General features: G+C 67.8%; 92 protein-coding genes (2 of these 92 only partly in view). 50 read left to right on the top strand and 42 right to left on the bottom strand.

The annotated features are described in order from the left end of the window. From tlpB to AC07O3_RS21060, 3 genes are all read right to left on the bottom strand, one after another. Window positions 1–710, bottom strand: partial view of a transporter-like protein TlpB gene (gene tlpB / locus AC07O3_RS21070; RefSeq protein ID WP_495340261.1) — the 5' end (the start) only. Its footprint begins 1,276 nt before the window's first position; the window shows 710 of its 1,986 coding nt (coding positions 1–710); the start codon lies at window positions 708–710; the stop codon falls past the left edge of the window. Window positions 711–829: 119 nt separating this feature from the next. Next, a complete protein-coding gene (apaG, locus tag AC07O3_RS21065) occupies window positions 830–1,225 on the bottom strand; it encodes a Co2+/Mg2+ efflux facilitator ApaG/CorD (protein ID WP_093054165.1) in 396 nt (131 codons plus the stop codon). A 50-nt stretch (window positions 1,226–1,275) separates the two neighbouring features. Then, the gene (locus tag AC07O3_RS21060) at window positions 1,276–2,655 is read right to left on the bottom strand and encodes a GYF domain-containing protein (protein WP_495340260.1); all 1,380 of its coding nucleotides are present in this window, start codon (window positions 2,653–2,655) and stop codon (window positions 1,276–1,278) included. A gap of 109 nt (window positions 2,656–2,764) precedes the next feature. Between AC07O3_RS21060 and rpe the strand changes: the two genes are divergently transcribed. Continuing rightward, the gene (rpe, locus tag AC07O3_RS21055; protein WP_093054169.1) at window positions 2,765–3,460 is read left to right on the top strand and encodes a ribulose-phosphate 3-epimerase; all 696 of its coding nucleotides are present in this window, start codon (window positions 2,765–2,767) and stop codon (window positions 3,458–3,460) included. Here the strand turns inward: rpe and AC07O3_RS21050 are convergent. Next, the gene (locus AC07O3_RS21050) at window positions 3,450–3,716 is read right to left on the bottom strand and encodes a hypothetical protein (protein ID WP_093077045.1); all 267 of its coding nucleotides are present in this window, start codon (window positions 3,714–3,716) and stop codon (window positions 3,450–3,452) included. The genes rpe and AC07O3_RS21050 overlap by 11 nt on opposite strands. A 157-nt stretch (window positions 3,717–3,873) precedes the next feature. On the opposite strand from AC07O3_RS21050, the gene AC07O3_RS21045 reads away from it, so the two are divergent. The 3 genes from AC07O3_RS21045 to ligD all read left to right on the top strand — a co-directional run bounded on the left by AC07O3_RS21045 (window position 3,874) and on the right by ligD (window position 8,398). Further along, window positions 3,874–4,884, top strand: a complete 1,011-nt coding sequence (locus AC07O3_RS21045) for a succinylglutamate desuccinylase/aspartoacylase family protein (protein WP_495340259.1) — start codon at window positions 3,874–3,876, stop codon at window positions 4,882–4,884. Window positions 4,885–4,957: 73 nt separating this feature from the next. Further along, window positions 4,958–5,902, top strand: a complete 945-nt coding sequence (ku, locus tag AC07O3_RS21040) for a non-homologous end joining protein Ku (protein ID WP_495340258.1) — start codon at window positions 4,958–4,960, stop codon at window positions 5,900–5,902. 15 nt (window positions 5,903–5,917) lie between these two features. Continuing rightward, window positions 5,918–8,398: a DNA ligase D gene (ligD, locus tag AC07O3_RS21035; protein WP_495340257.1), complete on the top strand. Its 2,481-nt coding sequence runs from the start codon at window positions 5,918–5,920 to the stop codon at window positions 8,396–8,398. 45 nt (window positions 8,399–8,443) lie between these two features. Here the strand turns inward: ligD and AC07O3_RS21030 are convergent, their stop codons facing one another. Next, window positions 8,444–8,989 carry a flavin reductase family protein gene (locus AC07O3_RS21030; protein WP_093054179.1) on the bottom strand — a complete coding sequence of 182 codons (546 nt, stop codon included), beginning with the start codon at window positions 8,987–8,989 and terminating at the stop codon, window positions 8,444–8,446. A gap of 14 nt (window positions 8,990–9,003) precedes the next feature. Further along, on the bottom strand, window positions 9,004–10,272 hold the full coding sequence (locus tag AC07O3_RS21025) for an acyl-CoA dehydrogenase family protein (RefSeq protein WP_093054181.1): 1,269 nt from the start codon (window positions 10,270–10,272) through the stop codon (window positions 9,004–9,006). A 131-nt stretch (window positions 10,273–10,403) separates the two neighbouring features. On the opposite strand from AC07O3_RS21025, the gene AC07O3_RS21020 reads away from it, so the two are divergent. Next, window positions 10,404–10,940, top strand: a complete 537-nt coding sequence (locus AC07O3_RS21020; RefSeq protein WP_495340256.1) for a MarR family winged helix-turn-helix transcriptional regulator — start codon at window positions 10,404–10,406, stop codon at window positions 10,938–10,940. 29 nt (window positions 10,941–10,969) lie between these two features. After that, window positions 10,970–11,908: a LysR family transcriptional regulator gene (locus AC07O3_RS21015; protein WP_093175101.1), complete on the top strand. Its 939-nt coding sequence runs from the start codon at window positions 10,970–10,972 to the stop codon at window positions 11,906–11,908. Window positions 11,909–11,970: 62 nt separating this feature from the next. Here the strand turns inward: AC07O3_RS21015 and AC07O3_RS21010 are convergent, their stop codons facing one another. Continuing rightward, window positions 11,971–12,840, bottom strand: a complete 870-nt coding sequence (locus tag AC07O3_RS21010; protein ID WP_495340255.1) for an intradiol ring-cleavage dioxygenase — start codon at window positions 12,838–12,840, stop codon at window positions 11,971–11,973. Window positions 12,841–12,865: 25 nt separating this feature from the next. After that, window positions 12,866–13,849: an amidohydrolase family protein gene (locus tag AC07O3_RS21005; RefSeq protein ID WP_093054282.1), complete on the bottom strand. Its 984-nt coding sequence runs from the start codon at window positions 13,847–13,849 to the stop codon at window positions 12,866–12,868. A 323-nt stretch (window positions 13,850–14,172) separates the two neighbouring features. Here AC07O3_RS21005 and AC07O3_RS21000 point away from each other — a divergent pair, with 323 nt between their 5' ends. Next, window positions 14,173–15,549 carry an MFS transporter gene (locus AC07O3_RS21000; protein ID WP_093175093.1) on the top strand — a complete coding sequence of 459 codons (1,377 nt, stop codon included), beginning with the start codon at window positions 14,173–14,175 and terminating at the stop codon, window positions 15,547–15,549. Between the two features lie 58 nt (window positions 15,550–15,607). On the opposite strand, the gene AC07O3_RS20995 is transcribed toward AC07O3_RS21000, so the two are convergent. Then, a complete protein-coding gene (locus AC07O3_RS20995) occupies window positions 15,608–16,045 on the bottom strand; it encodes a DUF1569 domain-containing protein (protein ID WP_177142329.1) in 438 nt (145 codons plus the stop codon). Between the two features lie 140 nt (window positions 16,046–16,185). After that, window positions 16,186–17,004 (bottom strand): transglutaminase-like domain-containing protein, encoded by an 819-nt coding sequence (locus AC07O3_RS20990; protein ID WP_093077051.1) that lies wholly within the window; start codon window positions 17,002–17,004, stop codon window positions 16,186–16,188. A gap of 287 nt (window positions 17,005–17,291) precedes the next feature. Here AC07O3_RS20990 and AC07O3_RS20985 point away from each other — a divergent pair, with 287 nt between their 5' ends. From AC07O3_RS20985 to AC07O3_RS20960, 6 genes are all read left to right on the top strand, one after another. Continuing rightward, entirely contained in the window at window positions 17,292–17,444 is a 153-nt protein-coding gene (locus tag AC07O3_RS20985) for a hypothetical protein (RefSeq protein WP_176928769.1), read from the top strand. A gap of 35 nt (window positions 17,445–17,479) precedes the next feature. After that, a complete protein-coding gene (gene katE / locus AC07O3_RS20980) occupies window positions 17,480–19,666 on the top strand; it encodes a catalase HPII (RefSeq protein WP_495340254.1) in 2,187 nt (728 codons plus the stop codon). A 185-nt stretch (window positions 19,667–19,851) separates the two neighbouring features. Then, the gene (locus AC07O3_RS20975; protein WP_495340253.1) at window positions 19,852–22,659 is read left to right on the top strand and encodes an ExeM/NucH family extracellular endonuclease; all 2,808 of its coding nucleotides are present in this window, start codon (window positions 19,852–19,854) and stop codon (window positions 22,657–22,659) included. 315 nt (window positions 22,660–22,974) lie between these two features. Continuing rightward, window positions 22,975–24,966, top strand: a complete 1,992-nt coding sequence (locus tag AC07O3_RS20970) for a CHAT domain-containing protein (RefSeq protein ID WP_495340252.1) — start codon at window positions 22,975–22,977, stop codon at window positions 24,964–24,966. Between the two features lie 15 nt (window positions 24,967–24,981). Then, on the top strand, window positions 24,982–26,757 hold the full coding sequence (locus AC07O3_RS20965) for a ShlB/FhaC/HecB family hemolysin secretion/activation protein (protein WP_495340251.1): 1,776 nt from the start codon (window positions 24,982–24,984) through the stop codon (window positions 26,755–26,757). Window positions 26,758–26,759: 2 nt separating this feature from the next. After that, the gene (locus tag AC07O3_RS20960) at window positions 26,760–32,156 is read left to right on the top strand and encodes a two-partner secretion domain-containing protein (protein ID WP_495340250.1); all 5,397 of its coding nucleotides are present in this window, start codon (window positions 26,760–26,762) and stop codon (window positions 32,154–32,156) included. A 12-nt stretch (window positions 32,157–32,168) separates the two neighbouring features. Here AC07O3_RS20960 and AC07O3_RS20955 read toward each other — a convergent pair whose 3' ends face one another. Beyond that, entirely contained in the window at window positions 32,169–32,810 is a 642-nt protein-coding gene (locus AC07O3_RS20955; protein ID WP_093077060.1) for a cysteine hydrolase family protein, read from the bottom strand. Between the two features lie 100 nt (window positions 32,811–32,910). On the opposite strand from AC07O3_RS20955, the gene AC07O3_RS20950 reads away from it, so the two are divergent. Then, the gene (locus AC07O3_RS20950) at window positions 32,911–33,876 is read left to right on the top strand and encodes a GlxA family transcriptional regulator (RefSeq protein ID WP_093054205.1); all 966 of its coding nucleotides are present in this window, start codon (window positions 32,911–32,913) and stop codon (window positions 33,874–33,876) included. Between the two features lie 12 nt (window positions 33,877–33,888). Here AC07O3_RS20950 and AC07O3_RS20945 read toward each other — a convergent pair whose 3' ends face one another. From AC07O3_RS20945 to AC07O3_RS20935, 3 genes are all read right to left on the bottom strand, one after another. After that, the gene (locus AC07O3_RS20945; RefSeq protein WP_307615293.1) at window positions 33,889–35,802 is read right to left on the bottom strand and encodes a hybrid sensor histidine kinase/response regulator; all 1,914 of its coding nucleotides are present in this window, start codon (window positions 35,800–35,802) and stop codon (window positions 33,889–33,891) included. Window positions 35,803–35,855: 53 nt separating this feature from the next. Further along, a complete protein-coding gene (locus AC07O3_RS20940; RefSeq protein WP_489014659.1) occupies window positions 35,856–36,914 on the bottom strand; it encodes an ABC transporter substrate binding protein in 1,059 nt (352 codons plus the stop codon). A gap of 166 nt (window positions 36,915–37,080) precedes the next feature. Next, on the bottom strand, window positions 37,081–38,970 hold the full coding sequence (locus tag AC07O3_RS20935; protein WP_093077061.1) for an ATP-binding response regulator: 1,890 nt from the start codon (window positions 38,968–38,970) through the stop codon (window positions 37,081–37,083). Between the two features lie 162 nt (window positions 38,971–39,132). Here AC07O3_RS20935 and phnD (AC07O3_RS20930) point away from each other — a divergent pair, with 162 nt between their 5' ends. The 32 genes from phnD (AC07O3_RS20930) (at window position 39,133) to AC07O3_RS20775 (ending at window position 83,636) form a co-directional block, all read left to right on the top strand. Continuing rightward, a complete protein-coding gene (gene phnD / locus AC07O3_RS20930) occupies window positions 39,133–40,170 on the top strand; it encodes a phosphate/phosphite/phosphonate ABC transporter substrate-binding protein (RefSeq protein WP_307615290.1) in 1,038 nt (345 codons plus the stop codon). A gap of 2 nt (window positions 40,171–40,172) precedes the next feature. Further along, complete coding sequence (gene phnD / locus AC07O3_RS20925; RefSeq protein ID WP_495340300.1) at window positions 40,173–41,231, top strand: phosphate/phosphite/phosphonate ABC transporter substrate-binding protein; 1,059 nt, start codon at window positions 40,173–40,175, stop codon at window positions 41,229–41,231. Window positions 41,232–41,385: 154 nt separating this feature from the next. Continuing rightward, the gene (gene tssK, locus AC07O3_RS20920; RefSeq protein WP_093077066.1) at window positions 41,386–42,717 is read left to right on the top strand and encodes a type VI secretion system baseplate subunit TssK; all 1,332 of its coding nucleotides are present in this window, start codon (window positions 41,386–41,388) and stop codon (window positions 42,715–42,717) included. Between the two features lie 32 nt (window positions 42,718–42,749). Next, a complete protein-coding gene (locus tag AC07O3_RS20915) occupies window positions 42,750–44,099 on the top strand; it encodes a DotU family type VI secretion system protein (protein ID WP_495340249.1) in 1,350 nt (449 codons plus the stop codon). Then, window positions 44,096–47,698 carry a type VI secretion system membrane subunit TssM gene (gene tssM / locus AC07O3_RS20910; RefSeq protein WP_495340248.1) on the top strand — a complete coding sequence of 1,201 codons (3,603 nt, stop codon included), beginning with the start codon at window positions 44,096–44,098 and terminating at the stop codon, window positions 47,696–47,698. Before AC07O3_RS20915 ends, tssM begins: the two co-directional genes overlap by 4 nt. Next, on the top strand, window positions 47,695–48,345 hold the full coding sequence (gene tagF, locus AC07O3_RS20905; RefSeq protein ID WP_093054223.1) for a type VI secretion system-associated protein TagF: 651 nt from the start codon (window positions 47,695–47,697) through the stop codon (window positions 48,343–48,345). Before tssM ends, tagF begins: the two co-directional genes overlap by 4 nt. 604 nt (window positions 48,346–48,949) lie before the next feature. Continuing rightward, the gene (locus AC07O3_RS20900; RefSeq protein ID WP_495340247.1) at window positions 48,950–50,845 is read left to right on the top strand and encodes a protein kinase domain-containing protein; all 1,896 of its coding nucleotides are present in this window, start codon (window positions 48,950–48,952) and stop codon (window positions 50,843–50,845) included. Window positions 50,846–50,900: 55 nt separating this feature from the next. Beyond that, window positions 50,901–52,529 (top strand): murein transglycosylase A, encoded by a 1,629-nt coding sequence (mltA, locus tag AC07O3_RS20895; protein ID WP_495340246.1) that lies wholly within the window; start codon window positions 50,901–50,903, stop codon window positions 52,527–52,529. Window positions 52,530–52,642: 113 nt separating this feature from the next. Then, entirely contained in the window at window positions 52,643–53,302 is a 660-nt protein-coding gene (locus AC07O3_RS20890) for a hypothetical protein (RefSeq protein ID WP_435462422.1), read from the top strand. Window positions 53,303–53,329: 27 nt separating this feature from the next. Next, entirely contained in the window at window positions 53,330–54,502 is a 1,173-nt protein-coding gene (locus AC07O3_RS20885; RefSeq protein WP_495340245.1) for a hypothetical protein, read from the top strand. Next, entirely contained in the window at window positions 54,499–56,592 is a 2,094-nt protein-coding gene (locus AC07O3_RS20880) for a caspase family protein (protein WP_495340244.1), read from the top strand. The genes AC07O3_RS20885 and AC07O3_RS20880 overlap by 4 nt, the downstream gene beginning before the upstream one ends. Before the next feature lie 54 nt (window positions 56,593–56,646). Then, on the top strand, window positions 56,647–57,204 hold the full coding sequence (locus AC07O3_RS20875; RefSeq protein ID WP_093058742.1) for a type VI secretion system tube protein Hcp: 558 nt from the start codon (window positions 56,647–56,649) through the stop codon (window positions 57,202–57,204). Between the two features lie 31 nt (window positions 57,205–57,235). After that, window positions 57,236–58,078: a type VI secretion system accessory protein TagJ gene (locus AC07O3_RS20870; RefSeq protein WP_489014644.1), complete on the top strand. Its 843-nt coding sequence runs from the start codon at window positions 57,236–57,238 to the stop codon at window positions 58,076–58,078. Then, complete coding sequence (gene tssE, locus AC07O3_RS20865; protein WP_093058744.1) at window positions 58,071–58,586, top strand: type VI secretion system baseplate subunit TssE; 516 nt, start codon at window positions 58,071–58,073, stop codon at window positions 58,584–58,586. The genes AC07O3_RS20870 and tssE overlap by 8 nt, the downstream gene beginning before the upstream one ends. Before the next feature lie 7 nt (window positions 58,587–58,593). Beyond that, window positions 58,594–60,486, top strand: coding sequence for a type VI secretion system baseplate subunit TssF (tssF, locus tag AC07O3_RS20860; RefSeq protein WP_495340243.1), 1,893 nt, complete (start codon window positions 58,594–58,596; stop codon window positions 60,484–60,486). Next, the gene (tssG, locus tag AC07O3_RS20855; protein ID WP_256216773.1) at window positions 60,483–61,547 is read left to right on the top strand and encodes a type VI secretion system baseplate subunit TssG; all 1,065 of its coding nucleotides are present in this window, start codon (window positions 60,483–60,485) and stop codon (window positions 61,545–61,547) included. Before tssF ends, tssG begins: the two co-directional genes overlap by 4 nt. After that, complete coding sequence (tssH, locus tag AC07O3_RS20850; RefSeq protein WP_489014640.1) at window positions 61,544–64,249, top strand: type VI secretion system ATPase TssH; 2,706 nt, start codon at window positions 61,544–61,546, stop codon at window positions 64,247–64,249. The genes tssG and tssH overlap by 4 nt, the downstream gene beginning before the upstream one ends. Before the next feature lie 341 nt (window positions 64,250–64,590). Next, entirely contained in the window at window positions 64,591–67,398 is a 2,808-nt protein-coding gene (locus AC07O3_RS20845) for a type VI secretion system Vgr family protein (protein ID WP_495340242.1), read from the top strand. 12 nt (window positions 67,399–67,410) lie between these two features. After that, window positions 67,411–70,008, top strand: a complete 2,598-nt coding sequence (locus tag AC07O3_RS20840; protein WP_495340241.1) for a DUF2169 family type VI secretion system accessory protein — start codon at window positions 67,411–67,413, stop codon at window positions 70,006–70,008. Beyond that, window positions 70,005–71,057 carry a pentapeptide repeat-containing protein gene (locus AC07O3_RS20835; RefSeq protein ID WP_495340240.1) on the top strand — a complete coding sequence of 351 codons (1,053 nt, stop codon included), beginning with the start codon at window positions 70,005–70,007 and terminating at the stop codon, window positions 71,055–71,057. Before AC07O3_RS20840 ends, AC07O3_RS20835 begins: the two co-directional genes overlap by 4 nt. 52 nt (window positions 71,058–71,109) lie before the next feature. Beyond that, window positions 71,110–71,724, top strand: coding sequence for a DUF3540 domain-containing protein (locus tag AC07O3_RS20830; protein WP_495340239.1), 615 nt, complete (start codon window positions 71,110–71,112; stop codon window positions 71,722–71,724). Window positions 71,725–71,745: 21 nt separating this feature from the next. Then, the gene (locus tag AC07O3_RS20825) at window positions 71,746–72,141 is read left to right on the top strand and encodes a DUF4150 domain-containing protein (RefSeq protein WP_093058752.1); all 396 of its coding nucleotides are present in this window, start codon (window positions 71,746–71,748) and stop codon (window positions 72,139–72,141) included. A 73-nt stretch (window positions 72,142–72,214) separates the two neighbouring features. Continuing rightward, window positions 72,215–74,560, top strand: coding sequence for a type VI secretion system Vgr family protein (locus AC07O3_RS20820; RefSeq protein ID WP_495340238.1), 2,346 nt, complete (start codon window positions 72,215–72,217; stop codon window positions 74,558–74,560). A gap of 3 nt (window positions 74,561–74,563) precedes the next feature. Next, window positions 74,564–75,040: a DUF6484 domain-containing protein gene (locus tag AC07O3_RS20815; RefSeq protein ID WP_426391306.1), complete on the top strand. Its 477-nt coding sequence runs from the start codon at window positions 74,564–74,566 to the stop codon at window positions 75,038–75,040. A gap of 17 nt (window positions 75,041–75,057) precedes the next feature. Beyond that, the gene (locus AC07O3_RS20810; RefSeq protein WP_495340237.1) at window positions 75,058–76,110 is read left to right on the top strand and encodes a DUF2169 family type VI secretion system accessory protein; all 1,053 of its coding nucleotides are present in this window, start codon (window positions 75,058–75,060) and stop codon (window positions 76,108–76,110) included. 2 nt (window positions 76,111–76,112) lie between these two features. Next, entirely contained in the window at window positions 76,113–77,180 is a 1,068-nt protein-coding gene (locus AC07O3_RS20805; RefSeq protein ID WP_495340236.1) for a hypothetical protein, read from the top strand. A gap of 3 nt (window positions 77,181–77,183) precedes the next feature. Continuing rightward, complete coding sequence (locus tag AC07O3_RS20800; protein WP_426391309.1) at window positions 77,184–78,104, top strand: PAAR-like domain-containing protein; 921 nt, start codon at window positions 77,184–77,186, stop codon at window positions 78,102–78,104. A gap of 13 nt (window positions 78,105–78,117) precedes the next feature. After that, entirely contained in the window at window positions 78,118–79,032 is a 915-nt protein-coding gene (locus AC07O3_RS20795) for a type VI immunity family protein (RefSeq protein ID WP_495340235.1), read from the top strand. Continuing rightward, window positions 79,004–79,714, top strand: coding sequence for a hypothetical protein (locus AC07O3_RS20790; RefSeq protein WP_495340234.1), 711 nt, complete (start codon window positions 79,004–79,006; stop codon window positions 79,712–79,714). Before AC07O3_RS20795 ends, AC07O3_RS20790 begins: the two co-directional genes overlap by 29 nt. A gap of 11 nt (window positions 79,715–79,725) precedes the next feature. Further along, on the top strand, window positions 79,726–80,985 hold the full coding sequence (locus tag AC07O3_RS20785; RefSeq protein WP_495340233.1) for a TIGR02270 family protein: 1,260 nt from the start codon (window positions 79,726–79,728) through the stop codon (window positions 80,983–80,985). 88 nt (window positions 80,986–81,073) lie between these two features. After that, window positions 81,074–82,792: a type VI secretion system-associated FHA domain protein TagH gene (tagH, locus tag AC07O3_RS20780; protein WP_495340232.1), complete on the top strand. Its 1,719-nt coding sequence runs from the start codon at window positions 81,074–81,076 to the stop codon at window positions 82,790–82,792. A gap of 40 nt (window positions 82,793–82,832) precedes the next feature. Next, a complete protein-coding gene (locus AC07O3_RS20775) occupies window positions 82,833–83,636 on the top strand; it encodes a PP2C family protein-serine/threonine phosphatase (protein WP_093077098.1) in 804 nt (267 codons plus the stop codon). A gap of 93 nt (window positions 83,637–83,729) precedes the next feature. On the opposite strand, the gene AC07O3_RS20770 is transcribed toward AC07O3_RS20775, so the two are convergent. The 5 genes from AC07O3_RS20770 to tssA form a co-directional block, all read right to left on the bottom strand. Then, entirely contained in the window at window positions 83,730–84,230 is a 501-nt protein-coding gene (locus AC07O3_RS20770) for a peptidoglycan-binding domain-containing protein (RefSeq protein WP_495340231.1), read from the bottom strand. 85 nt (window positions 84,231–84,315) lie between these two features. Then, window positions 84,316–84,795, bottom strand: a complete 480-nt coding sequence (locus AC07O3_RS20765; protein WP_093058763.1) for an Hcp family type VI secretion system effector — start codon at window positions 84,793–84,795, stop codon at window positions 84,316–84,318. 152 nt (window positions 84,796–84,947) lie between these two features. Next, the gene (gene tssC / locus AC07O3_RS20760; RefSeq protein WP_093058764.1) at window positions 84,948–86,444 is read right to left on the bottom strand and encodes a type VI secretion system contractile sheath large subunit; all 1,497 of its coding nucleotides are present in this window, start codon (window positions 86,442–86,444) and stop codon (window positions 84,948–84,950) included. Window positions 86,445–86,493: 49 nt separating this feature from the next. Then, on the bottom strand, window positions 86,494–87,012 hold the full coding sequence (gene tssB / locus AC07O3_RS20755; protein ID WP_093058765.1) for a type VI secretion system contractile sheath small subunit: 519 nt from the start codon (window positions 87,010–87,012) through the stop codon (window positions 86,494–86,496). Window positions 87,013–87,063: 51 nt separating this feature from the next. Beyond that, on the bottom strand, window positions 87,064–88,101 hold the full coding sequence (gene tssA / locus AC07O3_RS20750) for a type VI secretion system protein TssA (RefSeq protein WP_495340230.1): 1,038 nt from the start codon (window positions 88,099–88,101) through the stop codon (window positions 87,064–87,066). A gap of 71 nt (window positions 88,102–88,172) precedes the next feature. On the opposite strand from tssA, the gene tssJ reads away from it, so the two are divergent. After that, window positions 88,173–88,685: a type VI secretion system lipoprotein TssJ gene (tssJ, locus tag AC07O3_RS20745; protein ID WP_093058767.1), complete on the top strand. Its 513-nt coding sequence runs from the start codon at window positions 88,173–88,175 to the stop codon at window positions 88,683–88,685. 26 nt (window positions 88,686–88,711) lie between these two features. Here tssJ and AC07O3_RS20740 read toward each other — a convergent pair whose 3' ends face one another. Together AC07O3_RS20740 and AC07O3_RS20735 are read right to left on the bottom strand one after the other, a co-directional pair. After that, on the bottom strand, window positions 88,712–89,833 hold the full coding sequence (locus AC07O3_RS20740) for a type VI secretion system protein (RefSeq protein WP_495340229.1): 1,122 nt from the start codon (window positions 89,831–89,833) through the stop codon (window positions 88,712–88,714). Next, complete coding sequence (locus AC07O3_RS20735; RefSeq protein ID WP_495340228.1) at window positions 89,830–91,164, bottom strand: DotU family type IV/VI secretion system protein; 1,335 nt, start codon at window positions 91,162–91,164, stop codon at window positions 89,830–89,832. The genes AC07O3_RS20740 and AC07O3_RS20735 overlap by 4 nt, the downstream gene beginning before the upstream one ends. Before the next feature lie 243 nt (window positions 91,165–91,407). Here AC07O3_RS20735 and AC07O3_RS20730 point away from each other — a divergent pair, with 243 nt between their 5' ends. Next, entirely contained in the window at window positions 91,408–92,106 is a 699-nt protein-coding gene (locus tag AC07O3_RS20730) for a response regulator transcription factor (protein ID WP_093058816.1), read from the top strand. Here the strand turns inward: AC07O3_RS20730 and AC07O3_RS20725 are convergent. Genes AC07O3_RS20725 through AC07O3_RS20695 form a run of 7 tightly spaced genes read right to left on the bottom strand, consistent with a single transcriptional unit; the run spans window position 92,103 to window position 97,875 of the window. After that, entirely contained in the window at window positions 92,103–93,401 is a 1,299-nt protein-coding gene (locus tag AC07O3_RS20725; protein WP_495340227.1) for an MSMEG_0569 family flavin-dependent oxidoreductase, read from the bottom strand. The genes AC07O3_RS20730 and AC07O3_RS20725 overlap by 4 nt on opposite strands. A 32-nt stretch (window positions 93,402–93,433) precedes the next feature. After that, the gene (locus AC07O3_RS20720; RefSeq protein ID WP_495340226.1) at window positions 93,434–93,718 is read right to left on the bottom strand and encodes an MSMEG_0570 family nitrogen starvation response protein; all 285 of its coding nucleotides are present in this window, start codon (window positions 93,716–93,718) and stop codon (window positions 93,434–93,436) included. After that, window positions 93,709–94,719 (bottom strand): sll0787 family AIR synthase-like protein, encoded by a 1,011-nt coding sequence (locus AC07O3_RS20715; RefSeq protein WP_495340225.1) that lies wholly within the window; start codon window positions 94,717–94,719, stop codon window positions 93,709–93,711. The genes AC07O3_RS20720 and AC07O3_RS20715 overlap by 10 nt, the downstream gene beginning before the upstream one ends. After that, window positions 94,716–95,288 (bottom strand): MSMEG_0567/Sll0786 family nitrogen starvation N-acetyltransferase, encoded by a 573-nt coding sequence (locus AC07O3_RS20710; protein ID WP_495340224.1) that lies wholly within the window; start codon window positions 95,286–95,288, stop codon window positions 94,716–94,718. Before AC07O3_RS20710 ends, AC07O3_RS20715 begins: the two co-directional genes overlap by 4 nt. Window positions 95,289–95,290: 2 nt before the next feature. After that, a complete protein-coding gene (locus AC07O3_RS20705) occupies window positions 95,291–96,361 on the bottom strand; it encodes an MSMEG_0568 family radical SAM protein (protein WP_495340299.1) in 1,071 nt (356 codons plus the stop codon). Next, window positions 96,324–97,379 carry a Nit6803 family nitrilase gene (locus AC07O3_RS20700; protein ID WP_495340223.1) on the bottom strand — a complete coding sequence of 352 codons (1,056 nt, stop codon included), beginning with the start codon at window positions 97,377–97,379 and terminating at the stop codon, window positions 96,324–96,326. Before AC07O3_RS20700 ends, AC07O3_RS20705 begins: the two co-directional genes overlap by 38 nt. A gap of 13 nt (window positions 97,380–97,392) precedes the next feature. Beyond that, window positions 97,393–97,875, bottom strand: a complete 483-nt coding sequence (locus AC07O3_RS20695; RefSeq protein WP_093058775.1) for an MSMEG_0572/Sll0783 family nitrogen starvation response protein — start codon at window positions 97,873–97,875, stop codon at window positions 97,393–97,395. A gap of 354 nt (window positions 97,876–98,229) precedes the next feature. On the opposite strand from AC07O3_RS20695, the gene AC07O3_RS20690 reads away from it, so the two are divergent. After that, window positions 98,230–99,621: an aminotransferase-like domain-containing protein gene (locus AC07O3_RS20690; RefSeq protein ID WP_093058776.1), complete on the top strand. Its 1,392-nt coding sequence runs from the start codon at window positions 98,230–98,232 to the stop codon at window positions 99,619–99,621. A gap of 19 nt (window positions 99,622–99,640) precedes the next feature. On the opposite strand, the gene AC07O3_RS20685 is transcribed toward AC07O3_RS20690, so the two are convergent. From AC07O3_RS20685 to AC07O3_RS20625, 13 genes are all read right to left on the bottom strand, one after another. Further along, window positions 99,641–102,064: a TonB-dependent siderophore receptor gene (locus tag AC07O3_RS20685; RefSeq protein ID WP_495340222.1), complete on the bottom strand. Its 2,424-nt coding sequence runs from the start codon at window positions 102,062–102,064 to the stop codon at window positions 99,641–99,643. Beyond that, a complete protein-coding gene (locus AC07O3_RS20680) occupies window positions 102,061–103,125 on the bottom strand; it encodes a FecR family protein (protein WP_495340221.1) in 1,065 nt (354 codons plus the stop codon). The genes AC07O3_RS20685 and AC07O3_RS20680 overlap by 4 nt, the downstream gene beginning before the upstream one ends. Continuing rightward, on the bottom strand, window positions 103,122–103,622 hold the full coding sequence (locus tag AC07O3_RS20675) for a sigma-70 family RNA polymerase sigma factor (RefSeq protein WP_093058818.1): 501 nt from the start codon (window positions 103,620–103,622) through the stop codon (window positions 103,122–103,124). The genes AC07O3_RS20680 and AC07O3_RS20675 overlap by 4 nt, the downstream gene beginning before the upstream one ends. 339 nt (window positions 103,623–103,961) lie before the next feature. Beyond that, entirely contained in the window at window positions 103,962–104,576 is a 615-nt protein-coding gene (locus tag AC07O3_RS20670) for a hypothetical protein (RefSeq protein ID WP_495340220.1), read from the bottom strand. A 171-nt stretch (window positions 104,577–104,747) separates the two neighbouring features. Further along, a complete protein-coding gene (locus AC07O3_RS20665; RefSeq protein ID WP_177192773.1) occupies window positions 104,748–105,473 on the bottom strand; it encodes a GDSL-type esterase/lipase family protein in 726 nt (241 codons plus the stop codon). Window positions 105,474–105,597: 124 nt separating this feature from the next. Continuing rightward, window positions 105,598–106,143 carry an Rrf2 family transcriptional regulator gene (locus AC07O3_RS20660; protein WP_093077121.1) on the bottom strand — a complete coding sequence of 182 codons (546 nt, stop codon included), beginning with the start codon at window positions 106,141–106,143 and terminating at the stop codon, window positions 105,598–105,600. A 155-nt stretch (window positions 106,144–106,298) separates the two neighbouring features. Continuing rightward, window positions 106,299–107,219, bottom strand: coding sequence for an SMP-30/gluconolactonase/LRE family protein (locus tag AC07O3_RS20655; protein ID WP_495340219.1), 921 nt, complete (start codon window positions 107,217–107,219; stop codon window positions 106,299–106,301). Between the two features lie 17 nt (window positions 107,220–107,236). Next, window positions 107,237–108,127: an amidohydrolase family protein gene (locus tag AC07O3_RS20650; RefSeq protein ID WP_495340218.1), complete on the bottom strand. Its 891-nt coding sequence runs from the start codon at window positions 108,125–108,127 to the stop codon at window positions 107,237–107,239. A gap of 8 nt (window positions 108,128–108,135) precedes the next feature. Beyond that, window positions 108,136–109,092, bottom strand: a complete 957-nt coding sequence (locus AC07O3_RS20645) for a tripartite tricarboxylate transporter substrate binding protein (RefSeq protein ID WP_495340217.1) — start codon at window positions 109,090–109,092, stop codon at window positions 108,136–108,138. 22 nt (window positions 109,093–109,114) lie between these two features. Next, complete coding sequence (locus AC07O3_RS20640) at window positions 109,115–110,101, bottom strand: Bug family tripartite tricarboxylate transporter substrate binding protein (RefSeq protein ID WP_495340216.1); 987 nt, start codon at window positions 110,099–110,101, stop codon at window positions 109,115–109,117. Window positions 110,102–110,150: 49 nt separating this feature from the next. Continuing rightward, a complete protein-coding gene (locus AC07O3_RS20635; RefSeq protein ID WP_495340215.1) occupies window positions 110,151–111,077 on the bottom strand; it encodes an NAD(P)-dependent oxidoreductase in 927 nt (308 codons plus the stop codon). Next, window positions 111,074–111,763: an RraA family protein gene (locus AC07O3_RS20630; protein WP_495340214.1), complete on the bottom strand. Its 690-nt coding sequence runs from the start codon at window positions 111,761–111,763 to the stop codon at window positions 111,074–111,076. The genes AC07O3_RS20635 and AC07O3_RS20630 overlap by 4 nt, the downstream gene beginning before the upstream one ends. A 38-nt stretch (window positions 111,764–111,801) precedes the next feature. After that, window positions 111,802–112,788 carry a Bug family tripartite tricarboxylate transporter substrate binding protein gene (locus AC07O3_RS20625; protein WP_495340213.1) on the bottom strand — a complete coding sequence of 329 codons (987 nt, stop codon included), beginning with the start codon at window positions 112,786–112,788 and terminating at the stop codon, window positions 111,802–111,804. Window positions 112,789–112,958: 170 nt separating this feature from the next. Between AC07O3_RS20625 and AC07O3_RS20620 the strand changes: the two genes are divergently transcribed. Continuing rightward, window positions 112,959–113,711: an IclR family transcriptional regulator gene (locus AC07O3_RS20620; protein WP_495340298.1), complete on the top strand. Its 753-nt coding sequence runs from the start codon at window positions 112,959–112,961 to the stop codon at window positions 113,709–113,711. Window positions 113,712–113,738: 27 nt separating this feature from the next. Here AC07O3_RS20620 and metE read toward each other — a convergent pair whose 3' ends face one another. Next, on the bottom strand, window positions 113,739–115,343 hold the 3' portion of the coding sequence (gene metE / locus AC07O3_RS20615) for a 5-methyltetrahydropteroyltriglutamate--homocysteine S-methyltransferase (RefSeq protein ID WP_495340212.1). The gene runs 687 nt beyond the window's last position; only the last 1,605 of its 2,292 coding nucleotides appear in the window; the start codon falls outside the window, past its right edge; its stop codon occupies window positions 113,739–113,741.

Raw genomic sequence — 115,343 nt, 5'->3', positions numbered from 1 at the left:
CGGTCGCGGAAGGCCAGGAAGGCAGCCTGCAGCGCCTCCTCGTCGCGGGGCTCGCCGGGCCGGTCGAACATCTGCTCGCGCAGTTCGTCGAGGTCGGCCATCAGCGAATGAAAAGGGCGCCCCTGGCCCAGCACCTCGGTGCTCATGCGCAGGCGCAGCTCCGGCGAGAAACCGGCCGCCACCACCTGGCTGCTGCAGTAGGTGACGGCATCCATCACCGTGTGGCGCCAGCGCGGCGCGCCGTCGTCGTCCAGCGCCGCATCGGCCAGCAGCGCGCCGATGCGGGTCAGCTGCGTTTCGTCGAGCAGAGCGATCCAGCCTGCGTCGAACACGCCGGGCAGCACCATGCGGAACAGGTCCGACGCATCGGTGGTCTCGGGCGTGCCGGGCAGGATCTTGCGGCGCAGCCGCTCGCCCAGCTCGCTGGCGAAGGCGGTGCGCGGCGCAAAGCCGTAGTCGGCCAGCAGCGTGGTCAGGTCGACCGCCTGCGTGAACACGCGCCACCAGGCGCGTAGCCGCTCGCGCAATTCGGGCCGCGCCTCGATGGCGTCGAGCAGCAGCTGCACGCGGCCAATTGCCGCCTGGGGCGAGGCGCGGTCGCCGCGCAGCCAGTCGAAGATATTGATGAGCCAGATGTGGCGCTGTGCCACGTCGGCTGTCGGGTCGAGGCCGGCAAGCAGCCCCTGCAAATCGCGCGATGCGGCAGCCATGGAACGATCTCGTCAAGCGCCGGGGAACGCCGCGGAACCGGCTTTGCCGGGCCGCAGGTGTTGCCCCCGGCGAGGGGGGTGGCGAAGCGACACGAAGTGCGCGAAGCCTGGGGGAGTACCTAGTGAAGCACGCGGGAGACGGGGGCTCCGCCCACGTCCGCTTCAAGCACGAACATCGGAATCGGCACGTCGAAGCGCTCGCCTTCTTCCGTCACCACGAAATAGCTGCCATGCATCGTCCCGCTGGGCGCCTGCAGGCGGCAGCCGCTCGTGTAGCGGAAGGATTCGCCGGGCGCCAGCAGCGGCTGCTGGCCAATCACGCCGAGGCCCTTGACCTCCTGCGCATGGCCCGAGGCATCGTTGATGAGCCAGTGGCGGGCGATCAGCTGGGCAGCCACCGTCCCCGTGTTGGTGACGGTGACCGTGTACGAGAAGGTGTAGATGTTGTCCTTGGCCGACGACTGTTCGGCCAGGTAGCGCGGTTCGACTTGCACGCTGAAGGGGCTGTGTGACATGGGCGCGATGGTAACTGCAGGCCCCCTCCCCCCGCGTCCGCCGGGCGATGTCAGATTGTGTTGCCCTTCGGCGTGCTCTCGGGCGCTGCGGCTGGAACGGTCTGGAACAGCAGGTCGCGCAGCGCCGCGGTGGCGGCCGTGTCCGGGTCCCGGTCCGAGGTGCCGACCAGCACGATGCGCCAGACCTGGGTGCCGCTCTTCAGCAGCGTGGCGTCCACGTGCCGCGAGGCGTCCGCGGTCATCGCACCCTTCATCTGCAGGCCCAGGCGGCCCTTGACGTTGATGGGGCGCGCGCGTGCGTCCAGCTCCATCGACGGGCGCACCGCCATCGCCCAGATCCGCTGGTACTCGTCCAGGCTCACCTGCTCCATGCCACCTTCCACGGCGAAGACCGCGACCACGGTGTCCGAGAAGAAGGTGTGAACCGCGTCGCCGGTGGTGTTGGACTGCTCCCGGTATTGCCACCCGCGCGGGATGCTCGCGCGCAGCTTCGTGACGGGGTTCGTCCACTCGAAGCCGGCGTAGAAGCGCATGCTTCTTTGCGCCTCGCGCTGGTTGATGAAGACCACGCCGGCCACGAGGCCCGCCAGTGCGGTCACGGCCAGGCCCGTGCGCAACACGCCGGTTCCGGCCGCCTGCACCAGGTAGCGCTTTGCGTCGTAGGTGGCGGGGCGGCCCTCCTTCACCTCGAAGAACTGGCGGCCCATGGTGAACAGCGTGACGAAGGGAATGCCCAGGCCGAGGCCGGACAGGTACATCCACGCCACGCGCCCCAGGTACTGCAGGAAGGTTGGCCGCCCGCCGTCGCGCAGCCTGACCCGCACGCCGAACAGCAGCTTGCCCAGCGTCGTGCCGAACAGGCCGAAGACGATGGCTTCGAAGACCAGCGCCACGGGCAGGAAGATGATCCCGAGCGTCGGCGTGGACGACGGGTTTTCCATCCACAGGCCGAAGGCCGGCCAGATGCGGCCCACCACCGCGGCCATGAAGAAGCCGGCGGGCAAGCACATCGTCCAGACGTCGAAGAGACGGGCGAAAAAGCGGCGCCACGGGCCGGCCGCCGGCAGGCCGGGGTCACGCCTTTGCGGTGCTGGTGCCTCCAGGGGGCCGTCGGACAGCCACGGTTCCGGGTCGGGGCCCGCGGACTGCGGCGCGGGCATCGGGTGGTCCGGGGCTGCTTGCTCGTCGGGCAAAGGCGGCGCCTCGCGCACGGCGGCGGGCCCGAAGTCCGGCAGCAGCACGGGCTCCATGCGCATGCCGGGCAGCATCAGTTCCTCGACCTGGTGCAGGGGCTTCCAGGCCAGCCGCCCCGGACGCCAGACCAGCGTCTGCGCGTCGATGACACCCGTGCGAATGCGTTCATGGATCTGCGCGACCGACAACGGACCCTGCCTGTCTTCGCCCCGTGCGTACCACCAGCCCTCGTCCATGGAAGCTCCCCCGTCTTGTAGTGCCGCCCTCTGCGGGCCACACAAATGTATCGGGAAGTACTCCTTGCTCCAAGGACAAGCGGGCGGGGCTGAAGCGACAATCGGGGGCATGAGCACCCCGTTTCGCATCGCGCCCTCCATCCTGTCCGCCGACTTCGCGCACCTCGGCAAAGAACTGACCGACGTGATTGCGGCCGGCGCCGACTGGATCCATTTCGACGTGATGGACAACCACTACGTACCGAACCTGACCTTCGGCCCGATGATCTGCCAGGCACTCAAGCCCTACGCCAAGACCGCCGACGGCACCCCGGTGCCCGTCGACGTGCACCTGATGATCCAGCCGGTCGACGCACTGGCGGCCTCTTTCGCGCAAGCGGGCGCCGACTACATCAGCTTCCACCCCGACGCCTCGCCCCACACGCACCGCAGCATCCAGGCCATCAAGGCGGCCGGCTGCAAGGCCGGGCTGGTGTTCAACCCGGGGCTGGGCCTGGAGGCGCTCGACTGGGCCATCGACGACATCGACCTGATCCTGATCATGAGCGTGAACCCCGGCTTCGGCGGCCAGAGCTTCATCGACTCTGCGCTGCGCAAGATCGAACTCGCGCGCAAGCGCATCGAGCAGAGCGGACGCGACATCCGCCTCGAGGTGGATGGCGGCATCAAGGCCGACAACATCGCGCGCGTGGCCTCGGCCGGCGCCGACACCTTCGTGGCGGGCAGCGCCATCTTCAACGCCAAGGACTACGGCGCCGTCATCACCGACATGCGCAAGCAGCTGGCGGGCGTCGTCAGCGCTTGATCTTCCCGCTCTTGTAGACGCGGTTGGCCTCCAGCCCGCGGTCGGTATCGACCAAACCGCGCTCCACGTCTTCATGGGCCTGGCGGCCCACCTCGGTCGGACGGCCGTCCGGCGTCTGCTGGCTGTCGGACGACTGGTCGTGCTCGTGCGGCAGGCGCGGCGCCGATTCGCCGCCTTGCTCCACCTTGGTCTTGCCGCCGCCGGCATCCTTTTGAGGATCGGCCGGCGCGGTCTTGCTCTTGCTGCTCTTGCTCATGCGGGGCTCCTTCAATGAAGAACGAGCCTGTGTCGCGATTGCCGCCGGGGCGGTAGGACATGCAAGGCAGCCCCTGTAGGCGGGCGTGGGCCGCCATGTTGCTATGAAATAAGTAGCGCCTTTGCGCGCAGGGAAGGGGCTCCGCAATAATCCCCGGATGTCCTCCGATCCCTCAGATCCATTTGCCGGCATTGCCACCGACAGCCTGCGCATCCACGCTTTCGCCTCGCTGAACCCCGGTCCCCGTTTGCTCGTGATGGGCGGCGTGCATGGCGACGAAGTCTCCGGCACCCTGGGCATCGAGCGCATCCTGGGCGAGTTCGAGGCTGGCACCCTGCAATTGCAGCGCGGCGAGCTGACCCTGGTGCCCGTCGCCAATCCGCTCGCACGGCGCCGACTGCAGCGCGAGGGCGAGCGCAACCTCAACCGCCTGTTCCGCCCGACCGAGGCACCGGCCGACTACGAAGCCCGCGTGACCAACGTGCTGGCGCCGCTGATCGCGCGCCACGAAGTGCTGCTCGACCTGCATTCCTTCCAGAGCGAGGGCGAGGCCTTCGCCATGATCGGCCCGCGCGACAACACCGGCACGCTGGAGCCCTTCGCCCGTTCGTATGAAGAGGGCCAGCTCGCGCTGCACATCGGCACGCCCATCGTGGTGGAGGGCTGGCTCGACATCTACGCCGCCGGCCTCGCGCAACGCGCGGGCGGCACGCCGGCCGACGAGGCCGCGCTCGACTTCGGCCGCGGCACCAACGAATACATCCGCAGCCGCGGCGGCTACGGCGTCACGCTCGAATGCGGCCAGCACCTGGACCCGCAGGCACCCGAGGTGGCGTGGCGCGCCATCCGACGCACGCTTGCGCTGCTGGGCATGGCGGCGCTGCCCGAAGGGCTGTCGGGTGCGCCGGTGCAGCCTCCCAAGCTGCTGCGCCTAGCCAGCGTGACCGACCGCCTGCACGAGGAAGACAGCTTCGTGCGCGACTGGGCCACCTTCGACGAAGTGCAGCGCGGCGAGCCCATCGGCATGCGTCACGACGGTACGCTGTTGAGCGCGCCCGAAGACGGCTTCATCGTGTTCCCCAACGCGATGGCGCTGCCCGGCGCCGAGTGGTTCTATTTCGCGCGCCCGAGCGAGCGCCGGCTCGGGCCGGTGGCCGGCGCGGCCTGACGAAGCCTGACGCCGCGCTCCTACATCGCCCGCACAGGGGCGGCGCACATTCCAAGACTGAAGGAGTGTGCCCATGCCAGTCTCGAAAAAAGCCCCCGCGCCGCGCGTCCTCTGGAAGGGCGCCATCAGCTTCGGCCTCGTCCACATCCCGGTGGCGCTCTATTCGGCCACCACCGACCACGGCATCGACTTCGACTGGCTCGACAAGCGGACCATGGACCCGGTCGGCTACAAGCGCATCAACAAGAAGACCGGCAAGGAGATCGCGCGCGAACAGATCGTGAAGGGCGTCGAATACGAGGACGGCGAGTACGTGGTGATCAGCGACAAGGAGATCGCGGCCGCCTACCCCAAGACCACGCAGACCATCGAGATCGAGACTTTCGTGCCGGCCAACGGCATTCCCTTCGTGTACCTGGAGCGGCCCTACTACGTGGCACCGATCAATCGCGGCGCCAAGGTGTATGCGCTGCTGCGCGAAACCCTGCAGCGCAGCGGGCGCGTGGGCGTGGCGCGCGTCGTCATCCAGACCAAGCAGCACCTCGCCGTGCTGGTGCCCGTCGGCCCTGGCCTCGTGCTGAACCTGTTGCGCTGGGGCGCCGATATCCGCCCGTGGACCGACCTGCCATTGCCCTCCGAAGACGCGAAGAAGGCAGGCCTGAGCGAGCGCGAACTCAAGATGGCGAAGCAACTGGTCGACGACATGAGCGCCGACTGGGATCCGAACGAATTCAAGGACGAGTTCAAGGACGAGATCCTTCGGTTGATCGACAAGAAGGTGAAGGCCGGCCAGACCGAGACCGTGACGCAGCCCGAGCCTGAAGAAGAGCAGTCCACCGAAGGCCGCGGCGCCAAGATCATCGACCTGACCGAGCTGCTGCAGCGCAGCCTGCGCGGCAAGGCGAAGGCTGCCGGCAAAGAAGAAGCTCCCCCACCCAAGGCCGCGGCGAAGAAGCGCAAGCCCGCCGCCAAGACAGCAGCGCGCAAGGCCCCGGTCCGACATCGCCGCGCCGCCTGAGGCCGGCCTGCCGCCATGGGCACCACCGCATCGACCGCGCGCAAGGCGCTGGCGCGCTACCACGGCAAGCGCGATTTCACCCGCACGCCCGAACCCAAGGCCGGCGGCAGGAATGGCAAGGGCGTGCTGTCCTTCGTCATCCAGAAGCACCACGCGAGCCATCTGCACTACGACTTCAGGCTCGAACTCGACGGCACGCTCAAGAGCTGGGCCGTGCCTAAAGGGCCGTGCCTCGACCCGACCGTGAAGCGCATGGCCGTGCACGTCGAAGACCATCCGATCTCTTACGCCGGCTTCGAGGGCACCATCCCGCCGAAGCAGTACGGCGCGGGCACCGTCATCGTCTGGGACCGCGGCGACTGGCTGCCCGACGGCGATGCGCGCAAGGCGCTCGCGGCCGGCAAGCTCAAGTTCGAGCTGCGCGGCGAGAAGCTGCACGGCCACTGGACGCTGGTGCGCATGCACGGCAAGGGCGACGAGAAGCACGAGCCCTGGTTGCTCATCAAGGAGCGCGACGGCGATGCGCGTGCGCTCGACGACTACGACGTGCTCGAAGAACAACCGGCCAGCGTGATCACCGGGCGCGGCGTGGACGAGGTAGACCAGCCGCCGAAGAAAGTCGCAACGAAGAAGGCGCCCGCAAAGAAAGCCGCACTTCCCGCCACCTTCCAGCCCCAGCTCGCCACTCTCGCGGCTTCGCCACCGCCGTCTCCCTACGACTGGCTCTACGAACTCAAGTTCGACGGCTACCGCCTGCTCGCGCGCATCGACAAGGGCAAGGCCCGCTGCTTCACCCGCAACGGCCATGACTGGACCGCGAAGCTGCCTGCGCTCGCCAAGGCCCTCGCGAAGCTGCCTACCGACTCGGCCTGGCTCGACGGCGAGATCACCGTCGACGGCGAAAACGGCGCACCCGACTTCCAGGCGCTGCAGAACGCCTTCGACAGCGGTGCGACATCGTCCATCGTCTACTGGCTGTTCGACGCGCCTTTTCTCGACGGCGAAGATCTGCGTGACATGCCGGTCGAAGAGCGCCGCGCACGGCTCGCGCAGCTGCTCGGCAAGAAGCCGCCCGCGCTGCTGCGCCTGAGCGAAACCTTCGACGCCTCGCCGCGCGACTTGCTCGCGTCGTCGGCGCGCATCGGCTTCGAGGGCATCGTCGGCAAGCGCAAGGGCTCGCCGTATGTGTCGCGCCGCTCGCCCGACTGGATCAAGCTCAAGAACCAGCAGCGCCAGGAATTCGTGATCGGCGGCTACACCACGCCCAAGGGCACGCGCTCGGGCTTCGGCTCATTGCTGCTCGGCGTGCACGACGAGGCCACCGGGCGCCTTCGCTACTGCGGCAACGTCGGCACTGGCTTCGACGCCGATCGCCTCGCCGACATCAAGGCGAAGCTGGGCAGGCTGGCCACCGAAGACTGCCCGTTCACCCCCACGCCGCGCGGCATCAAGGCGCAGTGGGTCAAGCCATCACTCGTGGCCGAAGTCTCGTTCGGCGAATGGACGCGCGAAGACCGCGTGCGCCAGGCCGTCTTTCGAGGCCTGCGCGCCGACAAGCCCGCGCGCGACATCCGCCGCGAGCGGCCGGAGGAAGAAAAGAGAAAGAGCACCCCCATGTCCCAGAAGATCACCCACGCCGACCGCGTGATCGACAAGCACAGCGGCATCACCAAGGGCGAGCTCGCGGCCTACTACGACGGCGTGGCCAAGCTCATGCTGCAGCACCTGCGCGGCCGGCCGGTGTCGCTGGTGCGCGCGCCCGAGGGCGTGGGCGGCGAGCTGTTCTTCCAGAAGCACGTGCAGAACCGCGAGATTCCCGGCGTGCGCCTGCTCGATCCCGCGCTCGACCCGGGCCACGAACCGCTGCTGCAGATCGACACGAAGCAGGGCCTGCTCGGCGCCGCGCAGATGAACGTCATCGAGCTGCACACCTGGAACGCCACCTCGCGCGCCATCGGCAAGCCCGACCGCATGACCTTCGACCTCGACCCCGGCGAAGGCGTGGCATGGCCGCAGATACAGGAAGCCGCGATGCTGGTGCGCACGCTGCTAGACGAGCTGAGCCTGCCCTCGTTCCTGAAGACCAGCGGCGGCAAGGGGCTGCACGTGGTCGTGCCGATCCGGCGCCAGTACGACTGGGATGCCGTCAAGGGCTTCTCGCAGGCCGTGGTGGCGCATCTGGCGCAGACCATTCCGGCGCGCTTCGTCGCCAAGAGCGGGCCGCGCAACCGCGTGGGCAAGGTCTTCGTCGACTACCTGCGTAACGGCTTCGGCGCGACCACCGTCAGCGCGTGGTCGGCGCGTTCGCGCCCGGGGCTGGGCGTGTCGGTGCCGCTTGCGTGGGAAGAGTTGCCCGAGCTCACAAGTGCTTCGCAGTGGACCGTCGCCAATGCGGCGCAGCGCTTCGACATCGGCAACAAGCCCTGGGCCGCGATGGAGCGCAACCGCAAGGGGCTTGCTGCGGCGATGAAGCTGCTCGGCTACAAGCTGGAGTGATGCCCGCCGCCAGTCGAGAGTTGCGCGCGAAACTGCGAACCAGCCTCATCGAGGCCGTGCCAGCGTCGCCGCGAGCTCCCACAACGAACCCATCTGCCCCGAATGAAAGAGCAAAGGCGGCGTGTCGGTCCGCGAGAAGCGATCGACCCGGCCGAGGATGATCGTGTGATCGCCTTCCTGGTGGCGTGAATAGGTCGAGCACTCGAAGGTTGCCACGCTCTCGACAAGCCTTGGGCATTCGTTGGGTCCAACTTCGAATGCTCCGGCGTAGCGCTCGAACTTGTCCGCCGCGGGCTTGGCGAAATGCCAGGCCAGGTCGCGCTGTTCCGCGGTCAGCACGCTGAGGTTGAACGGCCGCGCCGCAAGGAATGCGTCGGCGCTGCGCGTGTCGTCGCGGATGCTCCACAGGATCAAGGGTGGATCCAGCGACACCGAGGCGAACGAGTTGATCGTCATGCCCTCGCGCTTGCCTTCAGGTGTCGTGGTCGTCACGAGGCACACCCCCGTGGGAAAGGCGCCAAGCGCCTGTCGCAGCTGGCGGGCATCGACCGTGTCGGCCGCGTCGCCCGTGATGAGAGCCCAGGAGTACATGGCCGATACCCCGATCAGTACTGGCCCTTCGGCTCGAGGCCGAGCAGGTATTGCCCCACCATCGAAGAAACTGCATCCCAGTTGAGGCTGATGTGGCGCGAGATGGCGTTCGTGTCCCGCCACATGCGCTGGATCGGCTGGTCGAGTGCCAGGCCTGCGCCTCCTACGCTGGCGAACACGGCTTCCACGGCATCGCGCGAGAGACGTGCGGCGAAGGCGTGGTCGCGCCGGTTGCGAATCCGTTGCTGGATGCTGATGACATGGCCATCGGCTGCCATCTGCTCTACCTGCGCGGTGTCGCGATAAAGGAGAAGCCGCGCTGCATCGACGCTCGCCGACGCTTCAGCCAGGCGAGACTGCACCGGGAAGAACTCGCTCAGCCTGCTTCCGCCTCCCGCAACAGCCCCTCGCGTGACGCGCGAGCCGGCCAGCCCGATCAGTTCGTCCACCGCGCCTTGGGCCGTGCCGATGATCGGCGACACGAGGCATACCGGCACCGCCGACAGAAAGGGGATGCGGTAGATCGGGTTCGTGTTGACGGCGGCGCCGGGAGGGTTGTTGGAGGAAGCCTGCGCAAACGTCAGCTTGCGGTGCCCCGGAATGAATGTCGGCTTGTCGATGACGATCGCCTTGGATCCCGTTCCGGCCTGGCCCGCCACGTGCCAGTTGTCCTCGATCGACCAATCCGATCGGGGTGCGAGCAGAAAGCCGGCCGTTGGCGCAGCGCCCTTTTCTTCCGGCGGAAACTGAACGCCCAGCAGTGCCCACTGGGAGTTGTCCACGTTGGACGCGAAAAGCCATTTGCCATGCACGAGGTAGCCGCCGTCGACCTTCTCGGCCATCGTCGCCGGTGCATACGAGCCGCACACGATTGCGCCGGGGTCCTCGCGCCAGACGTCGTCCTGCGCCTGCTCGGGGAAGGTCGCGACCAGCCATTGATGGATGGCGCCCAGCGAGCAGCCCCACGCCGACGAGGTGCAGCCTCTTGCCAGTTCGCTGACCACGTCGATGAAGGCGGTAAAGCCGTACTCGAACCCGCCGTAGCGCGCCGGCTGCATCAGCTTGAAGAAGCCCGCGTCATGGAACGCACGCGTCGTCTCTTCCGAAACGCGGCGATCCTGTTCGGTGCGTTGAGCCCGGGCGCGCAGCACCGGCACCAATTCGCTTGCGGATGCAACTATTTTTTCGATCGAAGGGGCGCCCATCACAGGCGACTTTCGGCCTGGCGCAGGGATATCGACGTGATTGAGTTGAGCGAGCGGGTTCGTTGCGGCATCAGTCATGGGTGTCTCCAAAGGATGTGTGGCTCTGCAATCAGAGGGCTCAATTGAAGCGAATAACATTTGCAAATGCAATCAATATTGGCTTGGGGTTTACGCTATATCGGTGATGTTTTTCGCTTGTAAGATGGCCTATGACCAAGAGAAAGCTGGCAGTGGCCACCCCCGTAAAGCAGCGCAAGGCAAGCCCCGAAGCGCTCCCGGAATTGATTGCAGAAGCAGATAAATCTGTGAATCACGATCTGGAACGGGCAATCCCTTACTTGCTTGCACGTGCGGGAACCCGAATGGGCCAGTCGTTCAGCAGGGAGCTCAAGCAGTTCAACCTTTCGCTGACCGAGTGGCGGATCTGCGTCGCGCTGCACCATCAGCCACATCAGCGCCTCTCCGACCTGGCGTTGCACACATCGACCGAGCCTTCCACGCTCTCGCGAACTGTCGACGGCCTGCTTCAACGCGGTGTGGTGGTGCGCGATCGATCCGACGAGGATGCGCGGGCCCTTGCGCTCGCACTGACCGAGGCAGGGCGCGACCTCGCGTTGCGGATCATTCCGCTGGCCCAGTTGTACGAGCGGGTGTCGCTGTCAGGACTGAGCTTCGCGCAGGCCGAGTCGCTTCGGGACATGCTCCGGATGGTCTACGACAACCTGGCCGTGCTGGACAACGAATGACGGCTCGATAAACGGCCGGAGACGACGCGGTGAACATCAACTCCATTGATCTGAATCTCTTCCTGGTCTTTCAGGCGATCTACGCCACGCGCAGCGTGACGCTCGCGGGTGATCGGCTCGGCATGACGCAGTCGGCGGTGAGCAACGCCCTCAAGCGCATGCGCGAGCGTTTCAGCGACACGCTGTTCGTGCGCTCGGCGGACGGGATGGTCCCCACGCCCGTCGCCGAACGCCTCATCGCCCCGATCGAGGAGGGAATCGCCTGCCTGGTGCAGGCGGTCGATCAAGGCAGAACCTTCGATGCGCAGACATCGGGCCGCACGTTCAGGATTGCCGTCAACGACATCGGGCAACTGGTCATGATGCCCGAGCTGCTCATGGTCGCTCGCGCTGCTGCACCCGGGGTTCGCTTCGAAACAGTGGACGTCTCCATGGCCGACGCCCGGCAGCGGATGCTCCATGGACAGATCGACATAGCGCTCGGCAGCTGGGAGCCGATGGGGCCGTCGTTCTACCAGCAGCGACTGTTCGACGAATCATTCGTCGTGCTGATGTCGAAGACCTCGCCGTTGGGCACACCCGCAAGCATCGAACTCGACGACTACCTCGCGGCGGAACACATTGCGTACCGGCCTCAGGGAACGACCGACTCGCAATTGCAGCAGACCCTGGATCGGGCGGGTGCGCTCGATCGCCGGCGGGTCGTCCTTACGGCCGCTCACTCGCTGGGCCTGTCGTCGATCGTCGCCGCATCGGGCCTGCTGCTGACTGCGCCGGCCCGTCTCGCCAGGGCGATGGTGGCTTCACGCGCGGATCTGCATATCGTCGATGCGCCGTTCGAGGTCACGCCATTCGAAATACGGCAGCAGTGGCACGAGCGATTTCATCAGGACAGCGGAAATCGCTGGCTGCGCGAACTGATATTCGGCCTCTTCCATGAGCGATCACGCCGCGATCCACAGGTGTAGACGTCGTACGGTGCGCCTGGATTGGCCTGCCGTCGCGGTGCCGGAAATGGCGTTGACGGACCCTAGTCGTTCCTGGAGTCGTTCAACACGAAGTCGTATTCGAGCGTGTAGAAAGGAACGTCCATGCAGGTGCCATCCGGCGCGACGCCGGGCTCATTGCGTTTCCACTCGGCGATGAGCGAGCTGCGCACGCCGAATACCGCGTCGGAGTCGAGATAGCGACCTTCTGCGCGAAACACATGGGTGATGAGCGTCTCGTACCCCGGCGCCCGGATCATGAAGTGCAGGTGTGCCGGACGCCACGGGTGGCGGCCGAGCTCTTCCAGCAGTTGCCCCACCGGGCCGTCGTGAGGAATCGGATAAGGAACGGCCACGACAGATCTGAACCGGTAGCTGCCGTCCCCGAGGCTGCTCAGATGGCCTCGACCTTGCGCATGCTCCAGCTCCGGACGCTGAACGTCGTACCAGCCTTCGTCGTCGGACTGCCAGACGTCGATGCGCGCATCTGCAATCGGCTCGCCGTCGATCCCGCGGACCGTTCCGCCAACGAAGCAGGGTTCACCGCTCGCGCCATTGGCGATGTCGTCGCCGTTCCTGTACGCCGGCGAGTCGGGTACGTAGAAGGGACCGAAGACCGTCGCCTCGGTGCATCCGGCAGGGCGCCGGTTGCACTGTGCGGTGACGAGCGTCGAAAGCCCCAGCACATCGGACAGCAGGATGAACTCCTGCCTCTTGTCGTCGGTGATGCTTCCGGCGCGCGTGAGGAAGTCGATGCCATGGGACCACTCGGCTTCGGTGAGCTGCACCTCGCGCGCGAAGTCGTGAAGGTGGCGCACCAGGCTGTCCATCACGGTCTTCAGGCGCGCATTGGAAGTTGCACCGTGCGCTTTCCGGACTGCGCTGGTGATGGTCCATTCGTCGATGTCGATCATTAGGTCCCGTGCCTGCCCGGGTGAATCAGGACTGCTTCAGCTTGAACAGCGACAGCGCGTTCGTCCGGCCGATCTTCGTCCGATCGGCCTCGCTGATGCTCGCGTCGTTGAACCAGTTCGAAGCGTGATCCACGTTCTCGAAAGGCCAGTCGGTCGAGAACAGGATCCGGTCCGACCCGATTTCCAGCATCGCATCGATCAGCGTCTGGGTGCGGAAGTTGCCGGAGGTCGTGAGATAGAAGTTTTCCTGGAAGTATTCGCACAGCTTGCGCTTGGCCGGATAGCCCTTGGGCGCCTTGACCCAGGCATTGCGGTGGTCGACTCTCCACATGTTGTAGGGCAGGCCTTCGCCCAGATGGCCGAGGATGATCTTGAGACCGGGATGGCGATCGAAGAGGCCGCTGGCCATGAGGCGCAGGGCGTGGACGGCGGTTTCCTGTGCAAAGGCCCACGTAGGGCCGAGCAGCCACGGGTGGCCTTCGTAGATCTGCGCTCCGCTCGCGAGCGGGTTGCGCGGATGCAGGTAGAACGGCGCGTCGAGCCGCTGCGCCGCCTCCCAGAAAGGGGCGTACTGCGGCGCGTCATAGTAGGTGGCGTTGTCGGTCGTGCCGATCTGCGAGAAGCCGTTGACCAGGGCGCCGCGGAAACCCAGCTCGGTCATGCACCGCTCGAGTTCCTGGGTGGCCCTTTCGGGGTCCTGCATGGGCAGGGCTGCGAACGCCTGGAAGCGGTCGGGCCGTCGCGCCACCTGCTCCGCCAGAAAATCGTTCGCGCGGATCGCGAGCTCGCAGGCTTTCTTCGGATCGGGCACCGCCTGCACGGCAGGTGCATTCAGCGAGAGGATCATCATTTCCATGCCGTGCTCATCCATCTGGCGCAAGCGCCCTTCGTGAATGTCTAGGAGGCGGCTGCTGAGCTCCCGCCAGTAGTCTCCCGGCACGAAGCCGGCTGAATCCTGAAGCGTCTCGGGAATCGCAAAGTGTTCCTCGAGGCCGATCTTGCCTTGCATGACCATCTCCTTTGTGCGCGCGGGCTCTGCCGTTGCTTGGGTTCCTGGCAGCGCCACGTTGGCGTTCGCCTGGCTGCTGAATCTATGCAGGCGCCGGGATGTGGTCCAACGAATATCGGTGATAGCGCGCATTCGCCAGGCGCATGAAAGAGCGGGCAGGGCACCGCGACAGTCCGATCCATGGGTAGACCCTCCCCAGAATTTCCAGGATTGATAGGGAACATCCGAAAAATGCGTTGGACCCGCCACTGCGAGGCGACCATCATTCAGCCCGTCGCGGAACAACCCTCGCCGTGAGATCTATTCAGTCGGAGACAAGAGCCATGCGCCAAATCGATCTTCACAAGCTGGCCGACGACGCCCGTTTCAACCGCTTTCACGGGCGCGTGCTTTTCTGGTGCGCGCTGATCATCGTGTTCGACGGCTACGACCTGTCGGTCGTCGGCATTGCGCTGCCTTCGATCATGGCGAAGATGGGCGTCGATGCGACCAACGCCGGATTCATGGTGAGCTCGGCGCTCTTCGGAATGATGTTCGGGGCCATCTTCCTCGGGACCATTGCCGACAAGATAGGCCGTCGCTGGGCGATCGCCATCTGCATTGGGCTGTTCAGCGTTTTCACGGCCGCAGCCGGCCTCGCCGACGACCCTTTCACCTTCGGTGCAATGCGCTTCCTCGCCGGGCTCGGCATCGGAGGCGTGATGCCGAATGTGGTCGCGCAGATGACCGAGTACTCACCCAGGAAGATTCGCGCGACCCTGGTCACCCTGATGTTCAGTGGCTATGCAGTTGGCGGAATCATTGCAGCGCTTCTGGGCAAGGGGCTCATCGAAACCTACGGCTGGCAATCGGTGTTTTTCGCGGCGGGCCTGCCGGTCCTCCTGATTCCCGTCATCCTGAAGTCGGTTCCGGAATCGATGCCATTCCTGCTCGCCAAGGGCCGCAGCGACGAGCTGAAGGAAATAGCCTCCAGGCTCGATCCCGGCTATCGGCCGCAGGCGACGGACCGATTCGTCGTGCCGGCGCAAGACAAGGCCGACAGCGCGCCGATCAGGCACCTTTTTCGCGAAGGCCGCGGCTTCAGCACCGTGATGTTCTGGATTGCGTTCTTCATGTGCCTGTTCATGGTTTTTGCGCTGAGTTCGTGGCTGACGAAGCTCATGGCCAGCGCCGGCTACAGCCTGGGCTCGGCGCTGACGTTCGTGCTGGTGCTGAACGCGGGAGCCATGGTTGGCGCAATCGGCGGCGGCTGGCTCGCCGACAGGTTCCACATCAAGTACGTGCTCGCGGCAATGTATGCGCTTGCCGCGGTCTCGCTGACGCTGCTTGGGTTCAAGATGCCGACGCCTGCGTTGTTCGTCCTTGTCGGACTGGCTGGTGCTTCGACGATCGGCACGCAGATCGTCGCCAACGCCTATACCGGGCAGTTCTATCCGATGGCGTTCCGCTCTACCGGTCTCGGGTGGGCATTGGGTGTGGGCCGCAGCGGTGCGATCCTCGCGCCGATCCTGATCGGCGTGCTTGTCGGCATGAGCCTGCCGCTGCACCAGAACTTCATTGCGATCGCCATTCCGGCTGTCATCGGCATGATTGCCGTGCTGTTCATCAATCACGATCGGTCTGCGTCGATGCAGCACGCCAACGCGAGTTCCGAATTGAACCAGGCTCCCGCGAGCATGCCGGCAGTGCGGGGAAGTTGAGCTTGCCAGGCCAGCCGTCCACAGGCGCACGATCCGGATGGTGCTGTTCGGGTGCGCGTCAGCCTGCGTCCACCAGCTCCCAGTGATTCGCCAGGTGCATGAGGTGAGCGCGCGTGTACTCGGATTTGCCCAGTGCGCCGTAGGCGAAGTGCGGTGCGAGTACCCCGCTGTGTCGTTCGAAACGATTCAATGCGTCCATCAGGTGCTCCACCGCAGCGTTCAACGGCTGGCCTGAAGCGATCGTGGGCGCGCCGGGTATCGGCTCTTCCAATCCATGGCTCATCTTGCCGCGCGCCGAGAACACTGCAAATGCCATGGCACCCAACGAGGCGCGAAACCAGGCAGGCTTCAGCTGTGGAAAGCCATCCAGGGAATATTCGATGCTTTGCGCCGCGTGGTGCAGCACATGGGCGAGATCCCAGCCTGAGCGGGTATGCAGCGGTGCCTCGCGAAGGCGCTCGAGCGTGCGCATGGTGTGAGAAAGGTCGGTATTCATGTGGAGCCGGATGCTATGCATCGGGTCGCACCGAGACTGTCAAATTTTTGACGATCTCTGATTTCGGTTTCCCGCGCCACGGTTTGCAGAGTCCGGCCTGGCCCCGATCGATTCGTGCTGCACGCGCCGCAGGTTGATGCTCACTGCAGCACTTCCTCGGTAGTCACCTCGAAGCGCTGCAGCGTGTTCGCGCCGAACACCATCGTGATCGGCACGTCCGCCGCGTCGCGCCCGCGCGCGATCACCACTCGGCCGATGCGCGGCGTGTTGTGCCGCGCGTCGAAGGTGTGCCAGCGGTTGCCCAGGTACACCTCGAACCACGCGCTGAAGTCCATCGGAAAGCGCACCGGCGGAATGCCGATGTCGCCGAGGTAGCCCGTGACGTAGCGCGCCGGTATGTTCATGCAGCGGCACAGCGTGATTGCAAGGTGCGCGAAGTCGCGGCACACGCCCGTGCGCTCGCGAAAACCCTCCAAAGCGGTGCGCGTGGCCCGTGCGTTCTGGTAGTCGAAGCGCAGATGCCGGTGCACGAAGTCGCAGATTGCCTGCACGCGCGACCAGCCCGGTGCCACGTTCGAGAAGTTGGCCCAGGCGAACTGCAGCAGTTCGCCGTCGACCTCGCAATAGCGGCTCGGCAGCACGAAAGGCAGCGTCTCCACCGGCAGGTCGGCCGCCGCATGCTCGCTGGCGCTGAAGTCCACCGGGTCGGGCCAGCCTGTGTCGAACACCACCGCGTGGTTGCGCAAACGCACGCTGCTCACCCCGACAGGAACGTGCACGCGCGCGCAGCTGTTGCCGAAGCTGTCCTGGTAGTGGTCGGTGGCCATCGGCGGGCTGAGGGTGATGTTCTCGCCGCCTTGCAGGTCCTGGGCACGCGACGGGTGCACCTGCAGCATGTAGATCACCGCCGTGGGGGCGGTGACGCCGAGTTCGATGTCGAAGCCGATCCTGATCTGCATGGGGTTCTTTCTTCCCTGAGGGGATCCGGGCGGTGCGGCCGGTGCGCGAGGCAGTGCGATGAAAGACAAGCACGATCAGTGCCGTCCCGTGGGCCCATGCTATGCGACGAATCTTTCAGGCTCCACAGCCAGTACCCGCGAAGCAGCGTAGGCGGGTGCGATGCGCTGTCGGTGCGCTCCTACCTTGCACGCACTCTTTCTCCCACAGACGGGGGAGGGCGGCCACTACGGGTCGCGCGCGGTGCGAAACATAACCTTGCAATTCGCTTGCATCCCTGGAGGGACCTATGGAGCTTTCATCGTTTTTCGACACGCTCGCCAGCACCTGGGGCGACGAAATCCTCGTGTGGGCCGTTGCCGCCGTGGCAGGCTGCATTTGCCTCGTCGCCGTGGTCAACGTGCTCGACATGTTCCTCGACAGCAACAACGAAACAGGCTGAGTGCCCACCCCATGAAAGATTCCAGCAGATCCACGATGACGCCACAGAACAAGGCCGCCGCAGGCCGCCGCGCCAGCGCCACCAAGGCGAGCGACGGCAGCAACGCCAAGCAGCAGCAACTCGAAGGCTTCACCGTCGAGCATCCGACGACCCTCACCACCAACCAGGGTCTGCAGATACCGGACAACCACAACTCGCTGAAAGCGGGTGTGCGCGGCCCCACGCTGCTGGAAGACTTCATCCTGCGCGAGAAGATCACGCACTTCGACCACGAGCGCATTCCCGAGCGCGCCGTGCACGCGCGCGGCTCGGCGGCGCACGGCTACTTCCAGGTCTACAAGTCGATGTCGCAGTTCACCTGCGCCGACTTTCTCCAGGACCCGGACCAGAAGACGCCCGTTTTCGTGCGTTTCTCGACCGTGGCCGGCTCGCGCGGATCCGCCGATACGGTGCGCGACGTGCGCGGCTTCGCCGTCAAGTTCTACACCCGCGAGGGCAACTACGACCTCGTGGGCAACAACATTCCGGTGTTCTTCATCCAGGACGCGATGAAGTTCCCCGACCTCATCCATGCCGTGAAGCCCGAGCCGCACCACGAGATGCCGCAGGCCGCGAGCGCGCACGACACTTTCTGGGACTTCGCTTCGCTCATGCCCGAGAGTACCCACATGCTGATGTGGGCCATGAGCGACCGCGCCATTCCGCGCAGCCTGCGCATGATGGAAGGCTTCGGCGTTCATACCTTCCGCTTCGTCAACAGCCGCGGCGAGAGCCACTTCGTGAAGTTCCACTGGAAGCCCAGGCTCGGCATTCATGGCCTGGCATGGGACGAGGCGCAGAAGATCGCGGGTAAAGACGCCGACTTTCATCGCCGCGACCTGTGGGAAGCCATCGAGAACGGCGACTTCCCCGAATGGGAGCTCGGCGTACAGATGATTCCGCAGGACAAGGAACACTCGCTCGGCTTCGACCTGCTCGACCCCACCAAGCTGATTCCCGAAGAGATGGTGCCCGTGCAGAAGATCGGCAAGCTGGTGCTCAACCGCAACCCCGACAACTTCTTTGCCGAGACCGAGCAGGTGGCCTTCCATCCGGGACACGTGGTTCCCGGCATCGACTTCAGCAACGACCCGCTGCTCCAGGGCCGCCTCTTCTCGTACACCGATACGCAGATCTCGCGGCTGGGCGGCGCCAACTTCCACGAGCTGCCGATCAACAAGGGCGTGTGCCCGTTCCACAACTTCCAGCGCGACGGCATGCACAGGCAGACCATCGCGCGCGGCCAGGTGGCCTACGAGCCCAACACGCTGGGCAGCGGCACGGAGTTTCGCGTGGACGGTGGCCAGCACGGCTTCCAGTCTTTCCCCGAAGAGATCGATCCGCCCAAGGTGCGCCGCCGCAGCCCGTCGTTCGACGACCACTTCACGCAGGCGCGCCTGTTCTTCAACAGCCAGAGTGCGGCCGAGAAGGAGCACATCATCGGGGCCTTCCGCTTCGAGCTGTCGAAGCTCGAAGTGCCCGCCATCCGCCAGCGCATGGTCGACAACCTCGCGCACGTGGATGAGAAGCTCGCGCGCCGCGTGGCCGAACCGCTTGGCATCGGCGAGCCCGATGCCAAGGCGGCGGCAGGCCGCGCGGGCTTTCGTGACCACCGCATCGAGTTGCCCATCGACGAATCGCCCGCGCTCAGCATGGCCGACACCGGCGACGGTTCGATCCGCACGCGCAAGATCGCGATCCTCGTGGCCGACGGTGTCGACTCGGCTTCGCTGAAGCCGATACGCGATGCGCTCGAACAGGCTGGCGCGCAATGCAAGGTCGTCGGGCCGCGTCTGGGCACCGTGGCCAGCGCGTCGAAGCGGCAGATCGAAGTCGACATGACGTTCGCGAACACGCCGTCGGTGATGTTCGATGCGGTGCTGGTGCCAGCCGGCGGCGAAAGCGTCGCTGCATTGGCGGGCATTGGCGATGCGGTGCACTTCGTGCTGGAGGCCTACAAGCACTGCAAGGCGATCTGCACCGTGGGCGAGGGCGTGCAGCTGCTCTCGACACTGGGCATTGCCGCCGACTCCGATGCTCCAGCAGGCGTGATCGTGGCCGGCACGCCGGTCACCAACCTGGGCGATGCGACTGCCGCAACGCAGATCGCGCATGACTTCATCGCCGCCATCGCGAAGCATCGCCATTGGGATCGCGTGAACATCGACGCGGTACCGGCCTAGCAAGCTTTTGACGTACCTGTCTGCAGGCCGCAATGCGGCCTGCAGCGCGTGGCGCGTCGCGCCGACGCAGGCAATCAAGCAGGCAATCACCCATGACGAGTCCGGGTTTCTCGGGGGCTACACACATGGTCCATATAAACGCGCGCTGTCTGCTCGCTGTTCCCCCTTCATTCAAAGAAACCCACATGACTCATCCCGCACTGAGGCCAACCTGGCAGTTCAAAGCTCTGGCACTGACACTGGTCTTTGCGCTGACCGCCTGCGGCGGCGGTGGTGGCGGGACCTCCTTCCCGCTGATCCCCGGGCCTTCTACGGGCACCACGCAGCCGAACACGCCGCCGTCGACAGACACGCCGCCGCCGGTTGCGGAGCAGCCACCGCCCACATGTACTGCCGCCGTTCCGGCCAATGCGCCGGTCACGGCCATCTCATCCGTTCAAGGTGCGGGCGACACGAGTCCTCTGGCAACGCAACCCGTGACCGTGCGTGGCGTGGTCGTCGGTGACTTCCAGAACACCGGCACCACGACCGTGAAGCTGAATGGATTCTTCATGCAGCAGCTCGTGCCCGATGCCGATCCGCTGACCTCGGAAGGCGTCTTTGTCTATGCACCGAACAACGCCACACGTGTGGCCGTTGGCGATTTCGTTCAGGTCTCCGGTGTGGTGACCGAGTTCGGCCAGACCGCGGGCGCCGATGCAAAGCCCGACAGCCTCACGCAGATTGCGGGCACGACAGCGGACCCACTGGCCATCAGCGTCTGCGCTTCCGGCATTGCAATCAGCCCGACACAGATCACGCTGCCGGTGGCCAATGAATCAACGCTGGAGCGCTACGAAGGCATGCTGGTCGAAATTGCGCAGCCCCTGGCCGTGACGGAACTGTTCGAGCTGGGCCGCTATGGCCAGGTGGTGCTGGCACTGAACGGACGGCAGTTCAACGCCACCAACGGCAACGCGGCGGCAACCCATGCGCAGAACCTGCTTTCGCGCATCGTGCTGGACGATGGCTCCTCGCGCCAGAACCCGAACCCCATTCCGTACCTGAGCGCAGCAGGCACCGACGGCACCCGGCGCATCGGCGATACGACGCAGAAAGTCACCGGCATCCTGAGCCACAACTTTGCGGCTTATCGCATCCAGCCAACGGTGGCGCCCGTGTTCGCGCAGGCCAATCCGCGCTCGCCGACCGCACCGGTGGTCAGCGGCCCGCTCAAGGTGGCCAGCTTCAACGTGCTCAACTACTTCACCACGTTCGTGAACGGAGAAACCTCATCGGGCCAGACCGGCCAGGGTTGCTCGTTCGGCACCGGTCCCGCATCCGCGGCCAACTGCCGCGGCGCGAACAACCTGAACGAGTTCCAGCGGCAGCGGGCCAAGATCGTGGCCGCCATCGCAGGCCTCGATGCCGACGTGGTGGGCCTGATGGAAATCCAGAACTCCGACGTGGCAACGAACGACCTGCTGGCGGCCCTCAACGCCAAGGTCGGCCCGAACACCTATGCCGCCGTCAACAGCGGCGTGTTCGGCACGGATGCCATCAAAGTGGACATCCTGTACAAGCCCGCGAAAGTCCAGCGCGTGGGCAACGCCGTTCTTCCGACGGGCACGGACCTGGCCGACTACACCGCTGCAAGCGGACGCCCGCCACTGGCCCAGCGATTCAGCGCCGTAGGCAACAACGGCGGCTTCTGGTTCGTGGTCAACCACCTGAAGAGCAAGGGCAGTTGCCCGACCACGGGCGACGTCGACCAGGGGCAGGGCTGCTTCAACCTGGCGCGTACCCAGCAGGCGAACGCACTGAACAGCTTCGTCGCCAAGCTCAAGGCCATGGACGAGGACGAGACCGACGTACTGATGATGGGCGACTTCAACAGCTACCTGCTGGAAGACCCGACCAAGGTGCTCGAAGCTGCCGGCAACGAAAGCCTGCTCAAGCGCATGCCCGCCGACAACCGGTACACCTATGTCTTCGGCGGCGAAACCGGCGCACTCGACCATGCCTATGCATCGTCTTCGCTGGGCTCGCAGGTCAGCGGCGTGAGCGTGTGGCACATCAACGCCGACGAGCCTACCGCGCTGGACTACAACACCGACTTCACGACCGACGACCGCTATGCGCCCACGCCCTTCCGGGCATCGGACCACGACCCTGTGCTTGTCGGCCTGACCCTGGCGGCCGATGCCGCGGTGACGCAACCCATCGTCAGTGCGTCGGTCCCGACGGCCGCAAAGGTCGGGGAAGCCTACAGCGTGAACATCTTCGAAGCCACACCCGGCGGCGCGACCACGCTGACTTCTCTTGCAGTCGATTGGGGAGACGGCAGCGCCGCCACGACAGCGCCTGGCACCGGCACGGTGACGCATACCTACGCGGCCGCGGGCACCTACAACGTGGTGACCACGCTGACCAACTCCGCCGGCCAGGCCGCAACGCAATCGAGTAGCGTGAACGTGAGCGCGGTGGTCGTGGTAGTACCGCCCGGACCGCCGGATCTGTTCTTCAGCGAATACGTGGAAGGCACGGCGAGCAACAAGGCGATCGAGATCTACAACCCGACCGCATCGGCGGTGGACCTGAGCCTGTATACCGTCAGGCTGTATTCCAACGGCACGGCCACGCCGCCAACCAACTCCCAGGTGCTTTCCGGCTCCTTGCCGCCTGGTGGCGTGCTGGTGCTGGCGAACGCCAGTGCGGCGGCTGCCTTCAAGCCCGCAGGCACACTCACCAGCGGCGTAGTCAACTTCAATGGCGACGATGCCCTGACGCTGGAAAAGTCGGGCGTGGTCATCGATCGCTTCGGTCAAGTCGGCTTTGACCCTGGAACCGAATGGACCGCCGGTGGAGTCGGCACGCTGAACCGGACCCTGCGCCGCAAGCCCGACATCAAGGCGGGGGATCGCAACCCGGGCCTTGCTTTCGATCCGTCGGTGCAATGGATCGGTTTGCCGGAGGACACCTCCGACGGCCTGGGCGCACACACGGTAAATTGACCTGGCGCAAGCACCCTCTTAGTCCTTTAGCGCTAGACCGTATTGAGAATAGGCGCGGCAGGAGGCCGCTCCTAGACTTTCCCCACGAGGCCTGAACGGCGCGCACTTCCGCGGCGTCGAGCATCCGCAGCAGCGGATGCATGGGCCGCGCGCGGGGGTTCAATGGCGTGGTTTTCAAGATGGGGATGGGAGCGCCCTGCACGTCATCGTGCGGGCTTCGCAGGTGCGCTCGGTCTGGCTGGCATTCTTCTCCTGGGCTACGGCTCTTTGGCATCGGCGCAGCAAGCGACGAGCGCCGAAGCCGCGGCCAGCAAGATGGAGCAGGCCCGACTGGCCGACACCGACACCTTGCTGGCATTGACCAGCGAAGGCGCTGTTCTCTATGGGCAGGACGCGGTCAAGCTCTCGGGCTACCAGTACTGCAGCCAGGCCGTTGCGCTGGCCGAGGCCGGCGAGTTTCGCCAGAGCGTGCGCGCCGCGAGCAAGGCGCTGCACCTGGCCAACGCCACCAACGACCCGAACCTGATGGCCATGGCCAATCGCGACCTGGCCATCGTCTACAGCTACTCGGGCCAGCTCGAAAAAGCCGAGGAGTTCGCACGCGAAGCGCTCAGGCACCAGGCGCGCGACCCCAAGCTGGTGGTCGGCCCCGTGCAGAAGGTGATCGGCGACGTGCGCACGCGCCGCGGCGATTTCTCCGGCGCGGTTCTCAGCTATGACGAAGCTCTGGCCAACAGCTCGCAGCGCTATGCGCCGCTGGTGCAGGCCTCGCTGGTCAACGCGCTGATCGAATCGGGCGACCCCGCACGGGCACGCGAAGTGCTCGGCACCATGGCGCCGCCGAAGGACGCACCGCTCACCGCACAGCTCGACCGCACCCGCGCCCGCCTGCTGCTGGCCGAGAACAAGCCGGCCGAGGCGCGCGACATGTACCGCGCGCTCACGGCGCGCCAGGTCGGCGCGGACACCGAGTACTACCGCCTCTGGGCCTGGGACGGCGTGGCGCGCAGCGAACTCGCGCTGGGCCAGAAGCAGGCCGCGGCCGAGGCCGTGGGCCGCGCGCTGGGCGATGTCGACAAGGTGCGCGCCAAGTTCCGCAGCGAAGAATTCAAGATGGGCCTGTTCTCGGACCTGCAGACGGTGTTCGAGCGCGGCGTGGCCGTCTACAGCGACGCTGGCGATGCGCGGGCTGCATTCGAGGTGAGCGAGCACAGCCGCTCGCGCGCGCTGCTCGACGCGGTGCGCGGCCGCGCGAAGATCAACGAGCAGGCCGCCAACACCGTCGACCTTGCCACGCTGCAGCGCACGCTGGCGCCCGACGAACGCGTAGTGCAGTTCCACTCGCTGCCCGACCGGCTCGTGGTGTGGGTCGTGAGCTCCGGCAACATCACCGAGAAGACGGTGGTGGTGAAGCGCGACGAGCTCAACGAGCTGGTCGAGACTTTCCGCAACTCCATAGTGCGCGGCCGCCGCACCGCCATCACCAACGCCGACAAGCTGGGCGCCGCGCTGCTCGGGCCGCTCGGCCTGGCACCGGGGCAGCGGCTGATCGTGGTGCCGCACGGGCCTCTGCACTACCTGCCGTTCCAGGCGCTGCGGCTCGACGGCCGCTACGTCATCGAGACGCATCCGGTGGCGGTGGCGCCGTCGATCAGCATCGCGGTGCAGCTCGCGCAGCGCACGCCGCGCGTGAATGCATCGCTCACGGCCTTCGGCAATCCGCGCATCGAGGACAAGTACGACCTGCCCGGCGCCGAGACCGAAGTGAAGCAGCTCGCGCAGCTGTTCCCGCGCAACACCGTGTACATGGGCGCGGCCGCCACCAAGACGCAGTTCCGCGACGTGGCCTCGCGCTCGCCGCTGATGCATGTGGCGGCGCACGCCGAGGCGGATGCGGTCGACCCGCTGTACTCGCGCATCCTGCTGGCCAACGAAGGCGGGAAGCAGAATTTTCTGGAGGCGCACGAGATCCTCGAGCTGCCGATGGACGGCACCGCGCTGGTCACGCTGTCGGCCTGCGAATCGGGACTGGGGCGCATCGCGCAGGGCGATGAGGTGCTGGGCTTCACGCGCTCGTTTCTCTCGGCTGGAAGCTCCAGCCTGATCGCCTCGCTGTGGCCGGTGTCTGACGACGCGACCGCGGTGCTCATGAGCACGCTCTACGGCGAGCTGGCCAAGGGCCGCGACATCCAGAAGGCCATGCAGGCCGGGCAACTCGCTGTATTGAAGGACCCGAAGATGTCCCATCCCTTCTTCTGGGCGCCGTTCAATTTGATCGGTAACTGGCGCCTGACGGTGGGGAGCTGAGCCATGCGCAATGCCATGAACAGAAACCGCCCCCTTGCTCTTGATCCGCGCAGCGCACTGCGTCCCGTTGCCTGGGCCGCCGGCGCGCTGGTGTCGGCCATGTTCTTCATGGCTGCCGATCGCGCGCATGCCCAGGAGCAGGCGCAGGCCGAACCGCAAGCCACGTCGGCCAACGATGCCGGCGACAGCACCGAACTGCTGCCCACCAAGGACCCCTGCGGCACTTGCGACCGCCCGCTCGCGCAAGCCACCGGCGCCGTCGCACCGCAGAGCCTTCCGGCACCGCCGCGCCCAACAGGCTCGACATTCAAGCTCAACGACCTGCGGCTCAATGGCGTGAAAGCGTTGACCAACGAAGAGCTGCAGACCATCACCGGCCCCTACATCGGCCGCGACGTCACGCTCACCGACCTCGAAGAGCTGGCGAAGGCCATCACCGCCCGCTACAAGGAACGAGGCTACTTCCTCGCACAGGCCGTGGTGCCGGTGCAGACCGTGCGCGACGGCATCGTCGAGATCAGCGTCATCGAAGGCCGCCTCGGCAAGGTCGACGTGGTGGTCGCGCCCGATGCGCCCATCGCCGAGTCGCGCGTGCGTGGCTTTCTCGCGCCGCTGCAGCCCGGCGAGGCCGTGAGCGCGCCAGCGTACGAACGCGCAATGCTGCTGCTGTCCGACCAGCCCGGCGTCAAGGTGTCCTCGGGCCTGCAGGAAGGCGCGCAGGCCGGCACCACCGACCTGTCTGTCGAAGTGGCCGCCGCGCCGCGCTGGGCCTTCACGGCCGAGGCCGACAACCACGGCACCAAGGAATCGGGCCGCTACCGCGTGGGCGGCACGGCGCGCTGGCTCAGCCCCTTCGGCATCGGCGACAACCTCGACATGCGCGTGATGGTGTCCGACAGCAACGCGCTGCAATACGGCCGCATTGCCTACGAGGCGCCCATCGGCACCAGCGGGCTTCGTGCGGGCGTTGGCCTGTCGCGGGTGAGCTACGAGCTTGGCGGCCAGTTCGTCGACCTCGATGCGCGCGGCCGCGCCAACGTGCTCGACTTTTCGCTGAACTATCCACTGATCAGACAGCGCCAGCAGAACCTGTTCCTGCGCCTGGGCGTCGACGTGAAAGACCTCACCGACGAACTGCGCGCGGCCGACTTCAGCTCGAAGAAGCGCGTCAACGGCCTGAGCCTGGGATGGACCTGGGAGCGCCGCGACGAACTGCTGGGCGGCGGCTACTGGGCCAGCTCAGGCACGCTGTACCACGGCAACCTCTCGATCCGCGACCCGGAAAGCCGCGACTTCGATCGCAGCATCACGGGGCACAACACCGAAGGCGGCTTCACCAAGCTGAGCTTCCAGCTCTCGCGCCTGCAGGCCATCGTGCCGCGCCATTCGCTGTACCTGTCGCTGGGTGGACAGTGGGCCAGCAAGAACCTCGACGCCTCGGAAAAACTCGCGCTCGGCGGCGCACGCGCGGTGCGTGCCTACCCCTCGGGCGAACTGCTGGTGGACCAGGGCGTGATCGGCACGGTCGAATGGCGCTGGTCGCTCAACGAAGAGCTCACGCCCTTCCTGTTCTACGACGCCGCGCACGGAAAGATCGTGCGCAACCCGACGCCCTACGACGGCGTCAACAGCCACAGCCTGCGCGGCTACGGCGTGGGCCTGAGCTGGTCGCGGCCGGGCAATTTCTCGATCAACGCCACGCTCGCTTGGCGCGCCGGCACGCCGCCTGCGCAGACCGACGGCGGTGGCCGCAACCCGAGGCTGTACGTGCAGCTCATCAAGGCGTTCTGACCATGAAGCAACGCAATCGATTTCCACAGCGGCTTCAACTGCGGCCCATCGCGCTGTCGCTGATCTGTGCGGGCGCGGCCCCGGCCATGGCGCAGGTGTTGCCCACCGGCTTCACGCCCATTGCCGGCGGCGTCACGATGACGCAGAGCGGCAACGTGATGAGCATCACCCAGCCGTCCCTGCGCGGTATCGCCAGCTGGCAGACCTTCTCCATCGGCGCGACCAACACAGTCAACATCGCGCAGCCGAGCACGCGTGCAGTGCTGCTCAACCGCGTGGTGGGTGACGGCGGCACCATCCAGGCGTCGCGCATCGACGGCACGCTGAAGACTTCGCTGATCGGCAGCCCGAACCTGCCTGGCGGCAGCGTGTTCCTCATCAACCCGAGCGGCATCGTGTTCGGCAAGGGCTCGTCGGTCAACGTGGGCGGGCTGGTCGCGTCCACGCTGGACATCGCCAACAGCAACTTCATGCCCGCGGGCTCGGAGAACAAGGCCTTCGACAAGAGCGAGCAGCTTGTCTTCGTCGGTCCCTCGGGCAGCATCGCGCAGGTGAGGGTGGAGGGCGGCGCGTCGATCACCGCATCACCGGGCGGTACCGTGGCGCTGGTTGGCGGCTCGGTGCGCAACGACGGCGAGATCAACGTCGCGCGCGGCTCGGTGGGCCTGGTGTCGGCCAGCAAGCTCACGATGAACCTCGACTTCGACGGCGACGGGCTCACGACCTTCAAGGTGCCGCTGGACGGGCAGACCACCTTCAAGCTCGCGGACCTGCAGGCCGCTGACGAGAGCAAGTCCACGACCGCGCAGCTCATGAACACCAGCAACATCACGGCCAATGGCGGTCGCGTGGTGCTGATGGCGGCCGCGGCGGATGTCGATGCACGCCAGCTCGTGGTGAGCCAGACCGGCGTGATCCGGGCTCTCTCGCTGTCCACGCGCAACGGCGAGATCGTGCTCGACGGCGGCCAGTCGCCGGCGCGCTCGAACGAGATGCTGCTCGGCGGCACTCTGGACGCGACGGGCACCGAAGCGGGCGTGGCCGGCGGCTCGATCACCGCGAGCGCGGACTACGTGCGCCTGTCCGGCCTGACCGCGGATGCAGGCGGCAGCAAGGGCGGGCAGATCCAGATAACGGGCAACAGCGCAGTGAGCATGTCGCCCGATTCGGTGCTGCGCGCGAACGCAACCGGCGCCAACGGGCAAGGCGGCACGGTAGACCTGAGCGCCGACTACACGCACGTCTCCGGCCAGCTCCAGGCGCGCGGTGCGGGCAGCGGCGCGGGCGGCACCATCACCACCACGGCGCGGCAGGTCGAGGTGACCGAGCTGGCGCAGATCGATGCGACGGGCGGCGCGAGCGGTGCCAACGGGACCTGGGTGGTCGAGTCGAAGGGCACGCTCAATGTGGACAACACTGTGCCGCCCTACGACCCGTCGGACTACGCGCAGAACACGGCCGACACGCGCATCAGCACGACAGCCATCGGCAACACGCTGGGCCACTCGACCGACGTGACGCTGCGCACCGGCTCCAACGATGGCGAGTCGCACGACGTGCGATTCCAGGACAACGCGAGCATCGTCAAGTCGCAGGGGCGCGACGCGCGGCTCACGGTCGATTCGCTGCGCGACATCCAGATGTCCAGCGGCTCGTCGATCCGCTCGGAAAGCGGCGCGCTGCACGTGGACTTCAACGCCAATTCAGGCGGCGGCACCGACGGCGGCGTGATCGAGCTCAACAACGCGAGCATCGCCACCAACGGCGGCAACATCCGCTTCTACGGGCAAAGCGACGCGGCCAACGGCTATGCGGTCGGCGGCATCGCGCCCACCGATGGCGGGCCGAATATCGGACGCGCGGGCATCTCGCTGTTCGACAGCACGCTGAACACCTGCGCGATGGCCTCGGGCGCCTGCGGCGGCAGCGGCTCGATCGTGCTGCGCGGGCAGGGCTCCAGCAGCTCGGCCGGCGACCCGAACTACTACGTGAGCGCTGACGGCGTGCAAGTCTCGGGCAGCAGCCTGACCACCGGCGCGGGCAACATCGCGATCACCGGCGCGGGCGGCATCGGCGCGGGCGGCGTGCTGCTGGACGGCACCGAGAGCAACGACACGGTGCTGCGCACCGGCACAGGCGATGTGAACATCACCGGCAGCTCGCGCAGCTGGACGGCCACGGACCCCGTCGCGGTGTACGGCAGCACCGTGGACTTCGTCGACAGTTCCTTCCCCGACGTGACCACGGGCAACATCGGCGGCATCTCGATGCGCGGCGCGATCATCGATGCCGGCGGCCGCGTGGCCATCGACGGCACCGGCAGCGACATGCAGGGCCTGACGGCGAACAGCGCCTTCCTGACCTCGGCATCGGCCGCCAACGGCGGCGCCGGCGTGAGCTACGGCGCGGGCAACGGCGTTTCCATCCTCGGGGGCAGCATCACGGCCGGCAAGGGGCGCGACGTGTCGATCTCGGGCACGGCTGGCGGCAAGGGCTTCGACGTGGCGAACGGCGCCGCGACCGTCGGCAACGACGCATCGGCGGTGGTGCTCGGAATGGAAGCCGGCGGCACCGTGCGCGCCGAGGGCGGGCGCATTGCCATCGACGGCCGCGGCGGCGACGTGCGCGTGGGGCGCGTGAACCTGCGCGACCTGGAGTCGGGCACCACCATCCTGCCGGTGCTCGACGTCTCGAGCAGCACCGGCGCGGGCGGCACCGTCAGCCTCAACGGGCGCAACGTGCTGGTGACCGATTCGTTCGACAACGTGACCACCATCGACGCCGGCGGCGCGGGCCAGTCCGGCACCATCGACGTGCGCGCCACCGGCACCATCGCCATCAGCGATCAGGCCAGCCTGCGCGCCGACGCGAAGTCGGCCACGGGCAACGGCGGCACGGTGAACGTGATCGCGGGCGACACGCTGCGCGGCTACGGCAGCCTGTCGGCGCGGGGCGGCAGTGCCGGCGGCAACGGCGGCAACATCGAGACCTCGGCGCAGCACTTCGACCTGACTGGGCTGCGCGTGGACGCCTCGGCGCCCGTGGGCAGCGCGGGCTCCTGGGTGATCGATCCGTTCAACGTCAACATCGCGCACGGCACCGCCTCGGGCAGCCTCACGGGCAACCCCTTCGACCCGTTGACCAACTCGATCATTCAGGACGGCGACATCAACAACGCGCTCGACGGTGGCACCAGCGTGACGATCACCACGGGCACCGGCGGTGTCGCGACCGACGGCACCATTAGTTTCGCGGCGGACGCGGCCATCCTGCGCAGCAAGGGTTCCACGCCGCTGACCTTCGAGCTCGACGCGGCGCACAACATCAACGCCTTCAGCAACAACTCGATCCAGTCGAAATCGGGTGCGCTCAACGTGGTGCTCAACGCCGGCGTGGGCGGGCAGAACGGATCGATCTTCCTGAGCGGTGCGACTATCGCCACCAACGGCGGCAACGTCGCGATGACGGCCGACACCCGCCCGACGGGTAATACGGCCATCCAGATGACCAACACGACGATCGACACGCGCACCACGGCGCTGGGCGATGCGGGGCCCGGCGGCTCAGTACAGATCACAGGCCAGCGCGGCACGCCCACCTTCTCGGGCTTCACCGCGACGGTGCAGCTCAGCGGTGTCGGCATCCAGAGCAGCACCGGCGACGTGTCGATCTCGGGCACCGCACCGGGCGGCACCGGCGTGCGCATCGGCTCGGGCACCGGGCCCAGCCAGATCCTCACGACCAGTGGCGACATCTCGATCTACGGCACCGGCAGCGGCGTGACGGACCCCAGCACAGGGCCCCTTGCCGTGCAGGCCGTCGATCTCAGCAATGTCACGGTGCGCAGCATCGACGGCAATATCGGCATCCGCGGCCTCGTGACGCCAGGCGCCCAGAGCGGCACGTCGGGCGGCGTGCTGATCGCGAACAACGCACTGGTCACCACGCTCGGCGCGGGCAACATCGACGTCGCGGGCGAGTCGCAGGCCAACGGCACGGGCATCACCCTTGGCACCGGCGGGCGCATCGACGGCAACAACAACGTGGTGCTGCGCGCGAGCAACGACGGTTCGACCGACGCGCTGGTGCTCACCGGCACGGTGCGTGCCGGCAATGTGCTCAACCTGCGCCCCGGAGGCGTGGACGCGGCAGGCAACGCGGTCGATCGCACGGCCAACCCGATCACGCTCGGCGGCACGGCGGCCACCGGCTTTGCGGTGTCGGCCGACGAGTTCACGCGGCTCGACGCGCCCACCATCGTCGCCGGCAGCAATGCCCATGCGGGCAACATCAACGTCGTTGGGCCGCTGAGCGTGCCCAACGCGCTGACGCTGCAGAACGGCGGTGGCGGCAACATCCAGCTCGGCGGCGCGCTCACGGCATCGAAGATCGGGCTGATCTCGGGCGGCAACATCACGCAGACAGCCGCCGCGCCGATCACCGCCGGCACGCTGCTGGCGCGCTCCACCGGCGGCAGCGTGCTGCTCGACCAGGCAGCGAACAACGTCAGCGCCGACACGTTGGGCGGTGGCGCGGCCGGTGCCTTCCGGTATGTCGATGTCGACACCGTGAAGCTGGGCTCGGTAAGCGTCACCGGCTACGACGCCGCCGGCAATGCGCCGCAGGTCGTGTCTGCCACCTCGATGGCGGCCGACACCGTGTTCGTGCGCACGCTGAGCGGCGACCTGCTGCTGGGCACCAACATGAGCAGCAGCAATGGCACTGATTTCGTGGCGGGCTCGCGCTTCCAGAACACCGGCGGCTACACGATCGGCGGCGCGCCGTGGCGCGTGTGGGCCGACACCTGGGTGGGCGAGACGCGCGGCGGCCTGGCGGGTTCGGGGCTGTACCCCAACCTGTACCACTGCGCGTATTCGGGCCTGTGCGCGGTGAGCATTCCCGCGGGGGCCAACCACTTCATCTACGCGCAGCAGCCGGTGGCGACGGTGATCGTCGCTAACGCGAGCCGGCCCTTCGGCTATCCGAATCCGCTGTTCAGCTACGGCATCGGCGGGCTCATTCTGGGCGACACGGGCGCGGGCTTCGCCGGCTTCCTGTTCTCGCCGGCACTGCAGGCCAGCCCGCAGGGTGCGTACCCGATCAATGGCACTTTCACCTCGGCCGAGGGCTATGCGGTCAACGTGGTGCCGGGCACCCTGTTCGTCGGCGGGCTGCCCAACCTGCCGCGCCCCGACGTGCTGCGCGACCTGCCCGCCACCTGGGTGTACGACCGCAACATCGGCCCGCCGCCGATCTGCTTTGCCACCGGGCCGCTGGAAGGCGACCGCGCCACACAGGGCAGCGATGTGCTGGCGCGCGAATGGTCGCGCGTGCGCTCGCGGCCCAACCTGTCGAGTTGCGTGGACACCGAGAAGCGCAACGGCTGCGCGGACTTCTGATCCGCGCCCGGTTCAGGCGACGCCGCGTGCGCGGCGGTTGGACATCACGACGTTGTCCTTCGGGATGACCTGGCCTTCGCGCATCGCGGAGATCCACGCGTCGGTCGAAGTCACCGCAGCGAAGTTGCTGTGGAAGACAACGCTGAATACGCGATGGATTTCTTCCGCCGTGACCTTGCCCGCCGCGTTCTCGTACGGCAGAGCGCCGCTGGCGTCGGCCAGGAATTCCACGTTCAGGCCGCGGTGCATGGCCTCGAACACGGTGGAGGCGTCGCAGTTCTGCGTCATGTAGCCGGCCACGCTCAGCGTGTCGATCTCGTGGCGCGCGAGCCAGTCGGCGAAGTCGGTGCCGGTGAACACGCTCGGAAAGCTCTTGGTGATGAGGTGGTCGTGCGGCCGCTTCGCGATCTCGGGGTGCAGCTGGCCGTTGTGCGTGTCGGCCTGGAACACCGGTGCGCCCTTGGGCGCATGGTGGCGCACCACGATCACCGGCGTGCCGGCGGCGCGTGCCGCATCCATGGCCTTCGTCACGTTGGGCAGCGTGTCTTCGATGGGCGGGAACTCGATCGGCAGGCCGCCGCCTTCGAAGTATTCGTTCTGTACGTCGATCACGACGAGGGCGCGGCGCGGGGTTGTGGCGGTGTTGTTGCTCATGAAAGGCTCCTTCTCTCTGGTTGTTCGGATGGCCTGATTCTTCGCCTTTGCACCGTTTCGCGACAGTGGCCCGAAAGCCATTCATCGATAAGATCGGGCCATGCGCAATCCGGCCATCGAAACCATCGCCGTCGTCGCCTTCGACGGCATCAGCCCCTTCCATCTGTCCGTGCCCTGCATGGTCTTCGGCGAAGACCGCACGGAGACCGGCGCGCCGCGCTTCCGCATGCGGGTGTGCGCGCCGGAGCCCGGAGCGCTGCAGACCAACGCGGGCTTCACGCTCGTGGTGCCGCACGGGCTCGAGGCGATCCGCCGGGCGCAGATCGTGGTGGTGCCTTCATGGCGCGACGACGGCAGCGCGGCGCCGCCCGAGCTGATCCGCGCGCTGCAGGCCGCGCACCGGCGCGGCGCCACCGTGGTCGGCCTGTGCCTGGGCGCCTTCGTGCTGGCCGAGGCGGGGCTGCTCGACGGCCGGCCCGCCACCACGCACTGGAAGCTGGCGCCGGCCTTCGCCAAGCAATATCCGAAGGTGCAGCTGCAGCCCGAGGTGCTGTACGTGGACGACGGCAGCGTGCTCACTTCCGCTGGCACGGCCGCGGGCATCGACTGCTGCCTGCACCTGCTGCGCGTGCGCTACGGCGCCGAGACGGCCAACCGCGCCGCGCGGCGCATGGTGGTCGCGCCGCACAGGCAGGGCGGGCAGGCGCAGTACATCGAGCAGCCCGTGCCTGCAACAGCCGAGCGCGACCGCCTCGCGCCGCTGCTGGAGTGGCTGGGTGGCCACCTCGACACGCCGCACGAGCTCGACGACCTCGCGCGGCGCGCACTCATGAGCCGGCGCAACTTCACGCGGCGCTTTCGCGAATCCACCGGCACCACGGTCGGCCAGTGGGTGCAGAACCAGCGCCTTGCGCTGGCGCAGCGGCTGCTGGAGACCACCGACCATCCGGTCGAGCGCGTAGCGACCGGCGCCGGCTTCGGCTCGGCGGTGTCGCTGCGCAAGCATTTCATGTCGGCGTTCAAGGTATCGCCCACTGCGTATCGCCGGCAGTTCTCGCGGGCGTAGAAAGCGCCGGGGTCAGGCGATGTGCACGTGCCGCCGCGTGGTCAGCAGCGCCCGCAGCTTCGCTGGCGCAACCGGCTTCGTCAGCAGCATCACCCCGCCATGTCGCAGCCGCTGCAGCACCTCGGGCCCAGTGGCGCCCGACACCAGCACCGCCAGCGCGTCGGGCTGCAGGCGCTTGGCGGCGTCGATCACGTCCACGCCGTCGCCTTCGCCCGCCAGTTGCAGGTCGCACAGCACAGCGTCGTAGTGGAGGTCGCCGGTGCCCAGCCGCGCGATGGCCTCGGGGCCGTTGGTCACGCATTCGACCTGGCAGCCCCATTGCTCCAGCAGCGCGCGGCTGCCGTCGAGGATGGCGGGGTCGTCGTCCACCACCAGGCAGCGCAGGCCGGCCAGGGGCGCGACGGCGAGCGGCGGCGGCTCGGGTGGCGTGATGTCCGCCAGGCGCGCCTCGGGCAGCGTGAAGCTGAAAGTGCTGCCCGCCTGCAGCGCCGATCGCACGGTGATGCGGGTTCCCAGCAGCGCAGCGATGCGCGCGCAGATGGCCAGCCCCAGCCCGAAGCCGCGGCGCCGGTCGCGCTCGGTGTTGGCCACCTGGTAGAACTCTTCGAAGATGCGGCCCTGGTGGATCGGCGCGATGCCCACGCCGTTGTCGCGCACCTCGATGCGCACGCCGGCCGGGCTGCGCCGTGCAGCTACCAGCACGGTGCCGCCCTCGGGCGCATGGCGCAGCGCGTTGGTCACGAGGTTGCCGACGATGCGCCGCAGCATCGCCGCGTCGGTGCGCACGGCCAGGCCGCGGTCGCTCCAGCGCAGCCGCACGCGGGCCTCGACGGCGGTGGCGGCGTGCTGGGCATCGAGCTGGTCGAACAGCGCGGCGAGCGGCACCTTGGCGATCGCAGGCGTCAGCACCTGCGCATCGAGCCGCGAGATCTCGAGCAGGTCGTCGAGCAGCACGCCCATGAACTCGGTGCTCTCCTGCAACCGCAGCACGGCCGGGCGCTGCGTGGGCGAGGCACCGGGCAGCAGGCCGTCGATGAACAGGCCCATGGCATGCAGCGGCTGGCGCAGGTCGTGGCTCGCTGCCGCCAGGAAGCGCGCACGCGACAGCGCGGCCTGCTCGGCCTCGGCCATGCGCTGCAATGCGACGGCGGTGGCCTCGCGCACGCGCTCCTCGCTGACCTGTCGGTTGCGCTGCAGTCGCTCGGCCAGCCGGTCGATGTCGTGCGCGAGCACCGCGAGTTCGTGCGTGCCGCGCGTGCCGCCCTCGACCACGTCGCAGCGCACCTCGAAATGCCCCGACTCCAGCGCCGCCACCGTGCGCGACACGCGCCGCAGCGGCCGCGCCACCGTGCGCGCCATGTGGCGCACCGAGGCCCATGCAGCCACCAGTGCCACCAGCGCAATGCCGATGCCCGCGAAGAGCGAGCGGCTGCGCTCGCGCGTGTAGGCGGTGGTGTCGCGGAAGGTCTGCACGAGACCGATGGGCGTGTCGCCCGCAGCGGTGGAGCCGGCGGGCGCGAAGGCGCTGGCGCGCGAGGCCTCGCGCAGCGTGACCGGCGAGGTGAACATGCGCAGCTGCGCCAGCGACGGTGTCTTGGGTCCGGCCGTGACGTACACGCCCGCGCTGTTGCTGATCTCCACGCGCGTCACCTGGCCGCCGCGCAGCGCGGCATTGGCCACGTTCTGCAGCGCGGGCAGGTCGCCCGCGTAGAGGCTCAGGTCGGACATGGCCGCCACCTGCCGCGCCACGGCCTGGCCTTCGGCGTCGAAGGCGGCTTCGAGGGTCTGCAGCCGGTTGTGCGTGAACCAGCCGGTGAGCGCCAGCGCCACCGCCGCGCACGGCACCACGCCAAGACGGAACAGATCGCGCTGCAGGTTGCCGCGCACGACCAGCGTGTGGGGCGACTGGGGCGGCGGCGTGGGCATGGGCGCACCGGCCCCGTTTGTTCCCGGCGGGCCTTGAGAGGGCGGTGCGGTGCTCATCGCGGGGCTGCGAGCCGGTCGGTCAGTTCCCGTTCCTCCGGCATGCGCAGGCCGAGTCCGCGTGCCACGGTGGCGTTGACGCGCACGGTGGCGGGCGTTGCCGCTTCCACCAGCGGCGCATTGCTGTTGCTGCTGCCCGTGCCCGCGCTCGCCACTTTCTGGCCGAGCAGCCGGGCCTGCTGCGCGAGTTGCGATGGCGTCGAGACCGCCGCGGCCAGGCCGCCCGAGCGCACCAGCCCTTCGCTTGCGCCGAACACCGGCAGGCCCGCGCTCGCACCGGCGCGCAGCACAGAGAGCGTGGCCGCCTGGCTGTCGCCGATCAGGTCGGGCAGCACCATCAGCGCATCGCTCAGCGGCACCACCTGGCGCAGGGCGTTGGCGAGCGACTTGGCGTCGGGCGCGTATTCCACGCGCAGGTCCCAGGGCGGGTTCGCGCCTTGCGCCGCGCGCTGCAGTTCGCGCACCAGCGGCTCCGACTCGGGCGTGGCGACCACGCCGATGCGGTGCTTCTGCGGCAGCACGGCGGTGATCAGCGCGAGCTGGTCGGCCATGGCCGGATCGCGCAGCAGCACGCCCACGCGCCGGTCGCCGCGCCGCAGGGCAGGGCTGCTGGCCTTCAGGGTTTCGTATTCGAGCCGGCTCAGCATCGCCAGCACCAGCGGCTCCTGGCCCGGCCGCTCGACGGCGGCGCGCGCGGCGGCGGGGCCTACGGCCATGGTGAGCGGCGCGTCGGAAGCGGTGCGCAGGCTGCGCGTGCGCACGCCGGCGTTCGCGGCGCGCTCGGTGTCCGTTGCCTCCGCGGGCGGTTGCGGATCGGCGCCGCCGGGAGTGAGCCGCACCAGCTCGAACTTGCCGCCGGGTTCCTGGTCCGCGCGCAGCTGCTGCACGAACTCGGAAGACGCCGCGGCATCGTCGCCCATCAGCACCGTGAGGCTGGCGGCCGAGGCCGGGGCAGCGAACAAGACAGACGAGACAGCAGCACCGGCCCACACGAAGCCCACGGCCAGCACGGCGCGGCGCAACCTTCCGCAGAAGGGCGAGAGAAAGGAATTCACGGCAACAAACATGGACTGCTTCCGCAGCGAGGGGCGATAGTCCAATGTAAGGACGGACCCGGCTTGGCGCGATAAGGCGGAGGGCTTATGTCCGTGTCGGCGAGGGCCTGCTCGTGTGACGGATGTCACGCGGTGGCAGCCGCACGGCCTATGTCCGATGGACTACCTACGCACCTACCGCGAGGGCTGCGACGGCCCTTTGCGTCTGGATGGCCTGGCGCAGCACGCGCGGCGACACCGGCTTGTAGAGCACCGTGATGCCGGCGCTCGCCACTTCGCGCAGGCGGTCGGGCTTGGTCTCGCCGGTGACGAGCAGGCGCGCGGTGCCGGCGCCGATGCCGCGCGGATGGCGCTCCAGCGCGGCGATCACGTCGAGCCCGTTGTCGCCGCCTTGCAGCAGCAGGTCGCTGATGACCACGTCGGGCGGCTGCTCCCAGGTGTCGGCCAGCGCCAGCGCCTCGGCGCGGGTCTGCGCGGGCAGCACCTCGGCGCCCCAGTTGGAGAGCACCACCGTCAGGCCTTCGAGGATGGTGCGCTCGTCGTCGATCACGAGGATGCGCACGTTGGCCAGGCTTTCTTCTTCCTCGATGGCGGCAACGGCCTGCGACCCCGCCGCCGGCGGCAGTGCGGCCGGGGCCGAGCGCACCAGCACCCGCACGCAGGTGCCCTTGTGCAGCTTCGAGCTCAGCTCTACGCGCGTGTTGAGCAGCTCGGCCAGGCGCTGCACCGTGGCCAGGCCCAGCCCCATGCCGCGCGCGCCGCGCGCCGCCTGGCGGCCGGTGGGCTCCACCTGGTAGAACTCCTCGAACACCCGCGCCTGGTGCTGCGCGGCAATGCCCACGCCGGTGTCGACCACGTCGATGCGCACGCCCCTGCCGCGCCGCCGCGCACCGATCAGCACGCCGCCCTCGATGGTGTGGCGCAGCGAGTTCGACACCAGGTTGTTCAGGATGCGCGACAGCATCACGTAGTCGCAGCGCACCCACATGTCGGTCTTGCGCACCACCAGCCGCAGGCTCTGCTGCTCGGCCACCGGGCGGAAGTTGCGGCTGATTTCATCGAACAGCCGGTCGAGCGGAAAGTCGATCCACTGCGGCTGCAGCACGCCCGCGTCGAGCTGCGACAGGTTCAGCAGCTCCGAGAACAAGCGGTCGAGCGAATCGACGCACTCGCGGATGTGGCCGATGCGCTGCAGCTTCACCGGGTCGTGCTCGCCGTTGGCCAGCCCGTCGGAGAAAAGCGTGAGCGCATGCAGCGGCTGGCGCAGGTCGTGGCTGGCGGCGGCCAGCAGGCGGGTCTTGGCCTGGCTGGCCACTTCGAGCTGCTGGTTCTTGCGGGCCAGCTCGGCCGTGGCCTCGTTGATGCGGCTTTGCAGCAGCCGGTGGCTTTCCGCGAGCGCGCGCGCGGCCTGGTTGAAGCCGTGCTGCAGGTGGCGCACTTCGGAGGTGCCCTCGATGGCCACGCTTGCGTCCTCGCCCGCGCCGAGCCGGTCGACCGCCTTGCCGAGCGCGCGGATCGGCTCGCTGATGCGCCGCGCCGCCCACCAGCCTGCCAGGCTCACGCCGAAGAGGCTGATCGCCAGCACCAGTCCCACGTTGAACCAGACCGAGCGCCGCGCGCTTTCCACCGCGGCCAGGCTCATCTCGACCATCACCTGGCCGTTGTGGCGGCCGTCGTCGCCCACGATGGGCACCACCACCTGCAGGCCGTCGGCGCGGGCGCGGTCGACGGTTTCGGAGTTGGCGACGATCTCGCCGTCTTCCGTCCAGATCTGCACCTGCTGCACGTTGGGCTGGTAGGTGCCCGACTGGGCGGTGCGCGCCAGCGCGCGGCGGTCCATGCGCGCCAATGGCGCCTGCGCCACCGTGGCCACCTGCAGGGCCACCGTTTGCGCATTGGCGCGCATCAGCTCCGTGAGGTTGCCCAGGTGTTGCCGCGTCAGCACGGTGATGGCCGCCACGGTGGCCAGCGCCGCCGGCACCAGCGCCAGCAGGATCAGCTGCTGGGCAAAGGTCAGGCGGGCCAGGCCGCGCAGGACGCGGAAGTTCCAGTTCATGGGGGCATCGGACGCATGGGCGCCGAGCTTAGGAGGCCGGTCCGGAACCGGGAAGACAGGAAAAACATCACAAAAATTGCTTGCAATTGATATTTAATGGCGTCCGCGCTGCCCATGTTAGACCCGCCGATGCGCAACGGCCCTATCTCTTTAGGACCACAAATGCAGGCTTCCATGCGCCGATTCGTCGATTTCTCCGGTGTCCTACGAGCGGCGGCACTGGCCTTGCTCATGGGCTTTCCGCTGTGGGCCGCGGCCCAGGCCGCCCCTGCGCCGGACGGGCCGATCCGCTTCGGCATCCTGCCGCTCGGAGGCGCCTTCGAGTCGCGCAGCGACTGGGACCCGCTGCTGGCCGAGCTGAGCCGCGCCATCAACCGCCCGGTGAGCGTGCTGTCGGTCAACTCGTACGAGGCGCTGGAGCATGCTATCCAGCGCGACGAGGTCGACATGGCCTTCCTGTCCGGAAAGATGGCGCTCGACGCCGTGACCCAGCGCCGCATGAAGGTGGTGGCGCAGGTGGTGCGGCACGACGGCCTGCCCGGCTACCGCGCGCTGCTGCTGTCGCGCAAGGCGCCGCCCTTCAACTCGCTGAAGAACATGCTCGACCAGCCCGAGCGCTGGCGGCTGGCGCGCGGCGAGAAGCAGTCGGTGTCGGGCTTCATCGTGCCCCAGCTGCAGCTCTTCCTGCCGAACCACATCGCGATGGAGACGCGCTTTCGCAGCGAGATCGTGGGCACCCACCAGGCCAACGCGCTGGCCGTGGCCAACAGCGAGGCCGACGTGGCCACCAACAACACGGCCGACTTCGAGCGCTTCAAGCTGCGCTTTCCGGCCGAGACCGAGCGGCTGCAGGTGCTGTGGGAGTCGGACCTGATCCCGCACGCGCAGATCGTGGTGCGCCGCGAATACACGCCCGAGCTGCGCAAGCGCGTGCAGGCCTTCCTGACCGGCTACGGCCGCGCCAAGGGGCCGCGCGGCGATGCCGAGCGCGTGGTGCTCAAGTCGCTGCACGACCTGGCCGGCTTCGTGGCCGCCGACAACAGCTCGCTGCAGCCTGCGGCCAAGCTGGCCTACCAGCTCGCCAAACAGAACGCCATGACCGCACAATGGGTGAACGACGCCGCGCGCGAAGCCCGCCTGCAGCGCATCGAGAGCGGCTATGCAGAACAGGTCGGCGTGCTCAAGGACGTGACGCCGTGACGATGAAAGCCTGGCGCGTGGCTGCCGTGCTGGTGCTGGCCTTCGCGGCCATGCTGGCCGCGCCGCTGCCGGCCATGGCGCAGGGCGCCGCCGCATCATCCGAAAAGACAGCAGATAAGGCCGCGCCGGTGCCGATCAGGATGATCCGCTTCGGCGTGCTGCCGCTGGGCGGCACCGTCGAGTCGCGCGCTCTGTGGACCCCGCTCATGGCCGACATGAGCCGCAGCCTCGGCATTCCGGTGAGCGCCTATTCGGTGCCCACCTACGAAGAGCTCGACCGCGCCATCGGCCGCGACGAGATCGACATGGCTTTCCTCTCGGCCAAGATGGCGCTCGACGCCGTGATGCAGCGGCGCATGAAGGTGGTGGCGCAGATCGCGCGGCACCCCAGCGTGCCCGAGCACCGCGCCGTGCTGCTGGTGCGCAAGGCGGGGCCGCTCAACACCCTGGAAGCCGTGCTGGCCCAGCCGGAGAAATGGCGGCTCGCGCGCGGCGACAGCCGTTCGGTCACCGGCTTCATCGTGCCGCAGAGCCAGCTCTTCCTGCCGAACAACATCGAGATGGAGACACGCTTTCGCAGCGAATTCGTCGGCACCCACCAGGCCACCGCACTGGCCGTGGCCAACGGCGACGCCGACGTGGCAACCAACAACACCACCGACCTGGAGCGCTTTCGCCAGCAGTTCCCGGTGGAGGCCGAGCGGCTGCAGGTGGTCTGGCAATCGGAGCCGCCGCCCGGCGCGCCGATGGTGGTGCGGCGCGACTTCCCGCCCGAGTTCCAGGCGCGGCTGCAGAACTTCCTGACCGGCTACGGCAAGGGCAAGGGGCCGCGCGCGGACGCCGAGCGCGAAGTGCTCAAGACCCTGCGCGCGGCCTACGGCTACGTTGCGGCCGACGACAGCGCGCTGCTGCCGGAGGCGCGGCTGGAGCACCAGTTGGGCAAGCAGCGCGCCATGGCCGCCTCGTGGGTCAATGACGCGGCGCGCGAACAGCGGCTGCAGCGCATCGAGAAGACATACGCGGAGCAGGTCGAGATCCTGCGCGCGGCTTCGGCGCGCTGAACGCCCGCTTCGACTCTCAACCTAGTCCCTTCGCCGTAGCTCCAAATCCCCCCGCCTAGGCCATTAGCTAGGCCTTAAGGCGGATTTGCCTCCCGTCCCCCGCGCCGGAAACTTCGTGTTTCTTTCAGGCACCCTTGCCGTTGACGGAGTGCGGATGAGTTGGCGAACAAAAGTGGTCTGGAGCGAGGGGATGCTGTTGCAGCCTCAGCACCTGCAGCAGAGCGAGCGTCATGCCGATCATGCGAGGCATGTGCTCCTGCGTTCGACCACCCCCTACGCCTGGGGCTTTGCCGAGCTGGAGATCGACCCGGCCGCGCTCACGCTGGGCAAGCTGGCGCTGGTGCGGGCGGTCGGCGTCTTCGGCGACGGCACGGTCTTCGACATGCCGGCGGTCGACCCGCTGCCCGAGCCCATCGACATTCCTTCTTCCATGCGCGACGAAGCCGTGGTGCTCGCGCTGCCGCTGCGCCGCGCCGGTGCGCGCGAGGCCGACGCCGAGGAATATGAAGAGCTGGTGCGCCACCGCGTGCTCGAATCCGAAGTGCCTGATTCGAACACCGCCGGCGAGCGCACGGCGATGCTGCAGCTGGGCCAGCTCCACACGCGCCTGATGCGCGCCGGCGAAGCCACCGACGCCTGGACCACCATCGGCGTTGCCCGCGTGGTCGAGCGCCGCGTCGACAACCAGGTGCAGCTCGACCGCGCCATGCTGCCGCCGCTGCTGGACGTGGCCGGCCATGCCGTCATCCGTGCCTGGCTCGACGAACTGCTGGGCCTGCTGCGCCAGCGCGGCGAAGCGCTGGCGGGCCGCATGACGCAGGGCGGCACCGGCGGCGTGGCCGAGATCGCAGACTTCATGCTGCTGCAGGCCGTGAACCGCAACGAGGCAATCTTTGCGCACCTGGCAAAGAGCGCGATGCTGCACCCGCAGCATTTCTTCGAGCACGCGCTGGGGCTGGCCGGCGACCTTTCGAGCTTTCGCGATTCGCGCCGCGTCGCGCGCTTCGGCCCCTACATCCACGACGACCTTGCACTGAGCTTCCGCCCGGTGATGGACGACCTGCGCCGCAGCCTCTCGATGGTGTTCGAGCAATCGGCCATCCGCATCGAACTGCACGACCGCAAGCACGGCGTGCGCGTGGCGATGGTGACGGACGTGGAACTGCAGCGCAAGGCGACCTTCGTGCTCGCGGTGAATGCGAACATGCCCAGCGAAGCGCTGCGCGCGCGCTTCCCCACGCAAGTGAAGATCGGCCCGGTCGAGCGCATTCGCGACCTCGTCAACCTCGCGCTGCCGGGGGTCACGCTCACGCCGATGCCGGTCGCGCCGCGGCAGATTCCCTTCCACACCGGCGCCAACTACTTCGAACTCGAAACGCGCAATAGCGACCTGTGGCGCCAGCTCGAGCAATCCGGCGGCATCGCGATGCACATCGCCGGAGATTTCCCGGGCCTCGACCTCGCGTTCTGGGCCATTCGTTCCTAGCCACACCGGGCTGACGGAAACGGAACACCATCATGAGCACACCTCCCGACCCCTTCGCCGCCTTCGAGTCGGAACGCACGGTCATCAAGCCCAAGCCGCGCACGCCCGGCGGCACGCCGCCTGCGCCGGCACCGGCGCCTTTCTTCGGCGGTGCCGATCCCACGCCGGCCGCCGACGTCGGCGAGCTCGGCCTGCTCAACCCGCTGGTGTCCGCCGCCGGCAAGCTGCTGGTGTTGATCGGCAAGCTGCGCAACCTTGCGCAGCCGCCCAATGTGCCGGCGCTGCGCGCTTCCACCGCCGACGCCGTCAACCAGTTCGATGCCAATGCGCGCCGCGCCGGCGTCAGCAATGAATCTGTGCTCGCCGCGCGCTACGTGCTGTGCACCGCGCTCGACGAAGCCGTGGCCAACACGCCGTGGGGCGTGCAGGCCGGCTGGAACAAGCAGAGCCTGCTGGTGCAGTTCCACAACGAAACCTGGGGCGGCGAAAAAGTCTTCCAGCTGCTTGCCAAGCTCGCGCAGGACGTGCCCACGCACCGCCAGCTTCTGGAGCTGATCTACAGCGTGCTCGCGCTCGGCTTCGAAGGTCGCTACCGCGTGGTCGACAACGGCCGCGCGCAACTCGACTCGGTGCGCCAGCGCCTCGCGGACCTGATCGCGAAGGACCGCCCGGCCGTCGAGCCCGAGCTTTCTCCGCACTGGCGCGGGCAGGGCGCGGGCACGGTGCGGCTGCGCGAGTCGCTGCCGCTGTGGGTGTTCGCGGCCGGCTTTGCGCTGTTGCTGGCTCTGGCGTGGTTCGGCCTGCGGCTCACGCTCAACTACCGCTCCGACACCACCTACGCCGCGGTGTCGAGTCTGCGCGCGCCCAACATCCAGATCGCGCCGCCCGCCCTGCCGGCGAAGACGCCGCGCCTCGCACGCTTTCTCGAACCCGAGATCAAGCAGGGCCTGGTCACGGTGACCGACGAGTCCGACCGCAGCGTGGTGCGCCTGCGCGGCGATTCCTTCTTCGGCTCCGGCAGCGCCGAGCCGATGGCGCAGTCACTGCCCGTGCTGCGCCGCATCGGCCAGGCGCTGGCCGAGGTGAAGGGCGAGGTGCTGATCACCGGCCACTCCGACAACCAGCCGATCCGCTCGCTGCGCTATCCCTCCAACTGGCACCTCTCGGCCGCGCGGGCCGATGCGGTGAAGGGCGCGCTGACGACGCTGGTCGACCCGGCGCGCATGCGCTCCGACGGCAAGGCAGACGCCGAGCCCGTGGCCGCCAACGACACGCCCGCCAATCGCGCGAAGAACCGCCGCGTCGACATCGTGCTGCTGACCGAACCCGACCGGCTCGCTGCTGCCACACCGGCTGCTCCCGTACCAGGAGCGACGAAATGATCAAGAAAATCTTCGGCTTCCTGTTCAGCCCGCTGCTGCTGACACTGCTCGCGCTGATCGTCGTCGCGCTGCTGATCTGGTGGATCGGCCCGCTGGTGAAAATCGGCTCGCTCGCGCCGCTCGAAAGCGAAATGACGCGCGCCATCGTCATCGGCGTCATCGTGCTCATCGTGGTGCTGCGCGCGCTGTACCGTCGCTGGCGCGCGCGCCGTGCGAGCCAGCATTTGACCGACGGCCTCATGAAGGCGCCGGCCGCGAAGACCGATGCGCCGGTCAACGGCGAGCAGAAGATCCTCGACACGCGCTTCAGCGAAGCCGTTGCCACGCTCAAGCAGATGCGCCTGCACGCCGCCGGCAAGAAGCCCGGCTTGCGCGACTGGATGTCGATCTCGGGCGGCAGCTACCTGTACGACCTGCCGTGGTACGTCTTCATCGGCGCGCCGGGCGCGGGCAAGACCACGGCGCTGGTCAACTCGGGCCTGAGCTTTCCGCTGGCCGAGAAGTTCGGCCCCGGCGCCATTCGCGGCGTGGGCGGCACGCGCAACTGCGACTGGTGGTTCACCGACGAGGCCGTGCTCATCGACACCGCCGGGCGCTACACCACGCAGGACAGCCACCAGTCGGAAGACAAGAGCGCATGGGAAGGCTTCCTGGGCCTGCTGAAGAAGGCGCGCCCGCGTCGTCCGCTGAACGGCGTGTTCCTCACCGTCAGCGTGGCCGACCTGCTGAGCCAGGGCCCCGAGGCGCGCACCCAGCTTGCGGCCTCGATCCGCGCACGCCTGCTCGAACTCGACGGCAAGCTCACCACGCGCCTGCCGGTGTACGTGCTCGTCACCAAGAGCGACCTGCTCTACGGCTTTACCGACTACTTCGACGACCTCGGCAAGGAACAGCGCGCGCAGGTCTTCGGCTTCACGCTGCCGGCCAACGAGAACGTGCAGCTGGAAGAGAAAGGCCTTTCCACGGCCTTCAACCGCGAGTTCGCGCTGCTGCACAACCGCGTGAACGACGGCCTCATCGCGCGCATGCAGCGCGAGACCGACGGCACGCGCCGCGCGGCCATCTTCGGTTTTCCGGCGCAGTTCGGCTCCATCGGCTCGCTGCTGTCCGACCTGCTGGAGCAGGTGTTCACCGGTTCGCGCTTTGCGCAGCCGCCGTGGGTGCGCGGCGTGTACTTCACCAGCGGCACGCAGGAAGGCAGCCCGATCGACCGCGTGATGGGCAGCCTTGCGCGCAGCTTCGGCATCGAGCGCGCCATGCTCGCGCCGCAGAAGTCGAGCGGGCGCAGCTACTTCCTCACCTCGCTGCTGCGCGAAGTGGTGTTCCCCGAGCAGCGCCTCGCCGGCGCCGACGTGAAGCTGGAGCGCCGCCGCCACACGCTGCGCGTGATCGGCGTGACGGCGATGACGCTGGTCACCGTGAGCCTGCTCGCGGCCTGGGGCTACAGCACGCTGCAGAACATGAACTACCTGAAGTCGGTCGAGGCCCGCGTCGAGCCCGCCAGGCAGAACCTCGCGGCGCTGCCCGCGCGCGTGCAGAACCTGGTCGAGGTCGCGCCCGTGCTGCAGAGCCTGCGCGACATCTGGAAGACGCCCGACAACCACCAGGGCGACGAGCCGCTGTCGATGACGCTGGGCCTCTACCAGGGCGACAAGCTCGACGCCGCTGCCATGCTCACGCACCAGCGCGCGCTCAACGACGCCTTCCTGCCGCAGATCGCCAAGCGCATCGAAGACCAGCTGCGCACCGCGCAGAAGGACAACCTCGAGTACACGTACGAGGCACTCAAGAGCTACCTGATGCTCTACCAGCCCGAGCACTTCGATGCCGAGGCGCTCAAGGCCTGGATCACGCTCGACTGGGCCCGCAACCTCGACCGAGGCATTCCCGAAGACCAGCGCAAGGCGCTCGAAGACCAGCTCGACGTGCTCATCGCCCAAGGCCCGCCGCGCTCGCCGCTCAAGATGGACGAGAACCTGGTGCGCAGCGTGCGCGCCGTGCTCGCGAGCTACCCGCTGGAGCAGCGCGTGTTCAGCCGCTTGAAGCGCCAGCGCGCCACCAAGGACATTCCAGCCTTCAGCGTGGCCACCGCCACCGGCCCCTCGGGCCCGCTGGTGTTCGAGCGCATCAGCGGCAAGCCGCTGACCGATGGCGTGCCGGGCATGTTCACCTACGACGGCTATCACAAGCGCTTCCAGAACGAAGTGACCGTGCTCACCGGCCTGCTCGCCAACGAAGACCCGTGGGTGCTGGGGCAAGACCGCAACGCCGCCGACCGCCTGCGCGACGTGGCCGCGCTCGGCGCGCTGACCGATCGTGTGCGCCGCCTGTACCTGGAGGAATACGTCAAGCAGTGGGAAGCACTGCTCGCCGACGTGCGCCTGATCCGCGCCACCGGGCTGGAGAAGAACATCGAGACCGCGCGCATTCTTTCGGGCGTCGATTCCCCGCTCGCGAACTTCCTGCGCGCGGTGGTCAAGCAGACCACGCTGATCCCGGCGGCCGACGCCAACAAGGACGTCGTCAGCAAGGCGACTGAAACAGTGCGCAACACGCGCAAGGGCCTGGAAGACCTGTTCGGCAGCGACCCCGGCCGGCAGGTGGCCCCGGGCAAGCGCATCGAGAGCATCGTCGACGACCGCTTCGAATCGCTGCGCCGCCTCGTCACCGCCGGCGGACCCAACCAACCCGCGCCCATCGACGATGCGCTGAAGCTCTTCAACGAGGTCTACGTGTACCTCAACGCCGTCGACACGGCCGTGAAGGGCCGCACCTCGCCACCGCCCGGCGACGTGGCCGGCAAGCTCAAGTCAGATGCGGGCCGCCTGCCAGAGCCGGTGCGCTCGATGGTCGAGAACCTCAGCCAGTCGGGCGCCGCGCAGGCACAGACGGCCGAGCGCGGCAACCTGAGCCAGGACCTGCGCCCCGTGGCCGAGTTCTGCGCGCGCGCCATCGCGGGCCGCTACCCCTTCGTGAGCACCAGCAAGCGCGACGTGCTGCCGGAAGACTTCGGCCAGATGTTCGGCCCCGGTGGCCTGATGGACGACTTCTTCCAGAAGCGCCTGGCCGCGCTGGTCGACACCAGCACCAAGCCGTGGCGCTACAAGCCCGTGGCCGAACGCGGCGCCATCACCACGCAGGCGCTCGCGCAGTTCGAGCGGGCCGCGCGCATCAAGGACATCTTCTTCCGCGGCGGCGGCCGTGGGCCGTCGATGCGGCTGGACTTCAAGCCGGTGGAGATGGATGCGGGCATCACCCAGTTCATCCTCGACGTCGACGGCCAGCTCGTGAAGTACGCGCACGGGCCTGTGGTGCCGATGGCCGTGCAGTGGCCGGGGCCGAAGGGCAGCAACCAGGTGCGTATCCAGGTCAGCCCGCCTTCGACCACTGGCAGCTCGGGTGCCGCTGTGGATGGGCCGTGGGCGCTGTTCCGTGCGCTCGACGACGGGCAGCTCGAGGCCGGCGATGCGCCTGAGAAGTTCTTCATCACCTTCCAGATCGGTGCACGCAAGACGCGCTTCGAGGTGACGACGAACAGCGTGCAGCATCCGATCCGGTTGCGTGAGCTGCGGGAGTTTTCTTGTCCGGAGGGGCTGTGAACGAGGCGGCTTCTTCACCTTCACCTCTCTTTGCCTCGACTGCCTTGCCGGGGTGGTTCGGCAAGTTGCCGGGCATGGGGGACTTTGCGCATCGGCGGCTGCCGGAGGCGTTTCGTGCCGTGTGGGATCAGTGGCTGCAGCGGGGCATGGCCCGGCTGCGGGATCGGCATGCGGATTGGACTGAGCGATACCTCGAAGCGCCTATCTGGTGCTTTGCGCTGGGGCGGCAGGTGGCGGGGGAGCAGGCGTGGATCGGGGTGCTGATGCCTTCTGTCGATGGGGTGGGGCGGTACTTTCCGTTTGCTCTGGCTATGGAGCTCGATCGGTCCGTTTCCGGGCAACTGCAGGGGGAGGCGCTGGCTATGGCGTTGCAGTGGTGGGCTCATGCTACGCAGGCTGCGTTGGAAGGGCTTGATGGGGATCTGGATGCGCTGCGGTTTGATGCGGTGTTGCATCGGCTGTTTGTTGATGGCGCTTCTGCTGACGGACGTGAGAGTAGTGTCGATTCGCTGGAATTGCCGCTGGCGGGGGCGTCGCTTTGGCTGAGTGATCCTGCTGCTGAGCATGGGGTTCGGATGCTCTGTACTGGGTTGCCTCGGGATGAGCAGTTTGAAGCCCTGTTCTTTGGGTTTGCGGAGGAGGGGTGATGAAGGCCTCTCTTTGTTTTGTCTTCCGAGGCCGGGTCTCGCCCCGGCGGGCGACTTACTTTCTTTTGCTTCGCCAAAAGAAAGTAAGCAAAGAAAAGGCGACCCTGCTGTCTGCGTCCCTCCGCTTCGCTGCGGGCAACCTGCGGTGCTCGACTACGGAGGGGGTCCGCAGAACTCGCTTCGCTCAAACAGCTGCGGCCCTGATCCCTCCTACGTCTGCGCTCCTCGGCGCAACCAGAAGGGATTGGGGAACCGGGCGGGCCATTGCTGCGCTCGGCCCCCAACGCGACTGCAGGCGCTGCGCGCCTGCAGTCGCACCGTGCCGAGCGAAGCGATGGCCCGTGTTGTCTCCACCTCCCCTCTGGCTGCGCCGAGGAGCGGAGCGTTTCGCGGATCAGGGCCGCAGCTGTTTGAGCGAAGCGAGTTCTGCGGACCCCGCGAAACGCGAGCACCGCAGGTTGCCCCGTAGCGCAGCGAAGGGGTCGCAGACAGTGGGGTCGCCTTTCTTTTGCCTACGTTTCTTTGGCGAAGCAAAGAAAAGTAGGTCGGCCGCCGGGCCGAGACCCGGCCTCAGGAAGCAAACACTCAACAAAGGAGCCAGTCAATGACCGACTCCAACGACGACCGCACCCGCGTAGTCCCCAAGCCAGGTCAGCCGACAACAACAACCGGCGACACGGCCGCGACCGTAATCACCGCAGGCGCTACCCCAGTCACCAGCCCCGCCACGGGAAGCACAGACGCCGGCCTGCTCCCGGTAGGCAGCCGCCTGGCCGAATTCGAAGTCACAAGAGTCATAGGCCAAGGCGGCTTCGGCGTCGTCTACGAGGCGTGGGACCACACGCTGGAACGCGTAGTAGCAATCAAGGAATACCTCCCCACGTCACTGTCGACAAGACAGAACGACGGCACAGTAGTCCCCCTGTCCGAACGCCACAGAGAAACCTTCGACCTGGGCATGCGCAGCTTCATCAACGAAGCCCGCCTGCTCGCCCAGTTCGACCACCCGTCGCTCCTGAAGGTCTACCGCTTCTGGCAAGAAAAAGGCACCACCTACATGGTCATGCCTTTCTACAGAGGCGACACGCTGAGAGAAGCATTGGTAGCCATCCCCGCAGGCGTAGACGAGTCATGGCTCATCCGCATCATGGACGGCGTCACGCAGGCGCTCGCGGTGATGCACAACGCCAACTGCTACCACCGCGACATCGCCCCCGACAACATCATCCTGCTCGAAGGCTCGGGCCGCCCGGTGGTGCTCGACTTCGGCGCCGCGCGCCGTGTGATCACCGACAAGACCCAGGCGATCACCGTCATCCTCAAGCCAGGCTACGCCCCCATCGAGCAGTACGCCGAGATGCCCGACATGTCGCAGGGCGCGTGGACCGATGTGTATGCGCTCGCGGCCGTGATGCATGTGGCGGTGTGCGGCCGCGCGCCCCCGCCTTCGGTGGCGCGGCTGCTGTCCGACAGCTATGTGCCGCTTGCGGGCAACGAGATCCTGCGGCAGCGCTACAGCCTGCGGCTGCTGGAGGCGATCGATGCGGGCCTCGGCGTGCGGCCCGAGCAGCGGCCGCAGTCGATGGCCGAGCTGCGCGCCGCGCTCGATCTCGAAGTGGGGCACAGCATCGCGCCGACGCCGCGCACGCAGCCGCCTTCGGGTGCGCGCAGCGGCAACAGCAGCAACGCCGACGCTGCGACAGTCATCGCGAGCGGAAAGAGCAAGGCAGGTGGCAAGGCACCGGTGCCCGCGCCCGCTCCCACCGGCGGCGGGGGCAAGAGCAACAAGACCGTTGCCGCACTCGTATCGGTCGCCGTGCTCGCAGCCGCGGCCGGTGGCGGCTGGTGGTGGTTCCAGGGCCGCACCGGCGGCAACACGAACGCCGATGACAAGAAGGTCGTCACCACCACGCCGGCCCCGCCACCCGACACAAAGATCGCAGAGGCTCCTCCAGCACCGCCGCCACCACCACCGCCCCCTCCGGCCCCGCGCACGCCCGCCGAATCGCTGCAATCTCTCGCAACCGGCGCCGCGCCCGGCTTCGAGGTGACGGCCACGCCGAAGAAGGCCGAAGTCGCCATCGGCAAGGACCGCCTTGCCTTCGAGGTGCGCAGCAAGCGCGAAGGTTTTGTCTACGTGTTCCTGCTGTCCAGCGGCGGCGAGATGTTCCTGCTGTTCCCGAACCTGCTCGACAAGTACAACAAGATCACCGCGGGCGGTTCGCTTTCTCTGCCGCGCGCCTCGTGGCCGATGGACGCGGGCGGCCCGGCCGGCACCGACCAGTTCGCGGTGCTCGTGAGCGAGCACGAGCGCGACTTCAGTGCCGCCGGCGTGCAGAACGACGGCGTGTTCCCGGTGTTCCCGCTGCCGGTGCTGGCCGCGCTCGAAGCCACGCGCGGTACCGGCCCCTCGCCGTTGCTGGGCAAACCCGTGTGCGCACCCGGCGCCCCGTGCAACGACGTCTATGGCGTCGGGAATTTCAAAATCGTCGAGAAGTAATCGTCTGTAGAGCGTTGGCCCTTCGGGTCGCCACTTTCCGGACAAGGAGACTTTCATGATCACCTCGCAAGCACTGCAGCAGCAACGACAACAGCAGCTGCAACAGCGCCTCAACTACGTGCTCCAGTGGGCCGCTACTGCAGCCGTTGTTGCCGTCATCGCCTCGCTGACGGGCTGCACCGCGCCGCCACCGGCCACCACGGGCACCGGCGCGGCCACGACCGACACCGCCGGCACGAGCAGCAGCGCCTCGCGCCCACCGCCGACCGGCGCCAGCGTGGCCGGCCAGGCGCGCACCTTCTCGACCCAGCTCGCCACCTACACCTCGGTGGGCTTCGACTCGGTGCCGGGCTGGTCGCGCGACGACTTCTCCGAAAGCTGGCCCGCCTTTCTCGGCAGCTGCAAGGTGCTGACCGGGCGCGGCGCCGAATGGAAAGAGGTGTGCGACCGCGCGCTCAAGGTCGACGGCAAGAACAACAACGCCATCCGGGGCTTCTTCGAGGGCGAGTTCTCGGCCTACCAGATTCGCGACGACGATCGCAAGCCCGACGGCGTGGTTACCGGCTACTTCGAGCCCGAGATCGCGGGCGCCCGCCAGTACGGCGCGCCTTTCATCTACCCCGTGTACGGCCAGCCCGACGACATGCTGTTCGCCGATGCGCGCAAGCTGCCCGCCGGCAACGGCACGGTGGCGGCCCGCGTGGAAGGGCGCAACGTGGTGGTGCAGACCGGCCTCAGCACGCGCGACATGGGCGCGCCGGGCCTCTTTGTGCTCGACCTCTCGGCCATCTCGCGCGACACGCTCGACCGCAAGGTGCGCCTGCGGGTCGAGGGCAAGCAGCTGCTGCCGTACTACACGCGCGAAGAAATCGAGACCAAGGGCGCGCCCAACGCCAAGGTGCTGGCCTTCGTGAGCAGCGCCACCGCGCTGTACGAAATGCAGATCCAGGGCTCGGGGCGCATCAAGCTGGCCAACGGCGACATCGTGCGCGTCGCCTACGCCGAGCAGAACGGCCAGCCCTTCCGCCCGACGCTGGCGCAGGCTGCCAACGGCAAGCCGCGCAGCCCGGTGAAGGTGCGCGGCTCGTCCATCGAGCTGCAGCTGGACGACGGCGATGACGACGATGTCGGCGCGGTCGACAGCGGCACCATCCGCACGCGCGGCTTCACGCTCGCGCGGCCCGTTGCCAGCGGCCCGGTCGTGGTGCCGGGGCGGCGCGCGGCCGGCGCGGTGTCGGGCTCGGGCATCAAGGACCCGAGCTATGTGTTCTTCAAGGAATCGACCTCGCCCGTGGGCGGTCCGGTGGGCGCCTTCGGCGTGCCGCTGTCGGCGGGGCGCTCGATTGCGGTCGATCCGCGCAGCACGCCGCTGGGCTACCCGGTGTTCGTGTCGACGCGCACGCCCGGCAGCGGCGCGCCGATGCAGCGCCTGACGATCGCGCAGGACACCGGCGGCGCCATCCGCGGCGCGGTGCGGGCCGACTACTTCTTCGGCAACGGCCAGCAGGCCGCGACCAATGCGCGCCGTATGAAGGAGCGCGGCCAGCTGTGGATCTTGCTGCCGCGCGGCCTGGCCGTGGCGCAGGCCGCGGTGTCGTCGGCCATCCGCACGCGCGGCGGGCCGGTGGGCGCGAACCTGCCGCAGTGCCTGGTGCCTTCGGAGGGCAGCTGCGTCGACGACTGATCGATCGGGCGCCTTGACTCCTCATGCAGGAAACCCTTTCGTCCGCGGAAAGTTCTGAACTCGTCCGCCTCTGGCGGCGCAGGCAGACGCTGTCCCCGAACGACATGGGCGCCATGTACCGCATCGTGGGCGATGCGCTGGTGGCCTGCAATCCGCCCGAGCTGCAGGTGCTGGGCGAGGGCCGGCAGGAGCTGGTGGCGCAGTTCATCTACGTGAAGGTGCTGCGGCTCGATGCCGACCCGGACGAGGCCGACGAGCGCGCCAGCCACAGCGCGCCTTCCACCGCCTTTGCCCTGTGCGCATACTTCCGCCGCTACCTCATCGACTGCACGCGCGCCAGTTCCTTCCGCCGCAAGCTCTCCATCGGCGACCAGATCACAGAGGCGCAGCTCGAAGACGAGATCGGCGCGGGCGAAGACCTCGACGGCTGCCTGGCCGAGCATGGCCTGAGCGCGCAGGCCGTGCAAGTGGCCGCGCGCGCCTTCATCGCCGAACTGCCCGAGCCCGAGCGCCTGCTGCTGTGCGAGGGCTTCGGCAAGGAGGCCGAGGGCGGGCTGTCGGGCATCGCCTCGCGCCACGCCATTGCTTCCTATCACTACCGCGCGGGCCGGCTCGGCCTCGTGCACAAGCGCGAGGGGTTGACCGCGGACTACGCCAAAACCCGGATCGGCGGCTGGCTCCAGCAGACGCTGGGCATCGCCATCGAGCCCGACAACATGGCCGCGATCCTGCAGGTTTTCAAAATCCTCGGTGCTGAAGCGTCTTATGCCTGAAGACATAGCCATTCAGGAACAGACGCCATGACCCACGACCTCTGGCCCCCGCTCAGCGTGATCCGCCACGCGTTGGAAACCGGCGCGGCCGTGCCCGACGATGCGCCGGACAGCGCACCCGGCACGGCCACAGTGGCCATGCCGGGCACGTCCCCTCCAACGGGCGCCGCACCGGCCCCGGCGGCTGCCGCATCCGACCTGCTGCTGCCTCTTGTCGAATTGGCCCGGCGCCGCGAGGCTGTCGCCCAGCGCGCCTTTCCGGCCCGCTGGGCGCCGGGCCGCCTTGTCAGCGTGGTGCACGAAGGGCGGCTGCTTGGCGTGCTGCTCGACCGCTGCATCCAGGGCGATCTCTGGCAGGGCTGGATGGCCGCCGGCGAGGCCGACTGGGCATCTGCCTTCGACGTGCTGCTGGAGCCTGACGACGAGCCCTTCGAGCCGATGTTCGGCGTGATCCAGGCCTGGAACGTGCTCACGCTGGCACCTGCTCCGCAGCTTTGCGCGCGCGTGCTCGGCGAGGTTTCGGCCACGCGGCTCGCCGCGATCCGCGCGGTGCACGACGAGTGGGCTGCGCACGCATCGCTCGCCATTGCGCCGGAGCCGGGGCGCATCGCGTTGCGCGGCGTGGGCGGCGTGTTCTCGGTGCTGTCGGGTACGCCGCTCGGGCCTCAGGACCCGCGTGCCGATTACCAGGAGCTGTACCGCGACGTGGGCTTGCAGCTGGGGAAGGCGCTGACGCGGCCGCAGGGCGACGAGGCTTCTTCTTCTCCCGCTCCATCGCCTGCACGGCCGCAGCCCAGGCCCGAAGGCGGCTGGTGGGGCAGCATCCGCCGCTGGTTCGGCGCGGAAGGCTGGACGCGCCCGGCCTTCGCGGTGCTGGCGCTGTTCGTGGTGATCCAGAACGTCGGGCTGCTCGGCGGCCGCGGTGCTCCCGAGGAAGACGAGGTGCGCTTCCGCGACGTGCCAGCCGCACCCGCGCCGGCGCGCGCCGACCTGGTGGTGCGCTGGAAAGCCGGCGTGCGCATGGACGAGGCCGACCGGCTCCTGCAATCGATATCGGCCGACGTGGTGGGCGGGCCGGGCGATCCGGGTGGCAATGGCGTATGGCGGCTGCGGGTGCCGGAGCCGGTGGATGCGCTGGCAGTGCTCGCGGCTTCGCCGCTGATCGAGTCAGCCGGGCCGGCTGGGGAGCAGCGGCCATGACACGCGCCGCGGCCTTCGGGCATGCCGCCCGTCTGCACCTTCACCTGCGGCCCAAGGGGACGGGCGTCACGCAATTGCGCTTTCTCCAGCTGCTGCTCGTGCTGTGGCTGCTCGCCTGCTGCACCCTGGCCTTCGCCACCCAGCGCGCCTTGCTCGTCGGCGTCTCCGAACTCGTCAACCAGCCGCAGGCGCTGTGGCTGCAGGCGCCTCGCAACGACGTGATGCTGATGCGCGACGCGCTGCTCAGGCAGGGCTTCGCGGCGCCCGACATCGCAGTGCTCGCCGACGGCGTGAGCGGCGCCGCGCTGCCAGAATCGCAAGCCATCCACGACGCGCTGGCCAGGCTGCTCGCGCAGTCGAAGAGCGGCGACTTCGTGCTGCTGTATTTCTCCGGCCACGGCACCCGCCTGCGCGACATCGCCAAGCGCTACCAGGAGCCCGATGGGCTGTCGGAGAACTTTCTCGCGCGCGACGTGCGCGGCACACTCGGGAGCGACAACGTGCTCACGGGTGACCTGCGCGACGTCGACTTCGACGCGTGGATCCAGTCCTTCCTCGCGAAGAACGTGTTCGTCGCCTCGGTGTTCGACACCTGCTCGGCCAACTCCATGACGCGCGGCACGGCCGATGCACCCGCCACAGCCGAAGGCCCGCCCGATGACGAAGTGCGCTGGCGCGGCCTGCGCGTGACGCAATTGACCGGCGGGGCACCACCCGCGCGACCGCAGACGCCACCCGTGCCGGCCGAAGCCGTGCCTCGCGCCCGCTACGTCGCCTTCTTCGCGTCCGAAAGCCACCAGATCACGCCCGAGCTGCGCCTGCCCCGCAAGGCGCGCAATGCCCGGCCGCAGGGCCTGCTGACCTGGGCCGTGGTCGAAGCGCTGTCGCGCAAGCCCGCCACCTGGCGCGACCTGTTCGACGGCGTGCTCGCGCAGTACCCGCCGGTCATCGAAGAGCTCGCGCAGCGCTTTCCCACGCGCGAGCTGCCGTCTCCGGTGGCCGAAGGCAACCTCGATGCGCCGCTGTTCGCCAACAGCGGCGCGCCCGCATCCACGCGCCCCGTATGGCGCGCGCAACGCAGCGGCGACAGCCTGGCCATCAAGGCCGGGTTGCTCGACGGCCTCGCGCAGCAGCAGGAGCTGCGCGTGCTCGCCACGCTCGAAGACGGCGCCGTGCGCAGCGCACCGGCCACCGTGTCGCAGATCAAGCTCGGCGGCGCGTGGCTGGCCGTGCCTACGGCGCTGAAGGATGTGTCGGGCGCTGCGTTCTGGAGCGTCACGCCCATGAGCGAACCGGCCGCCACCGCCTTGCGCGTGCGCGCCGACAAGCCGCTGCCCGCCGGCCTCAGCCTCGACTACCCGGCTGCGATCCGCCCGGCCGACGATGCGGCCACCGCCGACGTGCGCTGGACCGACCTCGGCCCCTCGGGCCAGCGCCTCGAGCTGCTCTCGCCGCTGTTCGGCGCCACTGTCTCCACCGTGGTGCTGCCCGACACTGCCGCGCTGCGCCGCCGCCTGCAGGCACTGGCGCAGCTCAAGTGGCTCGCGCAGCTGCAGGCCTACGGCAAGGACGGCCAACTCGACGGCTTCGATGCCGCGCTCGAAGTGTGGAGCGCTGACCGCATGCTGCGCAGCACGCCCATCGTTCAAGTTCAGGCCCAAGCGGCGAACGCGCTGCCCTCGCTGCGCGCCGGCGAGCGCCTGCGCCTGAACGTGCGCAACACCAGCGGCCGTTCGCTCGACCTCGTCATCGCCGGCATCGACGCGCGCGGCAACCTGCAGTCGGTCTACCCCGACGAGCTCGTCGGCGAAACCAACCGCTTCAAGCGCGGCACGCCCGATCAGCCCTCGGTCAAGCGCTTCGACCTGCCGTGGCTCGATGCTGCCGGCGACGCGCGACTGCTGGTCATGGCAGTGCCCGCCACGCCCTACAGCGCGCCGCGCCTGTTCGGCGTGGCCTATGCGCAGGCCGATGTGTCGGAAGTGCGCGTGCGCGGCGGCCAGCCGCCGGCGGAGAGCGGCGAGCGGCAGGTGTTCGCGGCCCTGCTGCGCAGGAGCGGCGGCGCAGCGGACGGCGGAGCCCGGCCATGACGGCGCGGCCCGAGATCACGGTTTCCTTTTCCTGTTTCGATTTCCGGAGGTGATATGGCATTTCTAGACGACGGCTCCTGGAGCCCTGAAGACGCCCAGCGGTTCTACGAACTGATCGGCACCGGCTCGGCCGAAACCGACCTGGTCATGCTGATCGAGAACAAGGGTGCGCCAGTCGAAGGCGAGCTCGACCGCCCCTTCGACGACGGCAAGGCGCGCATGAACATCGGCGGCTACTACTGGTCGGTGCAGGTGCCCGAGTCTTCCAGCCAGAACCAGGTCGTGCCCAACAACCTGATCGTTGCGCGTCGCAGCGACGCGGCCACCGCCACCATCGCCAGCCTGCTGCGCGCGCAGGAAAAAGACCTGAAGGTCGTCATCAGCGCCTTCAAGTCGGGCGGCGACGAGCGCTCGCCCGATGCGCAGTCGACCTTCGAGCTGGTGCTGGAGAACGCGCGCATCTGCCGGCTGGTGCTCAACTCCGGCGGCCACTGGGGCGTGCCCTCGGAGCTGATCTCCATCAGCTACCGCACGGTGAAGGTCAAGTCGGCACCGCAGAAGACCACCGGTTTGCGCGGCGCGGTGCGCGAATGCCAGTTCACCCGCGCCTGAGCCTCATCACCCCACCCAGGAGCCGCACACCATGACGACCGCCGCCGAATTCCTCAAGGCCGCCGATCCGGCCGCCGCCCTCAAGGCCCTGAGCGACGACGTGCGCGCCAAGCCTTCCGACAGCAAGCACCGCGTGTTCATGGCGCAGCTGCTGTGCGTGCTCGGGCAGTGGGAGCGCGCGCTCAACCAGCTGACCGTTGCGGCCGAGCTCGACGCGCTGGCCGTGCCCATGAAACAGGTCTACGGCGAGGCCGTGCGCTGCGAGGGCCTGCGCGCCGAAGTGTTCGCCGGCACGCGCACGCCCATGATCTTCGGCCAACCCGACCAATGGCTGGCGCTGCTCATCGAGTCGCTGCTGCGCCAGGGGCGCGGCGAGAGCGAACTGGCCGAGGACCTGCGCCAGCGCGCCTTCGACGGCGCGCCCGCCATCAGCGGCACCATCGACGGCGCACCCTTCGAATGGCTGGCCGATGCCGACATGCGACTGGGCCCGGTGCTCGAGGCCTTCGTCAACGGCAAGTACTACTGGATTCCGTACGCGCGGCTCGCGCACATCAAGATCGAACCGCCCGAAGACCTGCGCGACTGCGTGTGGATGCCCGCGCACCTGCAGTTCGAGAACGGCGGTGAAACCCTTGCGCTGATTCCCACGCGCTACGAGGGCACAGAGAAGGTGGAAGACGGCGAGCTGCGTCTCGCGCGCAAGACCGAGTGGCGCGAGCTGCGCCCCGAAGTCTGGGCCGGCTACGGCCAGCGCGTGCTCGGCAGCGACGCGGGCGAGTACGCGCTGATGGACGTGCGCGAGATCCTGTTCACGCAGGCCAGCGAAAGCGCTGCAGAGGCCGGAGAGGCCGAGGGCAGCGTCGATGGCTGAGCTCACCGCGCAGGAGCGGCTGCAGCCCTCGCTGCTCGATCGCCTCGTCGACAACGCACCCGACGAAAAGCGCGAGGGCGACGAGAAGCGCACGCTGACCAAGCAGGCGCTGCGCCAGGCCGTGCTGCGAGACCTCGGCTGGCTGTTCAACGCCACCGGCTACGGCCTCTCGATGGACGACAAGCAATACCCGAATGCGGCGCGCTCGGTCATCAACTACGGATTGCCTATGCTGTCTGGCCAGTTCACCTCGTCGGTGCAGCGTGTCAGCATGGAACAGGCTTTGAAGAACGCAATCCTGCAGTTCGAGCCGCGCATTTTGTCCCGCACACTCGAAGTGGAACTCGTCATGGAAGGCCCGGCACTGGACTCCCACAACAGCATCGGCCTGCAGATACGCGGCATGCTGTGGGCACAGCCCGTGCCGCTGGAGTTCCTGATGCGAAGCCGCGTTGACCTGGAAGAAGGACGCATCGAGATAGTGGACATGGCGCAAAACCCAAGGTGAGTCCCGCATGGACCCTCGGCTGCTGAGCCTGTACGAACAGGAGCTGCGCTACTTCCGCGAAAGCGCTTCCGAGTTCGCGCGGGCATTTCCAAAGATTGCGCATCGACTTGGCATCGAGGGCCAGGAAGTGGCCGACCCGTATGTGGAGCGGCTCATCGAGGCAACGGCGTTTCTTTCGGCACGGGTGGGCCTGAAGCTCGACGCCGAGTACCCGCGCTTCACGGGCCATTTGCTCGACATCGTCTATCCGCACTTTCTTTCGCCCACGCCGGCGATGGTGGTCGTGTCTTTCGTGCCCGACCCCGACGACGCGAACCTTGCGACCGGCCCCACGTTGCCGCGCGGCAGCGGACTGCGCGCACGGCAAGCGGTGGGTCAGAACACGCATTGCGAATTCCGCACGGCCAGTGCGCTGCGCATCTGGCCCATCGAAGTGCAGCGCGCGCAGTACTTCACCTACGCGCCCGACCTGCCGCTGAACACGCACCCGCAATCGCGCGCCATCCGCGGCGGCCTGCGCATTGCGCTGCATGCCACGGCCGGCCTGAACTTCAGCCAGATCGCACTCGACGATCTGGTGCTGCACTTCGGCGGTGCCGAAGACGTGGCCTGGCAACTGCATGAATGCGCGCTGGGCCAGCCCATCGGCGTGCTGGTGCGGCCGCTCGCGCCCAGTGGTGTGCTGCAAGGCGTGGCGCAGAGCCTGCCGGCCAGCGCCATCGGCGCGGTCGGCTTCGAGGAGGACGAAGCGCTGCTGCCCACCACCGCCACCGGCTTCTCGGGCTTTCGGCTGTTGCAGGAGTACTTCGCGTTTCCGCAGCGCTTCCAGTTCGTGCGCATCGGCGGGCTCCAGGCGCTGCTCGCGGCCATGCCGGTGACCGACGTCGAAATCGTGCTGCTGTTCTCGCGCGGCGACGCAGCACTCGAAAAGCTGGTGAGCGCCGACAACGTGCAGCTGCACTGCGTGCCCGCCGTCAACCTGTTCAGCAAGCGGCTCGACCGCGTGCCCATGACCGAGGGCGTGAGCCAGTTCCACCTGGTGCCCGATCGCACGCGCCCCCAGGACTTCGAGGTGCACACCATCACCGAAGTCATCGGCCACGGCGCGCCCGGTGCCGATGCGGTCGCGGCCGAGCAGCCTTTCAGGCCTTTCTATTCGGCCTTTCACGGCAGCCGCAACAGCCACCCGGCCTACTTCACGACCACGCGCGAGCCGCGCATGCTGTCGGTGCGACAGCGCACCGAGGGCAACCGCAGCAGCCACATCGGCTCCGAGGTCTACATGCAGATCGTCGATCCGCAGCAGGCGCCGTATGCGGCCACGCTGCGGCAGCTGGCAGTGACGGCGCTGTGCACCAACCGCGACCTGCCGCTCTTGATGCCGCTGGGCCGCGAGAACGACTTCGACTGCGTCGATTCATTTCCCGTGCAGCGCGTGCGCATGGTGCGCGGGCCGTCGCGGCCGGTGTCGCCGGTGGTGAGCCAGGGGCTGGGGTGGCGCGTGGTCGATCACCTTGCGCTGAACTACCTGTCGCTGTCCGACAGCACGCCGGAGCAGGGCGCGGCCGCGCTGCGCGAAACGCTGATGCTCTATGCCGTGCATGCCGACGAGATGCGCCAGGGCCAGGTGCGCGGCCTGCTGTCGGTGAAGTGCAAGCCGGTTGCACGCCGCCTGCCGCTGAAGGGACCGATCGCTTTCGGGCGTGGGCTCGAAGTGACGCTCGAAGTCGACAAGGACGCCTTTCATGGCCACAGCGCCTTCCTGTTCGGGGCCGTGCTGGCGCGCTTCCTGTCGCGCCATGTGGAGGTGAACCATTTCGTCGAGACCGTGCTGCGCATCGCGGGCAAGGGCGAGACCATGCGCTGGAGGCCGCTGTGCGGGACGCGACAGATTCTGTGAGCACCCGCGTCGACAACGCGCTGCGCGGGTGGTCCGCGGAGCCGTGGTCGTTCGACTACTTCGCGGTGATGCGCCGGCTGGAGTCCGTCGCGAAGACCACGCCGCGCTGGGGCCGCGCGCTGCTGCCGAGCGCCGAGCCGGTGCGCGTGGGGCAGGAGCCATCGCTGTCGTTCGCGCCCGCGAGCTTCAGCCGCTTCGAGCCCGCCACAGCCTATTCGCCGCCGCGCCTGCGCCAGCACTTCTTCAGCTACATCGGCCCCAATGGTCCGCTGCCGGTGCACCTGAGCGACTTCATTCGCGAGCGCAGCCTGAACCACGGCGACCCGACGTGGCTGGCCTTTCTGGACAGTTTTTCGCACCGCTTCTCGCTGCACTTCTATCGCGCGTGGGCGCAGTCGCGGCCGGCCGTGGCGCTCGACCGGCCGGGCGAAGACCGCTTCCGCCTGCAGGTCGGTGCGCTGGTCGGCATCGGTACGCCGGGCCGCGTGGACCGCGACGAGATCCATGACGACGCGCGCCTGCATTTCTCGGGCTGGCTCGCGCGCCGCGTGCACAACGTGGAAAGCGTGGAGTCGGTGCTGTGCAGCTACTTCGGCGTGCCCGTGAAACTGGAGCGCTGGGTCGGCCACTGGATGAGCCTGCCGGTGGCAGAGCTCACGCGGCTGGGGCAGGGCGAGAGCTCGCGCTCCATGGGCATGGGCGCCATGCTCGGCACCCGCGCCTGGGACCGCCAGCACCGCGTGCGCCTGCACCTGGGCCCGCTCACGCTGGAGCAGTACCGGATGTTCCTTCCCATCGGCAATGCGCGCCCCGTGCTGCAGCGCTGGATGCAGCAACTGCTCGGCGACGAGCTCGAGTGGGACGCCGAGCTGGTGCTCGAGAAGGCGCAGGTTCCGCTCACGCGCCTTGGCGACGCGAAGGGCAATGCACCGCGCCTGGGCTGGGTGTCGTGGCTCGGGCAGCGCAAGCGTTCGCGCGATGCGGCGGACGTGCGCATCGGCAACCAGTCTTTCAACAAACCCATCTTCATTCGTTCAGAAGAGATACGGAGTCCCTCATGAGTGAAATCAGCCGCACCGCCCTTTTCGGCAAACTCAACTCGCTGGCCTACAAGGCCATCGAAGGCGCCACCGTGTTCTGCAAGATGCGGGGCAATCCGTACGTGGAGCTGGAGCACTGGTTCGCCCAGCTGCTGCAGGCGCAGGACTCCGACCTGCACCGCGTGATCCAGCACTACGGGCTCGACGTGTCGGTCATTGCGAAAGACATGACCACCGCGCTCGACCGCCTGCCGCGCGGCGCCACCGCCATCAGCGACTTTTCTCCGCACATCGAGAACGCCATCGAGCGCGCGTGGACCTATGCCACCCTGCAGTTCGGCGAGGCGCAGGTGCGCACCGGCTACATCCTGGTGGGCATGCTGAAGACGCAGAGCCTGCGCAACCCGCTGTTCGGCTTGTCGAAGCAGTTCGAGAAGGTCAAGGTCGAAGACCTGGCCGACAACTTCGCGAAGATCTGCGATGCCTCGCCCGAATCGCAGATGCGCGCGCAGGACGGCACTGGCATGGGCAGCGGCGCACCCGGCGAAGACTCGGGCGCGATGGCTCCAGCCGCCATGGGCAAGGGCGATGCGCTGAAGAAGTTCGCGGTCGATCTCACCGAGAAGGCCAAGAAGGGCGAGATGGACCCGGTGACCGGCCGCGACGAAGAGATCCGCCAGATCGTCGACATCCTCATGCGCCGCCGCCAGAACAATCCGCTGCTCACCGGCGAGGCCGGCGTCGGCAAGACGGCCGTGGTCGAAGGCTTTGCGCAGCGCCTCGCACGCGGCGACGTGCCACCGCAGCTGAAAGACGTGAAGCTGCTCACGCTGGACATCGGCCTGCTGCAGGCCGGCGCGAGCATGAAGGGCGAATTCGAGCAGCGCCTGCGCCAGGTGATCGACGAGGTGCAGAGCTCGCCCACGCCCATCATTCTGTTCATCGACGAGATCCACACACTGGTGGGTGCGGGCGGTGCGGCAGGCACGGGCGACGCGGCCAACCTGCTGAAGCCGGCGTTGGCGCGCGGCAACCTGCGCACCATCGGTGCCACCACCTGGGCCGAGTACAAGAAGTACATCGAGAAAGACCCGGCGCTCACCCGCCGCTTCCAGGTGGTGCAGGTGCCGGAGCCCGACGAGACCAAGGCGATCCTGATGCTGCGTGGCGTGGCCAGCGTGCTGGAGAAGCACCACCGCGTGCAGCTGCTCGACGAGGCCATCGAGGCGGCCGTGAAGCTGTCGCACCGCTACATTCCCGCTCGCCAATTGCCCGACAAGGCCGTGAGCCTGCTCGACACGGCCTGCGCGCGCGTGGCCGTGTCGCAGCACGCGACGCCGCCCGAGGTGGAAGACTGCATGCGCCGCATTGAAGGGCTCACGGTCGAGCAGGAAATCATCGGCCGCGAAGAAGCCATCGGCATCGACGTGACCAAGCGCGCAGCGCAGGTCACCGCGCTGCTGGCCGAATCGAAGGTGCAGCTCGATGCGCTGAATGCGCGCTGGCAGGAAGAAAAGGGGCTGGTCGACCGGCTGCTCGAATTGCGCAGCAAGCTGCGCGCGGGCAACAAGCCGGTGGATACGCCTGCTGCTGCCACCGATGCGGCACCAGCCGCCGCCGAGCCCGCGCACGACCGAGCCGCGCTGCTCGCCGAGCTGCACGAGCTGCAGGCCAGGATCCACGCGGTGCAGGGCGAGTCGCCGCTCATCCTGCCTTCGGTCGACGAGCAGGCCGTGGCCTCGGTGGTCGCCGACTGGACCGGCATTCCCGTCGGCCGCATGGTGAAGAACGAAGTGGAGGCTGTGCTCAAGCTCGCCGACACGCTCAACCAGCGCGTCATCGGCCAGAAGCACGGGCTGGAAATGATCGCGCGCCGCATCCAGACATCGCGCGCGCGGCTCGACAACCCGCAGAAGCCGATCGGCGTGTTCATGCTCTGCGGCACCTCCGGCGTGGGCAAGACCGAGACCGCGCTTGCGCTGGCCGAGGCGCTGTACGGCGGCGAGCAGAACATCATCACCATCAACATGAGCGAGTTCCAGGAGGCGCACACCGTCTCCACGCTCAAGGGCGCGCCTCCGGGCTACGTGGGGTACGGCGAGGGCGGCATCCTGACCGAGGCCGTGCGCCGCCGCCCCTACAGCGTGGTGCTGCTCGACGAAGTGGAGAAGGCCCACCCCGACGTGCACGAGATCTTCTTCCAGGTGTTCGACAAGGGCTGGATGGAAGACGGCGAGGGCCGCATGATCGATTTCAAGAACACGATCATCCTGCTGACCACCAACGCCGGCAGCGAGCTGGTGATGAGCATGTGCCGCGACCCCGAGTTGCTGCCCGACTCCAACGCGCTTGCCGATGCGCTGAAGGCGCCGCTGATGAAGGTGTTCCCGCCCGCGCTGCTGGGCCGCATCGTCACCATTCCCTATTACCCGCTGTCGCCCGAGATGATGAAGAAGATCGTGCGGCTGCAGCTGGGGCGCATCAAGAAGCGCGTCGAGACCAACCACGGCGTGCCCTTCGAGTACAGCGAAGCGGTGGTCGAGCAGGTGGTCGCGCGGTGCCAGGACCCGGAGTCGGGTGGGCGCGTGATCGACGCGATTCTTACCAACACCGTGCTGCCTACGATTTCTGTCGAGTATCTGCAGCGTCTGGCCTCTGGTGGGGAGATCCGCCGTGTTGCGCTGGACGTGAAGGATGCGGACTTCACTTACGCGTTCGACTGAGATGTCGTCTTGCTCTTTTATTCGCTGCGTTGGTTCGGGGTGCGATCACGCCGACGGGGTGCCTTGCTCCGCGAATGTCCCCCGGCCTGCGGCCTCCTCCTTTATTTCGCTGCGCAACGCACCCCATCGGCGTGATCGTTGTTCGCATCGGTGGTTGATCGGCCGGCACCACAGCCGCGTCCATGTGCGAATGGCATCGGGTGCTCCCCGCAGCGAAATAAAGGAGGAGCCGAAGGCGGGGGACATTCGCGGAGGGGAGTACCCGGTGTCATTCGCACGCACCCCGAATGTCTTCCTGACTGACTGACTGACTGACACGCCACCACCATCAAGAGAAAAAAATGGCCGACCACGAGTTCCGCATAGAAAGCGATTCACCCGCGAAGGACGACCTGATGTTCTGGCGCATCGTCGGCCACGAGGCGCTTGCGCGTCCGTCGGCCTACGAGCTTACGGTGATCTCGCAGAACAAGGCCATCGAGGCCAAGGACATCCTCGGGCATGCCTTCGACGTGGTCATCGAGTTCCAGGATGCCGACGGCGGCACGCACGAGCGCCACTGCCAGGGCCATGCCGTGCGCTTCGTGCGCGCCGGCCACATGGGACGACACTACGAATATCGCATCACCCTGCGCTCGTGGTTCTGGCTGCTCACCAAGCGCGCCAACTCCCGCATCCTGCAAGAAAAGAAAGTGTTGGAAGTGCTCGACGCCGTGTTCGAGGACAGCCCCATCAAGCGCTTCAAGAAAACCAAGGCCGACAACGTCGTAGGCACCCACAACCCGCGCCGCTACTGTGTGCAGCACCAGGAAAGCGACTACCAGTTTCTCTCGCGCCTGCTCGAAGACGAAGGCATCTACTACTGGTTCGACGCGCACGACGCCCCCGGAACCATGCACCTTTCGGACGCCAGCGACATGGCGCACGACAAGCTGCCCGCTGCCGACACCCTGCGCCACATGGCCACCAACGCCGCCGAGCCGCGCTTCAACGAAATCTCGCGCTGGGTCAGCGGGCGCCAGTTCGACACCGGCAAGCATGCCTCGCGCGACAGCGACTTCAAGGCCATCAAGAAAAAGCTGGGCGCCGACATCGACGCCTCGGACGACCACGAGCTGGCCAACCTGGAGCTGTTCGAGTTCCCGGGCGGCTACTTCACCGGCGATGAAGCCGAGACCCGCGCCAAGCTGCGCGGCGACGAACTCAACGCGCGCCGCGACCGCCACTGGGCCGTGACGCCGTGGCCCGACGTCACCGCCGGGCGCGGCTTCAAGTACGAGGGCGACCCCGACGGCACGCGCAACGGCGACTACGTCATTGCTACCTGCACCTTCGTCGCCAGCCACCGAGGCTACGAGGGCGTGAGCGCCAGCGCCGCGGCGCGGCCCGTGCACAACGCGCTGGCCGACGTGCTGCGCGACGACGCGGTGAACGCCGACACGCTGCCGGTGCTCGAAGAGCTCATCGCCGCCACGCCCGCGCTGGCCGCCGCGCAGACCGGCAACAGCATCTTCCTGCTCACCGTGATGCCGGCCGATCGCCTGTTCCGCGCGCCGCGCCTCACGCCGCGCGTGACCATGCCCGGCCCGCAGACCGCCATCGTCGTCGGCCCCAAGGGCGACGAGCTGCACGTGGACGACCACGGCCGCGTGAAGGTGCACTTTCACTGGGACCGCTACGACGAGAGCAACGAGAAGTCGACCTGCTGGGTGCGCGTGTCGCAGCCCTGGGGCGGCAAGGGCTGGGGCGGCTACTTCATTCCGCGCATCGGGCAGGAGGTGATCGTCGACTTTCTCAACGGCGACCCCGACCGGCCGATCATCGTCGGGCGCGTCTACAACGACGAGCAGCCCATCCCGTACAAGTCGCCCACGCAGAGCGGCTTCAAGACCCGCTCCACGCCCGGCGGCGGCCCTGCGAACTACAACGAGATCATGTTCGAGGACAAGAAGGGCGAGGAGAACATCAACATCCACGCCGAGCTCGACATGAGCCGCAGCGTGGAGCGCGACGACTCCACCACCGTCGACCGCGACCAGACCGTCACCGTCAAGCGCGACCAGACCAGCCTGGTAGACCGCGACCGCAAGAGCACCGTCACGCGCAACGACACCAACATGGTGGTGGTCGACCAGAAGAACACGGTCAAGGGCAAGCAGAACAACCAGGTGGTTGGCACTCGCACCACCTTCGTCGACAGCGACGACAAGACCATGGTCACGGGCACCAGCCTGAGCGACGTGACAGGCGCGCGCACCGACACCTCGCGCGCCGGCGAAACCCGCAACGTCACCGGCAACCAGACCATCACCGTCAGCGGCAACGTCACCTACAAGGCCGCGAAGATGAGCTTCGAGGCCGCCCACATCGACTGGCTGGTGACGGGCTCCAACTCCAAGTACATCACCGTGCCCAGCGGCCCGCTGGGGCTGATGGCCGACAAGATCAAGCTGATAAGCAACACCAAGATCGAGATGATGGCGGTGGGCGACATCAACGCCACCTCCATCGGCTCGAACACCACGGTGCTGGGCTCCAACTCGAGCGGCTATATCGGCACCAACAGCGAAGCCAACATGGGCGTGACCCGCTCGACCTTCATCGGCATGAGCATCGAGAACGCGCTGGCGTTGGCCATGGCCAACGTGCTGGGAGTGAACATCGAGAACACGGCGGGCGTGAAGCTGACCAACTGCGCGGCGCCCGACATCGCGGCGGTGGCGATGGATGTCAAGCAATCGGCGCTGCACACCTTCACGCCGGGCGCCGGTGGCGCGGGCGCCGGGGCGGCCGCGGTGGCCGGCGGCCTGGCCGCCGTGGCGGGCGCCGCCTCGGCCTATGTCGACATCGGCGCCACGCTCAAGCAGTACGCCGATGCGGCCGAGGCCCTGGGCAAGGCCGCCGACGACGCGCATGCCGAAGGCCTGCACAGCCTGGAAGACCGGCTTCGGTCGCTGGCGGGCAAGGCCAGCAACCGGCGCTTCGACGCCATCCTCGGCCTGGTGCCGATCATGGGGCTGGGGTTGCCGATCGCGGAGGTCTTTACCAGTGACCCCAGCGGCACCGCCGATCTCGGCAAGGTCAACAACGCCGTCGAGCCTGACGGCTCGGCCCGGCCGCCCGCAGAGCGCGAGCCCGAAGACGACTAGCCGGGGCGCCGAATGCAAGTTCTCAAGCCCCAGGCGCTCGGCCTCTCGACGCGGCCCATCGAGTTCCGCAAGCGGTTCGGACTCAGCGTCAGCGCGTACCTGCACCTGCCGTTCGCGCAGGGCGAGCGCGGCACGCTGTGGGCCGAGCAGTCGATGTGGTCTTTTCTTGCGAAGGAAATGGCGCAGCCGCTGATCGACGAAGGCGTCGCCAAGCTCACGCCCGAGTTCCTGGTGCACGGCAAGGCCTTCGCGCCGACCGACCGGCCCGATGCCTGCGCGGTGCGCGCGCGCTTCGGCGCGTGCGAGAAGACGTTGCTCGTCTTCGGCGAGCGGCACTGGGAGGGTACGCGCGCCACCGCGCCGCAGCCCTTCGAGTCGCTGCCGCTCGACTGGGCTGCCGCATACGGCGGTGCCGATTTCGCGCAGAACCCGCAAGGCCGGGGTCGGCAGGCACGCGACGGCGTCCTGTGGCTGCCGAACACCGAGTTGCCGCAAGACCGCCTGCTGAGGCCCGACCAGGCCATTGCGCCGGCCGGCTTCGGCGCGCTCGACCTGATGCATCCGCAGCGCGCGCAGTACCGCGGCACCTACGACGCCGACTACCTGAAGCTGCATGCGCCGGGCTTTGCGCCCGACACCGACTGGCGCTACTTCAACCTCGCGCCTCCCGACCAGTGGATGGCCGCGCCTCTCGCCGGCGGCGAGCCCTTCGCCTTCGACAACATGCACCCGGAAAAGCCGCGCATCGAAGGCCGCCTGCCGGGCCTGCGCGCGCGCGTGTTCGTCGGCTACAGGATTGCCGGCAGCAGCGAGCCCAAGGTGCGCGAGGTGCCGTTGCGGCTGACCACCGTGTGGTTCTTCCCGCATGCGGAGCGCTGCATCGCGATCTTCCAGGGGCTGGCCGAGGTCGGCACCGACGACGGCTCCGACGTGGCCAGCCTGATGGGTGCGGTAGAGCGCACCGGCGAGCCGCGCAGCGACGCGCATTACCTCGAAGCTGCGGCCAAGCGCGCAGACCCGAAGATGGGCCCCGTCTACGCCATCATCGACAGCGACCTGCTGCCCGAAGGCATCAGCACGCTCGACCCCGACGTCGAAGCCGCCAAGGCACCGTTCGGCATGGACGGCCTGCAGGGCGAGGCGCAGTACCGCCGGGCCGAGATGGACGTCGAGTTCGCGCGCGACAAGGCCGTGGAAATGGGCAAGGACCCCGACGCGCTCGGCATCAGGATGCCGCCGCGCGAGAAGGTGCCGGTGGGCGATGAGCTGCCACCGTACCTCGAGAAGAAGATGAAGGAGGCCAACGCGCAGGGCTGGGCTGCCGTCGAAGACGCCGTGACCGTGCTCGAGAAGGCACTGGAAGCGGCTGAGCAGCACCGCATCGACCTCGCCAAGGTGCAGCACCGCGGGCCGCCGCTCTACCACGCCGAGAAGCATCTGGCCGAGATGCAGGCGCAGGCGGCAGGCAGCACCCGCAAGGTCGACCTGACGCCGATGTTCCCCAAGCTCTGCGAACTCGAGGAAGTGCAGCGCAAGGGCTACCTGCAGTCCGCCCATGTGCAGCCGCCGGCCTTTGCGATGCCGGCCGATGCGGCAGCGGTATTGCGTGCGGAAATGACGCGTGCCATCGCGGCCGGCATCAAGCTGTTTTCGCGCGCCGACTTCACGGGCGCCGACTTTTCTGGCCTCGACCTGCGCGAGGTGAACTTCGAAGGCGCATGGCTGGAGAGCACCAACTTCAGCAATGCCAATCTCTCGGGCGCCACTTTCGCGGGGGCGGTGCTCGCGCATGCGAACCTGGAAGGCGCCATTGCCATCGGTGCCAGCTTTCGCGAGGCCAACCTCGGCAAGGCGCGGCTCGCGCGCGGCGTGTTCGACGGCAGCGATTTCTCGCAGGCCATGCTCATGCACTGCGCCTTCGGCGGCACGCAGATGCGGCGCGCCAACTTCACGAAGGCCCAACTGCTCGAAACCACCTGGGGCGAGGCAGATTGGACCGGTGCACTGCTCGCGGGCCAGGTCTTTCACAGGCTCGACCTGAAGGGCATGCGCTGGCCCGAGGCCGACCTGTCGGCCTGCAACTTCATCGAGTGCGACCTCACGGGCGTGGACATGCACGACGCCACGCTCGCAGCCGCCACCTTCGTCACCTGCAAGCTCGACGCCGCCCGGCTCATGGGCGCGAAGTGCGCCGGCGCCGTGGCCGTGAAGGGCACCAGCCTCGCCGATGCCGAGATGGGCCTGGCCGACCTGCGCAACTTCAACTTCGGCGCCTCGGACCTGCGCGGTGCGAAGCTGGTGCGTTCCGTGCTCGACGGCGCCAACCTCTGCGATGCGCGGCTCGACGGGGCCGACCTGCGGCTGGCCAGCGCCAAGGGCGCCCTGATGCGCAAGGCCATCTGCACCGGAGCGCTGCTGTCGGGCGTGAACTTCAGCGACGCGGTGTTCCAGTCGGCCGACCTGCGCGGTGCCGACCTGCGGCGCAGCAACCTCTTCGGTGCCGACCTCAGCCGCGTGCGGCTCGACGGATCGACCAGCTTCGACGGCGCGTTGCTCCAGCGTGCGCGCACGTGGCCCAGGCTCACTCCTGAACAGCAGGCTGCAGCATGACACCGCAACTGCTCGCCATTGCCGTTGGCGTCGGAGAGACGCTGGAAGGCCTCGACCTGCGCAAGGGCCAGTTCGCGAAACTGCCGCTGGGCGGCGGCGTGTTCTCCAAGGTCAACCTTGCCGAAGCCGACCTGCGCGCAGCAGACCTGCGCGAGACCGTGTTCGACCAGTGCGACCTGCGCGGCGCGCTCGTCTCGGGCGCTAACCTTCGCAAGGCTGTGTTCAATCGCTGCCTGCTCGACCACGTCGATCTGCGCGAGGCCAACCTGCACGGTGCGGTGTTCACCGAATGCGACCTGACGCACGCGCAGCTGGCCGGCACCGTGCTCACCATGGCCACCGTCGCGAAGTGCCGGCTCGACCATGCGGTGCTGCGCGGCGCGCAGCTCGACTCGGCGGTGTTCAGCCAGTCGGTGCTGCTGGATGTGTGCGCCGACGACACCAGCTGGCACTACACCGCGGTGAACGAGTGCGACCTGTCGCACCTCACGTGGACCGGGGCGCGCATGCTGCGCAACGTGTTCTTCAAGACCTCGCTGAAAGGCATGTCGTTCGCGGGGCTGGAGCTGGAGGGTTGCCAGTTCTCGTCCACCGACCTGGGTGGCGCGGACTTCAGCGGCATCGTGCTGCGGCAGTGCAACTTCCAGGGCGCGCGGCTCGATGGAGCGAAGTTCGCTAAGGCGGTGGCGCCCTCGTCGATCTTCTGCGAGGCGGGCGGCACGGGGTGCGACTTCTCCGGCGCGAAGCTGAGGCAGGCGCTGTTCACCGGGGCCGTGCTGCCGCAGGCCAACTTCTCGGGCTGCGACCTGTACCAGACGCACTTCGCGGGCGCGAAGCTGCGCGGCGCCAACTTCACGGGCGCCGAACTCACCTATGCCGATTTCCGCCATGCCGACCTGGGCACCGCCGACCTGCGCCACGCCACGCTGATGCGCACCGTGCTGCATGGCGCCAATACGGAAGACGCGCAGATGACCGACCGCGCACGCGCCATCGAGAGCGACCCGGAGCTGGAGAAATCCGAGCGCTGGCAGCCGCTGGTCGCATGACGCCACATCGCAGCCACACCACATCGAAGCCAAGCAACGGAGGAAAAACACCATGAAGACAAGCAGCCTGAAACCAGCGCCCGCCCAGGCCATCACTGGCCAGTGGTGCGTCGGCGTGCTTGGCCTCGACGAGGTCGGGGCGCCCGTCGTCGACAGTGGCGGCCTGCGGCTTCGCACGCGGCGCGCGGCGAGCTGCCTGCTCGAACCTGCCGCTGGCGACAGCGTTGCCTGCCTGCGCATCGCGCCCGACGAGGTCTGGGTCATGGCCGTGCTGCAGCGCGAGGAGGGCACCGCCAACGTCGTCAGCTGCGAAGGCAACAACATGCGCATTGCCGTGGAGGGCGGCCGGCTCGAACTCGCGGCCGAAGAGCTCGACGTGGCCACCCAGCGCACGCGCCTGGCCACCGACACCGCAGACGTCGTCGGCCGCCAGCTCACCGTGGTGGGCACCGGCATCAAGCTGGTCGGCTCGGTGCTGTCCTCGGTGATGGACCGCGTGCAGCATTTCAGCAAGCACTACCTGCGCACCACCGACGGCATCGACCGCGTGGCGGCCACGCATCTGGAGTGCGAGGCGAAGCAACTGCTGCGGCTCGAAGGCGAGCACACGCTGGTGAACGGCCGTGAGCTCATCAAGGCGCGCGGCGCGCAGATCCACTTCGGCTGAAGCGAAAAGGGAGAACAGGAAATGTTCGCCAACTGCCAGCTGATGGGCACCGACATGGGCTTTCCCGATGTCTGCATCACGCCCGCCGCGCCGTCGCCCATTCCGGTGCCGTATCCGAACATCGCGATGGGGCCGATGGCGATTCCGAACTGCCCCACGATCCTCATCATGGGCGGGCCGGCGCACAACCTCGGCACCACCATTCCCATGACCAACGGCGACAACCCGGGCGTGATGCTGGGCGTGGCCTCGGGCACGGTGATGGGGCCGAGCCGCCATCTCACCGGCGCCTTCACTGTGCTGTGGATGGGCATGCCCGCGTCGCGGCTTACCAGCACGTCGCTGCAGAACAGCACCAATTGCCCCGGTGTGCGCACGGTGCCGAGCCAGCCGCTGGTGCTGTTGCTGGCGCCGTAGGCGGAGGTGGCTGCGCGGCCGCACGGCGGTGCGGCTCGCGAGGGAGGGGAACGCAAAAAAAGGGACGGGAAGCATGGCCGATCACAAGTTCAGCATCCAGGGCGATTCGCCCGTAGTCGACAAGCTCATGTTCTGGCGCATCGTGGGCCACGAGGTGCTGGCGCGCCCCTCGGCCTACGAACTCACGGTGTTGACTGACAACGAGAGCATCGATGCCGCGGACGTGCTGGGCCGCTCCTTCGACGTCGTGATCGAATTCGCTGATGCCGATGGCGATACTCACAAGCGGCACTGCCAGGGGCATGCCGTGCGCTTCACGCGCGTGGCACAGAGTGGGCGCTTCCTCGAATACCGCATCAGTCTGCGCTCGTGGTTCTGGCTGCTGAGCAAGCGCGTCAACGCACGCATCCTGCAGAACAAGCCGGTGCTGGGCGTGATCGATGCCGTGCTCGACGACAGCCCCATTGGCAGCCTCAAGAAGCTCAAGGCGGGCGGCGTGGTCGGCCCCCATGAGCCCCACGTGTACTGCGTGCAATACCGGGAGAGCGACTACCAGTTTCTTTCGCGCCTTCTGGAAGAAGAGGGCATCTACTACTGGTTCGACGCGCACGACGCGCCCGGCACCCTGTACCTGTCGGACAGCAGCACGCTGGCACACGAGAAACTGCCCGTTGCCGATACGCTGAACCATGCAGAGCGCGGTGCGTCGGAAGGGCGCTTCAACGAGATCACGCGCTGGATAAGCTCGCGCCAATTCGAATCGGGCAAGTTCGCGTCGCGCGACCGGGACTTCAAGGTCATCAGCAAGCAGCTGCGCGCCGACAAGGGCGATCCCGACACGCACGAGCTGTCGGACCTGGAAGTGTTCGAGTTCCCGGGCGGCTATCAGTCGGGCGACGACACCGACAACCTCGCGCAGCTGCGGCTCGACGAGCTGATCGGCCGGCGGCAGCGCCATTGGGCATTGACCAGCTGGCCCGACGTGACGGCCGGGCGCAGCTTCGCGTTCAAGGGCGACCCCGACGGCAAGCGCGACGGTGACTACCTGATCGCGGCCTGCACATTCGTCGCGAGCCATCCCGGCTACGAGGGCGCGAACTTTCCCGAGAGCCGGCGTTCGATCGACGTCGTGCTGCACGACGCGCTGGCCGACGACCCCGTCAACACCGGGCTGGGCGAACTGGTGGGCGACCTGATCGCCGAGACGCCGGCGCTGAGCACCGGCCAGCGCGCGAGCAGCAGTTTTTTGCTCACGGTGATTCCGCTGAAAACGCCCTGGCGCCCGCCCCGCCTGACGCCGCGCGTCACCATGCCCGGCCCGCAGAGCGCCATCGTCACGGGCCGCAGCGGTGAGCAGATCTGGACCGAGGAGCACGGCCGCGTGAAGGTGCAGTTCCACTGGGACCGCTACGGCAAGAACGACGAGAACAGCTCATGCTGGGTGCGCGTGTCTCACCCCTGGGCCGGCAAGAGCTGGGGCGCGATCAGCATCCCGCGCATCGGCCAGGAAGTGATCGTCGATTTTCTGGATGGGGACCCCGACCAGCCCATCATCGTCGGCCGCTTCTACAACGGCGAATCGATGGCGCCCTTCGGCCTGCCGGCCGGCGCCGTGGTGAGCGGCATCAAGTCGAACACGCACAAGGGCAAGGGCTACAACGAACTGTCGATGGACGACACCGCCGGCAAGGAGAAGGTGACCATCCACGGCCAGTACGACATGAACACCACGGTCGAGAACAACCAGACGACCACCGTGCACAACAGCCGCACCGACACCATCGACGTGGATGACTCGGAGAGCGTGGGCAACAACCAGAAGCAGCACGTGGGCGTCGACCAGACCGTGTCGATAGGCTCCAACCGCAGCGAGACGGTGGGCGGCACCGAGACCATCGTCATCACCGGCCATCGCACCGAGACCGTGAACGGCGGCGAGACCGTGACCGTCAACGGCGGGCGCAGTCATACCGTGAATGGCATGCAGACCACCACCATTTCTGTGGCCGAGGCGCACACCGTTGGCGCGGGCCGCATGCACAGCGTGGGCGCGGGCGAGGCCATCAACGTGGGCGGCGTGCAGACCGTGAGCGTCGGCGGCGCGCAGATGGTCAGTGTGGGCGGCGTGCAAAAGGTGAGCGTGGGCGCGCTGCAGTCGATCTCCGTGGGGGGCCCGCACAAGCTGTCGGCCGCGGTGATCTCCGAGACATCGAAGGGGCCGATCAAGATCAAGGCGGGCGCGATCTGCATGGTCGAGGCGCCCACCATCATGCTCAAGGCGGGCGGCAGCAAGATCGTCATGAACGCCAGCGGCATCACCATCAAGGGCGCCAAGATCACCATCAAGGCCGACGGCAGCGCGTCGTTCAAGGCTGGTGGCTCGATCAAGATCAAGGGCTCCAACCTGGGGGAGGACTGAGCCGTGGAAGACCACACCGATCTCCAGAGCGCGCGCAGCGTGCTGCACAGCGTGGCCGCCTGGTCGAAGCTGTCGGGCCAGGGCGTGGCGGTGGCCGCCTTTGCCGGCTTCGATGCCGAGGGGCGCTTCCTGGTCACGCTGGGCGATGGCATGACACCGGTGCAGGCGCTCTCGACAGTGGGCCTGGCGCCTGGTGATGCAGGCGCGGCGATCGTCGTGGCCTTCGAGCAGGGCGAGGTGCGGCACCCGGTCATCGTCGGACGCGTGCAGCCGCTGCGCACCGAAGCGCCACCGGCACTCGATGCGCGCGTGGATGGCGAGCGCGTCGTGCTGCAGGCGCGCGAGCGCATCGAGCTGCGCTGCGGCGAGGCCAGCATCGTCCTCACGCGCGCGGGCAAGGTGCTGATCAACGGCAACTACGTGCTCACGCGCTCGCGCGGTGCGAACCGCGTCAAGGGTGCCTACGTGGGCATCAACTGACGAACGAGGCACACGCCATGTGGCAGCTCGAAAACCGCACACCCTATGCCGCCGAACGCACCTGGGTGCGCGACCGCGACGGAGCGGAGATCTGGCTCGTGGCGGTGAAGTGCAGCTTCGATATTTCGCCTGATGGCGAGACGAGCGTTGCTCCCGAACAACCACCCGTCGCGCAGGCGCCCGTCTTCGTCGACGAGGCCGCGCCGCAGCCCAGCCTGCTCTACGAGATGGACCTGGTTCGCACCAAACTGACGACCGACGTGCTGTTGATCGGCAATGCGCATGCGCCCGGTGGAGTGCCCGTGACGCAGCTCGACGTGGGCCTGCGCGTCGGCCCGATTGCCAAGCGGCTGCGCGTGACCGGCGACCGCGTGTGGCTCGGCGGCGCGCCATCGGAGCCCGAGCCTTTCAGCACCATGCCGCTGGTGTGGGAGCGCGCATACGGCGGTGTCGATCCGTGGACGCGCGATGCGCCGTTGCCGCAGTTCGATGTGCGCAATCCGGTGGGCACGGGCTTTGTGATGGAGGCTGCGCATGCGGAAGGTGTGCGACTGCCGAATATCGAGTATCCGGATCAATGCGTGCGGGCGTGGAGCGACCGGCCGGAGCCTGCGGGCTTCGGGCCGCTGTGCAATCACTGGCAGCCGCGCGCGGGGTTTGCGGGGACGTATGACGAAGCGTGGCAGCGGGATCGGTTGCCGCTGCTGCCGGTGGATTTCGATGACCGGCACTATCAGTGCGCGCCTGTGGACCAGCAGGCGCCGCAGTTTCTCGTGGGCGACGAGCCGGTGCTGATGGTGCATCTGGCGCAGCAGTCCGAGATCCGCTTCGCGCTGCCTCGTGTACTGCTGGGCTTCGAAACCTTCTTCTCCGACGGCATGCAGGTGCTGCATGAGCGACCGCAGTTGCACACGGTGATCCTCGAGCCGGCAGTGATGCGCGTTTCGTTGGTCTGGCACAGCGCGTTGCCTTGTCATCCCAAGGTTCATAAGCTGCTGAAGACGCGCATCGTCGAGAAACGGCTACTGCGCCTGGGCGAGACCGTGCCCGAGCAGGCGGTGGAGGCCTGAGCATGGCCGGCAACGCATTGCAGATCCTCGGGCTCGGCGCCAGCACGCCGATAGGACGCAATGTGTGGGCCAGCGCCGCGGCTGCGCGCGCTGGCGTGTGTGGCTTCTCCGAGCACCCGTACATGGTCGACACGGCCGGCGAGGCGATGCGTATCGCGCGAGCGCCCTGGCTCGACGTGGGCCTCGACGGTGCCGCGCGCCTGGGCGCGCTGCTGCTGCCGGCCATCGAGGAGGCGTTGGCACCGTTGACGGAGCTTGGCGGAAACGTGTCGCCGCGCATCGGCCTTGCATTGGCGCTGCCGCCGCCGCGCCCCGGGCAGCCTGATGGCTTGGCCGATGACGTGTTGGAGGCCATGCGGGAGCGCATGGGTGATCGATTCGTCCGCATTGCGCGCTTCGAAGTCGGCCATGCAGCAGGCCACATGGCCGTGGCCGCCGCCGAGGCTGGTTGTGTGCGCGATGCCTTCGATGCATGTGTGGTGGCGGGCACTGATTCATATCTCGCACCCGAGACGCTCGAATGGGTCGAAGCCTGCGATCAACTCCACGGCGGCGGCCCGCTCAACAATGCCTGGGGCTTCATCCCCGGCGAGGCCGCTGGCGCGGTGTTGCTTGGCACGCCCCGCTTGGCTCAGCTGAGCGGCATCGTGCCGCTCGGGGAACTGGTGTCGGTTGGCATCGGCATGGAGTCCAAGCTCATCAAGACGGACGCGGTGTGCATCGGCGAGGGCTTGACCCAGGCCTTCCGCGCCGCGCTGCGGGCCCTCGCGCCTGGCGAGCAAGTGCACAACGTGTTCTGTGATCTCAACGGAGAGCCCTACCGGGCCGACGAGTTCGGCTTTGCCACGCTGCGCAACGGAGAACACTTTCGCGCAGCATCGGATTTCATCGCGCCAGCCGACTGCTGGGGTGACGTGGGTGCGGCGGGTTCGCCGCTGCACATGGCGCTGGCTGTCATCGCCAATCGCAAGCGCTACGCCAAGGGGCCGCTGTCGATGATATGGGGCAGTTCCGAGTCGGGCGAACGCGGGGCGGTGCTGGTGCGCTGCCCCGAACCGATGAGAGGCTGAGTCATGCCGCTCACCATCAGGGTCAACGGCACCAGCCTCACGCTGGTCCACAAGTTCAGCATCGGCATCAGCACCGCGACCATCCCCGACGTGTGCAAGACGCCGAGCCCCGGTGGTCCCGTGCCGGTCCCCTATCCGAACATCGCCAACTCGATCACGCTGTCGAGCGGCACCAGCACCGTCAAAGGCGACAAGGCGATGGCCGCGAACAAGGGTTCGAAGTTCGCGCTGTCCAACGGTGACAACGCAGGTGTGGCGGGGGGCGTGAAGTCCAGCACCTTCATGAAGGAGGCAACCTGGATCCTCTACTCCTTCGACGTGAAGATGGACGGCAAGAACACGGCCCGGCTCACGGACAAGATGTTCCACAACTCGGAGAACGCGGCGAATCTGGGTGGGGTGGCGCAGCAGCCGCTGATCGACGAAGTCGGTCAGGCCATGGCCGACAAGCTCTGCGATGCGGCCTGCAAGGCAATGGAGAAGAAGAAAAAGAAAGACGCAAAGGCCAAGAACAAGGCCAAAAAGAGCAAGAAGAAGCCGAAACCGTCGACGAAAAAGTTCCAGAACGAGATGCGCAATGTGTTGGATCCCAAGAAGAGCGGGCAACGAGGAAATCAGCCAGGGTTGATCACGGAGGCTTCGCAGGATCTTGCTGGAGGAGACTTCATCGGGAAGTGGGGTGCTGCAACCGGCTCGGGAAAGGGGTGCGCCAGGTGGGACATCGTGTTGGTCGGTGTCAAGAAGGTATCCAAGAAGTTGGTGGAAAAAGGAAAGTTGATGCTCAAGGACGTGTTCAAGATCATCGAGGTCAAATTTCCGGGGGACAGCCCGACTGACAATCAGAAGAAAATGCTGAAGATGTCACCTAAGACGGACAAGAAGGTCTTTGAAATGAGACCTGCGGAACACTGCATCTGCTCCTGAAAGGTCGAGAACCATGGAATGGCACCGATTCACTCTCGCGAAGGGCGACCATGTACTGGCCATGCCGTGCGTCGAGGCCGTCGCATTCGTCAACGGGCTGCCGGGTAATGGCGGCGCAGGTTTCGCGAGATTCCTGAATGACTTCGCCCACAACTTCGGCGCACGGCTGCGTTTCTATCGCACTGGAGACATGAAGCGCTTTCGCGCCTTTGACGTGCAAGCGTTTGAGGGGCCGGCGCATTGGTTTGCTGACCCGCGTCTGCTGGCCACCAACATGCTCAGCTTCCGTGTGCACAGCGGCGAAACCGCTCGCGATGTGTGTCCACCGGCCTTGGATATGACACTAGCAGGCGCCTTCGAGCCGCCGCGCTTCGTACTTCGAATGATCTTGCCGGTGGAGTGGGGTGATGAGCCACAGCAAGTGGTCAGCCTGGTTCAGGCCGCCTTGGCAGAACTGCCGCTTGACAGCGGGTACTGCGGATACTCCCTTGTCTGGGAAGAGACAGATACGGCGCTTGAGGAGAAGGTCTTCGCTTGGGCCGCCCCTCTGCATCGTCGTCATCCGGGCCTCGGCTATGGTGACGCCGTCCGCTTGTCGAATGCGGTCGACCAAGGCGTGGTGGCTGTCAACTGGCTCACGTTTCTCGGTGCTGATTTGGTGGCTGCACTGGGCGGGCGTGATGCGTTGGCGAACAACGCTCCTGCGGAGGTGTCGGTGCTTCCGCTCGGCCAGGGCGGTGTGATCCTTCGCGCAGGAGAGGCGCCGAAACTGGGCGACCTGAACCGCAAGGATCGGTTGCCGGCCTACCATGCTGTGGGCCGCCTCGTCGAGCCCGTGCGGGCGCCCGACGAGGCGCTGGATGAGCTGGTGATCAAAGGTATGTCCGACGAGGCTGCGCATGACTGGCTTCGACGTTTCTTCGTCTGAGCGCTATAGCGGCCCGGTTCTGCTTCGGGCCACGCTGGAGCGTGGTCCCGAAGGATCGGTCGAGCTTGTTGAACGGCGTATTCGCGTCTTTCTTGATGCGGTCGACGCAGGGTTCTTCTTCCCGGGGAGGCGGCTTCCTTCGGCGCCGGTCGAGCTTCGCGCCGCTGGCGCGTCGGTACAGGCGTGGCTGCAAGTCGAGGAGCTCCCTGTCACGGCCCTGGATGTGCTGGGCGGCATGCTGGCGGATTGCCGCCAACACGAAGTCCATTTCCATGCGGCGCGTGCCGTGCTGGGCCAGCGCGAGCTTGACTTGCTGAGCGAGAGAGGCGTGCGTCCGGCCGCTCCGGAGGAGCCGCCGTTCGAAGTCGAGTTCCCTGATGACATGGGCGGCAACTACGCATTGCTGGTCGAGATCGAATTCGCGCAGCCGGTGCGGCCCGAGGTCGGGCAGGGTTTGCTCGAAACCCTTGCACTTTGGGACGCATTGACGCTTGCGTATCCCAACGATCCCGACGAGGCGGTGGAAGTCAGCGGCGCGCAAGCCATGTTCAACGACCCGCGCACGATCCACTATCACGAATGGATCTGGGACAACGCGGACGCCGAGGCGTGGGATCTCATCATCAATCTCTGCTGCGCCTGGCACGAGACACTGCCCATCGTGCGGCTGCACTTCGAGTAGGAACTCGCCCCATGGACTCTGACACGCTGTCTTCCGTTGTCGCCGAACACGCCGACGAAGCCTCCTTCCTCTGGCTCCAACGCGCCACCGCAGTCCACGCCCCCAACTACTCGCCCCAGCAATTCGCCGACCTCGACGAACGCCTCGCGGCCCACATCGACGGCCTGCGCGTTGCCGGCGAAGAAGGCTGGCAGCATGCACTGGCGATCACCGACAACGAAGGCCCCGAAGACTTCTTCGTCGCCGCCGTGCTCGCCATCGAGGCGGTCGATGGCCGCTTCGATGATCTGGTCGAGCGCGCCAAGGACCTGCCCGAGGTCGTGCCCGGCCTGATCTCCGCGCTGGGCTGGGTCGAGCCGAAGTATCTTGGCGGCCGCGTCAGGGCCTTGCTCGAGGACGCCTCTCCTTTGCGGCAGAAGCTCGGCGTGGCAGCCTGCGCGCTGCATCGGCGCGACGTGGGTCCGCTGCTCGGGCAGCTGCTTGCGGGCGCTCCAGACAGCGTGCGCATCCGCGCGCTGCGTGCAGCCGGCGAGCTGGGCCGTGCCGACCTGTTGCCGCAGGCCCAATCGCTGCTCGGCGAGGCCAAGCCCGAGCTGCGCTTCTGGGCCGCGTGGGCGGCGGTGCTGCTCGGCGACCGGGCGCAGGCGCTGGACGTGCTTGCGGCCTTTGCGCTGAAGAGCGGGCCGCGCCAGCCGCGCGCGTTCCAGCTCGCGTTGCAGGCGATGGAGCTGGCACCGGGCCACGCGCTGCTGCTCGACAGCGCCGCGCTGCCCGAGGCGCAGCGCCTGCGCATCATCGGCTCGGGCTTCATCGGCGACGCGCGCTATGTGCCGTGGCTCATCGAGCAGATGGCGCAGCCGGCCACGGCACGCATCGCGGCCGAGGCCTTCGTCACCATCACGGGCGTGGACTTCAACCTCGCGCAGATGGAGGTTCCGCCGCCCGACGGCTTCGAGGATGGGCCGACCGACGACCCCGACGACGACAACGTCGAGCTGCCCGAGGACATCGCCTTGCCCTGGCCCGACATCGACAAGATCCGTGCGTGGTGGCAGCAGAACGGTGCACGCTTTGCCCCTGGTGTGCGGCTCTTCATGGGGCAGCCGGTCTCGCCCGACAGCTGTACGGGTGTGCTGCGTGAGGGCTTCCAGCGTCAGCGCGTGGCAGCGGCGCTGCATCTGGCGCTGCTCGACGCGCGCGCACCGCTGTTCGCAACCAGCGCGCCGGCATGGCGGCAGCAGCGCTGGCTTGGCGACGGCATACCTCTTTAGGCGAGATTGCCAACATGCCCCACGGAATGAATACTCCTTGCGAGTTTGTTCGGGCGCATTCAGGCACAGAGCCTTCGGGGGCCGATTCATGATCCATATCGCTGTCATCACCCGGCAAGGCGCTCCGGCGGGGCAGGCCATTGCCGCGGACTTCGGACCCAATGGCGGGACCATCGGCCGGGCCGACACCAACACGCTGGTGCTGGACGACCCGGACCGCACGGTCTCGCGCGTGCATGCGCAGGTGCTGTGCCGTGACGGGCAGTATTTCGTCATCGACCGGGGCAGCAACCCGATGCAGTGCAACGGCGTGTCGCTGGGCTCGGGCAAGGAGGCCGCGCTGACCGACGGCGCGCGGCTGGTGGTGGGCAGCTTCGAGCTCACGGTGCGCGTGACGGCCGCCGCGCCGCCGTCGCTGGCTATCCCGAACACGGTGCTTGGAGGGGCTGCCATGGCCGCGCCAGCCGCACCTTCGAGCGACGACCCCTTTGCCGACCTGCTGGCGGGCCTCGCGCCGCCGGCCGCACCAGCGGCAGCGCCCGCCCCAACCCCTGCCACGGCACTGCCTGATTCGCTGCTGTTCCCCGACCCGATGGAAAGCGGCTCGCGCAACGTGCAAGCCGCGCAGATCGATCCTTTCGCGAACCTGCTGGGGCCCACGCCGTCGTCGACGCCGGCGGCCGGTCTTGGCGCGCTCGACGATTTCTCCGACCTCGGCGCGCCGCCCGCGCATGGCAAGGCCGCGGGCATCGACGAGCTGTTCGGCGGCATGGGCAATAGTGGCGGCGGCATCGGCGGCATCGGCGGCATCGGCGGCATCGGCGGCGATCCGCTTGCGCTGTCGCCGCTGGCCGATCCGCTGCTGCAGCCCAACACCGCTTCCGAAGCCGATCCGCTGGCCGCGCTGCAGCACGCGGCGCCGCGTACGCCCACGCCGCGCTCCGACCATCTGCCGATCGACCAGTTCGGCTTCACGCCGCCGAAGGCCGTCGAGCCGCCGCCACCGCCACCACCGCCACCTGCACCGCCTCCGGTGGCTGCGCCGGTGCCCGTGCAACCGCTGGCGCAGTTCGACGACATCACCGGCCAGCCGATACGCATCAGCGGGCCTGAGAGTTCCGGCAGGCCCGCCGAGTCGCTGCCGCCGCCCATCGACATCGCGCCTGCGCCACCAGCCAGGCGCGCAGCAACGCCGCCACCCGAGCGCATCGCCACCGACGACGAGCTGCTCGCCGCTTTCCTGCGCGGCCTGGCCAGCACGCACCAGCCGCCCGAGATGCTCACGCCGGGCCTGATGGAGCGCATCGGCTCGATGCTGCGCAGCGCCACCGAGGGCACGCTGCAGCTGCTGCTCACGCGCCAGGAGTTCAAGCGCGAGGTGCGCGCCGAGGTCACGATGATCGCGGCGCAGGCCAACAACCCGCTGAAGTTCTCGCCCACGGTCGAGGTGGCGCTGGCCCATCTGCTGGGGCCCGGCGTGCGTGGCTTCATGCCGCCCGAGGCCGCGATGCGTGATGCCTTCAACGACCTGCGCGCGCATCAGTTCGGCGTGATGGTGGGCATGCGCGCGGCGCTGGCCCATGTCATCGGGCGCTTCGAGCCGGCGGAGCTGGAGAAGAAGATCAGCGCGAAGTCGGCGCTCGACGCTCTCTTCAGCGCCAACCGCAAGGCCAAGCTCTGGGACCAGTTCGTGTCGCTCTACGGCGGCATCGCGAGCGAGGCGGAGGACGACTTCCACAGCCTCTTCGGCAAGGCCTTCCTCGAGGCCTACGAAGAGCAGATGGCACGCCTGAAGTCCGACGCCTGAAGAAAACCAGAACAACCCCAGCACCCGCGAGGCACCCCGCTTGGAAATCGAAATCGTCACGCTCTCCCGGCAGGGAGGCCGCACCTACAACGAGGACGTGCACGGCCATTGGCACGACGAGCGCTATGTCGCCTGCCTGGTGGCCGACGGCGCGGGCGGCCATGGCGGGGGCGACGTGGCGGCGGCCACTGCGCGCGGCAGCATGCTCGGCGGCTTCTCGGCCGCGCCGGGGCTCGACGAAGCCACGCTGCGCCGGCTGGTGGAGCAGGCCAACCTCGACGTGGTGGCGCGCCAGGCCGAGGGCGGCAAGCTCGCGGGCATGCGCTCGACCATCGTGTTCGCGGCCATCGACCTCGAAAGCCAGGCTCTGGCGTGGGTGCACAGCGGCGACAGCCGGGCCTACCTGTTCCGTGGCGGCGCCATCGTGGCGCGCACCACCGATCACAGCCTGGTGCAGCAGATGGTGGCCGGCGGCATGCTCGACGAAGAGGGCGCGCGGCTGCATCCGCAGCGCAACATGCTGCTGTCGGCGCTGGGCTCGGTCGAGGAGGCGCCCGACATCGCGGTGTCGGACCGCATGCGCCTCTTGCCCGGCGACGTGCTGCTGCTGTGCAGCGACGGTGTGTGGGAGCCGCTGGGCGACGAGTGCCTGATAGACACGCTGCATGCCTCCCGCACACCCAGCCAGTGGACCGAGCTGATCGACGCGCAGGTCAAGGCGAATGCCAAGCCGGGGTACGACAACTACACGGCGCTCACGCTGTGGGTGATCGAGGACGACGAGGACGACGCGACGCGGCTCATGCCCGAAATCGCCGCCTCGACTGACACGACGAACCCTTGAGCGCTTCCGCTCGAGCGAAGGCGGCGCAGCCAGCCTCAAAAGAAAAACGCCCGTCCATCGGACGGGCGCCAGGCTGGCGGTCGCTGGGGCCGCTCAGCTGTACTTCCTGGCCGTCTTCTTGACCTTCTTCAACGCGCTGCGCAGCAACATGGGCATGTCTTCCCGGTTCGGCAGGTTGGTGTAGTTGTCGATGCCCTGCTCCTTGCAGCAGTTGGCACAGGCGTTGTTGAGCAGGTCGAGCGCGTAGCGTGTCTTGCTGATCGTGCTGGACGCACCGGGCTCCCGGAACGGATCGAAGATGCCGTCCGGCAGGACCTTGTATCCGAGCGCTATCACCTGCGTCTGGAAGTGCGTGATGTGCTTCTGCGTGATCTGCCCGTAGTAGCCGTCCACGACGATCACCTCTGTCTGGCCGGGAGGTGGGTTCAGATCGTGGTTGAAGCCGAGCAGCTCGTAGTAGAAGATCTTGAACAGCGCCTGCACGAGCATCACGTCTTCACGTGTGTTGGAGCCGATCCGGCCGACCGACCAGTCGGTGTTGTAGGTCGTGAGCAGCGCGCCGCTGCTGCCGATGGTTGGGGTGCTGAATGCCATTGCATTGCTCCGGTGCGGTGAGGACGCATGGAAACCGCACCGGGCACTGGCGCGCCCGATGCCGTGCCCGGCGGTCCGTCGCCCGTCAGCGGGTTTCGGTGGTTGCCACGTTCCAGCCGAACTTGACTTCGCCGCCGCCGGCGCCCTTGTCGTCCTGGGCCTTGTAGGCGAACTCGATGTCCTTGAACGAGCACATCACCTGTTCGTACACGTCGCCGCCCTGCGCGCCGCCGGGGCTCACGGCAGAGATGAAGACTTCCTTCATCGTGACCTTCAGGTACTCCTGCTGGCCTTCGCCGGCCTTGCGGCAGGTCAGGACCATGTCCTTGAAGTGCTTGCCGCTCACGCAGTTCTTGGCCAGCACCGGGGAGGCCTTGTCGTAGGTGTGCGTGAAGTGGAATTCACCGGGCGTGGCCTTGCCCTTGCCCGAGCCGCCGCCGGAGCCTGCGCCCGACGAGTTGGCCACGTTCCAGGACCACGACGAAATCTCGATCTCGTCCTTGTGGTCCTTGTGGGAAGACTCGCCCTTGACGCCGTCGAGCTTGATGTGAAAGTCAGATGACATGTTCCTACTCCTTGGAACCCGATTGCGTTCGGGCGGTTGATGATCGAAACGAGAAAAATGGCTGCCGGCGGTGGGAGGTAAGTTCCGATGCCCGGCAGCTACTCATAGAACGAAACGGAACCGGGAATTCAAGAAGAATCCCCAGATTTTTTTCAGCCGGCGCCCTTGGCCGTCGGCAGCTTGGACACCAGGCGCAAAGAAACCGTGAGGCCTTCGAGCTGGTAGTGCGGGCGCAGGAAGAACTTGGACGTGTAGTAGCCCGGGTTGCCTTCCACTTCCTCAACGACCACTTCGGCGGCCGCCAGGGGCTTCTGCGACTTGGTGATTTCCGACGAGTTTGCCGGGTCGCCGTCCACGTAATTCATGATCCATTTGTTCAGCCAGCGCTGCATGTCCTCGCGCTCCTTGAAGCTGCCGACCTTGTCGCGCACGATGCACTTGAGGTAGTGCGCAAAGCGGTTGCAGGCAAAGAGGTAGGGCAGGCGCGCCGCCAGGTTGGCGTTGGCCGTGGCGTCCGGGTCGTCGTACTCGGCCGGCTTGTTGAGCGACTGGGCGCCGATGAAAGCGGCAAAGTCGGAGTTCTTGCGGTGGATCATCGACAGCAGGCCGGCCTTCGAGAGCTCGGCCTCGCGCCGGTCGCTGATGGCGATCTCTGTCGGGCACTTCTGGTCCACGCCGCCGTCGTCGCTCGGGAAGGTGTGCAGCGGCAGGTTCTCCACCGCGCCGCCCGACTCGATGCCGCGGATGCGCGAACCCCAGCCGTACAGCTTGTACGAACGGTTGATGTTGGTCGCCATCGCGTAGGCCGCATTGGCCCAGGCGTACTTGCTGTGGTCGGCGCCGGCGGTGTCTTCCTCGAAGTCGAACTCTTCCACCGGGTTGGTGTTGGCGCCGTAGGGCGTGCGCGCCAGGAAGCGCGGCATGCACATGCCGAGGTACTTGGAGTCGTCCGACTCGCGCAGGCTGCGCCAGCCGGCGTACTCGGGCGTGAGGAAGATCTTGGTCAGGTCGCGCGGGTTGGCGAGTTCCTGCCACGACTCCATCTGCATCAGGTTGGGGCTGGCGCCGGTGATGAAAGGGGCATGCGCCGACGCGGCGATCTTGGCCATTTCGCCGAGCAGTTCCACGTCGGGCGGGCTCTGGTCGAAGTGGTAGTCGCCCACCAGCGCGCCGAAGGGCTCGCCGCCGAACTGGCCGTACTCCTGCTCGTAGATCTTCTTGAACATCGGGCTCTGGTCCCAGGCCGCGCCCTTGAACTTCTTCAGGCTCTTGGCCAGATCCGTCTTGGAGATGTCCATCACGCGGATCTTCAGGTTCTCGTCGGTCTCGGTGTTGTTCACCATGTAGTGCAGGCCGCGCCACGCACTCTCGAGCTTCTGGTATTCGGGGTGGTGGATGATCTTGTTCACCTGGTCGGTGAGCTTGGCGTCGATCGCGGCGATCATGGCCTGGATCGACTTGGTCACGTCCTTGCCGATGACGGTGCTGTTGGCCAGCGCCTGCTGCGCCAGCGTGAGCACCGCGGCTTCGACGGCGCTCTTGGCTTCGTCGCTGCGCGGCTTGAATTCCTTTTGCAACAGCGACGAAAAGTCGCTGCCCGCATACGCGACATCTTTCAGCGCGCTCTGTTCGAGTGCTTCGGTGGCCATGGTGGTTTACTCCTCGTGATCCTGTGTAGCGGTCGGATGGGTATCGTCGTCAGGCGGCGGGTGTGCCGCCGGCGTCTTCGGGCTTCTTGCTCGCGGCCAGCGTCTGCAGCAGGGCCGGGTCTTCGAGCACCTTGGCCAGCAGGTCTTCGGCGCCGCCCTTGCCGTCCATGTAGGTGACGAGGTTCGACAACTGCGTGCGTGCTTCGAGCAGCTTGTTCAGTGCGCCCACCTTGCGCGCCACGGCGGCGGGCGAAAAGTCTTCCATGTTCTCGAATGTGAGCTCCACCTTCAGGTCGCCCTCGCCGGTGAGCGAGTTCTCCACCGCGAAGGCCGCGCGCGGCTTCATGGCCTTCATGCGCGAGTCGAAGTTGTCGACGTCGATCTCCAGGAACTTGCGATCGGCCACCGGCGCGAGCGGGTCTGCCGGCTTGCCCGAGAGGTCTGCCAGCACGCCCATCACGAAGGGCAGCTGCACCTTTTTCTCTGCCCCGTAGAGCTCCACGTCGTATTCGATCTGGACCCGGGGCGCCCGGTTGCGGGCGATGAATTTCTGACTGCTCTTGGCCATGGAGATGCTCCTTGCGGGTGTGAATGGGGGCGGGTGTGGGGTGGTGCTGGCTTACTCGGACGGGCGGCGGCCCGTGACCGTTTCGATGGTGTCCATCGCGTTCGGCGCGAGGTTGGCCATGATTTCGAGAAAGCTCACGCCGATGAGCTTCTTGGCGCGCTCGATCAGAAGCGGCGCGGGGTTACCCGGCTCGGCCTGCTCGAGGTAGCGAATGACGCGGTCGAGCATCTGCACTGCGTCCTGCCGGTTCTGGATCTCGCCGCGTGCGGCGGGGCGGGAGGCCGCGCTGCCGTTCGCCTGTGCATCGGCGGCCGTGTCGCCGGAGGCATCCGAAGCGGCATCGGCCGGCGCGCCGCTGGCGGCGGCGCAGGCCTTCTGCAGCACGCGGGCGATGGTGCGAAGCGGTTCGAGGTCGACGGCATCGGCGCGGCCGGTGTGATCGGCGACGAGTTTCTTCAGCTGCTCCACCAGCGCGGGCACGCCGAGGGCGGCCTGGATCGCCTCGGGCCGCTCGGCCTGGATGGCTTCGAGCCCGCCATGCACCTGTGCTGCGGAGTACGTGGCCTCGCCGCCGACGGCGGTGAGCGTGTTGTGGGCAATGGCAATGTCGCGCACGCGGATCGGGCCCACGCCGCGCGCGATGCCGATCTGCGCCTCGTACAGGTCGCGCAGGCCCATGCTCTCGTCGGTCAGCGGCGCGAGCGCGTTCAGGCGCATCGTCGGATCGTTGTCGTCGTCCGCATCCAGCTTTGGATGTATGCCTTCCCAGAAGGTGTCGAGCAATCCGTTGAGCAGGCGCAGCCCGGCGGCGAAGCCTTCCACGCCCTGCATGCGAGTGGATGCGCGCAGCAGCAGCACCGCGGCGCGCACGTCCTTGCTGCGGCGCAGGATGCCGTCGGCCCGTTCGCCCACTTCGCGCCACTCGGGTTCGACCGCGGGAATCACGGTGTCGCCGAACTGCTGCTCGGGCTTGCCCTGCGCGGCCGAGACCAGCGTCATGAAGTCCGCGTCGTACTCGAGATCGTCGCCGCACGGCGAGGCCTCGCCGATGGGCGCGAGCAGTGTGGCTGCGAGTTCGTTGGTCAGCATGTTGCCTGTTGGAGTTCGCTGGTGATAATCAAAGATGCGTCTTGACCGGTCAATGCAACGAAGGGAATAGCATGCGCACGCTGGGTACACACCATTCGTCCTATGAAGGCCTCCTTGGCGCGGCAACGCGGCGCCGCATCGCAGCTCTTGGCCTTGCTGCAGCGGGTCTTTTCATCGCGGGCTGCGCGAGCAAACCGGTGGTCACCACGGTGGCCGTGACCCTCACGGCCGGCGCCGACGCCAACCCCGATGCGCGTGGACGGGCCTCGCCGCTCACCGTGCGCGTGTATGCATTGAAGTCGCCTGGCCCGTTCGAGGGTGCCGACTTCTTCTCGCTGTTCGAGAAAGACCAGGCCACGCTCGGCGCGGAGCTCGTGCAGCGTGAAGAAGTGCTGCTGCGGCCCGGCGAGACGAAGAAGCTCGACTTCAACCTGCCGCCCGATGCGAAGTCCATCGGCGTGATGGCGGCGTTCCGCGACCTCGACCGAGCGCGCTGGCGCGAAGTGCGCCCGGTCACCACGGGCAAGGCGCAGGCACTCGACGTGAACTTCGGCGCACGCGCGATCCGTGTCGACGCGAAGTAGTCGCCTCACCTTGCCCCGGGGGCGGCTCATGACGGCCGCCCTGGCCGCACCAGCGGTTGGTCGGCAGGCAGGAAGTGCTCGAACAGATCGTTCACGAAGGCCCCGCCGGTTGAGTCCGATGCGGCTGCCGTGAGGTAGAGCCCGCGCCAGCGCGGCGCGCGCGAGGTCTTGCCGTGGTTCTCGAACAGCACCTGCGCGAACTGGCGCAAGCCGGGCTGCAGCGCGCGCACGGCCTCCACGAATTCGTGAATGGCGAGCCGGCCCGCGGCGCCGGGCTGCTCGCGCAGCAGCGCCATGCGCAGCGCGTGCAGGTGCTGCGCGATGGGATCGAACACGGTATCCAGCCGCTCGCCGGCCGGTGTCTCGATGAAGGGCGAGGCATCGGTCAGCCGATGCCCCAGCACCTGCGCCAGCACTTCAGGCGGCAGCGCGCCGCGCAGGGCCGCATAGCCCGTGAGTTGTTCGAGCCCGGTCACGACGAGGTAGGTGGGCAGCTGCAGGCGCAGGGTGTCGCTGGTTTCGTCGAGCAGGCGGCGCGCCCGTGCGGCCAGCGACTTCAGCTCCGTGGCATCGGCATGCAGCAATTCGCCCGCCGCCACGCCCACCACCAGGCCGTTGAGCGGCAGCCGGTCGCGCCGCTCGGCCAGCGCGAGCAGCGACTGCAGCCACAGGCCGCGCAGCGGCGGCGTACCGGCCGTGTCGCCGAGCGCGCCCGGATGGATCTCTATGGCCACCGTCGCGCCTGTCAGCCACCAGTGCCACCACGTTGCGCCGAAGGGTTCGCCGCCACCTCCGCTCGCAGGTTCGGGCGGGGGCACGCGGTCGGCGTGTGCCGTCGCGAACAGGCCGGCCAGGTTGGCCGCAGCGTCGCCGAAGCACAGGAACCACGGCGCGGGCACCAGGGCCTTCAGCCGTGACGAGCGGCGCAGGGCCTGCTGCGCCTGCGCCATGTCGTCCCTCAGGGCGTCGATGGCAGCCTCGTCGGCGCCGGTGGATGGCGCGCCGAGCGCCGCGATGCGCTTCTGCAGCCCACGCCTGCGCGCACCGCGGCCCGCATCGCGCACCACCGCGTACAGCAGGCCGAAGCCGAGCAGGCACAGCGCCAGCAGCAGCCAGAAGCGATGGGTGGGCGAGAGCAGGGCGTTCATCGGGAAACGGTCTCGAGGAAGACGAAGTCGGCGATCAGCCGCTCGCTGCTCTTGCCGGCCGCAAGCGCTTCGCGCAGCCGCAGCAGGTAGGCGGAGGCCAGCTCGTAGGGCGGACGGTCGGAGGTTTCGCTGAATGGCGTCGGTGACGACAGCACGGTGACCAGCACGTTGCCGAAGGGCGGGCTCACCAGCCAGCTCGACGGAATGTCGCGGCCCAGCTCCAGCGTTTCGCCGGCGTGCAGCCGCGTGGGCACCTGCCCGGCATTGAGGTGCATGACCGAGCCGTCGACCGTGTAGTAGTCGACCCAGATGTAGCTGTCGTGGCGCGGCGCGACCACTTGCACGCGCACGTTGTCGCCCTCGCGCAGCTGGCCTTCGCGGGCCGAGAGCGCGGTCACGTCCAGTCCGTAGACCTTCTCGTTGTTGCGCATCTGGTAGGGCTTGAGGATGGCGAACACCTCGCAGTGCGGCCATACGCGCAGGCCGATGTCGAAGCGCGGCGCCTTCACGCCGGGCAGCGTGCTCACTTCATGCTCCACGCGCGGCAGGTCGCCCGGCAGCGAGACGAAGCCGGTCACTTGTGTGCGGCCGTCCCGGTCGACGGTGGCCGTGAGGTCGGCGCAGGCGAAAGTCTGCAGGTGCTGCTCGACGCGCTGGCTCAGGCCGGTGGCGGCCGCGGGCGGACCGGTGGACCACAGCCACAGCAGGTAGAGCAGGGGCAGCGCCAGCGCCAGCGCGGCGCTGCTCAGCAGCAGCGTGCGGTCGCGCCGGCGCGTGTCGTTGGGGCCGCGCGGGTCGGGCACCTCGTAGGGTTGCGGCGTGATGCGGTCCTGCACCAGGCTGCCGGTCGACAGCGGGCGCAGCAGCAGCTGGCTGCCGTGCAGGTCTTTCAGCTTGCCCAGCTCGCCCTGGTCGCCGTCCTCGAAGTAGTACTGGCCCTTGAAGCCGAGCGCCAGCGCATGCCAGTACACCTCGCGCACCGCGTCGTCCCGCGCGCCCAGGGCCGACAGGTGGTGGAAGAACTCGCTGTGCGCGTTGTTGGAGTTGAAGAGCTGCACCTGTAGCGGGGCCGCCGTGCTTGCCGCCGAGGTGGCCTCGGGGTGGCGCGCGAGGATTTCGTCGATCCAGGCCACCATTGCGAAAGCCGCCGATTCGATCTGCCCCGCGGGCGTGCCCGAGGCCTCGGCGGCGGCGCGGGCCGCATCGAGCCGCTGGCGGGCCTGCTGCTGTGCAGCATCGTGCGCCAGCATGGGCGAGCCGGCCGCGATCGATGCGTCCAGTGCGAGGCCGAACGAGATGAAGCTGGAGAAGCAGTCTAGAAGGCGGGCCATGGGCGGGCCCGCTCAGCCATGCGTTGCGAAGGATGCCCGGCGCCAGAGTCTGCTGCGATGGCACATGCCCATGTCCCCGGTTCCTTCGAGTAGGCGTTCATTCTTTCAAAGGGGGCGCGGCGGGCGCCATATCGCTTGGGGTCTATGCCGTTGGTGGGACGGCCGGCCTTGCTGCGCGGGGCATTCGCCGGTATCTTCAGCGTCTGCAAGTGCACTGCACGCTGGGACACGGGGAAAGACATCATGAAAATCCTGATCGCCGACGACCACCGGCTCGTCATCGAGGCGGTCAAAGCCAAGTTGTCGGAGCTGGAGCCTGGCATCGAATTCGTTCTGACGATGAGCGTCGACGAATTGCTTGCCGGAGCCACCGACGACCTCGACCTGGCCCTGATCGACCTCAACATGCCAGGCGCCGACGGCCAGGCCCACATCGACGAAATCCGCCGCCGCCATCCGGCCGTGCCGGTGATCGTGCTGTCGGGCTACGAAGACCCGGCCATCATGCGCAGCGCGCTCGAGCGCGGCGTGCTGGGCTTCATACCCAAGGCTTACTCACCCGAGGTCATGCTCTCGGCCGTGCGGCTGGTGCTGGCCGGCGGTGTGTACGTGCCGCCGATGATGCTGACGGCGCTGCCGCCGGGCATCGTGGCCGGCGTGGCGCCGCAGGCGGCTGCCGAGTCGCTGACGCGCGGCGCAGGCGGCGGCAATGGCGGCACCCAGACGCTGGAGCACCTGCGCAACGTGCTCACCGAGCGCCAGGTCGAGGTGCTGCAGCTGCTGTCGCAGGGCAAGCCCAACAAGCTGATCGGGCGCAGCCTGGGCATCAGCGAAGGCACCGTGAAGATCCACCTGGCAGCCATCTTTCGGGCGCTCAATGTGCGCAACCGCACGGAGGCGGTGGTTGCTGCGCAGGCGCTGACTGAGGCGCAGCAGGCCTAGGCTGCGCGCAATTCGGGCGCCGGGGTACCGGTACTGCCGCGCAGTCCCGCCTTTCTCTGCACAATGGCTTGCGCCAGAAACTCCGCATCGCGCGCCACGCCCGAGAAGCGGCCTGAACCCCAGGTGTGGAGCCAGGGCAGCCCGAGAAAGTACAGCCCCGGTTCGTTCGTCACGCCGCGCAGGTGCACCGGTGCGCCGCGCCCGTTGAACACCGGCGCGTCGACCCATGCGAAATCCGGCGAGAAGCCGATGCACCACACCACGCTGGTGATACCCGCCACAGCAAGGTCGAGCCGCGTGCGTTCTTCCTGTGGCTCCCATACCGGCGTATAGACCGAAGGCGGCGGCGCCTCGATGCCCTGCGCGGCGATGTGCTTGTCGATCGATGCGTTGATGCGGTTGTAGGTGCCGTCGGCCTGGTCGAGGTTGTCGCGCAGGTTGGGCTGCAGCTCGAAGGCGCCGTTGTCGAAGCCGCTCAGCAGGCCATACAGCTCCATGCCTTCGAGCGCAAAGCGCCGCAGGTCGATGTCGCGCCCGCCGTCGCGGCCGGTCACATAGTGGTTGGTGTTGTCGCGCACGCCTTCGCGCAGCGGATGCTCGGTGACGGGCATGTCGTAGTACTTCATGTCGGCAAGCCAGTCGACCACCTCGCGGCCACGGTAGAAGCGCGCGCAGCGCGGGGCGTTGCCGGTGGCCAGGTGCACCTTGCGGCCGGCCAGGTGCAGGTCTTCGGCGATCTGCGCGCCCGACTGGCCGCAGCCCACCACCAGCACCGCGCCCTCGGGCAGCTGCGCCGGGTTGCGGTACTGCGCCGAGTGGAACTGCGCCACGCTTGCAGGCAGCTTTTCGGCCAGGCGCGGCACGATGGGGCGGTGATAGCCGCCGGAGGCCACCACCACCTGGTCGGCGGTGTAGAGGCCGGCGTCGGTCTGCACGCTGAAGCGCTCGCGTTCGCCGTCACGCGATACGCGTTCGACAGTCACGCCTTCGATGGCCGGCGCCTTCACATGCTCGACGAAGCCTGCGAGCCATTCGTTGATCTGGTCCTTGACCATGAAGCCGTGCGGATCGCTGCCGATGTAGCCCCAGCCCGGCAGCTGGCACTGCCAGTTGGGCGTGACGAGGCAGAACGAATCCCAGCGCTGCGTGCGCCAGGTGTGCACGAGGCTGCGCTTCTCGATCACGAGGTAGTCGATGCCGCGCTGCTGCAGGCAATGGCTCAGCGACAGGCCGGCCTGGCCGCCGCCGACGATGACGACGCTGTAGTGGCTGCGTCCGCCGTAAGGGTGTGACATGGGTTTCTTTCTCTCTCTGGATATGGGGACAGTCAGTCGAAGGCGACGACGGTGACCTGGGCCTCTGCGGTTTCGCTGAAGCGCGCGGCGGTGTGTTCGATCTCGGCGAGCTGGTCCATGGCCTGCGAGCAGGCGAAGCCGTACTTCGCGCGAACCCGCTCCGAGGCCATGCCCAATGCCTCGCGCGTGCGCCGCACGAAGTCGGCCAGGGCGTAGCGCTCGCCGGGCGCAAGGTAGTCGCGCACCACGCTGGAAGGCGAATAGCAGCGTGTTTCGCTGGCGTCGGGCCAGCGCACGCGGAAGTGCATCACAGGCATGCGGAGGGCTCCAGCAGGGCGAGAGGTGGCTGGATGAAGGCGTTGCTGCCGAAGTCCCACAGCAGCGCTTCCTCGCCTTCGGCGCGCAGCCGTACCTGCCGAGTGGCATCGACCTCGCCGATCACGCCGCAGGCGATGTCGCGCGCGGCAAAGCGCGCCATCACCGAGGCCACCTGCGCGGGTGCCACGCTGAGCACGAAGCCGTAGCTCGGAAACGTCGACAGCCAGCGCAACAGCGGCACGCCATCGGGCCTTGGCAGCGCGTCGAGATCGATGCGCGCGCCAACGCCAGAGCACTCGAGCAGCATCATGGCCGTGCCCACTGCACCGGCCATGCTGATGTCCTTGGCGGCGCCGCACAGGCCGTCTTCGGCGATGGCCGGCAGCAGCTCCAGGTCTGCACGCAGCCGCGCGGCGGGCGCGCGGGTCGAGGCGTTCCAGTACGGAAAGGGCTCTTCATAGGCGCCGCGCAGGTCGGCGGTCATCACGAGCAGGTCGCCCGGCTTCGCGTCGAAGCTGGTCAGCAGCCGGCGCGCGTGGCCGAGGATGGCGACTGCCAACTGCGGCCGCTCGCTGCGGTTGTTGCTGTGCCCGCCCACGATGGGCACGCCGTAGCGCACGGCGGCCTCGGCCATGCCGCGCAGCACGTCGTCGGCAGGGCTCATGCCGCTGCTCCAAAGCGCATCGACTACAGCGGTGGGGCGTCCGCCCATGGCGTAGATGTCGCTCACGTTGACCATCACGCCGCAGTAGCCCGCGAACCACGGCATGCGCACGATGAAGTCTTCCACCAGCCCTTCGATGGCGAACAGCAGGTAGCCGCCATGGCCGTCGGGGATGGCCGCGCAGTCGTCGCCGATGGGCACGGCCTGCGCGAGCGCGGCATGGCCGCCGGGCAGCGAGCGGCCCAGCGCCGACACCACGTCGCTGATGTCGCGCTTGTGGGCGAAGCCGCGCGTGGCGCGCAGGGCCTCTGCAATCTCGTGGACCTTCGTCGTCATGCCAGCACCTTCGCGCGCGTGACGAAGCCGCTCACGGGGTCGTGGCAGGGCGGATAGCGGCCCAGGTCGGCCTGCATGCGCGCATGCGGGCGGCCGTGCACGCTCGTTTCTTCGAGCACCGTCCAGCCGAGCTTGTTGAACAGCGGCACGTTCTGCATCTGCACCTGCGCGAGAAAGGTCTCGCAACCCAGCGCGTTGGCGCGCGACACCGCCAGCCGTATCAATGTCGCACCCAGGTGCCCCTGGCTGCGAAACGCGGGGTGCACGGCCAGCCGCGAGCCCCGCCATTCGCCTTCGGCTTCACCGCGATGGATTCGCACAGTGCCCACCACCTGCTCGGGCATGCCGCCGTTGCACGACATGGCCACCAGCAAGCGCGCATGGTCGTCGATGGCATCGCGGTCGTCGCGCACGAAGATGCCCTGCTCGATGCAGAACACCGCGCGGCGCAGCGCCATGGCCTCGTCGCGCTCCCACTGCTGGGCGGCTTCGCGCACCAGGTATTCGACGGGCGCGTAGTGGTCGCCCATCCGTTCGCGCATCTCGCAGAGGTCGTCGATGCACAGCATGCTCAGCTTTCGTAGACGGAGAGCGACGAGCACGCGCCGCACTTGCCGCAGCCGGCCTTGATGTCGGCCGAGCGCAGGCCCGCCGCCACCACGCGCTCACCCAGCGGCGCGAGCAGCGACTTCATGAACTCGGGCGAGGGTGCGGGATGGTCTTCGAGCGGCGTGCCGCTGATCGGCACGAAGGGCACGACGAAGGGGTACACGCCGCGCGCCAGCAACTGGTCGCAGGTGTCGAGAATGGCCTCGCGCGTGTCGCCCAGCCCGGCCAGGATGTAGGTGCTGACCTGCCCGCGTCCGAACACGCCCACGGCGGCTTCGAAGGCGCTCATGTAGCGTGAGACGGGCACGCTGGCCTTGCCCGGCATGATGCGTTCGCGCACCTCGGGCGTGACCACTTCGAGGTGCATGCCCAGCGTGTCGATGCCAGCGGCCTTCATGCGGTGGAACCACTGGTCGTCGTCAGGCGGCTCGCACTGGCCCTGGATGGGAATGTCGACCGCGGCCTTGATGGCGAAGGCGCTCTCGCACAGCACGGCCGCGCCGCGGTCGGTGGCGTTGGGCGTGCCGGTGGTCATCACCATGTGCTTCACGCCGTCGAGCAGCACGGCGGCGCGCGCCACTTCGGCGAGCTGCTCGGGCGTCTTGTGCGCAATGGTGCGGCCGGCCGCGAGCGACTGGCCGATCGCGCAGAACTTGCAGCTTTTTTTGCGGCTTTCGTAGCGGATGCAGGTCTGCAGCACGGTGGTGGCGAGCACGTCGCTGCCGTGCAGCGTGGCGATGTGCGAGTAGGGCACGCCGTCGAAGGTCTGCATCGCGTAGAAGCGCGGCTGCTTCGGAAAGCTGATGCTCGCAATGGGAATGCTGCCGCGCATCACGCGGCTCATGCCGGTGGCGTCGGGCGCCTCGGCGGTGAAGGGCGAGTGCCAGGCGGTGGAGGTGTGGACCGGCACCATGATCGTGTGGCCGTCGACCGTCACGGCCTTGTGGTCCGAAGGGCCCGCGCCGCCGCGGCGGCTCGAGACGCCGGCCGAAGGGTCAACCAGCCGCAACCCGAAGGACTGGAGCTCGGTCATCAGCTGCCGGCTGTCCTGCGGCTGCATCGTCGTGGGTGTTGTCGTCATGGTCGGGGCTCCGTTGGGCAAAAGGTTGCGTGAGGTGCATGGGCACGGTGGTCTGCGCCGGCCGGTCATTGATGGCGAGCGACAGCAGCTCGGGCCGCGCGTAGTGGCCGACCGAATCCATCATTCGCTTGCGCTTGGCGATCAGCGCCATGTCGAGGTCGGCAACCACCATGCCTTCGCCCTCGGTGAGCGGCGGTGCGAGGTGCTTGCCCTCGGGCGAGACGATGGCCGTGTGGCAGCCGCCGCGCAGCGCCTTCTGCAGGTTGGCGTCGGGCGTCACGCTGCGGATCTGCTCGTCGGTGAGCCAGCCGGTGGCGTTGACCACGAAGCAGCCTGACTCCAGCGCGTGGTGGCGGATGGTCACTTCCATCTGCTCCGCGAAGATCGGGCCGACCAGCGAGCCGGGAAACTGCGCGCAGTGGATCTGCTCGTGCTGCGCCATCAGCGCGTAGCGCGCGAGCGGGTTGTAGTGCTCCCAGCAGGCCAGCGCGCCGACGCGGCCGACGGCGGTGTCGACCACCTTGAGGCCGGCGCCGTCGCCCATGCCCCAGACCATGCGCTCGTGATAAGTGGGCGTGATCTTGCGGCGCTTGAGCACCAGAGTGCCGTCGGCGTCGAACACCAGCTGCGTGTTGTAGAGGCTGCCGTGGTCGCGCTCGTTCACGCCGAGCACCACCACCATGCCGCGCGCACGGGCCCGCTCGGCCACCGCCTGCGTGACGGGGCCGGGCACGACCACCGCGCGCTCCACCAGCTGCAGGTGCGGCGCGCCCTGCAGCACCGGCGGCAGCACGAAGCTGAAGTAGGGGTAGTAGGGCACGAAGGTCTCGGGGAAGACCGCGATCTGCGCGCCCTTCGATGCGGCCTCGTCGATGGCGCTGCACACCCGGTCGAGCGTGCCGTCGGGCCGCTCGAAGTCGGGCGCGATCTGGATCGCCGCTGCGCGCACGATGCGGGAGGTGGAAGCCATCGCTCGTGCTGCCTTACAGCGTCCAGGTGTCGATGACCACGGCGTTCGCCTTCTTGTGCAGCAGCACGAGGTCGAGCACGTCGAGCGGGTTGATCGGCGTGATGCCCTCGATCAGCGCGCCTTCGCCATGGCCGTACAGCGCCTGAAGCGCGAAGCGGCAGGCATACACCTTGCCGCCCTCTTCCATGAACTTGGCGAGCTGCTTGTTGAAGTTCTGGTGGCCCGGAAAGGCTTCGTCGCCCAGCGTGGGAAAGCCGCGCTGCACGCCCAGCGTCACGCCGGGGCCGTACAGCAGGACGGAAGTCTCGAAGCCCTTGCGACGCAGCCGCGTGGCCTGCAGCAGGTTCACGAAGCCGATCGAACCCTCGAAGGCCACCGTGTGGAAGGTGACGAGCGCCTTCTGGCCGGGTTCGGCCTTGACGTCTTCGAACACCTTCTCTTCGTAGTCGACGAGGAACTCGCCTTTTTCGTTGCGGGGGCGGGTGACTTTGGGCATGAGGTACTCCGGTTGGGTGGTGGGTACGCAGGTGTTGCGTGCCTTTTCCTTCGCAGGCGATGTGCCAGCGGTTTGCCGGGTTCATGCGATCAATGCGCGATCAACGTGCAGCAGTGCGGGCTGCGTGCACGCAAAAATTTTTCCGGTACCCGAAAACGCCGCCTCGGGGTGGGCCTGCGCGGCCTGTTCTGCACCGCGACGACGCACATGCCATGCGATCAATGCACCCGATCAATGGGGTTGATCGCACCTGATCGAAGCATTCATCCCCTCTGGTGCGGGCGCGGATCCTGCATGTTGATCGGTGGCCAGATGCAATCAATGGATGCAATCAACTTCGCCGGAGCATCACCGATGACCACGATCACCGCCCACTGGCGCAAGCAGCTGCGCAACACCGCCCGGCCGGCCTACCTGCTGCTGGCCGACCTGATCGCCGACGACATCAAGACCGGCCGGCTCGGCGTGCGCGACCGCCTGCCCACGCTGCGCGAGCTGGCCGCCGACCTGGAGCTGAACTACACGACGGTGGCGCGCGGCTATGCCGAGGCGCGCAAGCGCGGGCTGATCGACTCGCGCGCCGGCACCGGCACCTTCATCCGCTCTGGCAGCCCGAGCCTGCGGCTGCGCGGCGGCAGCGGCGCCGAGATGACGATGAACATGCCGCCCGAGCCCGACGACGAGCACCTGATGGCGCGGCTGCACGACAGCGCCAGCCGCGCCTTCGCGCAGGTCGATTTCCACGACCTGCTGCGCTACCAGGACTTCGGCGGCACCGCACACGACCGCGCCGCCGCCATGCATTGGCTGCGGCCCTTCGTGCCCGACGCGAGCGTCGACCGCATCCTGGTGTGCCCCGGCATCCACGGCGTGCTGACTGCGCTGTTCTCGCAGCTGGCGCGGCCGGGCGAGCTGATCTGCGTGGAAACGCTCACCTACCCGGGCGTGAAGGCCATCGCCGCGCAGCTCGGCGTGCAGCTGCACGCGCTGCAGATGGACGACGACGGCCCCATCGCCGATGCCTTCGAGCACGCCTGCAAGACGCTCAAGCCCAAGGCGCTGTACTGCAACCCCACGCTGCTGAACCCCACGGCGGCCACCGTGTCGCGCGCACGGCGCGAGGCGCTGGCCGACGTGGCGCTGCGCTATGCGGTGCCGATCATCGAGGACGACGCCTACGGCATGCTGCCGCGCCAGACGCCCGCGTCACTGGCCACGCTGGCGCCGGGGCTCACGTACTACGTGAGCGGGTTTTCCAAGTGCTTCGGCGCGGGGCTGCGCAGCGCGTACGTGTGCTCGCCGACCGTGGTGCAGTCGCAGCGGCTGGCGGGCGCGATGCGCGCTACCACGGTGATGGCCTCGCCGATCACCAATGCGCTGACTACGCTGTGGGTGGAAGACGGCACGGCCGAAGAGATGCTTCAGGCGGTGCGCGCGGAGTCGGTGGCGCGACAAGTGCTGGCCACGCGCTACCTGGGCGACAGCGGGCTGCAGGCGCACCCCGAGGGCTTTCATGCGTGGCTGCCGCTCACGCCGGGGTGGAGCCCCGTGGAATTCGCGTCGTACCTGCGCACGCAGAACGTGGGCGTGGTGGCGAGTGCGGCCTTTTCCACCGATGGCGATCCGCCCGACGCGGTGCGCATCTGCCTGGGTGGACCGATGTCGCGCGAGCAGTGCGATCAGGCGCTGCGGTTGATTGCGGACACGCTGGCGCATCCGCTGCATCCGCACGCAACGCTGCGCTGACGAGCGACTGTCGTCATGGCTACCAGCGGTAGGTGAGCTTCGCCTGCACCGTGCGCCCCTGGCCGAAGTACTGGCCGTAGCCCGCGACGTAGCTTTTGTCGAAGAGGTTGGTGGCGTTCAGCGCAAAGCTGTAGGGGCCGCGTTCGTAGCGGATGGCCGCATCGACCAGTGTGTAGGCCGGGTTGTAGCTGCTGTTGTCTACGCTGGCCGGCACCTTGCCGACGCGTCGCACGCCGCCGCCCACGCTCCAGCCCTGCAGCTCGGGGCTGCCGAAGCGGTAGTCGAGCCACAGCGCGGCGGTCTGGCGCGCTGTGTTGAGCGGCTGCTTGCCCACTTCTTCGGGGTTCAGGCTGCGGGTGATCTTTGCGTCGAGCAGGGTGTAGCTGGCCACCAGCTTGAGCTGCCGGGTCAGCGAGGCGCGCGCCTCGAACTCCGGGCCGCGCGTGCGCACCTCGCCGATCTGCGAAACCGGGTTGAGCACGTACGGGGTGAACGTGGGCGAGTTGTTCTTCTTCAGGTCGAAGACCGACACGGTGAACAGTGCGTCCACGTTCGGCGGGCGGTACTTCAGGCCCACCTCGAACTGCCGGCCGAGCTCGGGCTTCAGGAGGTCGCCGCCAGCGATGGTGCCCAGCAGCGGGGTGAACGAGGTCGAGTAGCTGAAGTAGGGCGCCAGGCCGTTCGGCGCAAGGTAGAGCAGGCCCGCGTTGTAGGTGGTCTTGGTGTTGGTGTCGAGGCCGATGGACGACGCCGCCGCCTGCGGCCCCGGGCTGGCGCTGTTGTGCGCCCGGTCCTGCCGCACGGCCAGCCCGAGGGACCACGGCCCCGCGCGCATCTGGTCCTGCACATGGAGCCCGCGCTGCGTGATGCCGTTGGTCGACTGAACGGAGAACGCAGGCTCGGGCACGGGCGCGCCATAGACCGGTGCGAAGGCATCGATGGAGGAGGCCGGATCGACGCTGGTCTGCGTGGTGCTGCTCTGGCGCTGGTACTCCAGCCCCATCAGCAGCGTGTGCTCCACCGGCCCGGTGCGAAAGCGCCCCTCGAGCTGGGTGTCGAGCGTGGTGGTGCGGCTCTTGTCCTTCATCCGCACCACCGAGCGGTCGAGCGTGCGCAGGTCGCTCTCGAAGCCGGTGCCGTAGATCTGCCGGTAGTCGATGTCGAGCGTCGCGTGGCGCGCGTTCTGCCGCAGCGTCCAGTTGTCGTTCAGCTGGTGCTCCAGCAGGTAGGTGAGCGAGAACGCATCGCGGTTGTAGCGGTCGAAGCCGGGCTCGCCGATGAAGCGCTCGCGCGGAATGCTGCCGTTGGGGTTGGGCGAGATGAGGGCGCCTTCGGGCCAGATACTCTTGGGCGTCATGCGGTCGCGCGTGGCCTCGGCCATCAGCGTGACCTTGGTGCGCGGCGATGGCGTCCACGTCAGCGACGGGGCAATGAAGTTGCGGTCGTCGCGCGAGAAGTCGGTCTGGCCGTTGCTGTTGCGCAGCACGCCGTTGAGCCTGAAGAGCAGGCTGCCGTCGGCGTTCATCGCGCCGCCAAGGTCGAAGCTGCCCTGGTAGCGGTTGCGGTTGCCCACCGAAAGGCTCACCTCGCGCACCGCCTCCGCCGAAGGGCGCTTCGACACCATGTTGATGGCCCCGCCCGGCGCCGACGGGTCGTAGACCGCGCCCGGTCCTTTCAGCAGCTCGACGCGCTCCAGCACCTGCGGCTCGACCAGCCACCGTGTGACGAGGCTGGTGGTGGGTAGCTTGAAGCCGTCGAGGTATTCGGCGGGCGTGAAGCCGCGCACCGTGAGCGACGCGAAGCGCGGGTCGTAGCCGCTGACCTCGGTGAGCACGCCGGCGGAATAGCGCAGCGACTGCTCGACGGTGTGCACGGCCTGGTCGTCCATCTGCGCGCGTGTGACGACGGTGACGGCGCGCGGCGTTTCGAGCAGCGACGTGTCGGTGCGTGTGGCGGTGGCGCTGCGCTGCGCCACGTAGCCCTGCACCTGGCCGTCAGCGCGCTCGCCCTGTGCGGTGACGGTGAGCGTGGGCAGGGTGCTGCCGGTGCCCGGGGCTGCCGCCGTGGTCACGGCCGGGCGCACCGCATAGGCGCCGCTGCTGCCGGGCACGGCCTCCAGCTGGTGGGGCGACAGCAGCTCGGCCAGGCCTTCGGGCACCGTGCGGCTGCCCTGCAGCGCGGCCGCGTTCTTGCCACGCACCAGCGCCGGATCGAAAGACAGCGTGATGCCGGCCTGGCGCGCGAAGGTGCTGAGCGCGTCTTCGAGCGCGCCGGCCGGAACATCGAAACCGGCGCGTGCGGAGGCCTCCGCCTGTGCACGTGCGGATCCTGCGGGCGCAGCCCATCCCGCCGCGACGCCCAGCAGCAGCGCGGGAAGCAGGGTGGGCCTTGCCGGCCGGAACCGCCAGAACCCGGGAGGGCGGTCCGGATTAAGCCGTCTCAACGTCGCGCAACAGTCAATGTGCCTCCTGTGCCATGTTCGAGCCGTACAGGCAGTGTGCGAACCAGTGCTTCGAGCGCGCGGCCGACCGGGTCGGGGCCGTTGAGCTGGAACACGCCCGACACGCGCAGCGAGGCCACGTCCGCATCGCACAGCAGCGGCGTGCCGTGGTAGCGCGCCAGTTCGGCGACAAAGGCGTCCAGGCGCATCTGCCGGGCCACCAGCGCGCCGTCGGTCCATGCGTCGGGCTCGAAGCTGCGGTCCACGATGCGCTGCGGCTGTGCCGCGCCGCCGCGCACGATGTAGCCGTCGCCGGCCTGCGCGACCACCGGCGGCGCGCCTTCGGTATGGATGGCCACGCGGCCTTCGGTGAGCGACAGCCGCGTCTGGTCGTCCTGCTCGCGCACGCCGAAGCGCGTGCCGAGTGCCTCGAAGCGCGCATGCGGCGTCTCGACCCAGAAGGCGCGGTGGCCCAGCAGCGCGCCGCTGTCGGCGCCGGTGCGCACGAAAAGCTCGCCGCGGCTCAGCACGATGCGCCGCCGGCGCGGCGAGAAGATCACCTGCACCTCGGAGCCGGTGTTGATGTTCAGCTCGGTGCCGTCGGCCAGCGTCACGCGCTGGCGCTCGCCCACGGCGGTGGCGTAGTTCGTGCGTTGCTCCCAGGGCGTTTCGCGCCAGACGAACAGGCCGACGACGCCGCCCGTGACGGCCAGGCCCAGCACGCCGAGCGCGCGGCGCCGGCTTTGCTGCTGCCGCTGCTGTTGCGCGCGCATCAGGGCCGCGGCCTGCAGCGCGCCGTGGGCCAGCGCGCCGCCCATGTCGCTGCTCACACCGCCGCTGATGCGCGGCACCTGGCGGAAGGCGTCTTCCACGGCCTGCACCTGCTGCCAGGCCTGTTCGTGCGCGGGGTGCGCGGCGCGCCATGCGTCGCAGGCGCTGTGCGTTGTTTCGTCCGCGCTGCCGGAGCCCAGCCGCACGACCCAGGCGATGGCCTGTTCGAGCAGGTCGGAGGCGTTGCCGCCGTCGCCGGACGAAGGAGAAGAAGAGGGGAATGCAGGTTTCATCGCAGCGCCAGGCAGTGGCGGATCGCGGTCGCCATGTATTTCTCGACCGAACTCAGGCTCACGTTCAGGCGTTGCGCGATCTCGGCATAGCCCAGGCCGTCGAGCCGCGAGAGCAGGAAGGCGCTGCGCGCCTTGGGCGGGAGGCCGTCGAGCATGGTGTCGATGCGCACCAGCGCCTCGACCAGCAGCAGTTGCGTCTCGGGCGAGGGCGCCTGAGGCTCCGGCAGGGCCGCGATGGCTTCCATGCAGGCGCGCTCCAGCGTGCGGCGGCGCACGTGGTCGACCACGAGGCCGTGCGCGATGGTGGTGAGCCAGGCGCGCGGCTCGCGCACCTCTTCGACATCGCCCGGACGGCCCAGCACTCGCACGAAGGTGTCCTGCGCGAGGTCGGCGGCGTCGCCCGCGTGGCCGAGCTTGCGGCGCAGCCATCCGAGCAGCCAGCCGTGGTGGTCGCCGTAGAGGGTTTCCACACTGCGCGTGGGAGGACGGTCCGGCATGGAAGGGAAAGAGAAGTCGTTCGGGAACGCAGCGAGCGTTGCAGGCATGAATCTATCTCACTGGGTTGGCATTTGTGAAAGCTTTACTGCCGCGGCTGCATCCCGCCGGGGGATGGCCCCGGGTCTGCATGATCGGCGCGAGCGTGGACAGGCTGGCGGCGCTGGTGCTGCCAGCCTCGCAGCGCCCGAGGCCGATCGACAGCGCAAGGCCGCCCGCCGCCGCACCGAGGCAGCCCGCGCTGGCCAGCCAGGAGCGCAGGGAGCCCGGGGCGCCGACGGTGGCTCGCGCTCGTGTTCGTGCGCGGGTGGGTGGCGGCACGAAGAGCCAGGGGGTGGCCATCACAGCAGCCCCTTCGGGGCACGCACCGCGCGGTCGCCGTACAGCGGAAACCGCAGCGTGAGACAGCCGTCGCCAAGAGGAGAGGGCGCGGTATAGATGCGCGCGCCATGCCGCGCCACGATGGCCCGGCAGGCATGGATGCGGGGCGTGGCCGCGCGGCTGGCGCTGGTTTCGAAGGCGTGCGACAGGCGGGGTGCGTCGGTGTCGCTGTCGATGGTGGCCTCGCGCCAGCTGATCACCGCCTGGTGCCCTTCGGCGCGCGCCAGCACGTGCAGCGTCGTGCCCTGCGGCAAGGTGGCAGCCGCCGCGTCGGCGATGTGCGCCATGAGCTGGGGCAGGTCGCCCGCGATCACGGAAACCGGCAGCGGGTCTTCCGGCAGGCGCAGGTCGAGCCCGATGCCGCGTTGCGCCAGCATTGCCCCGTGGGTGACGGCGAGCGCGCGCAGCGGCTGTCGCAGGTCGATGCGCTCGCGCGTGGTGACAGGCTCCGGCCGGGCGCCGATGTGGGCCGGCGGCGTGCCCGCGGCGCGCACACCGAGCGCCTTGCCCGTGAACCAGACGGCGCCGAGCGCGAAGAAGGCGGTCGCGACGACGCAAAGGCTGCTTGCGCTCATCGGGCAGCCTCCTGGCGGGGCGACGGGGACGATTCGGGCGATGACGGTGGCGTGCGGAAAGTGCTCTGAAGCATGGCGAGGCGGCTCCTCTTTCGGTCTCAGGTGAATGCACTTCCTTGCCGAACGGAGCCGCCAAAACCCGTAATGGCCTATCGAAAAAAGTTGTGGGTGTCAGTACCTGCACTCAGGCGCGGCCTGGTCGAGCAGGGCCACGATGCGCCCGACCAGCCGCTCGCTGTAGGCGGGCGCGGGGTGCAGCACGTCCGCCATCTCGGCGGGCTTGAAGGACACGGCACCCCAGTCGGCAAACAGCGCGCCGGTCTCGCCGGCCACGCGCCGGGCGATGTTGTCGGCTGCGTCCCTGCCCGGGGCGGGGTGCGTCTGGCGGCTGAGGCCGGTGACGACCGGCGTGCGCCCCTGGGCCTGCACGTGCGCCACCATGCGGCGCAGCGCCGGCTCGTAGGGCTGGCCGAACTGCCCGTCGTTGATGCCGTGTTGCAGCACCACGAAATGCGTGGTCAGCGGCGTGCTGGAGAAGGCGGGCGCGCGCTGAGCAGCCGTCGACCCCGCCACGCTGTTGTCGAGCACCGTGTAGGCCGGCCGCATGCGCTTGAGCATCGCCGCGGGCGGCTCGTCGAAGCGCTGGTTGTTGTTGTAGGCGCCATAGAGGATCGAGTCGCCCTCCAGGGTGACGGTGCAGTCGCGGGGTGCGTCGTCGGGCGCTTTCGCGGACGCCGCCGGACGGGTCGGGGCACTGCTGCTGTGGCTATTGCTGCTGCCCCTGTCGCCTCCGCAGGCGGGGACCAGCGCACCGATCGCAAGGATGGCAAGCAGCGTGAAAGCGATGTCGGACAGGCGGACACAGGCCGCGCGTGGGCGTGCAGAAAGAGAAACCAAGGCGATCTCCGGCAAGGGCCTCCGGCGTTTTCCGGAAGCATCGATCCCTTGCCGTACGAGTTTTCAAAACCCGTAATGCGCCTTGCGTTTCAGGTCAGTCAGCCATGTAAAGCCTGCTTCGTCTTCAGCGCTTGGCGAACACGCCGTTCCACGCGAACACCGAGTTCGGCGCGTTCACGCGCATCGGCAGGGTTGCGGGGCTCGGTAGGGCTTCTTTCTTCTTCGGGGGCTCGTGCTCGACGCGCACGCCCTTGGCCAGCTGGTCTTCGACCAGGCTCTGCAGCGTGACGGAGCCCAGGAATTCCATGACATGGTGCTTGGCGGAGGCCCACAGCGCATCGGTCGAGTAGCAGCCCTTGCTGCTGCCGCCGGCGTCTTCCTTGTTCGGCGAGGCTTCGGTGTCGGCCAGTGGCTGGCCATCGACCGAAGCGAGGATGTCCGCCACGGTGATTTCGGACGCCCTGCGCGTCAGCGTGTAGCCGCCGCCCGGTCCACGCGTTGCCTTGATCAGCGCATGCTGGCGCAGCTTGCTGAACAGCAGTTCGAGCGACGAGCGGGCAATGTGCTGTCGTCGGCTGATCGACGCCAACGGTACGGGGCCGTCCCGTTCGCGCATGGCGACATCGATCATGGCCGTCAAGGCGAAGCCGCCCTTCGTCGTGAGACGCATGGAGTGTTCCTCGGTGTTGGGTTTTGCAAACAATGCGTGGTAGGTGTGCAAAAGACCGGGAAAAGTTTCCTTCGGGAGGTAAAGGCCTTTTTTGAAACAAATCGAAAAAGACCGGCCCATCGACGCTTGCGAGCCTGCAGGAAGGGCTTGGGGGGCTAGGACGACCAGCGATGAAGTTGCACGCCAGGAGCGTCGAGCGCCAGCTTCAGCACTTCGCCGTGCGTGGAGTCGGTGACGAACAAGGTCGACCTGCCAGGGCCACCGAAGGCGATGTTCGTCGTCGAGGCGCCGGTGGGCCCGCGCAGCACCATGACGGGTTCGGCGCGCGTGTTGAGCACCCAGACATAGCCCAGGCCGGGATTGGCCACCAGCACCCGACCCTGCGTGTCGACCGCAAGCCCGTCGGGGCCGCTGGGTCCGTAGGACGTGAAGAACTGGCTCACCTTGGCAACGCTCCCGTCGGCCAGCAACGGCACGCGCCAGACACAGTTGCCGCGCGTCACCGCGAGATAGAGCACCTTGCCGTCCGGCGAGAGGGCCACGCCATTCGGGCTGGGCACGTTGGACAGCAGCAGGTCGAGCTGCCCGTCGGGCCTCAGGCGATACAGGCGGCCCGAAGGGTCGTGCAACCCGCTCTGGCCCTGGTCCGTGAAGTAGACGTTGCCCTGCGCATCGAGCACCAGGTCGTTCACGCCCTTGAAGCTCTCGGTGTTGCGCCGCTGAAGGTGCGGCGTGACGCGGCCGGTTCGCACATCGACCCGCATCAGGCCGTTCTTGTAGTCGGTGACGAGCAGGGTGTGTGCGTCGACGAACTTCATGCCGTTCGGCTCGCCGTCGTACTCGGCGACCAGCGTCCATTCGCCCGATGTGTCGATGCGGAAGATCCGGCCGAAAGGGATGTCCGTGACGTAGAGGTTGCCGTCGTCGTCGAACACAGGGCCTTCGAGAAAGGAATCGGTCATCTGGCCGCCGCGGTTGGCATCGGCCCAGACACTGGGCTCTGGACGGCGGAAGGACTCGGGCATGCTGGTGAAGGTCCGCAGGTCCAGCACCTGGGGCGCTTGCAATAGGTACAAGTCGGTCTCCTCTGCGATCAGGTCATCGCGAAGCCATAGAGCCTCGCCGGGTTGTCGACCAGGATACGGTCGCGCACGGCGGTGGCGCCGTCGCACCACGCAGAGAGCACGTTTGCCAGGTCGGCATCGTTGACGGTGCCTGGAGTCTCAGTGGTGTGAGGCCAGTCGCTGCCCCAGACCAGCCGTTCCGGTGCTGCCTTGACCAGCGCACGGCCCAGTGCGTAGGCATCCTGGTAGGCGGGCGCCCCGTCGCGCGATCGCATGTAGACGCCCGACAGCTTCATCCATGTGTTGCCGCCATCGAGCAGCCGGCGCGCCACGGCAAACACGGCGCCATCGACACCGTCGGCCGGGTCGATGCGGGCCATGTGGTCTATCACCAGCGGCACCGGGAGTGCCGCCAATATCGGCGCGAGTTCCACCAGTTGTTCGGGCTGCAGGAAGACCTGGATGTGCCAACCCAGCCGGGCCACCTTTCGCGCCAGCGTCGTCAGCATCTGCGCCGTGGTGACGCCCCAGGACTGCGGCGTCACGAAGTTCACGCGCAAGCCGCAGACACGAAGCGCCGCCAGGCGGTCGAGCTCGTCGTCGGCCACGTCCTGGCCGACGACTGCGATGCCGCGCGCGCTCTCGCCCAGTTGCGCGAGCGCGTCGAGCGTGCAGGCGTTGTCCGTGCCGTATGTCGAGGGATTGACCACCACCGTGCGCGAGGTCCCGAGCCGCTGCTGTTGCAGCCGATAGGCTGCCACCTCGGCGCGCGGCGGCTGGCGCTTCCAGTGCGGCGACGCGGCGAAGCGCGGGTCGAAGATGTGCATGTGGCTGTCGCAGGCATCGGCAGGCAGTGCAGTCGCGGGCCGGTTCGTCCCTACCGAATGGGGAACCGGTGGCGCGTCAGGGGCGTGATTCATGGCTGTCTTCAGTCGAGCTTGATGTTGCCCTTGCGGATCACTTCCGCCCATTTCGCATCTTCCTTCTTCAGGAAGTCGGCGAACTCGGATGGCGTCGAGCCGACCGGCTGCACGCCAACGTCCACGAAGCGCTGCTTCACTTCGTCATTCTTCAGGACATCGACCACCGCCTTGTGGAGCTTGTCGGCGATGGGCGCGGGCGTGCCGGCCGGCAGGAGCAGGCCGTTCCACTCGTAGGCCTCGTAGCCGGGCGCAACGGTCTCGGCGATGGTCGGCACATCGGGCAGGCGTGCGGAGCGCTGCGGCGACGACACCGCCAGCGCGCGCAGCTTGCCGGAAGACACGAGCGGATACGACGCGGCGATGGTGCTGAACATGAAGTCGACCTGCCCGCCCATGACATCGGAGATGGCGGGGCCGCCGCTCTTGTAGCCGACATGCACCATGTCGAGCCCGAGCCGCTGGCGCAGCAGTTCCGCCGCAAGCCGCTGCACGGTGCCGCTTCCGCCCGATGCGAAGTTGAGCTTTCCGGGTTCGGCCTTCGCTTTGTCCGCGAGGTCCTTGATGCTCTTCACCGGCGACTCCGCACGGACGATCACGATGTTGGGCGCCAGCGAGACGAGCGCCAGCGGCTGCAGGGCATTGCCCGCGTACGGCATGCGGGGAAAGAGATGCGGATTGATCGAGTAGGGCGTGGCGTCGTAGAGCACCGTGTAGCCATCGGGCGCGGCCTTGGCCGCAAAGCTCGCACCGATGGTTCCGCTGGCGCCAGGCCTGTTGTCGACGATCACGCTGGTGCCCAGCTTCTCGCCCATGCGCACCGCCAGCACGCGCGCCAGCGCGTCCGCGGAGCCGCCCGGCGCATACGGCACGACGAGCGTGATGGGGCGGTCCGGAAAGGCGGCCTGGGCGGAAGCGGCAGCAGCGAAGAGGCACGCGGCGAGCATGCGTTGGATGGCTTTCATTCTGGTTTCCTGGGATGTGCGTTCATTCGGTCTTGAGATCGAGCGTTCGGGCCAACTCGCCATAGAGCTTGACCTCGCGCGTCAGCTGCGCGCCGAAGGCATCGGCGCAGGTGTTCTGTGCTTCCATGCCGAGCGAACGCAGCTTCTCCTGCGTGGCCGGCGCTTGCGCAAACTCGTTGGCTGCGCGGCGCAGCACGGCCAGGACTTCCGGCGGCGTCTTTGCCGGTGCCAGCAGGCCGTACCAGGCATCGGCCGTGTAGCCCTTTACGCCCACCTCCTCGAAAGTAGGCACGTCCGGCAGCAGTGCCGAGCGCTTCGGCGCCGCCACGGCCAGGGCCGTCAGCTTGCCCGACTGCACCTGGGTGAGCACCGAGCCCAGCGTAGCGAAAGAGCTGTCGACCTGGCCTCCCATGAGATCGGTCGTTGCCTGCGCCGCGCCCTTGTACGGGATGTGGTTCATCGACGTGCCTGTCAGCCGCGTGAATTGCGCGCTCGCGAAGTGCCCCGAGCTGCCCGAACCCGGCGTGGCATAGGTGCGCTTGCCCGGCTCGGCCTTCACCGCCTGCAGGAACGCGCCGAACGACTTGACGGGCATCGATGGCCCTACGACCAGCACCGTCGGGCTCACGGCGAGCGAGCACACCGGGGCGAACGACCGCACGGCGTCGAACTTGACCCGCTGGCTGTAGAGCGCCGGGATCATCGTGTGATTCGTTGCGCCCAGCAGCAGCGTGTAGCCGTCGGCCGGCGCGGCAGCGACTGCCTCTGCCGCCAGGATCGTGTTGGCGCCGGGCTTGTTGTCCACGATGAAGGGCTGGCCCAGGGCGCGCGATGCGTGGTCGGCAAAGGCGCGTGCCACCACGTCGGTGGGGCCGCCTGCGGAAAAGCCGACGAGGATGCGCACCGGCTTGGCCGGCCAGGTCTGTGCATGCGCCGTTGCTACTGCCGCCAGCGTGGCCGACAGCCCGAGCACGGCCACCGCCCGGCGGGCGTTCTTGCCTCTGTTCATTTTTTGTCTCCTTGTTCTGGTCCGGATGGTGCCGCCTTGCGGCTGCGCCTCAGACGTTCGTCGTCTGGCGGGCGAGCACCTGCAGCAGATTCTTCGCTGCGCCCACGCCCATGTTCACGTAGGCAGCGCTGGTGACGCCGCCGATGTGCGGGCTCAGCACGAAGTTCTTCTCGTCCTGGAACGGATGGCCGGGCGTCATCGGCTCGACAGCGAAGCTGTCCAGCCCGGCCATGGCCACCTGGCCCGAGCGGACCGCCGCCAGCAGCGCGGCCTCTTCGATCAGGCCGCCGCGTGCCGTGTTGATGACGATCACGCCGCGCTTGCATCGTGCCAGCGTCTCGGCGTTGAGCAGCCCGCGGTTGTCGTCCGTCAACGGGCAGTGCAGCGAAATGGCATCGGACTCGGCCCAGATGGTCGCCAGGTCCACGGCTTGTACGTACGCCGGAAGATTCTTGGCGTACGGATCGAACCCAAGCACGCGCATGCCGAGCGCATCGGCCATGCGCGCAAAGCGAAGCCCGATGGCGCCGAGCCCGATGAGGCCGATGGTGCGGCCGCCGAGTTCGAGGCTCTTGTGCGTTGCCTTGTCCCAGTGGCCGGCATGCATGCGCGCATCGAGCGCCACCACCGACTTGGCGCAGGCCAGCAGCAGCGCGAGCGCCTGCTCGGCCACCGCTGCTGCATTGGCGCCCACGGCCGCGACGACCTCGATGCCGCGTGCCTGTGCGGCCGCCTTGTCGATGGTGTCCGTGCCGCTGCCGTGTTTGGAGATCACCTTGAGCGCAGGGGCCGCGTCCATGACCGCCGGGCCCACCTTGCCGTAGCGCACGATGATGGCCACCGGGTCATGCGCGCGGCACAGGGCCACGAGGTCGTCTTCGGTCGGTGTCTTGCCCGCGTAGATGACTTCGTATCCCTCGAGGAGGTCGAGTGCCTGTGGCGCGAGGTCGGCGCCCGTCACCAGGATGGCTGTCACAGCGTCTCGCCCTCCTTCAGCACACCGGCCGTGCGCAGCGCTGCATCGAGCCACTTGGCGGCGGTGTCCCCGTCCTTGATGGCGGCGATGCGCGCGGCCTCGTCCTTCACCTTCTTCGCGGCGAGAGGCAGCAGCGATTCGATCTTCTCGCGCTCCACCACGACCACGCCGTCGCCGTCGCCGACGATGAAGTCGCCCGGATGCACCGTGACGCCGCCGATCGACACCGGATGCCCGATGCGCCCGCCGATGTTCTTGGTCGGCCCGTTCGGATTGGTGCCGACCGAGAACACCGGAAAGTCCATCTCGTCTATCTCGTTGCTGTCGCGGCAGGCCCCGTCGATGACCACGCCGGCAATGCCGACCTGCTTGCAGGCGGTCATCATGATCGTGCCCATGAGCGCGGAGGTCTGGTCGCCCTTGCCGTCGATCACGAGCACGTCGCCGGGCTTCGCCATGGCAATGGCGGCATGGATCATCAGGTTGTCGCCGGGGCGAACTTCTACGGTGATCGCGGTGCCGGCCAGCTTCATGCGGGGGCGCAATGCCTTGATGCGGCCGTCCACCGCGCCGCGGCGCCCGGCCACGTCGGCCAGGATGGCCGGCTGGAATTCGGCAGCCTGCGCCACGATGTGCGCGGGCACGCGCTCGAAGTTGCGGACGATGTTGGGGAGGGGCGATGACATGGGAGTGCTTTCAGAAGTGATGGGATGAAGAAGGGCGCTCAATCCAGCTTGATGCCCGAAACCTTGACGACGGCGCCCCAGCGAACACCGTCCGTGCGAATCAGCGATGCGAACTTCTCGGGCGGGCCGGACATCACCTCCGCGCCTTGCGCCGCGAGCTTCTTCTGCACCTCGGGCGTGGCGAGCGCCTTGTTGAAGGCTGCGTTGAGCTTGGTGACCGCATCCTTCGGCATGGCTGCAGGGCCCGCCACGCCGAACCATGTGACGGCCTCGAAATCCTTGTAGCCCGACTCGGCCATGGTCGGCACGTCAGGCAAGTCGCGGTTGCGTTGCAGAGAGGTCACGGCCAGCGCGCGCAACTGGCCGCTCTTGATCTGCGCGATCAGGGTCGGCACGGACGAGATGTACATCTGGATCTGGCCGCCGACCAGATCGGTCAGGCCTTGCGATGCGCCCTTGTAGGGAACGTGCGTGAACTGCACGCCCGCGGCCTTCTGGAACTGCTCGGTGGCGAGATGGGCCACCGTGCCGTTGCCCGAGCTCGCGTAGTTGAGTGCGGTGGGCTTGGCCTTTGCGGCGGCGACCACGTCCGCGAGCTTCTTGTAGGGTGATGCGGCCGAGACCACCAGCACCAGCGGTGCGGAGGCGACGAGGCCCACAGCTGCGAGGTCCTTCACCGGGTCGTAGGGCAGCTTGGCGTAGAGCGTCGGATTGATCGCGAGGTTGCTGGTCTGCCCCAGCACCAGCGTGTAGCCGTCGGGGTTGGCCTTGGCTGCCGCGTCGACGCCGATGTTGCCGCCGGAGCCGGGCTTGTTGTCGATGACGATGGTCCAGCCCTCCGAGGTCGCGACCTTGTTCGCCACCTCGCGGGCAATGATGTCCGTGCCGCCGCCCGGCGGGAACGGCACGACGAGGCGGATGGGGCGCGCCGGATAGCCTTGTGCCAGCGTCACGCCGCAAGAAAGTAGAAGGGCGAGGCCGATGGCCGCGCGGCGAGGAATGGAGCTGGGGCTCGAGGTGTGCATTTGTGTTGTCTCCGGAATCGTTCGATCTATCAGTGCCTGCGAGCGGTGGTGCTCCGAGGCATGAAGCGACTTTAGATTTGCGTTCCGCTCCATACAATGGTGGTCCACTGAACGGACCATGGACCACTGTGCGAAACAGATTGCCGGCAGCCAAGAGACCGACCGAAGTCATCGAAGAGCCGCGTGAAGTGGACGTGGGCGCGACGGGCGGCGTGACCGCCGTCACCCGCGCCCTGCAGCTGCTCGATGCCTTCGGCATGCAGGACGAGCGCCTCTCGCTGGCCGAGCTGACCCGCCGCAGCCACATGCACAAGACAACCGCGCTGCGGCTGCTGCGCACGCTGGCGCTTGCCGGCTACGTGGTGCAGCGCGACGACGGCGAATGGCGACTGGGACCTGCGGCAGGCTGGCTCGGAGCCCGCTACCAAGCCAGCTTCGATGCCAACAATGTCGTGGAGCCGATGCTGCTTGCCCTGTCGCATGCAACGGGCGAGAGCGCAGCGTTCTATGTGCGCGAAGGAAATTCCAGGACTTGCCTGGCGCGCGTGGAAGGGCCGCAGCCCATCCGGCATCACGCGCGCATGGGCGCGATGCTGCCGCTGGAAAAAGGGTCACCGGGGCGGGTGATTCTTGCGTTCTCCGGCGAGCCCGGAAAGCTGTACGAAGACATCCGCAAGAAGGGCTATCACTTCTCCATCGGCGAGCGCGAGAAGAACGTGGCGACCGTGTCGGCGCCGGTCTTTGGCCTGCGCTGGGCGCTGCTGGGGTCGGTGTGCATCTCGGGCCCCGCGGACCGGTTGCCCAAGGCAAAGCTGCTCGGCCACGCGAAGACGATCATGAAGGCCGCGAACGAACTCTCCTACGCACTGGCCGGCCGGCCCACTGCGCAGACTCCGGCGGTGGTCTCCACCTGGCATCCCTAGAAGGGACCGGTGGAGTCCGCGCTGAGCTCAGGCCGATGCGCGCAGCGTCTTGGCGGCCGCCACCATGTTGGTCAGCGCCGGCACCACTTCAGCCCACTGGCGCGTCTTCAGGCCGCAGTCGGGGTTGACCCACAGGCGTTCGGCGGGAACGCGCTCGGCCGCCTTCCTCATCAGTTGCACGATGTGCTCCTGGCTCGGAATGTTCGGCGAGTGGATGTCGTACACGCCCGGGCCGATCTCGTTGGGGTACTTGAAGTTGTCGAAGGCATCGAGCAGCTCCATGTCCGAACGCGAGGTCTCGATGGTGATGACGTCGGCATCCATGTCGGCGATCGACGCGATGATGTCGTTGAACTCCGAATAGCACATGTGCGTGTGGATCTGCGTCTCGTCGCGCACGCCGTTGGCCGTGATGCGGAAGGACTCGACAGCCCAGTCGAGGTACTCCTGCCACTGCGACTTGCGCAGCGGAAGGCCTTCGCGCAGCGCCGCCTCGTCGATCTGGATCACGCGCACGCCGGCTTTCTCCAGGTCGAGCACTTCTTCGCGTATGGCCAGCGCAAGCTGGTGGCACGACACTGAGCGCGGCTGGTCGTCACGGACGAAAGACCAGTTCAGGATGGTGACCGGACCGGTCAGCATGCCCTTCATCGGCTTTTGCGTGAGCGACTGCGCGTACTTGATCCACTCCACGGTCATCGCCTTCGGACGGCTGATGTCGCCGAACAAGATCGGCGGCTTCACGCAGCGCGAACCGTACGACTGCACCCAGCCGAACTGGCTGAAGGCGTAGCCGTCGAGTTGCTCGCCGAAGTACTCGACCATGTCGTTGCGTTCGGCTTCGCCGTGCACCAGCACGTCCAGGCCAAGGACTTCCTGTTCCTTCACGCTGCGGCCGATTTCGGCCTGCATCGCGGCCTTGTAGCCTGCTGCATCGAGGCGACCCGCCTTGAACTCACTGCGCGCATGGCGGATTTCCGCGGTCTGCGGGAATGAGCCGATGGTGGTGGTCGGGTAGGCCGGCAGCTTCAGCAGGGCGGCTTGCTTGGGCGCGCGCTGGGCGTAGACGCTCTTGCGCCGGCCCAAGGCCGCGTTCAGCCTGGCGATGGCGGCCTTGACGCCGGGGTTGTTTACGCGCGGCGAGTTGCGGCGGGCGGAAATGGCGGCCTGATTGGCTGCCAGCTCATCCTTCACGGCATCGCGGCCGTGGCGCAGGGCGGCGGCCAGCACTCTCAGCTCCTCGAGCTTCTGGAGTGCGTAGGCGAGCCACCACTTGACCTCGGCATCGAGCTTCTGCTCGCTGGCCAGATCCACCGGCACGTGCAGCAGCGAGCACGACGGTGCAATCCAGAGACGCTCGCCCAGGCGCTGCGCCAGCGGCTCGAGCCAGTCGAGGATGGCGGTCAGGTCGCTCTTCCAGATGTTGCGGCCGTTGATGACCCCGAGCGACAGCACCTTGTGCGCGGGCAGCATGCTCAGCAGAGGCACCACGTCGTCGCGACCGTTGATGGCGTCGACGTGCAGGCCCGCCACCGGAAGATTGGCGGCCAGGTACTTGTTCTCGAGTAGCTGGCCGAAATAGGTCGCGAGCAGGATCTTGACCTTGGCGGCCTTGAGATGGTGGTAGGCCGT

This window comes from Variovorax sp. GW821-FHT09D05 (assembly GCF_059416325.1).
The sequence above is the reverse complement of the archived record's forward strand: the minus strand, read 5'-3'. Positions and strand labels throughout refer to the sequence as shown.

What these genes read in the sequence shown, in the direction of transcription:
- apaG (WP_093054165.1), bottom strand. Translation starts at nt 1,225, where the DNA reads ATGTCACACAGCCCCTTCAGCGTGCAAGTCGAACCGCGCTACCTGGCC.
- AC07O3_RS21060 (WP_495340260.1), bottom strand. Translation starts at nt 2,655, where the DNA reads ATGGACGAGGGCTGGTGGTACGCACGGGGCGAAGACAGGCAGGGTCCG.
- rpe (WP_093054169.1), top strand. Translation starts at nt 2,765, where the DNA reads ATGAGCACCCCGTTTCGCATCGCGCCCTCCATCCTGTCCGCCGACTTC.
- AC07O3_RS21050 (WP_093077045.1), bottom strand. Translation starts at nt 3,716, where the DNA reads ATGAGCAAGAGCAGCAAGAGCAAGACCGCGCCGGCCGATCCTCAAAAG.
- AC07O3_RS21045 (WP_495340259.1), top strand. Translation starts at nt 3,874, where the DNA reads ATGTCCTCCGATCCCTCAGATCCATTTGCCGGCATTGCCACCGACAGC.
- ku (WP_495340258.1), top strand. Translation starts at nt 4,958, where the DNA reads ATGCCAGTCTCGAAAAAAGCCCCCGCGCCGCGCGTCCTCTGGAAGGGC.
- ligD (WP_495340257.1), top strand. Translation starts at nt 5,918, where the DNA reads ATGGGCACCACCGCATCGACCGCGCGCAAGGCGCTGGCGCGCTACCAC.
- AC07O3_RS21030 (WP_093054179.1), bottom strand. Translation starts at nt 8,989, where the DNA reads ATGTACTCCTGGGCTCTCATCACGGGCGACGCGGCCGACACGGTCGAT.
- AC07O3_RS21025 (WP_093054181.1), bottom strand. Translation starts at nt 10,272, where the DNA reads ATGACTGATGCCGCAACGAACCCGCTCGCTCAACTCAATCACGTCGAT.
- AC07O3_RS21020 (WP_495340256.1), top strand. Translation starts at nt 10,404, where the DNA reads ATGACCAAGAGAAAGCTGGCAGTGGCCACCCCCGTAAAGCAGCGCAAG.
- AC07O3_RS21010 (WP_495340255.1), bottom strand. Translation starts at nt 12,840, where the DNA reads ATGATCGACATCGACGAATGGACCATCACCAGCGCAGTCCGGAAAGCG.
- AC07O3_RS21005 (WP_093054282.1), bottom strand. Translation starts at nt 13,849, where the DNA reads ATGCAAGGCAAGATCGGCCTCGAGGAACACTTTGCGATTCCCGAGACG.
- AC07O3_RS21000 (WP_093175093.1), top strand. Translation starts at nt 14,173, where the DNA reads ATGCGCCAAATCGATCTTCACAAGCTGGCCGACGACGCCCGTTTCAAC.
- AC07O3_RS20995 (WP_177142329.1), bottom strand. Translation starts at nt 16,045, where the DNA reads ATGAATACCGACCTTTCTCACACCATGCGCACGCTCGAGCGCCTTCGC.
- AC07O3_RS20990 (WP_093077051.1), bottom strand. Translation starts at nt 17,004, where the DNA reads ATGCAGATCAGGATCGGCTTCGACATCGAACTCGGCGTCACCGCCCCC.
- AC07O3_RS20985 (WP_176928769.1), top strand. Translation starts at nt 17,292, where the DNA reads ATGGAGCTTTCATCGTTTTTCGACACGCTCGCCAGCACCTGGGGCGAC.
- katE (WP_495340254.1), top strand. Translation starts at nt 17,480, where the DNA reads ATGACGCCACAGAACAAGGCCGCCGCAGGCCGCCGCGCCAGCGCCACC.
- AC07O3_RS20975 (WP_495340253.1), top strand. Translation starts at nt 19,852, where the DNA reads ATGACTCATCCCGCACTGAGGCCAACCTGGCAGTTCAAAGCTCTGGCA.
- AC07O3_RS20970 (WP_495340252.1), top strand. Translation starts at nt 22,975, where the DNA reads ATGGAGCAGGCCCGACTGGCCGACACCGACACCTTGCTGGCATTGACC.
- AC07O3_RS20965 (WP_495340251.1), top strand. Translation starts at nt 24,982, where the DNA reads ATGAACAGAAACCGCCCCCTTGCTCTTGATCCGCGCAGCGCACTGCGT.
- AC07O3_RS20960 (WP_495340250.1), top strand. Translation starts at nt 26,760, where the DNA reads ATGAAGCAACGCAATCGATTTCCACAGCGGCTTCAACTGCGGCCCATC.
- AC07O3_RS20955 (WP_093077060.1), bottom strand. Translation starts at nt 32,810, where the DNA reads ATGAGCAACAACACCGCCACAACCCCGCGCCGCGCCCTCGTCGTGATC.
- AC07O3_RS20950 (WP_093054205.1), top strand. Translation starts at nt 32,911, where the DNA reads ATGCGCAATCCGGCCATCGAAACCATCGCCGTCGTCGCCTTCGACGGC.
- AC07O3_RS20945 (WP_307615293.1), bottom strand. Translation starts at nt 35,802, where the DNA reads ATGCCCACGCCGCCGCCCCAGTCGCCCCACACGCTGGTCGTGCGCGGC.
- AC07O3_RS20935 (WP_093077061.1), bottom strand. Translation starts at nt 38,970, where the DNA reads ATGAACTGGAACTTCCGCGTCCTGCGCGGCCTGGCCCGCCTGACCTTT.
- phnD (WP_307615290.1), top strand. Translation starts at nt 39,133, where the DNA reads ATGCAGGCTTCCATGCGCCGATTCGTCGATTTCTCCGGTGTCCTACGA.
- phnD (WP_495340300.1), top strand. Translation starts at nt 40,173, where the DNA reads ATGAAAGCCTGGCGCGTGGCTGCCGTGCTGGTGCTGGCCTTCGCGGCC.
- tssK (WP_093077066.1), top strand. Translation starts at nt 41,386, where the DNA reads ATGAGTTGGCGAACAAAAGTGGTCTGGAGCGAGGGGATGCTGTTGCAG.
- AC07O3_RS20915 (WP_495340249.1), top strand. Translation starts at nt 42,750, where the DNA reads ATGAGCACACCTCCCGACCCCTTCGCCGCCTTCGAGTCGGAACGCACG.
- tssM (WP_495340248.1), top strand. Translation starts at nt 44,096, where the DNA reads ATGATCAAGAAAATCTTCGGCTTCCTGTTCAGCCCGCTGCTGCTGACA.
- AC07O3_RS20900 (WP_495340247.1), top strand. Translation starts at nt 48,950, where the DNA reads ATGACCGACTCCAACGACGACCGCACCCGCGTAGTCCCCAAGCCAGGT.
- mltA (WP_495340246.1), top strand. Translation starts at nt 50,901, where the DNA reads ATGATCACCTCGCAAGCACTGCAGCAGCAACGACAACAGCAGCTGCAA.
- AC07O3_RS20890 (WP_435462422.1), top strand. Translation starts at nt 52,643, where the DNA reads ATGTACCGCATCGTGGGCGATGCGCTGGTGGCCTGCAATCCGCCCGAG.
- AC07O3_RS20885 (WP_495340245.1), top strand. Translation starts at nt 53,330, where the DNA reads ATGACCCACGACCTCTGGCCCCCGCTCAGCGTGATCCGCCACGCGTTG.
- AC07O3_RS20880 (WP_495340244.1), top strand. Translation starts at nt 54,499, where the DNA reads ATGACACGCGCCGCGGCCTTCGGGCATGCCGCCCGTCTGCACCTTCAC.
- AC07O3_RS20875 (WP_093058742.1), top strand. Translation starts at nt 56,647, where the DNA reads ATGGCATTTCTAGACGACGGCTCCTGGAGCCCTGAAGACGCCCAGCGG.
- AC07O3_RS20870 (WP_489014644.1), top strand. Translation starts at nt 57,236, where the DNA reads ATGACGACCGCCGCCGAATTCCTCAAGGCCGCCGATCCGGCCGCCGCC.
- tssE (WP_093058744.1), top strand. Translation starts at nt 58,071, where the DNA reads ATGGCTGAGCTCACCGCGCAGGAGCGGCTGCAGCCCTCGCTGCTCGAT.
- tssF (WP_495340243.1), top strand. Translation starts at nt 58,594, where the DNA reads ATGGACCCTCGGCTGCTGAGCCTGTACGAACAGGAGCTGCGCTACTTC.
- tssH (WP_489014640.1), top strand. Translation starts at nt 61,544, where the DNA reads ATGAGTGAAATCAGCCGCACCGCCCTTTTCGGCAAACTCAACTCGCTG.
- AC07O3_RS20845 (WP_495340242.1), top strand. Translation starts at nt 64,591, where the DNA reads ATGGCCGACCACGAGTTCCGCATAGAAAGCGATTCACCCGCGAAGGAC.
- AC07O3_RS20840 (WP_495340241.1), top strand. Translation starts at nt 67,411, where the DNA reads ATGCAAGTTCTCAAGCCCCAGGCGCTCGGCCTCTCGACGCGGCCCATC.
- AC07O3_RS20835 (WP_495340240.1), top strand. Translation starts at nt 70,005, where the DNA reads ATGACACCGCAACTGCTCGCCATTGCCGTTGGCGTCGGAGAGACGCTG.
- AC07O3_RS20830 (WP_495340239.1), top strand. Translation starts at nt 71,110, where the DNA reads ATGAAGACAAGCAGCCTGAAACCAGCGCCCGCCCAGGCCATCACTGGC.
- AC07O3_RS20825 (WP_093058752.1), top strand. Translation starts at nt 71,746, where the DNA reads ATGTTCGCCAACTGCCAGCTGATGGGCACCGACATGGGCTTTCCCGAT.
- AC07O3_RS20820 (WP_495340238.1), top strand. Translation starts at nt 72,215, where the DNA reads ATGGCCGATCACAAGTTCAGCATCCAGGGCGATTCGCCCGTAGTCGAC.
- AC07O3_RS20810 (WP_495340237.1), top strand. Translation starts at nt 75,058, where the DNA reads ATGTGGCAGCTCGAAAACCGCACACCCTATGCCGCCGAACGCACCTGG.
- AC07O3_RS20805 (WP_495340236.1), top strand. Translation starts at nt 76,113, where the DNA reads ATGGCCGGCAACGCATTGCAGATCCTCGGGCTCGGCGCCAGCACGCCG.
- AC07O3_RS20800 (WP_426391309.1), top strand. Translation starts at nt 77,184, where the DNA reads ATGCCGCTCACCATCAGGGTCAACGGCACCAGCCTCACGCTGGTCCAC.
- AC07O3_RS20795 (WP_495340235.1), top strand. Translation starts at nt 78,118, where the DNA reads ATGGAATGGCACCGATTCACTCTCGCGAAGGGCGACCATGTACTGGCC.
- AC07O3_RS20790 (WP_495340234.1), top strand. Translation starts at nt 79,004, where the DNA reads ATGACTGGCTTCGACGTTTCTTCGTCTGAGCGCTATAGCGGCCCGGTT.
- AC07O3_RS20785 (WP_495340233.1), top strand. Translation starts at nt 79,726, where the DNA reads ATGGACTCTGACACGCTGTCTTCCGTTGTCGCCGAACACGCCGACGAA.
- tagH (WP_495340232.1), top strand. Translation starts at nt 81,074, where the DNA reads ATGATCCATATCGCTGTCATCACCCGGCAAGGCGCTCCGGCGGGGCAG.
- AC07O3_RS20770 (WP_495340231.1), bottom strand. Translation starts at nt 84,230, where the DNA reads ATGGCATTCAGCACCCCAACCATCGGCAGCAGCGGCGCGCTGCTCACG.
- AC07O3_RS20765 (WP_093058763.1), bottom strand. Translation starts at nt 84,795, where the DNA reads ATGTCATCTGACTTTCACATCAAGCTCGACGGCGTCAAGGGCGAGTCT.
- tssC (WP_093058764.1), bottom strand. Translation starts at nt 86,444, where the DNA reads ATGGCCACCGAAGCACTCGAACAGAGCGCGCTGAAAGATGTCGCGTAT.
- tssB (WP_093058765.1), bottom strand. Translation starts at nt 87,012, where the DNA reads ATGGCCAAGAGCAGTCAGAAATTCATCGCCCGCAACCGGGCGCCCCGG.
- tssA (WP_495340230.1), bottom strand. Translation starts at nt 88,101, where the DNA reads ATGCTGACCAACGAACTCGCAGCCACACTGCTCGCGCCCATCGGCGAG.
- tssJ (WP_093058767.1), top strand. Translation starts at nt 88,173, where the DNA reads ATGCGCACGCTGGGTACACACCATTCGTCCTATGAAGGCCTCCTTGGC.
- AC07O3_RS20740 (WP_495340229.1), bottom strand. Translation starts at nt 89,833, where the DNA reads ATGAACGCCCTGCTCTCGCCCACCCATCGCTTCTGGCTGCTGCTGGCG.
- AC07O3_RS20735 (WP_495340228.1), bottom strand. Translation starts at nt 91,164, where the DNA reads ATGGCCCGCCTTCTAGACTGCTTCTCCAGCTTCATCTCGTTCGGCCTC.
- AC07O3_RS20730 (WP_093058816.1), top strand. Translation starts at nt 91,408, where the DNA reads ATGAAAATCCTGATCGCCGACGACCACCGGCTCGTCATCGAGGCGGTC.
- AC07O3_RS20725 (WP_495340227.1), bottom strand. Translation starts at nt 93,401, where the DNA reads ATGTCACACCCTTACGGCGGACGCAGCCACTACAGCGTCGTCATCGTC.
- AC07O3_RS20720 (WP_495340226.1), bottom strand. Translation starts at nt 93,718, where the DNA reads ATGCCTGTGATGCACTTCCGCGTGCGCTGGCCCGACGCCAGCGAAACA.
- AC07O3_RS20715 (WP_495340225.1), bottom strand. Translation starts at nt 94,719, where the DNA reads ATGACGACGAAGGTCCACGAGATTGCAGAGGCCCTGCGCGCCACGCGC.
- AC07O3_RS20710 (WP_495340224.1), bottom strand. Translation starts at nt 95,288, where the DNA reads ATGCTGTGCATCGACGACCTCTGCGAGATGCGCGAACGGATGGGCGAC.
- AC07O3_RS20705 (WP_495340299.1), bottom strand. Translation starts at nt 96,361, where the DNA reads ATGACCGAGCTCCAGTCCTTCGGGTTGCGGCTGGTTGACCCTTCGGCC.
- AC07O3_RS20700 (WP_495340223.1), bottom strand. Translation starts at nt 97,379, where the DNA reads ATGGCTTCCACCTCCCGCATCGTGCGCGCAGCGGCGATCCAGATCGCG.
- AC07O3_RS20695 (WP_093058775.1), bottom strand. Translation starts at nt 97,875, where the DNA reads ATGCCCAAAGTCACCCGCCCCCGCAACGAAAAAGGCGAGTTCCTCGTC.
- AC07O3_RS20690 (WP_093058776.1), top strand. Translation starts at nt 98,230, where the DNA reads ATGACCACGATCACCGCCCACTGGCGCAAGCAGCTGCGCAACACCGCC.
- AC07O3_RS20680 (WP_495340221.1), bottom strand. Translation starts at nt 103,125, where the DNA reads ATGAAACCTGCATTCCCCTCTTCTTCTCCTTCGTCCGGCGACGGCGGC.
- AC07O3_RS20675 (WP_093058818.1), bottom strand. Translation starts at nt 103,622, where the DNA reads ATGCCGGACCGTCCTCCCACGCGCAGTGTGGAAACCCTCTACGGCGAC.
- AC07O3_RS20670 (WP_495340220.1), bottom strand. Translation starts at nt 104,576, where the DNA reads ATGAGCGCAAGCAGCCTTTGCGTCGTCGCGACCGCCTTCTTCGCGCTC.
- AC07O3_RS20660 (WP_093077121.1), bottom strand. Translation starts at nt 106,143, where the DNA reads ATGCGTCTCACGACGAAGGGCGGCTTCGCCTTGACGGCCATGATCGAT.
- AC07O3_RS20650 (WP_495340218.1), bottom strand. Translation starts at nt 108,127, where the DNA reads ATGAATCACGCCCCTGACGCGCCACCGGTTCCCCATTCGGTAGGGACG.
- AC07O3_RS20645 (WP_495340217.1), bottom strand. Translation starts at nt 109,092, where the DNA reads ATGAAAGCCATCCAACGCATGCTCGCCGCGTGCCTCTTCGCTGCTGCC.
- AC07O3_RS20640 (WP_495340216.1), bottom strand. Translation starts at nt 110,101, where the DNA reads ATGAACAGAGGCAAGAACGCCCGCCGGGCGGTGGCCGTGCTCGGGCTG.
- AC07O3_RS20630 (WP_495340214.1), bottom strand. Translation starts at nt 111,763, where the DNA reads ATGTCATCGCCCCTCCCCAACATCGTCCGCAACTTCGAGCGCGTGCCC.
- AC07O3_RS20625 (WP_495340213.1), bottom strand. Translation starts at nt 112,788, where the DNA reads ATGCACACCTCGAGCCCCAGCTCCATTCCTCGCCGCGCGGCCATCGGC.